We start from the raw sequence: 110,354 nt of genomic DNA, 5'->3' as shown, positions 1-110,354 counted from the left end.
AGGGCCCAGAACGCGGCTCCGTTCCGGCAGGCTGGCCTGAATGGTCGAGACCGGTTGCCCCACGGACTGGGCAAAGGGTTCGCCCTTGCAGAAGGCCAGATCCACCGGGGCGGCATCCAGCTCGGCAGAGCCCGGTTCGGGCAGGTCGGTTTCGGCGCAGGCGGCCAGGACGATCAGGATCGGGATGAACCGGTACATTGGCGCTCCTCTTTTCGGCAATGTCGTTTCTGAAATATCAAAAGCTTACAGAGACTGCCATGAAAGCGCAGTTGAAAACACCCTGTATTTGACGCAGGGTCGGGTCAAACAAGACAGGGAGACAAGCAACATGCGAACCCGTGCCGCCGTCGCCGTTCAGGCGGGCAAGCCCTTGGAAGTGATGGACGTGAACCTCGAAGGCCCCAAGGTGGGCGAGGTTCTGGTCGAGATCAAGGCCACCGGCATCTGCCATACCGACGAATTCACCCTGTCGGGCGCCGACCCCGAAGGCCTGTTTCCGGCCATTCTGGGTCACGAGGGCGCGGGCGTGGTGGTCGAGGTCGGCCCGGGCGTGACCAGCCTGAAGCCGGGCGATCACGTGATCCCGCTCTACACTCCCGAATGTCGCGAGTGCGAATACTGCCTGCATCCCAAGACCAACCTGTGCCAGGCGATCCGCGAGACGCAGGGCAAGGGCCTGATGCCCGACGGCACCTCGCGGTTCTCGACGCTGGATGGCGATCCGATCCTGCACTACATGGGCTGCTCGACTTTCTCGAACCATACGGTTCTGCCCGAGATCGCGCTGGCCAAGGTGCGCGAGGACGCGCCGTTCGACAAGATCTGCTATATCGGCTGTGGCGTGACCACCGGCATCGGCGCGGTGATCAACACCGCCAAGGTGGAAATCGGCAGCCGCGCCATCGTGTTCGGTCTGGGTGGCATCGGCTTGAACGTGATCCAGGGGCTGCGTCTGGCCGGGGCCGACCAGATCGTCGGCGTCGACCTGAACCCCGCCAAGCGCGAGATGGCCGAGAAATTCGGCATGACCGATTTCGTCAACCCCGCCGAGGTCGAGGGCGATCTGGTGCCCTATCTGGTGAACCTGACCAAGGGCGGCGCGGATTACACCTTTGATGCCACCGGCAACGTGCAGGTGATGCGCGCGGCGCTGGAATCGGCGCACAAGGGCTGGGGCGAATCCATCATCATCGGCGTGGCGCCTGCGGGGGCCGAGATCTCGACCCGTCCGTTCCAGCTGGTCACCGGCCGGTCGTGGCGCGGCACCGCTTTTGGTGGTGCGCGTGGCCGAACGGACGTGCCCAAGATCGTTGACTGGTACATGGAAGGGAAAATCGAGATCGACCCGATGATCACCCACACCATGGGTCTGGACGACATCAACACCGGCTTCGACCTGATGCACAAAGGCGAAAGCATCCGGTCTGTGGTGATCTACTGACAATCGGAAATTGCAAGGGCGGGGTTTAAACCGCCCTTTTTGCCTCTTATCTTCAGAGCATTGATAAATACCTGAATAGAGAGATTAAATTGACTACTGAAGCAACGGAACGCCTGGCCGTTCTGATCGACGCCGAAAACGTCCCGGCAAAACACGTCGCCGAAATTTTCGAAGAAGTCGCCACATTGGGAGAGGCGAGCCTGCGCCGGATCTACGGCGATTTTTCCGGCGGTATCCCGCAGGGTTGGAGCGCCGAGAAACTGGCGGAATACGCCATCGTACCGCACCAGCAATTCGCCAACACAACCGGCAAGAACGCCGGAGACATCGCCTTGGTGATAGACGCGATGGACATTCTGCATTCGGGCCGTTTCGACGGGTTCGTGCTGGTGTCCTCGGACAGTGATTTCACCCGGCTTGCCAGCCGCATCCGCGAGCAGGGTTTGAGGGTCTACGGCATTGGTGAGCGCAAGACCCCGAAGGCTTTCGTGGCGGCCTGCAACCGGTTCATTCTGATCGAAAACATCAAGAAAGAAAGCGCCGGCGGTGAAAAGACCAAGAAGGCTCCGTCGAAAAAAGACCTGAACCATGCCTACCAGCTGATCCGCAATGTCGTGCTCAAATCCGACGAGCCGGATGGCTGGGTCACCCTGGGCTGGGTCGGCCGCCAGCTGAGCATGAATTACCCGGATTTCGACACGCGGACCTACGGATTCAACCGACTGAGCGATCTGGTCCGTGGAATCGGAAAATTCGAAGAATCTGGCGAGAACGGAAATATCAAGATCCGCTGCAAAGAGAGGTAACGCGACCGCCCAGCCGCGTGGCGGCTCTAGGACCCTGGCCGCGCCGAGGCGCCGGTGTCGGAACGCGGCGAACGCACGCGCAGAACCGGTTTGTTCGGCGATACATTGGCCCGGCTCTCACGCCAGACAACGAATACACCGGACGCGATGATGATACTGGCCCCGACTGCGACCCAGACATCTGGGCGTTCGCCAAAGAAAACCATACCAAAGATCGTGGCCCAGATGATCTGGCTGTACTGGCTGGGGGCGACCACGCCAGCGGGCGCCGCGCGATAGGCCAGGATGATCAGGTGCTGGGCGATCACCGAAAACACGCCGACCAGCGCCATCATGGCCAGATGAAGCAGGGACGGCGGCTGATAGACGGCTGGTTGGGCCAGGCTCATGACCACGATCGCCAGCAGCATCGGATACAGGATCAGCACCGCCGAGCGTTCCTCGTTTCCGATCTTACGCACCAGCACGGATGCGAACGCGCTGCAGAACGCAGCCGTCAGGGCGGCAATGTGGCCCAGGGTGATTTCGGTCGCGCCGGGGCGCAGGACGATCAGCACCCCGATCAGGCCCACGCCCACCGCGGCCCAGCGTTGGGCGCGCACGACCTCGCCCAGTATCGGGATCGACAGGACGGTGACGATCAGCGGAAAGGAAAACAGCAGCGAGTAGACTTCGGCCAGTGGCAGGACTGAGAAGGCGTAGAAGGCACAGGACATACCCGTGACCATCAGCCCCGAGCGCAGCATGACCAACCATGGATGGCGAGGCAGGAAGTTTCCAGTGGCCTTGTCCGCCAGAATCGTGACCGCCATCGGCACAAAGGAAAACAGCGTGGCGAAAAAGATGATCTGCAGCACCGAATAAGTGCCGCCCAGCGTCTTGATCAGTGCGTCATGGGTGGCAAAGACGGCAAAACCGAGAAAGGCAAAGCCAAGTCCCTGAACGGTGGAGTTCTGTTTGCTCATATGGCTGGCCCCGGGCGGTTGGATGCAGTGGTAGGTGTCTGAGGCCTGATTAAACCCAATCGGCAGAGTCGGATAGCCCAAACTTTACCGCTAACATTCCTGCGGGACCGGCCTTTCAGCGCAAGATCGGCGGTGCCCCGGCCGGTTGGCGGGCGGCCGCGACACCGGCCTGCATTCCCGCCCCGATACGGCGGGCCAGCGCCACCCAAGGAGTGGCCGTTTCCGGGGGCAGGGTGCCGTGGGCGACCTTTTCGAACAGGTCCAGCCAATGGGCGAACATCTCGGATTTCACGTCCGGACGCTCGATATGCACGCGCTGCGGATTGCCGCTGTAGACGCGCTCGTACAGGATGGCGTTGCGCCAGAAAGCGGCGATCCGGTCCTCATGTGCGGGCCAGTCGGTGACGTAACGGTTGAAGATTGGGCCTAGCAGGGCGTCCTGCCGGACGCGGGCGTAGAATGCGGTGACCTGCGCCCGGATCTGGTCGGGCGTGGCGGGAAAACGTGGGGGTAGCACGGGCCGGGACATGGTCGGGGCTTTCAATTCAGGCTCTGTTCCGAGCCGATACCGCGTTTTCCGGCCCGGATGCAGGGGCGGAATTGTCGCGCTGCCCCGGCGTCAGCAGGTGCCGCAGCAGGGCCACCGGGTGTGCCCGCAGGCTCAGGCGGGTGGCGACGTAATCCTCGACCACCTGTTCGCCCAGCGACATCTGCGGCAGATGGGCGGCGGGCTCGTCCAGCGCCTCACCTTCCAGATCCTGCGCGAACAGGGGCAGAGGCCGGGCGGTGGCGATCGCCTTGGCCTGCCACAGCGCCTCGCGCCGGGTCAGGCCGCAGGCGGCAAAGGCATCGGCCTCGGCCAGACGCTCGATCACCGAGGGGCCAAGGCCCGCGCGGCGCCAGACGTCGTCAACCTGATGGTAGCCGTTGCCGCGCGCGGCAGTCAGCCAGCTGGCGTCCTCCTCGCTCAGGCCCTTGATCTGGCGAAAGCCCAGCCGCAGGGCCAGCCCGCCATGGCCGTCGGGCTCCATCACGTTGTCCCAGAAGCTGGCATTGATGCAGACCGGACGCACCTGCACGCCATGTTCGCGCGCATCGCGCACGATCTGGGCGGGAGCATAGAACCCCATCGGCTGCGAGTTCAGCAGCGCGCAGGCAAAGATGCCCGGGTGGTGGCACTTGATCCAAGCGCTGGCATAGACCAGCAGCGCAAAGCTGGCCGCGTGGCTTTCGGGGAAGCCGTAGGAGCCAAACCCCTCGATCTGCGAGAAGCAGCGTTCGGCAAATTCGGCGTCATAGCCGTTGCGCTGCATCCCGCGCAAGAACAGGGTGCGGAATTCGCTGACATTGCCATGCTTCTTGAAGGTCGCCAGCGACCGCCGCAGCCGGTCGGCCTGTTCGGGGGTGAAGCCCGCGCCGACGATGGCGATCTGCATCGCCTGCTCCTGAAACAGCGGCACGCCCAGCGTCTTACCCAGCACCTCGCCCAGTGCGTCCGAGGGGAAGCTGACCTCCTCCTCGCCATTCCGCCGCCGGATATAGGGATGCACCATGTCGCCCTGGATGGGGCCGGGGCGGATGATGGCGACCTCGATCACCAGGTCATAGAAATTGCGCGGCCGCATCCGGGGCAGGAAGTTCATCTGCGCTCGTGATTCCACCTGGAACACGCCCACCGAATCCGCGCGGCACAGCATGTCATAGACCGCCGGGTCTTCGGGCGGCAGGGTGGCGAGCGTGTAGCTGGTCTGGTGGTGCTGGGCGATCAGGTCGAAGGCCTTGCGGATGCAGGTCAGCATGCCAAGGCTCAGGACATCGACCTTGAGGATGCCCAGGGAATCGATGTCGTCCTTGTCCCAGCAGATGACCGTGCGGTCCTCCATCGTGGCGTTTTCGATGGGCACCAGCTCGTCCAGACGGCCCTCGGTGATGATGAACCCGCCTACATGCTGGGACAGGTGGCGGGGGAAGCCGTTGATCTGATGCACCAGTGTTAGAGTCTGTTTTAGTCGGCGATCCTCTGGGTCGAGGCCGATCTCGCGCATCCGCTCGGCCTCGAGACCCGCGGTCGAGAAGAACCCCCACAGCTGCGACGACAGGGCGGAAATCGTGTCCTCGGTCAGGCCCATGGCGCGGCCCACCTCGCGGATGGCGCGCTTGCCGCGATAGTGGATCACCGTGGCGCACAGCCCCGCGCGGTGGCGGCCATAGCGTTCATAGATGTGCTGGATCACCTCTTCGCGGCGTTCATGTTCGAAATCCACGTCGATGTCGGGCGGCTCGTCCCGCGCCTCGGAGACGAAGCGTTCAAACACCATGGTGCCCATCTCGGGGCTGACCGAGGTGACGCCCAGGCAATAGCAGACCACCGAATTGGCCGCCGACCCGCGCCCCTGGCACAGGATCCCGCGGCCGCGGGCAAAATGCACGATGTCGCGGACGGTCAGGAAGTAGGGCTCGTATTTCAGCTTGCCGATCAGGGTCAGTTCATGCGCCAGCATCGCCTTGACCTTTTCGGGCGCGCCGGCGGGATAGCGCCATTTCAACCCTTCATGCGCCAGCCGATGCAGGCGCTGGGCGGGGGTTTCGGTGCCGCTGACCTCGCTGGGGTATTCATAGCGCAGCTCGTCCAGCGAGAAGGTGAGTTCCTGGCTGAGCGCATACGCGCGGGCCACGGCGCCTTCGTGCCCCTTGAAGATGCGCAGCATCTCGGCCTCGGACCGCAGGCGCTGTTCGCCATTGGCCAGCGCGTGGCGGCCCAGATCGTCCACCTTGCGGCGCAGCCGGATCGCGGTCAGCACATCGGCCAGCCGGCGGCGCGACCCGTGATGCATCATCGGCGCGGCGCTGGCGATGGTGGGCAGGCCCAGATGGCGCGATTCAGTCTCTAATAAATGGAAAAATGCCGTATCCGCCCCGTCATAGCGGGGATGCATCAGCAGATGCATGCGCCCGGCAAAGCGGCGCGTCAGCTGTTGCGCCTGTGTCCGCCATCCGCTCGCGCCGCCGGTCGGACGGCCCGCCTGTGGCCAGAGTAGCAGGTGCAGACCGTCGGAAAACTCCAACAGGTCGGACAGGTGCAGGATGCAGTCGCCCTTGGCCGCGCGCAGCCGTCCGGTGGACAGGAGGCGGCACAGGTTGGCCCAGCCCTGCCGGTTGATGGGCAGGGCGGTGACGGGCGGGGCATCGGTAAAGATCAGCCGCGCCGCCGGGATCAGGCGCGGCACCGCATGCACCGGGAACGAAGGCGGTTTCGGGATGTGATCGGGGCAGGGCGGGCCGATGGGCGTGTTCTGCTCCTCCCACGCGCGGCGCTCACGCACCTTGCGGGCGATCTCGCGCGCCTGGGTATGGGCGCGGACGATGCCCGCCACCGAGTTGTCATCGGCGATGGCGATGGCGGGCAGGCCCAGGGTGACGGCGCGCTCCATGTACTCCTCGGGGTGCGAGGCCCCGGTGAGGAAGGTGAAGTTCGACGTGATCGACAGCTCGGCATACATGGCGAGTCGTCATTATATTCTTGTTTTGTTCTTTTTCGAGTCCTTGTCTGCATTGCGCAGGAAACGGGTCGCCAATTCAGGTCCGGTGAAGTTTTGGTTCGAGCCCTGAGCGGACGTGTCGTGCATTCGCAGCAAACATCACCTTGGCTGGCTTCAAAGCTATCTCTGCATTCGTGAACCGATTGGATTGCAGCTTGGGAATCTACCTTCCGATCAGCGCGAAATCTGGGCTCAGCTCGCCACAGAGATATGGCTGTTCTTGCGCCCCGTGGTCGAAATGTAACTATTTGATTTCGAAGCTTTCAGTTGCGTGTAAACTCAGTTTCGCCCGCGCGTAAGCCGGTTTCCAATTCAATGTTGTCATAAAGCAAGGCGCGCAAAGTTTGCATCCGCCACCATTACACGCATTCTTAAAAAAGGAGAGATTTCTTAACAATGTCTGTCGACCGACCTTTATCTCACTCTTGGAGAGCATAAACTTCAGGTCTGTCTGAGGCACGACCCCTTCGTTCACGTATAAGCCACAGACTGCTGCCTTGCCCCCAACATTTATTGATGCATACGCGATTATTGTTTCCCCTTTCTGCTGCGCAAGCCACTTTACGGTCGTTTTTCTGAACTGCTGTTCATTGCCTTTTAGCGCGAGGCATCCTTCCAGAAACTGCCCCTCTGCATGCGTGGCTGAAACGGAACAGGCGAGGAGGGTCAGTACGATTGCGATTTTCGAAAGAGTAAAACTCATGGCCTCGCTCCCGGTCTGACTACGGTTTGTTCGACAGTGAGCATTCGATTGCCCGTTTGAACGCCTTTGAGAGATCATCTCCATCGTTCGGAAAAGTCACAAGCAGTCTGCCGCGGTTATCATGAATAGAAATCGGCTTACCCTGCGAGATGAAGGAGCGGAACGTGGCCATGGAGATCGGGCGGCCAGCAAGAAAGTTGTGGCTCATCCCGGAAATCATCGAGCCTCCATAAAGTGCCTCAGGAATCCGAATTTCCCGCGAACCGGACTTCAACGTTAACTTTTTCCTGCCGAAGGAATAATCCCATCCCTTTTTGGATGCGTAGAACGACCAAGCCTGATCATTCTTCGCCTCGAATTCTAAGGATCCATCTTTGGAAAAGAGCACCGCGCTACAGAGCGTATAGCGCCCTTTCTGTCCAGTTTGGGCTATGACAAATGTCGCAGGCTTCTTCACCACATACCAATACCCAAATCGTTCAACTTTTTCGCTCTTGCGGGTAGCCGGATCGGCCCACGCGACAGTCGAAAAACAAATGAGCGAAAGCAGGAAAAATGCAGGTCGAGATACTCTTGCTAGGGTCATCAATGGGCAAACTCCTACCTTTCAGAAAATTCAATTCGAGTAGCTTTCTCAGGATAGGGTTCCTCCGGCTTCCGTCATTGAGGTATGTCAAACTCTCGCTGGCTGGCAAAATGACCTGCCCCTGGTTTGCGTTACCTGGCCAACACCGTGCTTCGCCCATGTTTCCGCAAAACAGTTTCGCCTGGTGAACGAAGCGAAAGACAACTTCGTCCACAATGCGCTTATGCAAGGGCGGCGTGGCGAGTGGTCTTGGTTGTTCTGCAAAAAACCTCATCTGCCCAGACCGAAGTGGCACGGTGCCTAGTCACAGCTTGACCCGGTGCAGGCCTCGGCGCGGCTGGTCCTGATCATCGGCCGGGGCATCGTCGGCGCGCGCGGAGGTCAGGGCCAGGAACACGTCCTCGAGATCGGCCTCTTCGGTGCGCACGTCGCGGATGCGGATGCCGGCCTGACGGACCGCTTCGAGCACCTGCTCGGCGCTGGTTTCCGGGCTGCGGTAGTGCAGCGCCAGGCTGCCGCCGTCGCGCAGGCTGGCCTGAACGCCGGGGGCGGCGGGCAGGGCGGTTACCGGGGCCTCGGGGGTGATGACCATGGTGCGGCCGTCCATGCGGCCCAGCAGGTTGGCGGTGCTGTCCTGCGCCACCTTTTCCCCGTGGTTGATGATGGCGATCTCGTCGCACATCTCCTGCGCTTCTTCCAGATAGTGGGTCGTCAGGATGATGGTCATGCCCTGCTGGTTCAGCTTGCGCACATTGGCCCACAGCATCTGGCGCAGTTCGATGTCCACGCCGGCGGTGGGTTCGTCCAGCACCAGGATTTTCGGGTGGTGCACCAGCGCCTTGGCCAGCAGCAGCCGCCGCCGCATCCCGCCCGACAGCGTGCGGGCATAGGCCTCGGCCTTGTCGCTGAGGCCGACCAGTTCGAGGATCTCGTCGCTGCGCCGCTGCGATTTGGGAACGCCGTAAAGTCCCGCCTGCACCTCGAGCGCGCCGCGGGGGGTAAAGAACGGGTCGAGGTTCAGCTCCTGCGGCATCACCCCGATGGCCGCGCGGGCCTGGCGCGGGTTGCGGTCCTGGTCATAGCCCCAGATCGTCACTTGGCCCGCGGTCTTGATCACCAGCCCCGCCAGGATGTTGATCAGGGTCGATTTGCCGGCCCCGTTCGGCCCCAGCAGGCCAAAGACCGATCCGCGCGGGATCTCCAGATCGATGCCCTTCAGCGCGTGTTTCTCGGGCTGGCCTTTGCCGCCGCGATAGGTTTTGCGCAGGCCGCGAAGGCTGATCGCTGCATCGGTCATTGCTGGCTCTTGCCCCCGGTTTCTTGATCGCTCATAAACGCACCTAATGCATGCCCGCGAGGCCGACAACCAGTGAAGGATCGCACGCCGTGACAATCGAAGCTCCGGAAACCAAGATCGTCGAGACAAGCCGCGTCGCCTGTGATGGCGGCGAGGGCGCGCTGGGCCATCCGCGCGTTTGGTTGCAGATCCCCGAAGATCAGGGCTGGGTCGAGTGCCCCTATTGCGACTGCAAGTATGTTCTGAAGGACGCACAGCAACACTGATTGCCCGCCCAACCGCAGTCCGCCCAAATCTCGCCGCGATTTTCATCCAGTGCGTTGGTGTGACAAACGTGGGTGTGAATGATGACCGATATGACTGCTGCTGATTCCGGGAGTCCGGTTTTTGGATGGGTTGGCTTTTGCCTTGCGGCACTGGCCCTGTTCGCAGCCCTGTTCGTGTTCTGGGCAGGGCCATTCGCGCCGCAGCAATCCACCGGCGTGACGCTGGGCGAACTGGCCGCCGAGTTGGGAAAATCGACCTTGCGGGCCGCTGCGGGGATGGAGCAGCCCGCGCCGGTCGCGCCCACCCGCGATCTGGATGATTTTCTGCAGATCGGCGTCGCCATGCTGGGCGGGTTGGCGATCGTCGTCTCGGTCATCGGCATCCTGCGCCACGAAAAACGCCGCCCGGCCATTGCCGGTGTGGTCATCGGAACGGGCGCGATCCTGTTCCAGTTCTTCGCAGTGGCGTTTTTCGCGTTCCTTGGCGCGCTGGTCATCATGGCGCTGCTGAACAGTTTCTCGGATGTTTTCAGCGGTCTGTTTGGCGGCTAGGGCGCGTTCCTGACTGGTCACCCGGCTGCCCCTGTGGCAGAACCGTTCCTGACTGACGGGGAGAGCGCGCATGAGCAAATTCGGAAAAGGCTGCCATCTGCATCTGATCGACGGATCGGCCTTCATCTTTCGCGCCTATCACGCCCTTCCGCCGCTGACGCGGAAATCGGACGGGCTGCCGATTGGCGCCGTTTCGGGCTTTTGCAACATGTTGCAGCGTTACGTGGATGGCGACCACGGCCCGGACGCGCCGACTCATCTGGCGGTGATCTTCGACAAGGGCTCGCACACCTTCCGCAATGACATGTACGACCTCTACAAGGCCAACCGCGAGGCGATGCCCGAGGATCTGCGCCCGCAGATCCCCCTGACCCGGCAGGCGACCGAGGCCTTCAACATCCCCTGCAAAGAACTGGAGGGGTACGAGGCCGACGACATCATCGCCACGCTGGCCTGTCAGGCGCGCCAGGCCGGGGGGCGGGTGACCATCGTCAGTTCCGACAAGGACCTGATGCAGCTGGTGGGCGACGGTGTCGAAATGCTGGACGCCATGAAGAACAAGCGCATCGACCGCGAGGGGGTGTTCGAGAAATTCGGCGTCTATCCCGAGCGCGTCGTGGATGTGCAGGCGCTGGCCGGTGACAGCGTCGACAACGTGCCGGGCGCGCCGGGGATCGGGATCAAGACGGCGGCACTGCTGATCAACGAGTTCGGTGACCTGGAGACGCTGCTCGACCGGGCCGAGGAGATCAAGCAGCCCAAGCGCCGCCAGACCCTGATCGAGAAGCGCGACCAGATCGAGCTGTCGAAGAAGCTGGTGCAGCTGGATTGCGATATGCCGCTGGATTTCACGCTGGACGATCTGGAGCTTCGCGACCCCGACCCGGACAAGCTGTTGTCGTTCCTGGCCGAGATGGAGTTCCGCACGCTTTCCAAGCGGATCGCCGAGAAGCTGGGGGTCGAGCCGCCGGTGATCGCGGATGCGCCCGCGCCGGTCGCGTCGGATGATCCGCCGGCTGACGAACTGCCGTTCGATGCCAGCAAATACGAATGTGTGCGTGATGCCGCGGCCTTGCAGAAATGGATCGATCAGGCGCATGAACGCGGCTGGGTGGCGGTGGACACCGAGACAACCGGCCTGAACGAGATGGTGGCCGATCTGGTCGGCATTTCGCTGTGCATCGAGCCGGGCGAGGCCTGCTATATCCCGCTGACCCACCGCGACGGTACCAGTGACGACCTGTTCGGCTCGGACGCGCTGGCCGAAGGGCAGATGCCGCTGGATGAGGCGCTGGAGATGCTCAAGCCGGTGCTGGAGGATCCGTCGATCCTGAAGATCGGGCAGAACATGAAATATGACGCCAAGATCTTTGCACGCTACGGCGTGGATGTCGCCCCGATCGACGACACGATGCTGATGTCCTATGTCATGCATGCGGGTGAGCATGGACACGGCATGGACACGCTGTCCGAACGCTATCTGGGCCACACGCCGATCCCGATCAAGCCGTTGCTGGGTTCGGGCAAGTCGGCGATCACCTTCGACAAGGTGCCAATCGACGAGGCCACCGCCTATGCCGCCGAGGACGCCGACATCACCCTGCGCCTGTGGAAGCTGTTCAAGCCGCAGCTGCACCGGGTTCAGGTGACCACCGTCTATGAAACGCTCGAGCGCCCCCTGGTGCCGGTTCTGGCCGAGATGGAGATGCATGGCATCAAGGTCGACCGTGACGTGCTGAGCCGCATGTCGAACGCGTTTGCCCAGAAAATGGCTGCGTTAGAGGCTGAAATCCACGAGTTGGCGGGCGAGAATTTCAATGTCGGCTCGCCTGCGCAGCTGGGCGAGATCCTGTTCGACAAGATGGGCCTAGAGGGCGGCAAGAAGGGCAAGACCGGTAAGTATTCGACCGGCGCCGAAGTGCTGGAAGATCTGGCGACCGAGCATGAGCTGCCGCGCCGGGTGCTGGACTGGCGGCAACTCAGCAAGCTGAAATCGACTTATACCGACGCGCTGCAGACCCATATCAACCCCGACACGGGGCGGGTGCACACGTCTTATGCCATCACCGGGGCGAACACGGGGCGTCTGGCCTCGACCGATCCGAACCTGCAGAACATCCCGGTGCGCACCGAAGAAGGCCGCCGCATCCGCGAGGCTTTCATCGCCGAGCCGGGCAATGCTCTGGTGTCGCTCGACTATTCACAGATCGAGCTGCGCATCCTCGCGCATATCGCCGATATTCCGGCCTTGAAACAGGCCTTTGCCGATGGGCTGGACATTCACGCCATGACCGCGTCGGAAATGTTCGACGTGCCGCTGGACGAGATGACGCCCGAAATCCGCCGCAAGGCCAAGGCGATCAATTTCGGCGTGATCTACGGCATTTCGGGCTTTGGCCTGGCGCGCAACCTGCGCATTCCGCGGGCCGAGGCGCAGGGCTTCATCGACCGCTATTTCGAACGCTTCCCGGGCATCCGGCGCTACATGGATGACACCATCGCCTTCGCCAAAGAGCATGGCTATGTGCAGACCCTGTTCGGGCGCAAGATCCACACGCCCGAGATCAACGCCAAGGGGCCGCATGCGGGGTTCGCGCGCCGCGCGGCCATCAACGCGCCGATCCAGGGCACGGCGGCCGACGTGATCCGGCGGGCGATGGTGCGGATGCCTCAGGCGATCGACGGGCTGCCGGCCAAGATGCTGCTGCAGGTGCATGACGAACTGCTGTTCGAGGTGGCCGAGGACGCGGTGGACAAGACCATCGAGATTGCGCGCGACGTGATGGAGAACGCGCCCGATCCGGCGGTGAAGCTGGATGTGAAACTGACGGTGGATGCGGGCAAGGGCGCCAACTGGGCCGAGGCGCATTAGGCAAGCGCCGTGCCGCTCATCAGGCCCGGCGGACCATCTTCGCGGCAGGTCAGGCCTCGGGCCTGACCAACAGCGCGACTAGCCGACGGGTCAGCGGGGCTACGAACAGCACCACCGCGAAGGCCACCGGCCAGCTGACGCTCCACGCGCCCATCCAGCTGCCAAGGGTCTCGGGACCCAGCCCGATCTCTTTGACCGTTGCGATGCAGGTCACGATGCAGGACATCAGCCCCGACAGGATCAATCCGAACAGGACGGGGGCAAAACGGGCTGGGATCATGCGGCTGTTCCTCTGCTGATTTGCCTTTTCATATGCAGCATTCGAAATGTGATTTCCAGTGCGCAGGCGCACAGGCCTATCGCATCCAATGCAGAGAGGCGTCGGTGCGCCGCGTCGAGGGCGTGTATTCGGCGCTGACCCAGCCGTCATAACCGCTGTCGTCGATTGCTGCGAACAGGGCGGTGAAATCGGTCTCGTCCCGGCCGGGTTCCGACCTGTCGGGGGCCGATCCGATCTGAATATGCACGATCCTGTCGCGGAATCTGTCCCAGACGGCCTGCGCATCGCCATGGATCATCCGGGCATGAAAGCTGTCGAATTGCAGGCCCACATTCTGGCGGTCAATCCGGTCCAGGCACGCGGCGGCCAGATCATAGTCGTTCAGAAAATACTCGGGCTGTGAGACCGGGTTCAGCGGTTCGATCGTGAACTGCTGATGCGGCGCAAAATCCGCGGCCCATTGCAGGTTGCGCACGAAACAGTCCTGCGCGTCCGCCCCCGAGGCATAGCCCGCCATCACATGGATCAGGCCGGGCCTCAACGCCTCGGCATAGCGCAGGACGCGGCGGATGTCGGACTGGAACCGCGCCTCGCCCCCCGGAACGGCCGCATAGCCGGGCTGGCCGCCGGTATAGTTGGGCGGCGGCGCGTTGATCAGTACCAGGTCCAGCCCGTTTGCCAGCAACGCGCGGCGGGTTTCCTTGGCCGCCAAGTCGTAGGGAAACAGGATCTCGACCGCTTTGAACCCTGCATCCGCCGTCGCCTTGAACCGGTCGAGATAGGGCAGCTCGGCAAAGAGCAGCGAGATATTGGCGGCAAATCTGGGCATTGTCCTCTCGGTTTGATGGCGCGCCGACCTTAGTGGCGGGTGGCGTGCAGAGGAAGGGTTTGAAAACGACAATATGTCGAAAATCGGCCAGACCGGCGCGGGCCGATTGTGAAGGGTCGGGGTGTCGCAGCGAATCATTTTCGTGGCGCTGCACCAACAAAAGGGTTGAAACCGATGGCGATGAGTCCGGACCCCGTTCGCGGGCCCAGTTTCACTGCGACCGGTGCGCGGCAATCCGCCCTGTCCGGAAACGGGCTGGCGGTGGCGTCGATGCTGACCTGGGCGGCCGGTTTCCCGGCGGCTGAGATCCTGTTGCAGTCCTGGCCGCCCGTCGCCCTATGGGCAGCGCGGCTGATGCTGGCGGTGGCAGTGATGGTGCCGATCTGGATCTGGATCGACGGACCCGGCGCCGTGCTGCGCGCCCGATGGAGACATGCGGTGCGGGTCGGCGGTTTTGGCCTGGGGCTGGGCATGTTCCTGATCATCCTGGCGCAGAAGCTGACCGACCCGGTGACGGTCGCCATCATCGCCTCGTGCGCGCCGCTGGTGGCCACCCTGCTGGAACTGGCCGCGGGAACCCGTCGCCTGCGCGCGAATTTCGCGCTGGGCGTGGTCGTTTCGATCATCGGCGGGCTGATCGCCACCAGCGCCATCGCGCCCGCGCAGCTTGGGCTGGGTGCGCTCTGCGCGGTCGGGTCCACGACATTGTTCTGCTGGGGCAGCATGGCCACGGCACGCGATTTCCCGGACCTCAGCCAGACCGGCCGCACCACGATCACGCTGGCCGGTGGCGCGATCGTGGCCTCGGTGCTGATCGGACTGGCCAGCCTGGCCGGGTTCGACCTCCGGCCCCAGGGTGCCATCGACACGCAGCAGGCCGGGATGCTGGTCATCTACGCGCTGATATCGCTGGGTCTCAGCCAGGTTCTGTTCATCGCCTCGGTCGGCAAGCTGGGCGTGGCGCTTGCCTCGTTCCACATCAACGTGGCCCCGTTCTATGTGATGGTCATCATGCTGGTGTTGGGCGAAGAGTGGAACTGGACCCGTGCGCTGGGCGCGGCGGTGGTGGCGTTGGCCGTGGTGCTGGCGCAGGACCGGCCCGGACGGCAGACGGCCTAGCTATCATCCACCATGTCCGATGGCGCGATGGCAAAGAACTGCCCGCCCGACCAGACGCCGAACTGCCCGTTGTGATGGGTGGCGATGTCCACTAGCCGATAGAAGCTTTTGCGGTCGATCCGCGCCTCAAGGTTCGATCGCACCAGAATGTAGGGGCTCGGCTCACTCGTTTCGGGGTCGATGACCACCCGGATCGGATGATCCGGCCCGGCCGTCACCGTATCGCCGACATGGGTGGTAAACGTCAGAACCTGATTCTCGCCCGCGCCGGTCCGGTCGAAATCGACCGCCACAAACGGCGCGTCTTCGACAGCTATGCCGACCTTCTCGACCGGGGTGACCAGGAAATAGGCGTCCCCTTCTTTCTTAAGAATCGAGGAAAAGAGCCTCACAAGCTCGAACCGGGTGATGGGCGACCCTAGATAATACCAAGTGCCATCGCGCGCGATGCGCATGTCCAGATCGCCGCAGAACGGAGGATTCCAGCTGTCGACAGGGGGCAGACCCCGCGGTTTGGCCGCCTTGACCGAGGCCGCCAGACCCTCAGGGGACGGTTTCACAGGATTTTGTCCGCTCATTGTTTTTGCCATTTCCTCGCAGCGCGATACACTTCATCTATACTAAGTCCACGGAAGGGAAAGTCATGACCGAACCTGCCGACCTCGTGTCCGAGATCGAAGCGCTGGAAGCGAAACTGCAACAGGCCAAATCCTCGATCACCCGCCGCTTCATCGGGCAGGAGAGGGTCGTCGACCTGACGCTGACCGCGCTGCTGTGTGGCGGTCATGCCCTGCTGATCGGGCTGCCGGGCCTGGGCAAGACGCGGCTGGTGGAAACCCTGTCCACCGTCATGGGCCTGCATGGCAATCGCATCCAGTTCACCCCCGACCTGATGCCGGCCGACATTCTGGGGTCCGAGGTTCTGGACACCGCCGAGGATGGCAGCCGCCATTTCCGATTCATTCCCGGCCCGATCTTCTGTGAACTCTTGATGGCGGACGAGATCAACCGCGCCAGCCCGCGCACCCAGTCGGCGCTGCTGCAGGCGATGCAGGAACGCAGGGTGACCGTCGCGGGCGAGGATCGCGCACTGGGCGTGCCGTTCCACGTGCTTGCCACCCAGAACCCGATCGAACAGGAGGGCACCTATCCGCTGCCCGAGGCCCAGCTGGACCGTTTCCTGGTGCAGATAGACGTGAACTATCCCGACCGCCAGACCGAGCGTGACATCCTGCTGGCCACCACCGGCGTGGCCGAGGAGGAAGCGCACCAGATCTTCACCAAGGAAGAACTGCTGGCCGCGCAGGTTCTGCTGCGCCGGATGCCGGTGGGCGAGTCGGTGGTCGAACTGATCCTTGATCTGGTGCGCGCGTTCCGCCCCGAAGAACCCGGCGTGTCCGAGCGCGTGTCCGAGACCGTCGCCTGGGGCCCCGGTCCGCGCGCGGCGCAGGCGCTGATGATGACGGTGCGGGCGCGGGCGATGCTGCAGGGCCGGCTGGCCCCCAATGCCGAAGATGTGCTGGACATGGCGCGCCCGGTGCTGAGCCACCGGATGGCGCTGAACTTCGCCGCGCGGGCGCGCGGTGACAGCCTGGCCGACCTGATCGGAACCACCGCGGCCGGGCTTGTCCGGGCCGAGGCGGCCGCGTGAACGCGGTCCGCACCCTTCGCGAAAGATCCGAGGCCGAAGCGTCCCGGCTGCCGCCGCTGTTGGCGCGGGCCGAACACCTGGCCGGAACCGTGCTGCTGGGTGATCACGGCCGGCGGCGTTCGGGGTTGGGCGATGATTTCTGGCAATACCGACCGGCCCAGATCGGCGACAGCCGGCGGATGATCGACCATCGCCGCTCGGCCCGCGGCGATCAGCAATATGTGCGCGAACGCGAATGGCAGATCGCGCAGTCGATCATGCTGTGGGTCGATCAGGGTGCCTCGATGCGCTTTGCGTCCGACAAATCCCTGCCCACCAAGGCCGACCGGGCCCGCCTGCTGGGGCTGGCCACGGCGATCCTGCTAGTGCGCGGGGGCGAGCGTGTGGGTCTGACCGGAACCACCCTGCCGCCCCGGCGCGGCAATGCCCAGATCATCCGGCTGGCGCAGGCCCTGTCCGAAGATACCGAGGCCGACTACGCCCCGCCCGAACACCGCGCCATGATCCCCCATGCCCGCGCCGTGTTCATCTCTGACTTCCTCGGTCCGCTGGACGAGGTCGAACTGGCCCTGACCAAGGCGGCCGATCGCGGCGTGCGTGGCGTGTTGCTGCAGGTTCTGGACCCGGGCGAGGAGAGCTTCCCCTATCGCGGGCGCACCATCTTCGAAAGCGTCGGCGGCACGGTCCGGCACGAGACCCTCAAGGCCGGAGACCTGCGCGATCGCTATCTGGCGCGGCTGGCGCGACGCAAGGATGACCTAACCCGCCTGTGCCGGGTGACTGGCTGGCAACTGGGCCTGCACCACACCCAAGACAGCGCGCAGGCGGCCCTGTTGTGGCTTTATCGTGCGCTGGACGGAGGGGCGCGATGACAGTTCTGGCGGGCATCGGCTTTACCGCGCCGTGGGTGTTGCTGGGTCTGCTGACCCTGCCGATCCTTTGGCTGATCCTGCGCGCCGTGCCGCCCGCGCCGATCCGACGGCTGTTCCCGGCGGTGACCCTGTTGCTGGGCCTGAAGGACGACGAGAGCGTATCCGACCGCACCCCGTGGTGGTTGTTGCTGCTGCGCATGCTGGCGGCGGCGGCAATTATTGTCGGTCTGGCCGGCCCGGTGCTGAACCCGTCGCGCGACGAAACCGGATCGGGGCCATTGCTGCTGGTGCTGGATGCCAGCTGGGCCGGGGCCACGCGCTGGCCCGCCACACTGGATCAGATCGACGCGCAGCTGACCGAAGCCGGACGGGCCGGGCGCCCGGTCTCGATCCTGCGCCTGACCGAGCCGGAACCGCCCGTCTTCCAGACCGCCGAGGCCTGGCGCAACCGCCTGCCCGGGCTGGTTCCGCAGCCGTGGCAGCCGGACGCGGCGCAGATCGAGCAGGCGTTGGCCGACTTAGCGGGGGTCGAGGGCAGGTTCGACGCGCACTGGTTCACGGACAAGCTGGACTATCCGGGCCGCGAAACCCTACTGTCTGCGCTGCAGGCGCGGGGCGCGGTCACGGTCTATCGCGCGGCGGCGCCGACCCTGGCGCTGCTGCCGGCCACCTATCAGGATGGGGCGATCCGGCTGACCGCGGTGCGCGCCACACCCGGACCGGCGCAGACCGTCACCATCAATGCACAGGGGCGCGACCCGGCGGGCGTGATGCGCCTGCTGCAATCGGTTGAGGTCAGCTTCGACAGCGGCACGACCCAGGCGCAGGCCGATCTGGCGTTGCCGTCCGAACTGCGCGCCCGCATCACTCGGTTCGAGCTGCAGGGCCAGCGGTCGGCCGGGGCGGTGTCGTTGACCGATGACAGCCTGCGCCGGCGCGAGGTCGCCCTGATCGCCGGAACCGTCAACCGCGAGGGGCTGGAGCTGCTTTCGCCACTGCACTACCTGACGCAGGTGCTGATCCCCACTGCCGATTTCGTCGAGGGCGGGCTGGCCGAGGTTCTGCCTGCCAACCCGGATGTGATCGTGCTGGCCGATGTGGCCAAGCTGACCCCCGCCGAACAGGCCGGATTGGTCGAATGGGTCGAACAGGGCGGGCTGCTGCTACGCTTTGCCGGTCCACACATGGCGGCCAGCGATCTGGGCCGCGATGCCGAAGACGTCCTGCTGCCGGTACGGCTGCGCAGCGGTGGCCGCTCGGTCGGCGGCGCGATGAGCTGGGGCGAAGCCAAGGGGTTGGCGCCTTTCCAGGAAGGCTCGCCCTTTTACGGGTTGCGCATCCCCGACGATGTGACCGTCAGCACCCAGGTGATGGCGCAGCCCGACCCGAACCTGGCCGACCGGGTGATCGCCGCGCTGTCGGATGGCACGCCGCTGGTGACGCGCAAGCCGCTGGGCCTGGGTCAGGTGGTGCTGTTCCATGTCACCGCCGATGCCGAATGGTCGACCCTGCCGCTGTCGGGCCTGTTCGTCGAAATGCTCGACCGGCTCGCCGTGGCCTCGGCCGCCAAGACGCGGCAGGTCGAACAGCTGCAAGGCACCACGTGGGAGCCGATTCAGGTGATGGACGGGTTCGGAACCCTGTCCGACGCGGGCAATCTGGCCGGTGTCGATGGCCCCGCGCTGGTGTCCGGCGCATTGGGGCCCGACCTGCGCCCGGGTCTGTATGAAAGCGGCAAGCAGAAGCTGGCCCTGAACGTGCTGACCGAGGACAGCACGCTGCGCCCGATAAGCTGGCCTGCGGATGTGCCCATCAAGGGGCAGGAGGTCAGTGCCGAGACCCCGATCGGGGGGCTGCTGCTGAGCCTCGCCCTGATCCTGCTGGCGGTTGACGTTGTGGCCTCGCTGGCGCTGTCGGGGCGTCTGGGGCTGGCGCGGGCGGCGGCGGTGGCGCTGGGCGCGGTTCTGATCGTACCGCAGGCGAAGGCGCAGACGCCGGAAGAGACCGAATTCGCCCTGCGGGCGACCAAGGAATTGGTGCTGGCCCATGTCCTGACCGGCAATGCCCAGGTCGATGATGTCGCCCATGCCGGGTTGCGCGGCCTGTCGCAGACCCTGACCTATCGCACATCCGTCGAACCGGCCGAGCCCATGGGTGTGGACCTCGAACGTGACGAACTGGCCTTCTTCCCGCTGCTCTACTGGCCGATCACACCGGATCAGCCCCAGCCCTCGGCTGAGGCTTATGCCAGACTGAACGCCTATCTGCGATCGGGCGGGATGATCCTGTTCGACACGCGCGATGCCGACATCGCCGGGTTCGGCGCCGCCAGTCCCAATGGGCGCAAGCTGCAGCAGCTGGCGACTCCGCTGAATATCCCTGCGTTAGAGCCTGTTCCGCGCGATCACGTCCTGACCCGAACCTTCTATCTGTTGCAGGATTTCCCAGGGCGCTATGCCGGAACCGAGATCTGGGTCGAGGCCGCGCCCCCAGACGCTGAACAGATCGAAGGCATGCCCTTCCGCAACCTCAACGATAACGTCACTCCGGTGGTGATTGGTGGCAACGACTGGGCCGGGGCTTGGGCAGTCGACCGGAACGGGCAGGCGTTGCTGCCGGTCGGGCGCGGCTATGCCGGAGAACGCCAGCGCGAGCTGGCCAACCGGTTCGGCGTCAATCTGGTCATGCACGTGCTGACCGGGAATTACAAATCCGATCAGGTGCACGTGCCTGCTCTGCTTGACAGGTTGGGCCAATGACCGGTTCCGTCATCTTTGACCCGCTGATCCCGTGGCCCGCTCTGGTCGCCATTGGTTCGATCGCTTTGGCCGCGACGGTCCTGGCGCTGTGGCGCGGGCTGTCGGGCTGGGCGTTGCGCGGTCTGGCGGCGCTGGTACTTTTGGCGGCCTTGTCCGGCCCGGTCTACCAGATCGAGGACCGCGCTCCGCTGACCGACATCGTGCTGATGATCGAGGATGAAAGCGCCAGCCAAACCCTATCTGACCGCGCCGAACAGACCACGCAGACCGCCGAGGCCCTGGCTGCCGAGATCGAGGCCCGCGACAACACCGAACTGCGCCGCATCACCGTGGGCGACGGCGACGGGGACGAAGGCACTCAGGTCATGGCAGCGCTGAATGCGGCGCTGGCCGAGGAACCCCGCGCCCGCATCGCCGGTATTCTGATCCTGTCGGACGGCATCGTGCATGACGTCGATCAGGCCCCGGATCTGCCCGCGCCAATGCACCTGTTGCAGACCGGTCGCGCGCAGGATTGGGACCGCCGCCTGATCGTGCGCAACGCTCCCGCCTTTGCCATCATCGGCGAGCCGGTCACGCTGACCCTGCGGGTCGAAGACAGCGGCGCCGCGCCCACCGGTGCAGTCTCGGCCCCGTTGGAAATTGCCGTGGACGGTGGTGAGCCGCAGCAATTCAGCATCCCGATCGGCGTGGATGTCGAGCTGCCGGTGACCCTGCCCCATGGCGGGCGCAACGTCATCCAGTTCACCGTTCCGCAGGCTGATGGCGAACTGACCGACCGCAACAACACTGCCTTGATCCAGATGAACGGGGTGCGCGATCGGCTGCGCGTTCTGCTGGTCTCGGGCTCGCCGCATCCGGGCGGGCGCACCTGGCGCAATCTGCTGAAATCCGACAGCTCGGTCGACCTGGTGCATTTCACCATCCTTCGCCCGCCCGAGAAACAGGACGGGGTTCCAGTGGACGAACTGTCGCTGATCGCATTCCCCACGCGTGAGCTGTTTCTGGAGAAGATCAACGATTTCGACCTGATCATCTTTGACCGCTACAAGCGGCGCGGCATCCTGCCGGCGATCTACCTGGACAACGTGACCAACTATATCAATGACGGCGGGGCGGTGCTGATCGCGGCCGGGCCGGATTTCGCGACCGCCGACAGCATTTTCCGCTCACCCCTGTCCGCGATCCTGCCCGCACAGCCCACGGCCCGCGTGATCGAGGATCGCTATGTGCCCACGGTGACCGACCTGGGTCAGCGGCACCCTGTGACCTCCGATCTGGGCGAGGACGGTGAATGGGGCGCGTGGCTGCGGCAAATCGACGTCCAACAACGCGCGGGCGAGGTGTTGATGACCGGGGTCGACGACCGGCCGCTGCTGGTGCTGGACCGGGTGGGTGAAGGGCGCGTGGCGCTGCTGGCCTCGGATCACGCCTGGCTGTGGAGCCGCGGATACGAGGGCGGTGGCCCGCAACTGGAACTGCTGCGCCGTCTGGCTCACTGGATGATGAAGGAACCCGAGCTCGAGGAAGAGGCGCTGTGGGCCGAGGCCAACGGCCAGTCGATGCGCATCATCCGCCAGACCCTGAACGAAGAGGTCGGCCCCGTCACCGTCACCCGCCCCAATGGCGAAACGCTCGAGGTGCCGCTGCGCGAGATGTCGCCCGGCCGGTTCGAGGCGCAGTATTTCGGCCCAGAGATCGGCCTCTACCGCTTGCAGGAAGGGGACCTGACTGCCGTGATCGGCCTGGGCCCGGCCGCGCCGCGGGAATTCGAGCGCACAATCGCCACCCCCGAGATTCTTGCGCCGGTCATGGCGGCCATGCGCGGCGGTGCGATCCGTGTCGAGGACGGGCTGCCGGCCATCCGCAACGTGCGCGCGGGACGCCCGGCGGCCGGACGCGGCTGGATCGGGCTGACCCCGCGCGAGGCGTATGAAACCCGCGACGTGACTCAGGCGGGCCTGCTCCCGCCCTGGCTGGTTCTGCTGCTGGCGGGGGGCTTTCTGTTGGCCGGCTGGCTGCGTGAGGGGCGTGGCTGAGGCGTTTTAAACAGATTTTCACGCTCTGCCGGAATCCTGTGTCCGAACGGACCTGGAAAATAACAATGAGCCTTGCTGAAAAACTGGCACAGGAACGGCGCGCGCGGTTGGCGGCCGAACGCATGTTGGCGTTGAAACAGGCCGAATTGTCGTCGGCCAATCAAAAGCTGGGTGAATACGCCCTGGCGCTGACCAAGCGGATCGGCGAAACCCAGGCCGAGGTTGCGACCGTTCGGGACGAGAATGAAAGGGTCAAATCCGACCTGACCATCGCACATGCCAAGATCGAAGTGGCCGAGCGCCGCCTGTGGCATTCGATCCAGACCATTCAGGACGGGTTCGCATTCTTTGACGGCAATGATCGCCTGATCAGCGCCAATACCGCCTATCTGAGCGTATTTGAAGGGCTGGATGAGGTCGCGCCAGGCGTCTCGTATCAACGCATACTCGATCTGCTGACCGACGAGGGGATCATCATCATCGCCGACGAAGAGGCCGAGACGTGGAAAGCCCGGATGCGGCGGCGCTGGGCCCGGATGGCCCCTCCGCCCGAGGTGATCCAGCTGTGGAACGGGCAGTACATCAAGCTGATCGACCAGCGTGGGCAAGGGGGCGACGTGGTCAGCCTGGCGCTGAACATCACCGCCTCGGTCCAGCACGAGGCGCAGTTGCAGGCCGCGCGCGACAAGGCCGAGGCAGCCAACCGGGCCAAGTCGGCCTTTCTGGCCAACATGAGCCACGAAATTCGAACCCCGATGAACGGCATCGTCGGGATGACCGACCTGTTGTCGGAAACCCTGATGAACGACGAACAGCGGCTCTATGTCGATACGATCCGCGCCTCGGGCGAGGCGTTGCTGGTCATCATCAACGACGTTCTGGACTACTCCAAGATCGAGGCCGACAAGCTTGAACTGCATCCCGAGGAATTCGACCTGGAACGTTGCATCCTCGAGGTCGCGACGTTGCTGCAACCCACGGTGCGCGACAAGGGGCTGACCCTTCTGGTCGACTACGACCTGTTTCTACCCACGCTGTTCGTGGGCGATCCGGGCCGCGTGCGGCAGGTCCTGACCAACCTGGTCGGAAACGCGGTCAAGTTCACGCCCCAGGGGCATGTGCTGATCCGGGTCACCGGGGTGCCGAATGCCGAACGGAAGACTTGCGACATCCACGTCGCGATCGAGGATACGGGCATCGGGATTCCGCCCGACAAGATCGACCACATCTTCGGCGAGTTCAACCAGATCGAGGACGCCAAATCCCGCGAGTTCGACGGCACCGGGCTTGGGCTGGCCATCAGCAAGCGGCTGATCACGATGATGGGCGGCGCCATCTGGGTTGAAAGCGATCCTGGCAAAGGGTCCTGTTTCGGGTTCCGCCTGACGCTGCCCACCGCCGAGGGGGCGCAGCCCGCCCCGCCGCCGGATCTTGCGGACCGGTTGAAACATGTCGTCCTGGTCGAGGATCTTGCCGTCAACCGGGCGATTCTGGGCAAGCAGCTGCGACGGCTCGGGGCCGAGGTGACGGACTGCGCCACCGGCACCCAGGCCTTGTCGGCGATGCAAGGGTCGGTGGATCTTGTGCTGTGCAACCATGATCTGCCCGACATGGATGGGTTGGAACTGGCGGCGACGTTGCGCAGCCGGGGCTGGGACAAGGTGCCGATCGTGCTGATTTCGGCGAATCCGGGCATCATTCATGCTGACCCCAACCACCACCTGATCCAGGGCGTTCTGAAGAAGCCGATCCCGCGGGCTGAACTGTTCTCGCGCCTGATGGATTTGGGGGGTGGTGTATTGCCGCGACCCAGAGCGGCGGACTTTGCCACTGCCCCGGTGCGCATGGCGAGCGGGAAACGACGTCTCATGCGGGTTCTGGCGGCCGAGGACAACCGGACAAACCAGCTGATCCTGACGAAAATGACCAAGGGCCTGAACATCGAGCTGCGACTGGCGGCCAACGGGCTCGAGGCGGTCGCGGCCTATGACGAATTCGAACCCGACCTGATTTTCATGGATATTTCGATGCCGAAGATGGACGGCAAGCAGACGACCGAGGAAATACGGCGCAAAGAGATCGGAACGGGCCGGCACGTCCCGATCGTGGCCCTGACGGCCCATGCGATGATGGGCGACAGAGAGAACATCCTTGCGGCGGGTCTGGATCATTTTCTGACCAAGCCCCTGCAGAAGAAGCTGATCTGCGAAATGATCCAGGCGCATTGCCCGACGGGTGCTCAACCCGTCATTGTCGAGCCAGCCGGTGCGGTTTAGGCGGGCGCCATGTCACAGGAACGAGGTTTTCGCCCCCGCGCCTTGGGCGAAATTGCAATACGCTGCGCCAACATGGCGGCGATGGTTGACTTCTAGGAAAACGTCATCGGGCTGACCCGCCTGCATGGCGGTCATGATAGGGCGATCGCATTCTTTCGGATTGCGGAAGGGTTCGACGGGCACATACAGGTTCTGGCGCTGTTTCACCATGGGGCAGCGCCGCGGTCGGGTTTACACCCCACTGCTGCCGACAAACCCATGACTGGGGCGCAATCGTCGCTGCACCATATCGCCTTGTCTCTTCCGTTTGCGGAACAGGAGGTCGTCATGCGCTGGTATGATCAAATCGGCCAGCCCTATCGCGTCGAACGGTTCGGCTGGATCGGTTGGCGCGGCGTGTTTACCACGGACCCCGAGGGCAACACGGTCGAGCTGGTGGCATATGATGCATCGATGCTGGATCAGGCCTGATAGGGGCGCACGAATACCGGTTTGTCCGGTTCCGACAAATCAGACCGATACACATAGCCGCCGGTGTCGAAATCCTGCAGGCTCTCCGGATCGGTCAGTCGGTGTTGAATGATGTACCGCGCCATTGAGCCGCGAGCCTTCTTGGCGAAAAAGCTGACGATCTTGGGCACGCCGTCCTTGTCCTCCATGAAAACCGGGGTGATGACCCGTAGCTTCATAGCCTTGGGATCGACCGCGCCGAAATATTCCTGGCTGGCGCAGTTCACCAGCGTATCGGTGCCCAGTGCCTCGGCCTGCGCGTTCAGCGCCTTGCTCAGCTGGTCGCGCCAGTACTCATACAGGTTGGTGCCACGCCGGGTCTTGAGCCGGCTGCCCATTTCCAGCCGATAGGGCTGAATGGCGTCCAGCGGGCGCAGCAGGCCATAAAGCCCCGACAGGATACGCAGATGATCCTGCGCCCAGGCCAGTTCGTCGGCGTCCAACGACGCCGCCTCGAGCCCCTGATAGGTGTCGCCGGCAAAGGCCAGCGCGGCCGGGCGGGTGGCTTCGGGCTGCGGCGCGTCGGCAAAGGCGCGGAACCGGTCGCGGTTCATCCGGGCCAGATCGTCACTGAGGCTCATCAGCTTTTTCAGATCCCCCAGCGTCAGGTTGCGCGCGGTTTTCGCCAACCGGATCGCGTCGTCCTGAAAATCGGGCTGGGTCGGTGCAACGTCCCGCTCTGCCCAGTCCAGCCGCTTGGCCGGAGAGATCACCACCAGCATGTCTGCCCCCTTTTTCGTGCCTGCCCGTCGATACCTAGCCCGCCGCGCGCAGCACGTCCAGAAATGCGGCGGCGAAACGTTCGGCGCGGCGGTCGCCCAGAATCTGCTCCAGCGCGCGTTCGTCGCAAGGGCGCATCTGCGCCACCTTAGCCAGTTGCGCGGCAGAGCAGCTCAGTGGTTTGTCGATCCCGTCCGGGCCTCGGGCCAGCTGCGCCTGCACCTCGAGCAGTCGGTCGTAGATATCGCCCTGTTCGCGCCCTGCCAGCTTGCGGCGCGCCGGATGCAGCGCCTGCGCCTCGCCTGCGATCACCTCAAGGAAGGTATCGCCATAGCGGTCCAGCTTTTTCGCGCCAACACCGCCGATCCGGGCCATCTCGTCCAGCGTCATGGGGCGTTTTTCCGCCATCTCGATCAGCGTGCGGTCGGGAAAGATGACATAGGCGGGCACGCGGGCGGCCTCGGCCAGCGCGCGGCGCTTGGCCTTGAGCGCCGAAAGCAGGGGCGCGTCCTCCTCTGAAACCATCATCTTGACCGCGGGCCGCCGGGTGGCCTTGCGCAGCGTATCCTTGCGCAGGGTGATCTGCGCCTCGCCCTTCAGGATCGGCTTGGCGGCCTCGGTCATGCGCAGCGCGCCGTGGCGTTCGGGGTCGGGGCGCACCAGGTCGTGGCCCATCATCTGTCGGAAGATCGCCTGCCATTGCGGGCGCGACCAGTCCTTGCCAATGCCGTAGGTGGGCAATTCGTCATGCCGCCGCGCGCGGATCTTGTCGGTGTCGTTGCCCAGAAGGATGTCGATCAGGTGCCCCGAACCAAACCATTCCTCGGTGCGCAGGATTGCCGAAAGGGCCATGCGCACGGGCGTGGTGCCGTCGAACAGCTCGGGCGGGCTGTCGCACAGGTCACATTTGCCGCAGGGCTCGGCCTGTTCCCCGAAATAACCCAGCAGAGTCTGGCGGCGGCAGTGCAGCGCCTCGGCCAGACCCAGCAGCGCGTTCAGACGGGCATGGTCGGCGGCGCGGCGTTCAGGTGGGGCCAGACCCTCGTCGATCTGGCTGCGGCGCAGGCGGATGTCGTCGGGGCCGAACAGGGTCAGGGTTTCCGCCGGCCCACCGTCGCGGCCGGCGCGGCCGATTTCCTGGTAATAGGCCTCGATCGATTTCGGCAGGTCCGCATGGGCGACCCAGCGGATGTCGGGCTTGTCGATGCCCATGCCGAAGGCCACGGTGGCCACCACGATCAGCCCGTCCTCGCGCGCGAAGCGGGTTTCGACGATGCGGCGGTCCTCGGCCTCCATCCCGCCGTGATAGTGGCAGGCGCTGTGGCCTTGTTCGCGCAGGGCCTGCGCCAGCACTTCGGTCTTGTTGCGGGTGCCGCAATAGACGATGCCCGACTGGCCCCGGCGTGCGTCGGCGAAATCCAGGATCTGCTTGCGCGGGCTGTCCTTGGCGGCAAAGGCCAGGTGGATGTTCGGGCGGTCGAAGCCACGCAGGAACTTGCGCGGGGGCTTGCCGTCGAACAGTTTCTCGACGATTTCGTCTTGCGTTTCCGCGTCCGCCGTGGCGGTGAAGGCGGCCAGCGGCACGTCCAGCGCGCGGCGCAGCTCTCCGATCCGCAGGTAGTCGGGGCGGAAATCATGACCCCACTGGCTGACGCAATGGGCCTCGTCCACGGCGATCAGGCTGACATTAATCCGCCGCAGCATCCCCAGCGCCGAGCCCGCCGCCAGCCGTTCGGGCGCCATGTAGAGCAGCTTCAGCCGCCCGGCCTCGAGCGCCTCCCACACGGCGTCGGTTTCCTCGGGCGTGTTGCCCGAGGTCAACGCACCAGCCTCGACACCGGCCTCTTGCAGCCCTCGCACCTGGTCGCGCATCAGCGCAATCAGCGGCGAGATCACCACGGTGACCCCATCGCGCAGCAGGGCAGGTAGCTGATAACACAGGGATTTGCCGCCCCCGGTGGGCATGATCGCCAGCACGTTCTCGCCGGCGGTCACGGCATCGACGATCTCTTCCTGCCCGGGGCGGAACTCATCGAATCCAAAGACATCTCGCAGCAGAGGCGCGGCGTCGAACATGTGCGGGGGTGCCCTGTTTCAAGATTTGACTGCTCTTGAACGGACAATCACACAGTCGGAATCGGGGAACAAGAGGTCAGTAGAAATAGACCGCGTTGTTGATGAGGATGATCCGCAGCGCATAGACCCCGATCAGCACCACCAGCGGCGTCAGGTCCAGACCGCCCATGTTGGGCAGAATGCGGCGGATCGGGCCATAGATCGGCTCGAGCAGGCGGTTCAGGCCGTACCAGATCTGGGCGACCAGCTGTTGATGCAGGTTCAGGACCTGGAAGTTGATCAGCCAGCTCATGATCACATGGGCCAGGATGATGAACCAGACGATGTCCAGGATCAGCAGCAGGATTTGGATCAGCGACAGCATGGGCACCTCGTTTTCCGTACGGGCTGAGACCTAAGTGCCCGGGCGGCAATAGGCAAGCCCGCAGTCACAGAACGCTTGCGAAATGGCCCGAAGGCCCGTCTTATGAAATCAAAAGCAGGCAAGGGGCAGAGATGGCAGAGATTTCCAAGCGCAGGCGCATCTGGGGCTGGTGGTTTTTCGACTGGGCCAGCCAGCCGTATCACACCCTGTTGGTGACCTTTGTCTTTGGCCCTTATTTCGCCGGCGTTGCGGCTGAAAATTATGCAACCGCAGGGATGGATGCCGACGCTGCCGCCGCGCAGGCGCAGACGGTCTGGGCCAACTGCCTGACGATCACCGGGCTGATCATCGCTTTCGGCGCGCCGCTGTTGGGGGCCATGGCCGATGTCTCGGGGCGGCGCATCCCATGGATATTTGCCTTTTCCGTGATGTATGCCGTGGGGTCTGCGGCGCTGTGGTTCACGCTGCCGGACGGGTCGAACATGTGGCTGATGCTGTCGGCCTTCGGTCTGGGCTTCGTGGGGGCGGAATACGCGCTGATCTTCATCAACTCGCAATTGCCCGATCTGGGTGATGACAACGAGGTGGGCGAGATCTCGGGCTCGGGCTTTGCCTTCGGCTATTTCGGCGGGCTGATTTCCCTGGCGATCATGCTGGCGCTGTTCGTCGAGCAGCCCAACGGCAAGACGCTGATCGGGATGGAGCCGCTGTTCGGGCTGGACGCCGGCGCGCGCGAGGGCACGCGCTTTGTGGGGCCGTTCACCGCCGGGTGGTTCATCCTGTTCATGGTCCCGTATTTCCTGTGGGTTCGCGACGATCCGGCAGCCGACAAAAAGGGCAGCGTATCCGAAGCGCTGCGCCTGCTGGGAAAATCCGTGGCCGCTCTGCGGTACCGGGTCAGCCTGGCCAGCTATCTGGGGTCATCGATGTTCTACCGGGATGCGCTGAACGGGCTGTACAGTTTCGGCGGCGTCTATGCGCGGCTGGTGCTGGAGTGGGACCTGATCAAGATCGGCATCTTCGGCATCATCAGCGTGCTGGCTTCGGCGGTCTTCGCCTGGATCGGCGGTAAGCTGGACCGGAAATTCGGCCCCAAGCCGGTGATCCTGACTGCGATCTGGGTCTTGATCCTGGTTTGCACCACCATCGTGTCGATGGACCGGTCGCAGATCTTCGGCATCGCCCTGCCCCAAGGGTCGGGCCTGCCGGACATTGTGTTCTTTGGCTGCGGCATCCTGATCGGCGGGATGGGTGGCATTCTGCAATCGGCCAGCCGGTCGTTGATGGTGCGCCACACCGACCCGACCGCCCCGGTCGAGAGCTTTGGTCTTTATGGTCTGTCGGGCCGCGCCACCGCTTTTGCGGCGCCATTGATGATCGGAATTGCAACAACCGCGACCGGCAGTGCGCGGTTGGGGGTGTCTCCGATCGTCGGGTTGTTTATTCTGGGATTGTTCCTAATGCGCTGGGTCAAACCGGAAGGGGATCAGAGCAGATGATTTCATTACGTTTTTTGGTATTTTTGGCAGGAATTGCGCTAGCCGGGGCGGCCGGGGCCCAACCGCTGGCCAAGCAGTTGTTCGGGGCTCAGAAGTACAGTTCGCAACAAAAACCGGCCGCTTTCGGCAGTTATTCGCGCGGATGCGCGGCCGGATCTGTGCAACTGCCCGAGACCGGACCCACCTGGCAGGCGATGCGTCTGTCGCGCAACCGCAACTGGGGCCATCCGCAATCCATCGACTTCGTGCAGGACCTCAGCCGTTTTGCGGCAAAGCAACCGGGATGGAACGGGCTGTATATCGGGGATATCAGCCAGCCGCGGGGCGGGCCGATGACCTCGGGCCACCGCAGCCACCAGCTGGGCCTCGACATCGACATTTGGATGCTGCCCGGTGACAACATGCGCCTGTCGCGCAAGGCGCGCGAGAATATCTCGTCAATCTCCTTGCGCCGCGCGAACGGCGCCTATGTGAATGGCAACTGGACGAACCAGCACCACGCCATCCTGCGCGAAGCGGCCAAGGACAAACGCGTGGCCCGCATTTTCGTGTTTCCGGGTGCCAAGGTGCAGATGTGCAAGGACGAGACCGGCAACCGTGCCTATCTGCGCAAGATTCGACCCTGGTGGGGGCATCATTATCACTTCCACGTTCGGCTGAACTGCCCGCGCGGTTCGCGCGGTTGCGTCAATCAGGATCCGCCTCCCAAGGGCGACGGCTGCGCCGAGGCCGAACAGTGGGTGCGCAACATCTTGAACCCGCCGCCGCCCGACCCCAACGCGCCGCCTCCGAAGAAACGGCGTGAATATGTTCTGGCGGATCTGCCCCAGCAATGCGCCGCCGTCTTGCAGTCCAACTGATCGCCAGCCTGTTTCTGGCCGGTTCCGCCTGGGCGGTCGAAGTCAAATCGGCCGAATATCTGGGCAGCTTTGCATGGCGCGCCAGCCATGACTGGTTCGGCGGTTTCTCTGCCATCCATGTCTCGGAGGATGGGCAGCAGGCCTGGGTGCTGAGCGACCGGGCCATGCTGGTATCGGCCCGCCTCGACCGGGATGGCGATCGGATCGCCGGGGTGCGCATCGTGTATCATGAACCGCTGAAGTCCAGCCGCGGGCGGGCGCTGCGCGGCGGTGTCGGCGATTCCGAGGGGCTGGCGCTGGCGCCCGACGATAGCTTCTACATCTCGTTCGAAGGTGTGCATCGCGTGGCCCACTACTCAACGCCAAAGGCCCGCGGCCGCGTTCTGCCGCGACCTGCTGAGTTCGACGGGCTGGAGCGGAACGGTTCGTTCGAAGGGCTGGCCATCGACGCGCAGGGCCGCCTGTACACGATGCCCGAGAAAAGCCGCACGGCAAATGGCGACATCCCCGTCTATCGTTGGAACGGGCGCGCCTGGTCCGCGCCCTTCGTCCTGACGCAACGGGGCCGCTTTCTGCCGGTGGCCGCCGATTTCGGCCCTGACGGGCGGTTCTACGTGCTGGAACGCGCGGTGGCTCTGATCGGGTTCCGGTCGCGGCTGCGTCGATGGCAGATCGACGGTGATACACCCACGGCCGAAGAAACCCTGTTTCAGACGGAAACCGGAACCCATGACAACCTCGAGGGGCTGTCCGTCTGGCGCGACGGGCAGGGGCGGTTGCGGGCCACGATGATCTCGGACGACAATTTTCTGGCCCTGCAGCGCACCGAACTGGTCGAATATCTGCTGCCGGATTGACATGGGCCGATCCCGGGTCTAGAAGCGCGGCTTGCCTTGGGAAACCCCCGGGGCCAAGTCGCCGCTACCTTGTCAAAACGGGCATCAGAACATGCAACGCAGCTTTATCCCCGGCATTCTTGCCATGGCCGCCATCGTCGTGGCCTCGAACATCCTGGTCCAGTTCCTGATCTTTGACGGGCTGCTGACCTGGGGTGCCTTCACCTATCCGCTGGCCTTTCTTGTCACCGACATCATGAACCGCGTCTATGGCGCGGGTCCGGCCCGCAAGGTCGTGTTTGCCGGCTTCGTCACCGGCGTGATCTGCTCGCTGATCGGCAGCCAGATCATGCTGCAGGGCGACGGGTTTACCTACGCCGCCGTGCCGTTGCGCATCGCCGTGGCTTCGGGAACCGCGTTCCTGATCGCGCAGCTGACCGACGTCACCGTGTTCAACGCCATGCGCGAAGGCCGCTGGTGGCGCGCGCCGTTGGTGTCCACACTGGTCGGATCGGCGCTGGATACCGCGATCTTCTTCACCATCGCCTTCTCGGCCTCGGTGACCTTCTTCGGTGCCGAAGCGGATGCGGCCATCAACTGGGCGTGGGAGCCCGTGCCCTTCATGCTGTCGGGCCCCGAGGCGCCCCTGTGGGTGACGCTGGCCTTTGCCGACTGGCTGGTGAAGCTGTCGCTGGCCCTGGTCGCGCTGATCCCCTTCAAGATGATCGTCGCGCGCCTGACCGCACAGCCCGCGTAAAAAAACGCTTTGAGAATGGCACAAGTTGTGTCACCATCCTTTTCAACCGCAACAGATAGAAAAGGAGGTGATCCAGTGTCGAGAAAGAGATTGGAGAGAGGTGTCGGAACAACCGGGGGGACCGCCTGCTAGGGCAGCCCTTGGCGGAGCGCGCGCTCCGGCTGGTCGATTGATCTAACCGACCCGACCTCCTGAACTTTCGAAGGGCCGTCCCGCCGGGGCGGCCCTTTCTGTTTTCGGGTGACGCCTGTAAGGTCACGCCCATGCTGCGCATCACCGATGATATCACCCTGTACGATTGGGAAATGACCGAGAGCTTCATCCGCGCCTCGGGTCCCGGTGGGCAGAACGTCAACAAGGTCTCGACTGCGGTCGAGCTGAGGTTCGAGGCCGCGCGCTCGCCCTCGCTGCCCGATCCGGTCAAGGTGCGGCTGAAACGGCTGGCCGGGCGGCGCTGGACCAAGGATGGCGCGATAATCATCCAATGCGACGAGACCCGCAGCCAGGCCCGCAACCGCGAGATCGCCCGCGCCCGTCTGGCCGAGTTGATCGGCAAAGCGCTGGTCAAACCCAAGCGACGGATCGCGACGAAACCCACCTACGGCTCGGTCAAGCGACGACTGGCGGCGAAAAAGGCCCGGTCCGACGTCAAGGCGCTGCGCGGCAAGGTGGCGGAAGATTGATCTAGCATCTTTCCCTGCCGTTGCTAGTCTGACCGCGACAAGAGGCAGGGAGGCAAGGCCATGAGGCTGGAGGGAAAAACCGCAATCGTGACCGGCGGCGCATCCGGGTTCGGGGCCGGGATCGTACAGAAGTTCCTGACCGAGGGCGCACGGGTGATGATCGCCGACATCAACGGGGATGCTGCGCGTCACATGGCGGCAACGCTGGGCCCTCTGGCCGACCACCGCCAGGTGGATGTCTCCGACGGCGACTCGGTCCAGGCGATGTCGGATGCGGCGCTGGGACTCTACGGCCATCTGGACATCCTGGTGAACAATGCCGGTGTGACCCACCTGCCGACGCCGCTGGAGGAGGTCAGCGAAGAAGATTTCGACCGCGTCTATCGCGTGAACATGAAGTCGGTCTTTCTGACCGCGCGGACGCTGGTGCCGCATATGAAATCGCGCGGGTCGGGGGCGATCCTGAACGTCGCCTCGACCGCCGGATTGTCGCCGCGCCCGAACCTGAACTGGTACAACGCCTCAAAGGGCTGGATGATCACCGCGACCAAGACCATGGCGGTCGAGCTGGCCCCGTCCGGTGTGCGCGTGAACGCGATCTGCCCGGTGGCGGGGGAAACGCCTCTACTGAAATCCTTCATGGGCGAGGACACGCCCGAAATCCGCGCCAGGTTCTTGTCGACTATCCCGTTGGGCCGGTTCTCGACCCCGCAGGACATGGGCAACGCCGCCTGTTTCCTGTGCTCGGACGAGGCCAGCATGATCACCGGCGCCGCGCTTGAGGTGGACGGCGGCCGCTGCATCTGACTGCCCCTTCATCTGGCCCAAAATATCCCCGCCGGAGGCAGCGCGCACCGGCGCGCTTTCCCGCAGTAAAGGACAAACCCAAATGACCCCCGGACCCAGAAACCTGATCACCGACATACCCGGCCTGCTGGTGGGCAACGCTCAGGACGCGGCCCTGAAATCAGGTGTCACGGTCCTGACCGGGGATCAGCCCTTGCGGGCCTCGGTGCATGTGATGGGGGGCGCCCCCGGCACGCGCGAGACCGATCTGCTGGCGGCCGACAAAACCGTCGATCGCGTGGATGCGATCGTGCTTTCGGGTGGCTCGGCCTTCGGGCTGGATGCCTGTTCGGGCGTGATGGACGGGCTGCATGCCCAAGGTCGTGGGTTTCAGGTAGGGTCGGCCGTGGTGCCGATCGTACCCGGTGCGATTCTGTTCGACATTCTGAACGGCGGCGACAAGGCGTGGGGTGAAAACCCGTACCGCGCTTTGGGCCGGGCCGCATTTGACGCCGCGGCGGAGACGTTCGATCTGGGCAGCGCCGGGGCCGGAACCGGCGCGCTGACGGCCATGTGCAAGGGCGGGCTGGGCTCGGCCTCGGCGATTTTGCCGGGCGGCGTGACCGTGGGTGCGCTGGTTGCGGCCAACCCGTTGGGCAGCGTCACCACCCCGGGCGACCAGCATTTTTGGGCCGCCCCGTTCGAGATCGGGGCCGAGTTCGGCGGGCTGGGGCCGGATGCGGCGTCCGGTCTGGGGGTTCCCGCGCCCAGCCGCAAGGCCCGAGCAATGGGCCATCCCCCGCCCGACAAGGCCAACACGACCATCGCCATCGTCGCCACTGATGCGGCCCTGACCAAACCGCAGTGCCAGCGCATGGCTGTGGCCGCCCATGACGGGATCGCCCGCGCCATCCTGCCCGCCCACACGCCGGGCGATGGTGACCTGGTGTTCGGCGTCAGCACGGGGCGGACCCCTTCGGCCGATGTTGATCTGGCTCTGCTGGGCCACGCCGCTGCCCTGTGCCTGACCCGCGCCATAGCGCGCGCGGTCTACCATGCGAAACCGGCGCCGGGCGACCTTCTGCCGTGCTGGTCGGACCTGCAAAACACGCCTTGAAAATAGCCCTTTCGAATGCGTCAGGTCACCGCCGCGCGTCAAATTGCGCATTGACTTCGCGCGGGTTTGATACTGGTTAAAGGGCAGCCAATTCATATCGGAGCAACGCCAATGAAACGTATCATCGCGACTGCCATCGTCGGCCTGATGGCCGTGCCGGCCCTGGCCGAAGGCGACGCCGAAGCCGGCGCCAAGACCTTCAACAAGTGCAAGTCCTGCCACATGATCGCAACACCCGAGGGCGAGACGATCGTCAAGGGCGGCAAGACCGGGCCGAACCTGTACGGTATCGCGGGCCGTACCGCCGGCGCCGAGGAAGGCTTCAAATACGGCGCCAGCCTGGTTGCGGCCGGTGAAAAAGGCCTGGTCTGGGACGAGGAAAGCTTCGTCGCCTATGTTCAGGACCCCAAGGCGTTCCTGAAAGACTACCTGGGTGAAACCTCGGCCAAGTCGAAGATGACCTTCAAGTTGAAAAAGGGTGGCGAAGACGTCTTTGCCTATCTGCAAAGCGTTTCTGCCGAATAAGCCGTACTTGCCAAAAAAACGGAACAAGTACAAAAGGCCGCAGCCCTGCGGCCTTTCGTGCGCTTGATTGAAACGTCGATCATCGCCAGATTCGTCGCGGACCAACAACGCTGCGCCCGACCCACCAGCGCATCGCGCCCAGTCGCCGATGCCGCCAGACCGACGCAGTCACATCAGGAGAGGACAGATGGGAATCATGATCCCGGCTTGGGTTCATGGCGAGCTGACACCCGTGGACAAGCTGGAAGCCCACGAAAAGGGGCTCAAGCACAAGGCGGTCTCGGTCTTCGTCGTGCGGGGCACCGAGATTCTGATGCAGCGTCGCGCGCTGGGCAAATATCACACGCCCGGCCTGTGGGCGAATACCTGTTGCACCCATCCCGACTGGGACGAAAACTCCTCGGACTGCGCCGTGCGCCGCCTGCGCGAGGAGTTGGGCATCACCGGGCTGTATCCTGAATACCGGCACCGGCTGGAATATCATGCGGATGTCGGCAACGGGATGGTCGAGAACGAGGTCGTGGACGTGTTCTTGGCGCATGTGCGCGGGCCGCTGAAGATCGAGCCCAATCCCGACGAGGTGATGGAGATCCGCTGGATCGACTATCACGATCTGCTGGCCGAAGTGCGCCGTCATCCCGAACGGTTCACCCCGTGGCTGAAGATCTACCTGCACAACCACGCTGACACGATCTTTGGCCCCGACCTGATCATCTCGGCCAAATCCTGACGCGCCCATCTTGCAAGGGCTGACGAAGCCGCATACATCACGGCGTCATGGCCAAGCAAAAGCAGAAGACAGACCCCAATTACAAGGTGATCGCCGAAAACCGGCGGGCCCGCTTTGATTACGCGATCGAAGAGGATATCGAGTGCGGCATCGTGCTGGAAGGGTCCGAGGTCAAGTCTCTGCGCGCGGGCGGGGCGAACATCGCCGAAAGTTATGCCGCTGTCGAGGATGGCGAACTGTGGTTGATCAACAGCTACATCGCGCCCTACGAGCAGGCCAAGGCGTTCAAGCACGACGAGCGCCGCCGGCGCAAGTTGCTGGTCTCCCGCAAGGAGCTGTCGAACCTGTGGGCCGCCACCCAGCGCAAGGGCATGACGCTGGTGCCGCTGGTTCTGTATTTCAACCACAAGGGCCGGGCCAAACTGAAGATCGGCATCGCCAAGGGCAAGAAGATCCACGACAAGCGCGAAACTCAGGCCAAGCGCGACTGGTCGCGCCAGAAACAGCGTCTGCTGAAGGATCACGGCTGACCCGGGCTGCGCCGCGGGTCAGAGTGGATCAGAATGCCATGGTGGCCTGCACCGCCCGTTTCCAGCGCGCATAGGCCGCTTCGCGGTCAGCCTCGGGCAGGATCGGTTCGAACCGTTGGTCCAGCGCCCAGGTGTCGGCAAATCCGGCCTGATCGGGATAGATCCCGGCCTTCATCCCCGCCAACCAGGCCGCGCCCAGCGCCGTGGTTTCCTGCATCACCGGCCGGTCGACCGGCGCGCCCAGGATGTCCGACAGACCCTGCATCGCCCAGTCGGACGCGCTCATCCCGCCATCGACCCGCAGGATCACGTCCGCGTCGGCGCCCCAATCGCCCTGCATCGCGTGCCACAGGTCGCGGGTCTGGAAGGCGATGCTTTCCAGCGTGGCCCGTGCGATCTCGGCCCGACCCGAGTTGCGGGTCAGACCGAACATGGCGCCGCGGCAGTCGGGCTTCCAATAGGGCGCACCCAGCCCGGTGAAGGCGGGCACCAGCACGACATGCTGGTTGGGGTCGGACTGCGCGGCCAGTTCGCCGCTTTGCGGGGCCGAGTCGATGATCTGCAGCGCGTCGCGCAGCCACTGCACCGCCGCGCCCGCGATGAAGATCGAGCCTTCCAGCGCATAGGTCCGCTGACCGTCCAGCTGATAGGCGATGGTGGTCAGCAGGCGGTTCTTAGACTCCACCGGCTGCGTGCCGGTGTTCAGCAGCGCAAAACAGCCCGTGCCATAAGTGGATTTCATCATGCCCGGCTGGAAACAGGCCTGCCCGATCGTGGCGGCCTGCTGGTCACCGGCCACGCCCAGAATCGGGATCGCCCCGCCGAACAGGCTGGTCTGGCCGAAATCGGCCGCGCAGTCGTGCACCTCGGGCAGCATCGACAGCGGCACGTCCAGAAGATCGCAGATCTCGGCGCTCCAGTTGCCCTTGTGGATGTCGAACAACAGGGTGCGCGCGGCGTTGGCGGCGTCGGTGGCGTGGACGCGGCCCTCGGTCAGGCGCCAGATCAGGAAACTGTCGATGGTGCCGAACAGCAGCTCGCCCGCCTCGGCCCGGTCGCGTGCGCCGGGTACGGTGTCCAGTATCCACTTGACCTTGGTGCCCGAGAAATACGGGTCGAGCAGCAGGCCGGTTTGGGCGGTCACGTCATCCTCGCAGCCCGCGTCGCGGAACCGCCGGCAGATCTCGGCGGTGCGGCGGTCCTGCCAGACGATGGCGTTGTGGATGGCCTTGCCGGTCGTCTTGTCCCAGACCACGGTGGTTTCGCGCTGGTTGGTGATGCCGATCCCGGCGATTTGGTCGGCCGAGGCACCGACCTCGTCCATCACCTGCCGGCAGACGTTCAGGACGCTGTCCCAGATTTCCTCGGGGTCGTGCTCGACCCAGCCTTCCTGCGGGAAATACTGGGTGAATTCCTGTTGTGCGGTGCCCACGCGCTGCATCTGCGCGTCGAACAGGATCGCGCGCGAGGACGTGGTGCCTTGATCGATTGCCAGAATATAGGTCATGCCCGTGCTCCCCCTGTCGTCATTTTCAGGGGACATTAGGCGATTGGTCAGGGCCGTTCCAGACCCCAGTTTCAGGCCACCGGCACGTCGATATTGTCGATCAGGCGCACGCCCTCCAGCCAAGCGGTGGCGAACAGGCGCGCGGGGCGGGTGGCGGCGGTCAGCGGCGTAAGCGTTTCGGCGCAGCGCAGGTCGATATACTCCACTTCGGAAAAGCCTGCCGCCAGCAGCGCGTCGCGGGCCGGCCCCACCAGATCCGCGAACGCGGCGCCCTGCGCCAGTTGCCCGGCCATGTCCTGCATCACCGCATGCATCCGCGCCCCGGTCACCAGCCCCTGGTCCGACAGACGCAGGTTGCGTGAGGACATCGCCAGCCCCGAGGGCTCGCGCACGGTGGGGCAACCGATCACTTCGATCGGGATGTCCAGATCGCGGGCCATGCGGCGCACGACCATCAACTGCTGATAGTCCTTTTCGCCGAAATAGGCTCGGTCCGCCTGCGTCTGCAGGAACAGTTTCGCCACGACGGTCGCCACGCCGTCGAAATGTCCGGGGCGGAATTCGCCCTCCATCACGTCGGTGAGGCCGGCGACGGACACAGTGGTGGCGAATCCGTCGGGATAGATCTGGTCCGGGTCGGGGACATAGATCGCGTCGACCCCCAGCGGCGCCAGCTTGGCCGCGTCGTCCTGCTCGGTGCGGGGGTACTTGGCCAGATCCTCGGGATTGTTGAACTGTTTGGGGTTGACGAAGATCGTCACGATCACCCGGTCGCAATCGGCCCGCGCCGCCTGTGCCAGCGACAGGTGCCCCTGATGCAGCGCGCCCATGGTGGGCACCACGCCGATGGTCTGGCCTGCCCGGCGCCAGGCCTGGGTCATGGCGCGCAGGTCCGGCAGGGTGCGCAGGATGGGCGCGGTCATGCCTTGCCCCCCTTGGCAGAAGCCTGATCGGCAAACACATGCTCGGCAGCCGGGAAGGTGCGGGCACGCACCTCGGCGGCGTATTCGGCGATGGCGGCCTCGGCCAGCGGGCCCAGATCGGCATAGCGTTTGACGAATTTCGGCTTGAATGCGGTGAAGAAGCCCAGCATGTCATCGACCACCAGGATCTGACCGTCACAGCCCGCCGAGGCGCCGATGCCAATGGTGGGAATGGGCACCTCGGCGGTGATCCGGTCGGCAAGTCCCTGCGGAACCTTCTCGAGCACGACGGAAAACGCCCCGGCCTCGGCCACGGCGCCGGCGTCGGCCAGCACCGCCTCGGCCTGTTCGTCGCGGCCCTGCACCTTGTAGCCGCCCAGCGTGTTGATCGACTGCGGCGTCAGACCCACATGCGCCATCACCGGGATGCCGCGCTTGACGAGAAAGCGGATGGTCTCGGCCATCTCGACCCCGCCTTCCAGCTTGACCGCGCCCGCCCCGGTTTCGGCCATCAACCGGGCCGCGTTGCGGAAGGCCTGCGCGGGACCTTCCTCGTAGCTGGCAAAAGGCATGTCGATGACCATCATCGCCTTCTCCAGCCCGCGGGCGACGGCCTGGCCGTGCAGGATCATCATCTCCATCGTCACGCCAAGGGTCGAGGTCAGCCCATGCAGCACCATGCCGACGCTGTCGCCCACCAGGACGAAATCGCAATGGGCATCCATCAGCCGTGCCATCGGTGTCGTGTAAGCGGTCAGGCTGACCAGTGGCTCGCCGCCCTTTCTTGCTCGGATATCCTCAGCGTTCGGGGCTTTCTTGCGGGCTGTCGCGCTCATCTTGGGTCCTGTGGACAAGTCATGTTGCAGCGCGGCATAGCAGAGAGCGTCTCCGTTTTCAAAGACCGGTTGCGCCAACAATTCCTTGATTGACCTGAGGTTTGGGGGAACAGTGATTGCAGGCGGCCGCGAAATACCGGGCTGCGACGTAAGCATAGGGGAGGGAATTTTCATGACGAAATCAAGGTATCGCGCCTTTGCGTCCGCCTTGGCGGTGGGCGCCAGCCTGTTTGCGACCCAGGGCTGGGCGCAGTCGGACATCACCATCGCCATGCAGCTGGAGCCGCCGCATCTGGACCCGACCAGCGCCGCCGCGCAGGCCATCGACTCGGTGGTCTACGCGAACGTGTTCCAGGGCCTGACCCGCTTCATGGGGGACGGCTCGATCGTGCCGTCGCTGGCCGAAAGCTGGGACATCTCCGAGGATGGCAAGACCTACACCTTCAAGCTGCACAATGGCGTGACCTTTCACGATGGCACCGCGATGGATGCCGAGGACGTGAAGTTCAGCCTCGACCGCGCCACCGCCGAGGATAGCGCCAATGCGCAGAAGGCCCTGTTCGCCGGGATCGAGTCCGTCGAGGCCGTGGACCCGTTGACCGTCAAGATCACCCTGACGGAACCGAACGGCAATTTCCTGTTCAACCTGGCCTGGGGCGACGCGGTGATCGTGGCGCCGGAAAGCATCGAGAACATCAAGACCAACCCGGTCGGCACCGGCCCCTACACCTTTGCCGAATGGGTGCAGGGCGATCGCGTCGTCTTGCAGCGCAACCCCGATTACTGGGGCGAGCAGCCGGCGCTGGAAAAGGCGACCTTCAAGTTCATCTCGGACCCGACCGCCGCCTTTGCCGCCGTGATGGCCGAGGACGTGGACGTGTTCACCGGCTTCCCGGCCCCCGAAAACCTGCCGCAATTCGAGGCCGATCCGCGGTTCCAGGTGCTGGTCGGCTCGACCGAGGGCGAAACGATCCTGTCCACCAACAACAAGCGGCCGCCGTTCGACGATGTCCGCGTGCGCAAGGCACTGGCCCATGCCATCGACCGGCAGGCCATCATCGACGGCGCGATGTTCGGCTACGGCACCCCGATCGGCACCCATTTCGCGCCGCACCACCCGGCCTATGTCGACCTGACCGGCAACTCGGCTTATGACCCAGAACAGTCCAAGGCCCTGCTGGCCGAGGCAGGGTTCCCGGACGGGTTCGAGACCACCCTGCACCTGCCGCCGCCTTCCTATGCACGGCGCGGGGGCGAGATCATCGCCGCGCAGCTGGCCGAAGTCGGCATCAAGGCCGAGATCATCAACGTCGAATGGGCGCAGTGGCTGGAAAGCGCGTTCAAGGGCAAGGATTACGGCCTGACCATCGTCAGCCATACCGAGCCGATGGACATCGGTATCTATGCCCGGCCGGACTACTATTTCCAGTATGACAATCCCGAGTTCCAGAAGCTGATGGAAACGCTCAACGCCACGACCGACGAGGCCAAGCGGACCGAGTTGCTGCAGCAGGCGCAGCGGATCATCGCCGAGGATTACGTGAACGGTTACCTGTTCCAGCTGGCGGCGCTGAGCGTGGCCAAGGCCGGCGTCAAGGGCCTGTGGGTCAATGCGCCGACGGCGGCGACCGACCTTGCCGCGATTTCCTGGTCCGAGTGACCGCAAAGGCAGGAGGCCCGGGTGCCCGGGCCTCCGCATTCACCCCAAGGTGCTGGTCCGCATGTATTTTTTGCGCCTTTCGCGTCTTCTGATCTTCAACTTCGCCCTGCTGCTCGCCGGGCTGTTCCATTCGCCCGGTCCGGCCAGCGCTCAGGATCTGTTGTCCGAAGGCTTTGCGACAAAGGTGGAAATCCCCGACGAACCCTTGCAGGTCGGCATCGGCATCCATATCGACCAGATCACCGGCGTCGACCAGAAAGCCGAAAACTATGGCGCCGTGGTGGTCATTCGTGGCGAATGGAAAGATCCGGCACTGGCCTTCGATCCGGAAGAAAGAGGGCGAGAGGTTCTGGTGGTCGATCCAAAGAAGCTTGCCGATTACGCGACCTCCATCGGAACGGTCATTCCCGTCTTCGTCATCCAGAACCAGCAGTCCAACCGCTGGATCCACGAATCCGTGGCCGCGGTCTATAGCGACGGCCGGGTCATCTATATTGAGAAATCGTCCCTGACGTTGCAGGCACCCCATTTTAACTTTCTGAAATACCCGTTCGACACCCAGGAGTTCCACTTCAAGGTGGAATCGATCCTGCCGTCTGAATTCGTGTCCTTCGTGCCGCTACGCGAATTTTCGGGGCTGGGGGATCAGCTGGGAGAGGAAGAGTGGATCCTTGGCAACGACAGGATGGAGAAAAACCACGTCATCGGCGTGTCGGGGCGGATCAGCGACCAGTTGGATCTGGTTTTCGAAGGCAAACGGCACCTGACCTATTACATCATTCGGGTCTTCCTGCCGATGCTGGTTCTGATCACCGTCAGCTGGGCTTTGTTTTTTCTGGATGAATACCGCAAGCGGATCGAGATGTCCGGGGCCAACCTGCTGGTTTTCATCGCCTTCAACTGGGCGATTTCGGCCGACCTGCCCAAACTGGGGTATCTCACCTTCGTCGACTTCATCCTGCAGTGGATGTTTTTGGTCACGGGCGCGATCATTGTCTTCAACGTGGTGCTGCGAAAGATCAAGACTTCGGGGCGCGACGACCTCGCCCGCAAACTCGACAATTACGTTATCAAGTGGATCTATCCGCTGGGCTATGCCGCGATCGTGGGCTGGGCGGTTTATGCCTATCTGCTAGCATCTTAGGCGCTGGACCCAGGGCAAAACCGCGCCTAACGTGGCCCTGATGCTTCGCTATGCGCTCAAACGCCTGATTTCGCTGGTTCTCAGCCTTGCGGTCGCCTCGGTGGTCATCTTCGCGGTGATCGAGGTGGCACCCGGCGATCCGGCATCCTTCATGCTGGGGGTGAACGCGCAGCCCGACACGCTGGCGGCCTTGCGCGCCGAGCTTGGCCTGGATGTGCCCAAGATCGAGCGCTATTTCACTTGGGTCGGCGGGATGCTGACCGGCGATTTCGGCACCTCCTACACCTACCGCACTCCGGTTTCGACCATGATCGCGGACCGGATGTGGGTGTCTCTGCCGCTGGCGCTCTATGCGCTCACGTTGTCGACGGCCATCGCCTTTCCGGCAGGCATCTACGCGGCCTCGCGGCGCGGCCGGCCCGGGGACATCGCGGTGATGGGCGCCACCCAACTGGGCATCGCGGTGCCGAATTTCTGGTTCGCGATGATGCTGGTGCTGGTCTTTGCGATCAATCTGCGCCTGTTCAACGCGGGCGGCTTTGCCGGGTGGGAAAACGGCATCTGGACCGGCCTGCATTCGCTGACCCTGCCGGCCATCGCGCTGGCACTGCCGCAGGCGGCGATCCTGGCGCGGGTGATGCGCTCGGCCCTGCTGGACATCCTGGGCGAGGATTTCATGCGCACTGCCCGCGCCAAGGGCCTCAGCCGCCGTCAGGCGCTGTGGCGGCACGGGGTGCGCAACGCTCTGATCCCGGTGCTGACGATCATCGGGCTGCAGTTTTCCTTCCTGCTGGCCGGGGCGATCATCATCGAACAGGTCTTCTACCTGCCCGGTCTCGGGCGGCTGGTGTTTCAGGCGATCTCGTCGCGCGACCTGATCGTGGTCGAGTCGGTGGTCATGCTGCTTGTCTTCGCGGTCATCACCGTCAATTTCCTGGTCGATCTGGCCTATGCCGCCGTCGATCCCCGGCTGAGGAGCCGCACATGAGCCGCAACCTGATCCTCGGCGCATGCCTGTCGTCTCTGGTGGTTCTCGCAGCGCTCGTTTCCTTTGTCTGGACGCCCTATGACCACGCCGCACTGAACATTCCTGACAAGCTGCAACAACCCAACGCGCAGCACTGGTTCGGCACCGATCATTTCGGGCGCGATCTGTTCTCGATGATCATGGTGGGCGCGCGCACCTCTATCGCGGTGGCGCTGGTGGCGGTGGGCATCGGCATGGCGCTGGGCGTGCCGCTGGGCCTGACGGCGGCGGCGCGCAAGGGGTCTTGGCTGGACGAGCTGATCATGCGCGGCAACGATCTGGTCTTTGCCTTTCCCTCGCTGGTCATCGCCATCCTGATCACCGCCGTCTTCGGCGCGGGCGCGATCAACGCGATCATCGCGATCGGCATCTTCAACATCCCCGTCTTTGCCCGCATCACCCGCGGCGCGGCCCTGTCCCTGTGGGAGCGCGAGTTTATCCTGGCGGCCCGTGTCGCGGGCAAGGGCGCGGCGCGGATCTCGGCCGAGCACATCCTGCCCAACGTCGCCAACCTGTTGATCGTGCAGGGCACCATCCAGTTCTCTCTGGGTATTCTGGCCGAGGCGGGTCTGTCCTATGTCGGTCTGGGCGCGCAGCCTCCCACGCCCAGCTGGGGCCGGATGCTGGCCGACGCGCAGACAATGGTCAGTTTTGCCCCGCATTTGGCTCTGATTCCGGGGCTGGCGATCATCGTCACGGTGCTGGGGCTGAACCTGATGGGTGACGGGCTGCGCGACTGGCTCGACCCCCGCATCCGGGTGGCGCGCGCATGAGCTTGCTGGAAATCCATAACCTGTCGCTGTCGATCCACGCCGTCGGCATCCTCAAGGACGTAAGCCTGTCCGTCGATCCCGGACAGATCGTGGCCGTCACCGGCGAGAGCGGTTCGGGCAAGTCGATGACGGCGCTGGCGGTGATGCAGCTTTTGCCCAACGGGGCGCGGACATCGGGATCGCTGCAACTTGACGGGCAGGACCTGCTGGGCCTGCCCGAGGCCGAGATGTGCGCCCTGCGCGGGGCGGCGATCGGCATGGTGTTCCAAGAGCCGATGACGGCGCTCAACCCGGTCCAGACTATCGGGGCGCAGGTGATGGAGACCATCCTAATCCACAAGGCGATGCCGCCCGATCAGGCCGAGGCCCGTGCCCGCGAGGTTTTGACCCGCGTCGGCCTGCCACCCGAGAGGTTCCCGCTGGACCGCTACCCGCACGAGTTGTCGGGCGGGCAGCGGCAGCGGGTGGTGATCGCCATGGCCATCGCGCTGCGCCCCCGGCTGCTGATCGCGGACGAGCCGACGACGGCGCTGGACGTGACCACGCAGGCGCAGATCCTCGATCTGCTCAAGGGTCTGGTCACGGAATACGGCATGGGCCTGTTGATGATCACCCATGATCTGGCGGTGGTGGCGGACATGGCCGACCGGATCGTGGTGATGCGCAACGGCGAAGTGGTCGAGGCCGGGCCTACGGGTCAGCTGCTGACCAACATGCAGCATCCCTACACGCGGATGCTGTTCGACGCCTCGAACCACCAAGTCGAACTGCCCGCCCCGGCGGCCCCGGCGCCTCTGCTTTCGGTCTCGGAGGTGGTGCGCGACTATCGCCCGCCGCGTGCGCGGCTGTTCGAAAAGCCCGGCCATCATCGCGCCGTGGACAATGTGAGTTTCACGCTGAATAGGGGCGAACGCCTTGGGCTTGTGGGCGAGTCCGGTTGCGGAAAATCGACTCTAACACGGGCCATTTTAGGGCTCGAGGAGGTGCAGGGCGGGCAAATTCTGCTGGACGGCCAGCCGGTGTTCACCGGGCACAAACCCAACCTGGCCGTGCGCCGCAAGATGCAGGTGGTGTTCCAGGACCCGTTCGGCAGCTTCAACCCCCGGCACCGGGTTGCCCGCCTGATCACCGAACCTTTTCACCTGCTGGAAACCCCGCCCACCGGGTCGGAACGGCAGGATCGCATCGCCGAGATGCTGACCGCCGTGGGCCTGTCGCCCGACGATGCGTGGAAATACATCCACGAATTCTCGGGCGGGCAGCGCCAGCGCATCGCCATCGCCCGCGCGCTGATTATCCGGCCCGAGCTGATCTTGTTCGACGAGGCCGTCTCGGCGCTGGATGTCTCGGTCCGGGCACGGATCCTCGACCTGCTGGCCGAGCTGTGTGCGACCTATGACCTGACCTACCTGTTCATCAGCCATGACCTGAGCGTGGTGCGCACCATTACCGACCGGGTGATGGTGATGCAGTCGGGTCGGATCGTCGAGCAGGGTGAGACCGAGCGCGTGTTCTCGGACCCGCAGCACCCCTATACGCAAACCCTGATCCAAGCCGTGCCGAAATTGCCCGATCTCGGGCAAGGCGCAGCATAAAACCTCTTTGTTAGAGCCTGTTTTGGAGGCAGATATGCAAAATCCCATCTGGTTTGATTCTACCTTGTGCCTGATCGGCGGCTATTGGGTCGCGAGCGATGACACGCTTGATCTGACCAACCCGTCCGACGGCACGCCGCTCGGCCGAATTGCGCGCGGTGGGGCGCCGCAGATCGATGCCGCCGTGCAGGCCGCGCAGGCCGCGCTGGACGGCGACTGGGGCCGGATGACCGCGCTGGAGCGGGGCCGCATCCTGACCCGTCTTGGACAGTTGGTGCAGGACAGGATCGAGGAGCTTGCGCTGCTCGAAGCGTTGGATGTTGGAAAACCGCTGACCCAGGCCCGTGCCGACGCACTGGCGTTGGCGCGCTATTGCGAGTTCTACGGCGGTGCGGCGGACAAGGTGATGGGCGAGACCATCCCCTATCTCGACGGCTACACCGTCTATACCCTGCGTGAGCCGCACGGGGTGACCGGCCATATCGTGCCTTGGAACTACCCGATGCAAATCATCGGCCGCTCGGTCGGGGCGGCGCTGGCGATGGGCAATGCCTGCGTTCTGAAACCGGCGGAAGAGGCCTGCCTGACCGCACTGGCCTTTGCCCATCTGGCAACAGAGGCCGGGCTGCCGCCCGGGGCGTTGAACGTGGTGCCCGGCATCGGGGCCGAAGCGGGCGCGGCCCTGTCGGCGCATTCAGGCGTGCATCATATCTCGTTCACCGGGTCCGTGGCGACGGGCGCGCTGGTGCAGCAGGCGGCCGGGCGCAACGTGGTGCCGGTGACCCTGGAACTGGGCGGGAAATCTCCGCAACTGGTGTTTGATGATGCCGATCTGGAGGCCGCGTTGCCGTTTCTGGTGAATGCGGGCATCCAGAACGCGGGTCAGACCTGCTCGGCCGGGTCGCGTGTTTTGGTTCAGCGCGGCGTCTATGCCGAGGTCAAGGCGCGCATGGCCGCCGCCTATGCCGACCTGACCGTCGGCCCCGCGACCGAGGATCTGCGCGTTGGGCCCCTGATCTCGGACCGGCAGAAGCAGATCGTGACCGGCTTTCTGGCGCAGGGGGGCGATCTTGAGATCGCAGCACAGGGCCGAATCGTGGATCACGCGCCGCTGGGCGGGGCCTATGTGCGCCCGACGCTGTTTGGTGACGTGCGGCCCGATCATCCGCTGGCGCAGCAGGAAATCTTTGGCCCGGTGCAGGTTCTGATCCCTTTCGACACCGAGGAACAGGCCATTCGAATCGCCAACGGCACCGACTATGGGCTGGTGGCCGGGGTCTGGACGCGGGATGGCGCGCGGCAGATGCGGCTGGCCAAACGGCTGCGCGCGGGGCAGGTGTTCATCAACAATTACGGCGCGGGCGGCGGGGTCGAGCTGCCGTTCGGCGGGGTCGGAAAATCGGGCCATGGCCGCGAAAAGGGGTTCGAGGCACTGTACGGTTTTTCCCAGCTGAAAACCGTAGCCGCCCATCACGGCTGAGCCGGGCTAGACGATCACTTCGATCGCCTCTTGTTCGCCCACGCCAAAGACGCGCTTGTAACGCTCGATTTCGTCTTTCGGCCCCATCGCCTTTTCGGGGTTGTCGGACAGTTTCACCGTCGGCCGCCCATTGGCCGAGACTGCCTTGCACACCAGCGAGAACGGCGCCAGCGCATCTCCCGGCACCAGACCGCGGAAATCGTTGGTCAGCAAGGTGCCCCACCCGAACGAGACCTTCACCCGACCAGCGAATTGGCCCTGCAATTCGCGGATCTTGTCCACATCGAGCCCGTCCGAGAATATGATCCGCTTCTGGCTGGGATCCTCGCCGCGCGATTTCCACCACTCGATGGCGATCTCGGCGCCTCTGGCCGGATCGCCGCTGTCAATGCGGATGCCGGTCCAGCCGGCCAGCCAGTCGGGTGCGCGGTCCAGAAACCCCTTGGTGCCATAGGTGTCGGGCAGGATGATCCGCAGGTTGCCGTCATGTTCGTCATGCCAGTCGCTCAGCACGTCATAGGGCGCGCGGGCCAGTTCTTCGTCGGTTTCGGCCAGCGCCGAATAGACCATCGGCAGTTCATGCGCATTGGTGCCGATCGCCTCGACCTCGCGCCGCATGGCGATCAGGCAGTTCGACGTTCCCGTGAAGGCCGGGCCCAGCCCTTCGATCATTGCCTGCACGCACCAGTCCTGCCACAGGAAGGAATGCCGCCGCCGGGTGCCGAAATCTGCGATCCCCAAACCGGGAATGCCGCGCAGCGTTTCGATCTTTTCCCAGACACGGGTCATGGCGCGGGCATAGAGAACCTGAAGCTCGAACCGGCGCATGTCGTTCAGAACCGCGCGTGAGCGGAGCTCCATCAGCACCGCCAGGGCCGGAATCTCCCACAGCATGACCTCGTGCCATTTGCCCTCGAAGGTCAGCTCGTACTGATCGCCGCGGCGTTCGAGGTGATAGGGCGGCAGGCGCAGATTCTCGAACCATTCCATGAAATCGGGGCGGAACATCTGGCGCTTGCCGTAGAAGGTGTTGCCCCGCAGCCAAGTGCTTTCACCCCGGCTGAGGCTGAGCGAGCGGATATGATCGAGCTGTTCGCGCAGCTCGCCCTCGTCGATCAGCTTGGCCAGCGGAACGTGATTCGACCGGTTGATCAGAGAAAATACGACCGTCGTTTGGGGCTTGTTGCGAAACACTGACTGGCACATCAGCAGTTTGTAGAAATCCGTGTCGATCAATGACCGCACGATCGGGTCGATCTTCCATTTGTGATTGTAGACACGGGTCGCGATGTCGACCATGGGGAGCTCCTGCCATTTCCGTTGTTAGATCAATCGGTGCGGTGATTGGCAAGAGTCCCGGATCTGTTAACAATGCCAAGGACAGGTCACAATCCGGGCATAAAGTCCGATCCTTTCGCGATCTAGTGAGGGGGTGGGATGGGACCAGAAGTTTGTAAGTGGTGAATGAGTCTGACGTACGATTTTGATATTGTAACGATTGCTGAAGAGTCCGAGACGGAAAACCCTGAGGCCGGTGCCCAGGTGGCGGGGCGGCATGTCTATGCCGTGTTTCGCGATATCCGCACGGCGGATGCGCTGCGCCGGGCCTCGCCCAGAATCCGCAGGATTTTCGTGGATGCCGGCTTCAGTCTGGAATCCAGACGGACCGGGCTCGAGCGCGATCTGTACCCGGCAGAAGATGCCGAGGCGCGCGCGCTCATCCTGCGCCGGTTGTTCGACAACATTCGGAACCGGGGCGTTCAGGGCCAGTATTGCGGCACGTTCGACATCCTGGCGTTTTTGCAACATGTACGTCGTGCGCAGCCGCTGCCCCGCAGGCCGGTCCAAGAGAGACCAAAGCCGGCCCGGGCCGGTGCCGACGCGAAGAAGACCGCCCGCCGCTCGATCGTGGGCCGGGTCGGGTTCGCGCTGGGGCTGGCGGTCATCCTGTTCGTCGTGCTGAAATATCTGGCGGCCACCGGGGCGACGCCCTGATCAGAGCAGCGCCACACCTGCCGTTTGCATGGCTTGCTCGGCCGCAGCCAGCGACCCGTCTAGGTCGATCGCCCGGCAGGCGTCGGTTCTGACGGTCACGTCAAAGCCCAGCCGGGCCGCATCCACCGCCGAATAATGCACGCAGAAATCGGTCGCCAGGCCCACCAGCGTCAACCGGTCGATCCCGCGCGTGCGCAGATAGCCTTCCAGCCCGGTGGGCGTGGTCCGGTCGTTTTCGAAGAAGGCCGAATAGCTGTCGATCGCGCTCCGGAAGCCCTTTCGCAGGATCAGGTCGGCATCGGTGCGCAGGTCGGGGTGGAATTCGGCGCCGGGTGTGCCCTGCACGCAATGGTCGGGCCACAGGACCTGTGGGCCATAGGGCATTTCGACCAGATCATAAGGTGCCTTGCCCAGATGGGATGACGCGAACGAAGAATGACCTGCCGGGTGCCAGTCTTGCGTCAGGATCACCGCGTCGAAATCTGGCATCATGGCATTGATCGGGGCAACGATCTCATCCCCGTTGGGAACCGCCAGCGCGCCGCCGGGGCAGAAATCGTTCTGGACATCGATCACGATCAGGGCATGGGTCATGGCAGCCTCCTTTGCGTGTGCTATCGGTAGGGGGGCGGGCGGTGGTCGTCAATGCGGTCTCTTGCGTTGCGGGGGGCCGCGCATTAGATCGCGGCCATGTACACGATCGCCGCACTGTATCACTTCACCCGTTTTGCCGACCCGGACGCCCTGCGCGCGCCGCTGCTGAAGCTGTGCCGCGCGCAGTCGGTCAAGGGCACGCTGCTGCTGGCGCATGAAGGCATCAACGGCACCATCGCCGGCCCCCGCGCCGGGATCGACGCGGTGCTGGCGCATATCCGGGCGCTGCCGGGCTGTGCGAACCTGGAATGGAAAGAGGCCACCGCCAGCCAGCCGCCGTTTGGCAAGATGAAGGTGCGCCTGAAGAAAGAGATCGTGACCATGGGCCAGCCGGATGTCGATCCGCGCGCCCGCACCGGCCATTATGTCGAGCCGCAGGACTGGAACGATCTGATCCGCTCGGATGATGTGGTGGTTATCGACACGCGCAACGACTATGAGGTGTCGATCGGCACATTCGAAGGCGCAATCGACCCTAAAACGGACAGTTTCCGCGATTTTCCCGCTTGGTGGGAGCAGAACAAGCATAGGTTCCACAACAAGCGCGTCGCCATGTTCTGCACCGGCGGCATTCGCTGCGAGAAATCCACCAACTATCTGCTTGGGCAGGGGGTCGAGGATGTCTACCACCTGAAGGGCGGCATCCTGCGCTATCTCGAGGAGGTCCCGCCCGAAGACAGCACCTGGAAGGGTGAATGCTTCGTGTTCGACAACCGCGTGTCGGTGGGGCACGGGCTGGTCGAGGGGCCGCACCAGCTGTGTCATGGCTGCCGCCGCCCGATCCTGCCCCAGGACATGGAGCGCCCTGAATACGAGCATGGCGTGTCTTGCCACCAATGCATCCACGAGACGTCCGAGGCCGACAAGGCGCGGTTCCGCGAACGGCAGAAACAAATCGCGCTGGCGCGGGCGCGAGGCGAAGAGCATCTGGGCGGTCAATAGCGAGTCGCGAAAGCGCTTGTGATGGCGGACGCTTCGGTGAAGGATGGCCGAAGCCGAACCGCCGAGGATGACAGATGCCCGCCGACCCAACCACCTTCGAGGACTGGAAGCCCACATTGCTGGCCGCGCTGGGGCTGATTCTTGTCAGCACGATGGCCTGGTATCTGCTGTCGCATCTGAACGAGGCGACCGCGGGCACCACGATCGGGACCGCCACGACGATCGGGCTGGCGTTTTTGCTGGTGTGGCAGACCTGGTACTACATGACTCGGGTTCGCAACCCCAAGCGGCAGCTGCTGCTGATGGGGATCTCGTTCATTCAGGCGGTGCCGTTCCTGTTTGCAGCCGTCTATGGGTCATATGGGTATCACGACCTGTGTGTCGAGGGCGCGCGCCGCCCCAGCGATGTGCTGTATTTCTCGTATGTCACCTTCACTACGGTCGGGTTCGGCGACCTGCGGCCCATCGGCGTCTGCCGGGCCCTGGCCGTGGCCGAGGCCATCACCGGATATATCCTGCTGGGCCTGTTCGTGGCCGCCGCCGTGGGCCTGTACGGCAGCACCCATCGCGCCCGGCGAAACCACTGACGCTTACTTGTTGCGGTCGATCCACTGTGACATGGCACGTTTGTCGCGAAAGCACTCATCCGGGATCGGGCGGCGCTTGCTGCGCGAAATACGTTCGGCAAATGCCACCTGCTTGCCGGTGGGATAGTTTGCAAAGGGCGACGTGTCCCTTGGTTTGTGTGCTGAAATCCAATCGGACATTGACCGTCGGTCACGCTGCGCTTCGACGGGAATCTCCAGCGCGGCCTGATGGGCGATCGCGCGGGCATAGCGCATCTGCCGATCCGTGACCGGCAGTAGGTGATAGTCGTTTGTGGGCTCCATCCGGGCCGTAATCTGCCGGGACCGTTGCATCGTGCAATCCTCCGATCATGTGGAACATAAATGGAACATTAACCAAATTTTTCAAGTTTTCTTGCGGATTCAGCGGCGGAAACTGGCCGATGCCAGTGTTTTATTGACTGACCAATCAACAACCCTTAACTGCGGTTGGAACCCATTTGCCGCTGGCCTGACCGGCGGCCCCGCAAGAAAAGGATCCGCCATGAAATTTCAGCCCACGGCCAGCCATTTCATCGATGGCGAATATGTCGAAGACACCGCAGGCACCCCGATCGACGTGATCTATCCGGCTACGGGCGAGGTCATCGCCCGCCTGCATTCGGCGACGCCGCAGATCATTGAACAGGCTCTAAACAGTGCAAAACGCGCTCAAAAAACCTGGGCGGCGATGACCGGGACCGAGCGCGGCCGCATCCTGCGCCGCGCCGCCGACATCATGCGCGAGCGCAACCGCGAGTTGTCGATCCTCGAAACCCATGACACCGGCAAGCCGTTGCAGGAAACGCTGGTGGCCGATGCGACCTCGGGCGCGGACGCGCTGGAATATTTCGGCGGACTGGCCGGGTCGCTGACCGGCGAGCATATCCCGCTGGGCAGCGGTGATTTCGTCTATACCATCCGCGAGGCGCTGGGCGTCTGCGTCGGCATCGGCGCGTGGAACTACCCCACCCAGATCGCCTGCTGGAAGGGTGCCCCGGCGCTGGCATGTGGCAATGCGATGGTGTTCAAACCCTCGGAAACCACGCCCCTGTCAGCGCTGAAAGTGGCCGAGATCCTGATCGAGGCCGGCGCGCCCAAGGGCATCTACAACGTGGTTCAGGGCTATGGCGATGTGGGCGCCGCGCTGGTCACCGACCCGCGCGTGGCCAAGGTGTCGCTGACCGGATCGGTGCCCACGGGCCGCAAGGTCTATGCCGCCGCCGCCGAGGGCATGAAACACGTCACGATGGAACTGGGCGGCAAGTCGCCCCTGATCGTGTTCGACGACGCCGATATCGAAAACGCCGTCTCGGGTGCGATCCTGGGCAATTTCTATTCCTCGGGCCAGGTCTGTTCCAACGGCACCCGGGTCTTCGTGCAGAAAGGCATCAAAGAGGCCTTTCTGACCCGACTGACCGAACGTCTGGCCAAGGTGAAGATCGGCGACCCGATGGATGAGGCCGTGAATTTCGGCCCGATGGTCAGCGAGAACCAGATGAACATCGTTCTGGGCTATATCGAGAAGGGCAAGGCCGAGGGCGCACGGCTGGTCCATGGCGGCGCGCGGCTGGATCGCCCGGGCTTCTACCTTCAGCCAACGGTCTTTGCCGACGTGACCGACGACATGACCATCGCCCGCGAGGAAATCTTCGGCCCCGTCATGTCGGTGCTGGATTTCGAAACCGAAGACGAGGTGATGGCCCGCGCCAACGCCACCGAGTTCGGCCTGGCCGCCGGCGTGTTCACCAACGACCTGACCCGCGCTCATCGCGTGGTGGCCGGTTTCGAGGCAGGCACCTGCTACATCAACACCTACAACCTGGCCCCGGTCGAGGCGCCGTTCGGTGGGTCGAAAATGTCGGGCGTCGGGCGCGAGAACTCGAAGCTGGCGATCAACCACTATTCGGAAATGAAAACCGTCTATGTTTCGATGAACGACGTCGAGGCGCCTTACTAGACGATCCCAAACCGGGATTCCGTCCAACTTGCCCTGTTCCCGACATTTGGGGTCGGGAACAGAGCATACGGTGTCCGCACACTGTGGCTGACTTCTGAAGCAGAGGGGTGACGCGCCCCCGCCAGTCAGGAGAGAAGCCCAATGAGAACCCATGCACAGGCCGTCGTGATCGGAGGGGGCCTTGTCGGTTGTTCGATCCTCTACCATCTTGCCAAGCTGGGCTGGACCGACGTGATCCTGCTGGAACGGGACGAGCTGACCAGCGGTTCAACGTGGCACGCGGCGGCCAATATCCATGGGCTGCACGATAACAACAACGTCACCCGCATCCAGCACTACACGATGAACCTGTACAAGCAGCTGGAGCAGGAAACCGGGCAGGGCTGCGGCGTGTTCCAGCCCGGGTCGCTCTACCTTGCCCAGACCGAAGCACGCGAGCACCAGCTGCGCCTGCAAGAGGCCAAGGCGCGGTTCTACGGCTTGAACTTTTATGAGATCAGCCGCGAACAGGCGATGGAGCTGCACCCACTGGCGCAGTTCGACGACATCCGTTGCATCATGTACGAACCTGACGGCGGCAACGTGGACCCCTCGGGCGTAACCCATGCCTATGCCGCCGGAGCGCGCGCGCTGGGGGCCGAGATTCAGCGGTTTTGCCCTGTAATAGGGACTGAACAGCAGCCTGACGGCTCGTGGATTGTGCGAACGGAAAAGGGCGACATCCACACGCAATGGGTGGTCAACGCAGCCGGGTTGTGGGGGCGCGAGGTGGCGTCGCTGGCCGGGCTGGAGCTGCCGCTGCAACCGACCGAACACCAGTATTTCGTAACCGAGGCGATCGACGAGGTGGCAGCCCTTGGCCGCCGTCTGCCCTCGATCGCCGACCGCGACGGCGAGTATTATTTCCGGCAGGAAGGCAACGGGTTGCTGATCGGCGCCTACGAGAAGGACATGCGGTTCTGGGCCGAGGACGGCACGCCCCTGGATTTCGCCCATGACCTGTTTCCCGACGATCTGGACCGGATCATGGAGAACGTGATCCGCGCGACCGAGCGTGTGCCGGTGGCCGCGACCGCAGGCGTGAAACGGGTGATCAACGGCCCGATGATCTGGTCGCCGGATTCCAACGCCATCTGGGGGCCGGTGCCCGAGCTGCGCAACTATTTCTGCTGCACCGGTATTGTCCCCGGATTCTCGCAATCGGGTGGGCTGGGCCTCTTGGCCGCGCAATGGATGATCGAGGGCGAGCCGCAATACGACATGTTCGCCTGGGATCTGGCGCGGTTCGGCGACTGGACCGACAAGAAATTCACCAAGGCGCGGGTCGCCGACCAATATTCCCACCGCTTTGCCATCCACTTCCCGAACGAAGAACGCAGCGCTGGCCGCCCCGCTCGTGTGCGCCCTGCCTATGAGATGCAGAACCAGATGGGCGCGGTCTTCGGCCTCAACTGCGGCTGGGAACACCCGCTGTGGTTCGCCGACCGGCCCGGAACGGTCGAGACCACCGGCTTCACCCGCCAAAACTGGTTCGAACCGGTGGGGCAAGAGGCCCGGATGCTGCGCGAGAGCGTGGGCGTGATCGACATCTCGAACTTTGCCAACTACGTCATCAAGGGGCCGGGCGCGCATGACTGGCTCGACCGGCTGGTGGCCAACCGAGTTCCGACCGAGGTGGGACGTTCGTGCCTGACCCCGATGATCTCGGTGCGCGGTGGCGTGGCGGGGGATTTCACCATCACCAAGACCGCCGAGGACGAATACATGATGATCGGCTCGGGCATGGCCGAACGCTATCATCAGCGGTTCTTCAACATGGTGGACCTGTCCGAAGGCACCACCTTCGAAGTCGCCACCAACCGCATCGCAGGCTTCAACGTCGCTGGCCCGAAATCGCGCGAGGCCTTGCAACGGCTGACCAACGCCGACCTGTCGAACGCGGCGTTCCGCTTCATGCGCTCGGCCACGATCGAGGTTGCCGGCGTCACCTGCCTGGCCATCCGCGTCAGCTTCACCGGCGATCTGGGGTGGGAGCTGCACTGCGCCGAAAGCGACCAAGTCAGACTCTATACTGCGCTTCTGGACGCGGCCCATGCCTGCGGTGGTGGGCCGGTCGGCAGCCGGGCTCTGGGCGCATTGCGGATCGAAAAGGGTTATGGCTCGTGGGGTCGTGAGTATTCTCAGGAGTACTGGCCGCACGAGGTCGGTCTGGATGGGTTGATCAAGCCAGACAAGGATTTCCTGCACAAGGCGGCCTGGCTGGCGATCAAGGACAATCCCGCGCGCGAGGTGTTGTCGATTTTCGAGGTCAATATCACGCACGATGCCGATGCCAGCGGGGGCGAGCCGATCTTTACCCCAGATGGTACGCCCGTCGGGCGCGTCACCTCGGGTGCCTATGGCTACACGGTCGGCAAGTCGCTGGCCATCGGATACGCCAACCCTGATGTCGCCCAGCCGGGTGACGAGGTGTATGTCTTCATCCTGGGCAAGCCGCACAGGGCACGGATCTTGCATGCGCCTCCGTTCGACCCCAAGGGCTTGCGATTGCGTGACCAAAAACCGGTGATGGAGGGCGCCAAGTGACCGAAACCTTTGCCCGCGTTGCCGAGTTTGTTCTAAACCGCCCGGCGGATAAAATGCCCGACAGCGCGCGCGAAGCGGCGGCCCTGATGCTGCTGGATACTTTGGGCATCGTGATTGCCTCGACCCCGATGGAGGCCGGTGTTATCGCCCGCGACACTGCGGCATTGCTGTACGGAACGACCGATCCTGCGTTCTCGGCGCGGATGCTGTGCGATGGGCGCCGGGTCAGTCTGGCGGGCGCAGCTTACGCGGCCGCCACGCAGACTGACAATCTCGACGGGCACGACGGCTACAACCCGACCAAGGGGCATATCGGTGTCGTGGCAATACCCGCGCTGTGCGCATTGGCCGAGCACTGCCCTGACCTGTCCGGACCCGATGCCTTGGCGGCCGTCATCACCGGCTATGAAATCGCGGGCCGCGCGGGTATCACGTTGCACGCCACCGTCAGTGACTATCACACCTCGGGGGCGTGGAACGCACTGGGCGTCGCGGCGATGGCGGCCCGCTTGCGGGGCCATTCATCCGACCAGTTGCGCCAAGGCCTTGGCATTGCCGAATATCACGGCCCCCGCAGCCAGATGATGCGCGAGATCGCCAACCCAACCATGCTGCATGACGGCTCGGGCTGGGGCGCGCTGGTGGGAATGTCGGCGGCAATTCTGGCCGAGCGCGGCTTTGCCGGCGCCCCTGCCATCACCATCGAGGAGGACCGCGCCGCACCCTATTGGCAGGACCTCGGCACGTTTTGGCAGATGGAACATCAATATGTGAAACCCTATCCGATCTGCCGCTGGGCCCATGCCGCCATAGACGGGCTGCGCACGGTGATGCACACGCACGGTCTGACCCATGACCGGATCGCCCATGTTGATATCAATACCTTTCATGAGGCATGCCAGCTGTTTTCCGGCGTGCCGCAGACGACGTCTCAGGCTCAGTACTCGCTGCCCTTCGCCGTTGCGGTGCAAGCGGTGCACGGCCGGATCGGAGTGGAACACTTGATGGGGTCGGGGCTAGCTGACACGGACGTGGTCGGGTTCATGTCACGAATTTCGGTTCGAACATGCGATCGGCACTCGGCCCGGTTTCCAGCCGGACGCTGGGCGGACGTCTCGGTCACGACACGCGACGGCCGGTTGTTGCACTCGGGGGACACGCATGCCCGGGGTGGCCCCGAAGCGCCGATGTCGCGCCAGGATGTCATTGACAAATTCCTGGAATTCGCAATGCCGCAGATCTGGGGTGTTGCCAAGACGCTGGCCGAGGCTGTTCTCGACCTGGTCGACCCCGATGCGCGGTTCGACCGAGTTGCCAGCTTTCTCTACCCGGGCCTTGACCGGTAACGCCCGCCCCGCCCGATGTCAGGTGTCGGGCAGCAGGGGATAGTCGGCAAGCCGATCATACCGCGATCCCTGCGGAGTCAGGGTCGAGGAGAAAAGCGCGAACCGGTCTACCGGCATGTCTGGCGCATCCGGCAAGAACCCGGAAAAACCCTTGAGCAGAGCCGGATTCGCGCCGCGCTGGATGGTGATGTGCGGCCGAAATCTGCGCCGCGGTACGTCGATGCCCGCCCTTCGCGCCAGTTGCAGAGTTTTCGTCTGCAATTCCTGCAAGGACGGGTTTTTCGCAACGGCCAAGTGTATGGTGTTTCCAAACATTCCCAAACCGTCGAACCGGATGCAAAAGGCAGGGTGCTGAACGCGCTCCAATTCGACATGCAGAACGGAAAGTTGTTCTTCCGGCGTGTCCCCCAGAAAAGCCAGTGTGACATGCAGATTCTCTGCCACAACCGGGCGACCTCCGGAAAAGCCGGATTGTAGGACGCGGCAGAACCGCACCAGATCCGGCGTTGCGGGAATGGCCAGAAAACTGCGCATTTCGTCCAGACCTGACAGGCCGGTTCGGGGCCTGTCTCATGGGTTTGTATTTCGGTCAGCCCATCTTGAGCTGGCGGACGAACTTTGCAAGCCTCGGCGCGACGCCCATGGTCGGTTCAAGGTCGTCATTCTGCGTCCGTTTCGACAAGAGCCAGCAGATCTCGGATTTTTTCGCGCGTTCCGGTGCTGGTCTCCAACAGTTCCCGCGCGTCCTTCAAGGGCGATTCCGGTGACCGTTCCGCCGCGTTATCCAGTTCAGCGCTCAAGGCCATCAACCGGCCCACTCGACCGTCCGAAAGGTTGATCTGCGCCCTTGGCGAACCCGCAAACCACGACAGCCGGGCGGCCTCGACATCCTCTCCCAACTCGGTCAGGATCCCTGCGGCTTCCTCAAATTCGCCCAGCTCGGTCAGTGCCGCGGCCCGCAGACGCTGGGTCCGCTCGGATCGGTCGTCTGCCAGTTCTTCCAGCGCCTGTCGCGGCTGGCCTTCCATCATCGCGACGCGGGCGCGCAGCCATGCTCGGTCGCGCTGGCGGGTCCGGTCTTGCCCTTTGTCGACCAGCCGCCGGACTTGCGAGGAAAAACCCAGATCGGCATATCGCTCGGCCAGGGCCAGGGCGGTGTCGGTGCTGAGGCGTTGAACCAGCGACGGATCCATCGCGAAGGTCATGCGGACGAAAGTACCGTCATCCGCCCGTTCTGCCATCAACTGCAGGATACGGTTCTGAGTGCCATCCCAATCGGCGTCCCCCACATGAGCCGTGGAAAGCCGGAATGCCGGTTCAAACTCGTTGAACAGGCTCAGCGCTACGGCATGGCTGCGAGCCATGACGGGCCCGAGTTCCGAGTTCTTCAGTTCAACGGCATAGGCCCCGGCAAGGTCCAGATGTCTTTGGGTGATCGCGCCACGGTCGGCCCATTGCTGCTCGATCAGCCTTGCCAGAGCCAACGGAGCTTCGACCCGCGCCTTGGGATCCTCGATCACCCTGCTCAGCAACGTTCTGCTGCTTTGCGCGTCTTCCGCGGCTGAGGCGACTTGGGCCTTTGCCAAGTTGGTTTCGGCGCTGACTTCTGGCTCGATGCGCTCCACCGAGCGCAGAATCCTGCGGGCAGCCTCCAGTTCTTCGGCCTTCGTGAAGACCTGCGCCAATCTGGGAACAAGATGGCGCCGCAGATGTTCGGGCAACCGTTGGAACGATTGCTCGACTGTTTCCGGCCGAGCCTCGGGCTGCAACTCTCCTTGGGCGAGCGCGGCCCAAAGCGCTATTGCACCGTCACAACGTTGCAACCCCTCGAATGGTGGCGGCCCGTCGGATGGAAGCGCATCGATGACCGTCGCAATGCCGGCAACCCACTCTGCTTCCTCGGGAACCTGGGAGAGCAGGCCCAACGTTTGTACCGCTTCGGCTCCGAAGCCGAAATAGGTCAGGACCTCGGCAAGCCTGATCACGGCGTCTGGATCGATGCGATCGAACTCTTGGAACAGGGCGCGGCGTAGGTCTGCCACCTGCTGATGGAACGGACGGCCATCTGTCCAGGACTCGAAGTCCAATGCGGCGTCCGAGATGCAGGCCGGCCCAGGTTCCAGAATTGGCAATGGCAAATTCGCCATGAAGCCCAACTCGTCCAAAACCGAGGTTATCGCCAGGTTTGGTGACAGGTCGGACCCAAGCAAAGTCGGCGGAGGCGGCGTCGAGGCGCGCGGCCCGACGCCCGACAGGTCGAGATCGACGATCTCGCGGTCGGCACTCTGCAGGAAGCGGGTGGCTAGACGGTCTTCGATGTCTTGCCGGCTCAGGCGCAGTAAAGGTTCGGCCAGATGGGTCAAAGGCAGGTCTTTGGCCGGTGTCGCCTGGTCCACGCGGGGAAGAACCGGTGGCGGGATATCGAGATCGGGCAAGGGCAGCGCCTTCCCCGGAGCGATGTCCACCACGACCATCGTGTCCTTGAACAGAAAAGCGGTTGCCGCACAGTCGCAGCCGAATTCCATTTCCAGCGGCGCGCCCGGCTGCGCTTGCGTGAGGCCCGAAAGCCGGTTGCCCGACAGGCGTGTAAATACCGATTTCATGTCGAACACCACGTCGGTCAGGGCCAGCGAAAGGGTGGCCCCCTTCTTGCGATGTGTCAGCCGCCAGGAGGTTCCGGTCGGAACTTGCACCACCAGCCGGGTATAGCCGTCATGTTCGCCCGATCGCACCGGAATGGTGGTTTGCGCCACTGCTCCTCCGGTCGCGAAGCTCAGAAAAGCAAATGCCATAGCCAGCCTTCGCATCATGCCGCCGCCTGCTTGATTTCCTTTAGTGCTTCTTCCAGTTCAGTGAAATTCGGCCGGTTGTGGGTCGGCGTGTTCTGCCGTCCGACCTCGATACACATCGCCGCGTTGTGGTTGTGAAGGTTGGCGACCAAAACTTCCTTGATCAGTTGGTAGAAATGGTTGTCTTCCTCGACGACCGCTTTCAGCTTTCCGGCGAACGGGCCGACTAGGCCATAAGCCAAAAACACCCCCAGGAAGGTCCCGACCAATGCGCCCCCGATCAACTTGCCCAGAACCTCCGGCGGCTGGTCGATCGACCCCATGGTCTTGATCACACCCAGAACCGCAGCAACGATTCCCAAGGCCGGCAGGCCGTCGGCAACCGTCTGAAGAGCGTGGCTGGAATGCATGGCATGGTGAAAATTGGCTTCCATGCGTTTCTCCAGAACCTCTTCGACCTGGTGCGGGTCATCATAGTTCATCGCCGCAGACCGCAAGGTGTCGCAGATCAGGTCGACGGCCTCCTTGTCGGCCTGAATCTTGGGATACGCCGCGAACAGAGAGGAGTTTTCCGGATCCTCGATATGCCCCTCGACCTCGACCGGGTTGGACCGGGCCAGCCGGATCAGCGAAAATAACAAGCACAACAGGTCCCGATAGTCTTCGGGTTTCCATTTTGGGCCCTTGAACACCTTTCCCAGATCCTTGACCGTATGCTTGACCGCGGACATGTCGTTGCTGATCAGGAAAGCGCCGACGGCGGCCCCACCGATCATCATCATCTCGAAAGGCAGGGATTTCAGGATGATGGCCATCTTGCCGCCGGCGGCAAGATAACCGCCGAAAACCATCGCGAAAATGACGACAATACCAAGAATTCCAATCATGCTTGCTCTCCGACAGGGCGACATTTGGAGTGGTGGGGCAACGGCCTACTCCGTAGGTGCGTTGGCATTGCGGCCTGCCAAGACGACACTGATCGTATAGGCCACCTGAGGGTTCAGCCCGGCCATGATGCCGGCGGCCGTATCCGAGGGCATGCGCGCCAGGAAACCCGCGGCGAATACAGGGTCCATCGTTTCGAATAACTTTGCGGCGTCCTTCGGCTTCATGTTCTGGTAGACATCGGTCAGACGCGCCAGATCCCGCTCGGCCGCCTGGTCGGCAACGGCCAGAGTTTCCCGCAGCGACTCTTCGGCCTTCCGCAGATCGGCAAGGCGCTGTGCGATCGTCTTTTCCGCGATCTCGACTACCTTTTCCTTCTCGCGCAGCATGTTCTCCCGCTGTCGGAGCGCGGTTTCCCGCTGCGACAGCTCGGCCAGAAGCGCGTTCAAGTCCGAGGCTTGGGGTTGTGGATCGTGGTGCTCGGCCGCAGCTTTGGGTGCGCGGGCAAGGGCGGGCCCCGCCTCAAGCCCCAATCGGATGACGGCGGACCCGATCATCAAGGCGGAGATCAGGGTCAATACCCCTCCGCGCGCCCGCGGTTGCGCGTGTTGCGGGGCGGAGGTCATTGTCGCGCCTCGCCGCGTTGAGTCGTATGACGGAAGAACAGGACGCCTTTGGGCATCGCTTTTGCCTCCTCGGCGCCCTTCTCCGAACCGCCCCTTGCGTCAGGCTCGTCGTTCGGCTCGGTATCACCTTCGCCCGAGGCGTCTTTCGCTGTCACTTCACCTGCGCTCTCGCCATTTTCTGTTTCGCCGCTTCCTGCGTCGGCTTCGCCCGCTTCGGACTCGTTGAATTCCGGTTCGGCCGGTGCCGCGGGCGGCTCGTCAGGTCGAACCAGGTCGTCAGGTTGCGGCGGTTCGTTCTTTTTTTCGGTATCCGAGCCAGTCGCGGGCACCACATCGTGCATCGAGGCCATGATCAGCTCTAGCCGTTTGGCAACCGATTCCGCGCGTTCGGTCAGGCCTTGCAGTCGCTGCCCAGACTGATCCGAGGCCGCTCGCGCCGCGTCCAGGGATTTTCTCAGCTCTTCCGCCTGGGCGGACAGCACGGAAACCGCCCCGCCGACCCCTTTCTCAAGGTCGGTGAACCGCTTGAGGCGCCGGGCCAGAACGAAACAGTACAAGCCCGCCCCAAGCGCGCCTGCCGCCAGAAGAATGTCCGCAATCAGCTCCAATTTCGCCTCCTAGTTCAACACGAATTCCATGACCAGAACGTCACGCACCCGGCCCTCGCCCACGACCATGCCGATGCGCCGCAGCAAGTGGCCGCGAATCCGCACCAACGCCAGCGAGTCCTCGAGGTCCGACAGATCGACTGCGCGCAGATAGCTGTTCATGACATCCACGATTCGGGGTTTCATCGCCTCGACTTCCGAGGCGTATCCGGCCTCGACCTCGAGCTGAGCATGGAATTTCAGGTGCCGCGAATCGCCGGTGGTTACCGCAACGATAACCTCCGGCAGGTCGACGAACTGAATGTTCGGCGCCGCATGGCCGGCGGGGGACTTTTCCGCCGTTTCTTCATGCGAATCGCGGCCCAGCGGCAACAGCCCTGAACTGGTCATAAAGTACCCGCCGGCAGCGCCAGCCAAGGCCAGCACGAGCCCAACGATCAGCCCTGCTTTACCCGATTTTTCAGGGACTTCTGCCTGTTCTGCAGTCGCGTCCGTCATGGCGTCCTCATTCTTGCGTTCGGACACCGTCATAACCCTGCAGGGACTAACCGATTGTTAAGGGCAATCGTCCAAACAAGGGACGAGCCGCACAGAATGTCGGCGAGTCGGAGGTGAGCGTGCAGCAGATCGGAACTGTCTGGGCAAGTTTGGACAGGCGCAAGCAAATCATCGTGGCGGGCGCCGCGATCCTGGTATTCCTGAGTGTGCTGGCCATGTCGCGGCTGGTGACTTCTCCATCGATGACCCTGTTGTATGCCGGGCTGGAAAGCGGCGCGGCGGGCGACATCGTTCGCGCACTGGATCAACGCGGCGTCGCATATGAGATCCGGGGCGGTTCGATCTATGTGCCAGCCTCCCAGCGGGATGAACTGCGCATGACGCTGGCGTCCGAGGGCCTGCCGGCCAATGGCAATCGGGGCTATGAACTGCTCGATTCGCTCAGCGGGTTCGGCACCACGTCGCAGATGTTTGACGCCGCCTATTGGCGCGCGAAAGAGGGTGAACTGGCCCGCACCATCGTCAGCAGTCCCCATGTCAGCCAGGCGCGGGTGCATATCGCGAACGGGTCGTCCAACCCGTTCCAGCGGTCGGTCGCCCCCACGGCCTCGGTCTATCTTGTGCCGGCTGGCGCCCGGGTGACGGCCGAGCAGGCCAAGGCAATCCGATTCTTGGTCGCCTCGGCGGTGACCGGATTGGCGCCCGAGGATGTTGCGGTGATCGATTCCAACGGCGCGGTCGTCGGCCCGCAAGAGGCCACGGTCGCTGCCGATACGGCCGACGACAAGGCCAAGCAGCTGCGCGAGCGGGTGTTGCGCCTAGTCGAGGCGCGTGTCGGGCCCGGAAATGGCGTGGTCGAGGTGAGCGTCGATACCGTGACCGAGACCGAGTCGATCCGCGAGCGGCGGTTCGATCCCAAGGGCCGCGTTGCCATCAGCACCGATATCGAGGAACGCTCGGACAGCTCGCGCAACCAGTCTTCGGACGTCACCGTGGCGTCGAACCTGCCGGATGGCGATGCCGCCGGCGGGGACGAATCGAACTCGACCGCGACCCAGACCCGCGAGCGTGTGAACTACGAGGTGTCCGAGACCGAATTGGAAGTGCATCGCGCCCCGGGGGCGATCAAGCGCCTGACCGTGGCGGTCATGGTAAACGGCACGCGCACGGTGGATGCGTCGGGAGCGTCGGTGTTCCATCCGATGCCCGACACCGAGCTTGAGGCCCTGCGCGAACTGGTGGCCTCGGCGGTCGGCTTCGATGCCGAACGCGGGGACGTGATCACGCTCAAGTCGATGGAATTGCCGCAAGTGGAGCCGCAGGGAACCCTGGCCACGGCCTCGATCTGGCAGAACATTCATCTGGACACGATGTCGTTGATCCAGATGGCGGTATTGGCGATCGTGTCGCTGGTGATGGGGCTGTTCGTGATCCGTCCGATCCTGACCAACGCTCCGGTCGCGGCATTGCCGCCGGCGGCCGAGCGGTCGACGGCACCGGATGCCCAATATCTGGTCGGCGAGATCGCCGACGGCCAGGATCAGGATTTCGCGCCGCTTGCCCCGGCCGCCGACCAAGGCGCGGTCCCCGCAATTGCGCAAGCCACGTCCGAGGATGCGGTCGCGCGTCTGCGCAGCATGATCGGCGACAAGCAGGAGGAAACGGTCGAAATCCTGCGCAGCTGGCTTGAGGAAAGCGAGGAGAAGGTGTGATGTCGATAGCCCATCTGCTCGAGGATTTCACCGCCCAGGCCGAAGGCGCCCCGATGCGCCTTCTGGACGAGGAAGCGTTGGAGGAAGAACGGTTCGCAGCCTTTGAAAAGGGATACGGGGCCGGCTGGGAGGACGCGTTGCAGGCTCAGGGGAAGGGCCGGGCTGCCCTGACCGAAGAGTTGCGCGCCGCCTTCGCGGACCTGTCTTTCAGCTATCACGAGGCGCTGACCCGCATGACCTTGTCGCTCGAGCCGATGTTCCAGTCGCTCGTGCAGGTGGTTCTGCCGCAGGCCATCGATCAGGGTTTTGCGGCGCGCGTAGTCGAACAGTTGTGCGAACTGTCACGTGAACAGGTTGCCCAGCCGGTGCACCTGGTCGTGCCTCCGGGCGCGGCCGAGGACGTCTCGGCGCTGTTGCCCGGCGGCATCGACCCTGCACCCAAGGTGGTCGAGGACCCGGCACTGCAGCCTGGACAGGCGCGGTTGCAGGTCGGCACGGCCCGCGCCGAGGTCGATTGCGCGGCGCTGTTGGAGACGATCGCCGCAGCGTTCAACGCGTATGTATTCGAGGCAAAAGAGGCTTTGTCAAATGAGTGAAAACCAGCCCCCCAAACCGGAAAAATACAACCCGTTCGAGACGGTGCCGATCGAAGTGACTGTCTCGGTCGGCCGGGCGCGTCCGTTGGTTCGCGACCTGCTGAACATGGGCGAAAACGCGGTTCTGACGCTGGACAAACGTGTCGAGGATCCGGTCGACCTGTATGTCGGCGATCAACTGGTTGCGCGTGGTCTGCTGGAAGAGATGGAGGGGGAGCATGCTGGCCAGCTTGCCGTGCGCCTGACCGAGATCTCGGATTTCAAGACCGGGCTGGGATGATGCGCGGCGGATTCTGGCTGATCCTCGCGGCGGTGTTGCTGGCGCCGGCACTGGCTTCGGCCCAGGAGATGTCGCTGTCTCTGGGCGAGGGCGGCTCGATATCGGCGCGCACGATCCAGTTGATTCTTCTGATCACCGTGCTCAGCCTGGCGCCCGGGCTGGCGATCATGGTCACCTGTTTTCCGTTTCTCGTGACGGTTTTGGCAATTCTGCGGCAGGGGATCGGGCTGCAACAATCGCCGCCCAACATGCTGATCGTCAGCCTGGCGATGTTCCTGACCTATTTCATCATGGAGCCGGTTTTCACCCAGGCCTGGGACACCGGAATCCGGCCGATGGTCGAGGAAACGATGGACGTCGAGCCTGCGTTGGAGCGTGCGCTGGTGCCGTTTCGCGAATTCATGGCCGCGCGGCTGGATGCCGATACGTTCCGGGCGATGGCTGCCCTGCGGCCGAATGGCGAAACGTTGGAGCTGTCGCCGCAGGCGCCTCTGTCGGTGCTGATGCCGTCCTTCATGCTGTCCGAGATCGCCCGCGCGTTTCAGATCGGGTTCCTGATCTTCCTGCCGTTCCTGATCATCGATCTGGTGGTAGCCGCGGTGCTGATGTCGATGGGTATGATGATGGTTCCCCCGGCTACGGTGTCGCTTCCGTTCAAGCTGGCGTTCTTCGTCATCGCCGACGGGTGGTCGTTGATCGCGGGAGCGCTGGTGCGCAGCTACTCGTGAGGCGGAGCGTCACCTCAGGATCGTGAACCGGGCGCGCAACCCCTGTTCGCCGGCCTCGAACCGCAGGGAGCCGCCGTGTTGTTCGGCCACGGTCGCGACGATGGTCAGGCCAAGGCCGAACCCGTCCGACGAGCCGGTGTTGGACCCGCGCCGGAAAGGGGCCATCAGCGCCTCGATATCGGTGACCGTCAGGTCGGTGCCCTTGTCCTCGACGATGACCGTGGCGGTTTCGGCATCGGTCTCCAGCGCAACCCTGGCGTGCCGACCGTATTTCAGCGCGTTGTCGATCAGGTTGGTCAGCGCCCGCCGCAGCGAGATCGGGCGGGCCATCACCAGGATGCGCCGGCTCTCCGGCAGGCTGGCGTGGCCGCGCCGGGACATGAATAAAGAGGAGGCGCCTTCGACTTCGACCGGGGCGATCTGCTGCAGATTCACCGGCAGGTCCATGTCCTGGTAATCGGCCACCAGCGACTCGACCAGCGAGGTCAGTGAGATCTGCCGCGGTTCCTCGACGCTCAACTCCGACCGGGTATAGGTCAGCACGCTTTCGATCATCCCGGTCATCTGGTCGACGTCCGATTCCAGCTTTTCGCGCAGGTCGGGGTCGGGGATCAAGGCCGCGCGCAGCCGCACCCGCGCGGCAGGGGTGCCCAGATCGTGGCTGACCCCCGACAGGACCGTGGCGCGTTTTTCCAGCTGTGCGCGTTCATCCTGAAGATAGTCGTTCACGGCCGAGACGATGTCGCGCAGCTCGGCCGGGCCGGCAATGTCATAGCTTTGGGGACCGCCATGCCGGCGCCGGTCGCGCAGCGCCTGTGCGAAGCGGGCGAAACTGTCGGTGGCATTGCCGATCGATGTGAGGATAGCGGCCAAGGCTACGACCGCCGCTAGGATCGCCGGCAAGCGCAGATCGGTCGGCGCGGCACCGCACCCCCAGACCCGTGTTCCGTCCACCTGCTGCCAAGCACCGCGGCCGTACCGGGCGATCAGGACCGGTTCGCTGCAATAGGTGGCCAGCAGCCGGGTCAGGTTTCCCATTTTCTGCGGACCGGTCTGATCGCTGCCTGAAACAATGTCGGACACCGGATAGACCAGCCGGTCGGACATCACGGCCAGTGTCAATTCGCGCCCGCCCAGCGGCGCGGAACTGTCGGTCAGGATCGACAGGTTGGTTACGAAGCGCCGCTCCTGCAGGCCAGGCAGCTGTTCGAACTCGCCGGCCTCTGCCAGCCGTGCGGCCTGCGGAGACAGCGGCGTGGTCTTGATGTCGGTCAGGGCGCCGCGCCCGGTACGCAAATTTTCGTAGACGGCAAACCCGGCTGCGTAGGCCCGGGTCAGGTAACGGTCCCAGTTGCGGGCCGAAGCAAACCACAGCCCTGCCGCCAGCAATCCGGCGGCGAAGGCTCCGATGGCCCAGACCCAGCCGAGACTGCGCAGGCGCAGGGTCATGCCTCGTCTTCCACGGCCACGTCGCAGGCAAAGACGTATCCCACCCCGCGCGCGGTGCGCAGCATCTGGGGATCCTTGGGGTTGGCCTCGATCTTGGAGCGCAAACGCCCGACCAGAACATCGATGGCGCGGCCCTGAGCCTCGGGCTTGTCGCCGCTGCCGGTCACGTCCAGCGCGGCGGCGATCTCGTCGCGGGTCAGGGGGATGTGGGGATTGGCCAACAGCACCTTGAGCAGCGCGGTTTCCCGCTGCGAAAGAGACACTTGATAGCCGTCGGGGGCATGCACCTCGTCGCGTTTTCCGTCATAGACCCAGCCGCCGAAGCGGAACGTACGGATCCTTCGGCGATAGGCCAGAGACGGCGTGCGCCGCGCGCGCTGCATCACCGCCCGCACGCGCGCCAGTAGCAGCTGCGGGTTGAACGGCTTGGCGATGTAGTCATCGGCGCCCACTTCGTAGCCGGCCATGCGCTGGTGATCGGCCGACAGGGCCGACACGAAGATGATCGGGACGTCTTGTTCTCGGCGCAGGCGGGCACAGATCTCGACCCCGTTCTCGTCACCCAGCATCACGTCCAGCAGGATCAGGTCGATGCGGCCCGATTTCAGGTGCGCACGCACCTGGTCCTCGGTTGCGGCCGGCAGGGCGATGAACCCGTTCTGCTGAAAGAACTGGGTCAGCATCGACCGGATCTCCGGATCGTCGTCGACAACCAGCAAACGTGGAATGCTCACGTTCGTCCTCCCTGAGTTTCCCTACGACGCTGCCCTCAATTGTAACGGACTGCAACGGATTCAAGATCAACGTAACATGCTGTAACAAAAGCCGGGAAAAATTGCCTCCGGCGCCGGGTTCGGGCCAGATTTTCCGTTGCCTGATGACGGTTTGTTTCCGGTAATATTCGGCATCGCCGCCCAAACGGCGGTATGACATAGGTTCTGGGAGGATACCGAACATGAAACGTTTTGCATTCGCCACGGCGTCGTCGCTGGCCGTTCTGGCCGCGTCCTCGGTCATGGCCGAGCCGCAGGCCGAAGTTCTGCACTGGTGGACATCGGGGGGCGAGGCCAAGTCGGTCGCCGTTCTGCAGGAGGAATTCGCGGCCAATGGCGGCACCTGGACGGACATGCCCGTCGCGGGCGGTGGCGGCGACGCGGCAATGACCGCGCTGCGCGCCCGGGTTCTGGCCGGCAACGCGCCGACCGCGGTTCAACTTAAGGGCCCGGCGATCCAGGAATGGTACGAAGAAGGCGTTCTGGCCGACATCTCGAACGTGGCCGAGGCCGAGGGCTGGGACAAGGTTCTGCCCGCTTCGATCGCGGCGCACATGAAGTGCGAGGGCACCTGGTGTGCAGCGCCGGTGAACGTGCACCGGGTCGACTGGATCTGGGCCAATGCCGACGTGCTGGCGGCCAATGGCATCGAGATGCCGACCACTTGGGACGAATTCAACGCCGCCGCCGAGAAGCTGCAGGCCGCGGGTGTGATCCCGCTGGCCCATGGCGGCCAGGCCTGGCAGGACGCGACCGTGTTCGAAACGGTCGTTCTGGGCCTTGGCGGCCCCGAGTTCTACAACAAGGCGCTGGTCGAGCTGGACGCCGAGGCGCTGACCTCGGACACGATGGTCAAGGTGTTCGACCAGATGCGCACTCTGCGTGGTTTCGTTGACGAGAACTTCTCGGGCCGCGACTGGAACCTGGCCACCGCCATGGTCATGAACGGCGAGGCCGCCTTCCAGATCATGGGCGACTGGGCCAAGGGCGAATTCCTGGCTGCAGGCAAGGAACCGGGCAAGGATTTCCTGTGCGCCTCGACCCCCGGCGACGGATACCTGTATAACGTAGACAGCTTTGCGATGTTTGACGTGGAAGGTGACGACAAGCGCGCCGGGCAGGAATTGCTGGCCAAGCTGATCGTCGCGCCCAAGTTCCAGGAAGTGTTCAACCTGAACAAGGGGTCGATCCCGGCCCGGACCGACGTGTCGCTGGACAAATTCGACATGTGCGCCAACATCTCGGCCGAAGACATGGCGACCTCGTCCGAAAACGGCTCGCTGCTGCCGTCCTATGCCCACGGCATGGCGCTGCGCGGGTCACAGGCCGGTGCGATCACCGACGTGGTGACCGCGCATTTCAACTCGGACATGTCCTCGCAAGAGGCCGTGCAACAACTGGCTGACGCAGTGGCCAACAGCTACTGATCTCCAACCCGCCCTGCCCCCATGCGCGGGCAGGGCACCTTTCTCCCCGGAGGCTCAAATGTCGGAATGGCTGGAAAACCACCTGCCCAAGGTGGTGCTGGCACCCTCGTTCATCGCCGTATTGATCTTTGTCTACGGTTTCATCGGATGGACGGCCTGGGTATCGCTGACCCGCTCGAAACTGCTGCCGAAATACGAGATCAAGGGCTTCGTGCAATACGAACGCCTGTTCGACTCGCCCCGCTGGGACACGGCAATCAACAACCTGTACATCTTTGGCGCGCTGTTCATCGTGATCGCGATGGTACTGGGCCTGGCGCTGGCCATCCTGCTGGATCAGAAGATCCGCGTCGAAGGGTTCATCCGCACGATCTACCTGTACCCGATGGCGCTGTCGATGATCGTCACCGGCACCGCGTGGAAATGGATCCTGAACCCCGGTCTGGGGATTGAAGCCACCGTTCGGGGCTGGGGGTTTGAAAACTTCACCTTCGACTGGCTGGTGAACCCCGATTTCGCGATTTATACGATCGTGATGGCGGCGGTCTGGCAAAGCTCGGGCTTCGTGATGGCGCTGTTCCTGGCCGGGCTGCGCTCGGTCGATGGCGAGATCATCAAGGCCGCGCAGGTCGACGGCATCCCCACCTGGCGGATCTACACGGCAATCATCATCCCGTCGATGGCGCCGATCTTCCTGTCGGCCTTCATCGTGCTAGCCCACCTTGCGATCAAGAGTTTTGACCTGGTCATCGCCCTGACCGGCGGCGGCCCCGGCTATGCCACCGATCTGCCGGCCACCTACATGTACGCCATGGCGTTTTCGCGGGGCGACATCGGCCAGGCGGCGGCGTCGGCGATGATCATGATGCTGGTCGTCTTTGCGATCGTGGTTCCTTACCTTTACTCAGAACTGAGGGCGAAAAATGACTGATCTGTCGATGCCCCGAACCCGTGCGCAGGGCACGGCCGGCAAGACCGCGCTGCGCTGGCTGCTGTATATCCTGCTGGGCCTGTTCGCGCTGTATTACCTGATGCCGCTGTTCGTGATGGTCACGACCTCGCTGAAAAGCCTCGAGGAGATCCGCACCGGCAGCCTGATCGCACTGCCCCGCGACGTCACGCTCGAGGCGTGGAAAACCGCCTGGTCCAGTGCCTGCACTGGGATTCAGTGCGAAGGGTTGCGGCCCTATTTCTGGAACTCGGTGCTGATCGCGGTGCCGGCGGTGATCCTGTCGACCCTGCTGGGCGCGCTGAACGGGTATGTCGTGGCGCAGTGGCGGTTCCGCGGGGCCAACATCATCTTTTCGCTGATGCTGTTTGGCTGCTTCATCCCGTTCCAGGTTGTGCTGCTGCCGATGGCGCGGCTGCTGGGGCTGATGGGGCTTGCGGGCACCATTCCGGGCCTGATCTTCGTCCACGTGATCTATGGGCTGGGCTTCACCACGCTGTTTTTCCGCAATTACTATGTCACCATTCCGGCCGAGCTGACCAAGGCGGCGCGGGTGGATGGGGCCGGGTTCCTGCGGATCTTCTGGTCGATCTTCCTGCCGCTGTCGCTGCCCATCATCGTGGTGACGGTGATCTGGCAGTTCACCCAGATCTGGAACGACTTCCTTTTCGGCGTTTCGTTCAGCCAAGCGGGCACGCAGCCCGTGACCGTGGCACTCAACAACATCGTCAACTCAACCACCGGCGTCAAAGAATACAACGTCGACATGGCAGCCGCGATCATCGCGGGGTTGCCGACGCTGCTCGTCTATGTCGTTGCCGGCAAGTATTTCATCCGCGGCCTGACCGCCGGTTCCGTGAAGGGATAACCCATGGCTCCCATCCTCGATATCAAAAACCTGTACAAGAATTACGGCGCAACCGAGATTCTTAAGGACATCAACATCTCGATCGAACCGGGCGATTTCCTGGTGCTGGTCGGGCCGTCGGGCTGCGGCAAGTCGACCCTGCTGAACTGCATTGCCGGGCTCGAGCCGATCTCGGGCGGGACGCTGTCGATCGGCGGCAAGGACATGACCCATGTCAGCCCCAAGGACCGCGACATCGCGATGGTGTTCCAGTCTTACGCCCTGTACCCGACCATGTCGGTGGCCAAGAACATCACCTTTGGCATGAAGGTGCGCGGGGTCGATCAGGCGACACAAGACGCCAAGCTGAAAGAGGTCGCCGCGCTTCTGCAGATCGAGCCGTTGCTGAACCGTCGCCCCAGCCAATTGTCGGGTGGCCAGCGGCAACGTGTGGCGATGGGCCGGGCGCTGGTGCGCGACCCCAAGCTGTTCCTGTTCGACGAACCGTTGTCGAACCTCGACGCCAAGCTGCGGGTCGAGATGCGGACCGAGATCAAGAAGCTGCATCAGACGCTGGATGCCTCGATCGTCTATGTGACCCATGATCAGATCGAAGCGATGACCCTGGCCACCAAGATCGTGGTGTTGAAGGGCGGCGTGGTGCAGCAGATCGGCACCCCGGCCGAGATCTACAACCGCCCCGCCAACCTGTTCGTGGCCGATTTCATGGGGTCGCCGGCAATGAATTTGATACCGGCGCGGGTCCAGCGCAACGGGACCGGCACGCAGGTCGCAATCGCGCGTGCGGGGGGCGATCCGATCGTGCTGACGGACACGCGCGATCTGCACCTGCCTGAAGAGGTGATCCTGGGCCTGCGCCCCGAGGACATCGCCGAGGCCGGGTTCCGCGCCGGCGCCGGCGTGCAGGAGGCTGCCTGCCTGGTCGATATGGTCGAGCCGGCGGGGGCGGACACCTATGTCGTTTCGGAACTGGGCGGCAAACAAGTGACCGCGCGTCTGCATGCCGAAACCAGCGCCAGGGCCGGGCAGATGCTGAACCTGGCCTTTGACATGAGCAAGGTGTCGTATTTCGCCAAGGACACGGGCGAGCGGCTGAACTGAGCCGCTTATTCGGGCACGAAAATGCCGCGCATATCGGATGCGCGGCATTTTTGCGGTTCGGTCCGGCGGGGTCAGCCGGTGGTTTTCAGGTCGCGGATCAACTGATCCAGATTACCCTTGCGGGCATCCAGCATCGCGCCGATCTCGGTGCGCTCGGTCAGCAGCAGGTTCACCCCTTCGATGAACATGTTGTAAAACTTGTCGCGGCCCGATTTGTCCGACACCAGGAAGGTTACCTCAAACGGGGCTTCGCCGCGCAGCTTGACGGTGCTGCGCACCTCGTATCCGGCCTTGATCTTGCGGGCCGATTTCACAGTGACCTGACCGCCGATGAACTCGCGGAACCGGCGGCCATATTTGCGCGAGATATAGCCCTGGAACGCTTTGGTGAATTCGCGCAGTTGCGCTTGGCTGGCGCTGCGCGCATCCGCCCCCAGCGCATAGCGCGCCATGATCGGCACATCGGCGTATTGCACGAAGATCTTCTCGAAATCGCGCAGCATCGCGCTTTCGGATTTGCCCGATTCGATGACGCGGTTGATCTCGGCCACCACCCTGTCGACCAAGACCTTGGCCGATGCCTCGGTCAGGGCCAGCGCGGGCAGGGGAAGGGTGGCTGCCGCCACGCCGGCCAGGGCGGTGGAGACGAAACCGCGGCGGGTCAATGTGTCATTCGGCATAGGGGTCCTCGTAGGGGTCAAGATAGGCGTCCGCGGCCGGATCGCCATCAAGGTCGGCATAGGGGTCCGAGTACAGATCCAGATAGGTATCTTCATCGTCGCGTGCCAGTTCGAACCGGCGGTTCTGCAGATAGATCAGGCGCGCCTGCGCATAGCTGTCGGCGCTTTCATAGAGGATAGAATCGACAGTGTCCGAGAACCTGCCCCGATCGCCCATACGGCGCACGACCTCGGCATAGAGGCCTAGGTTGTCGGCTGGGCGGGTCGGCGCCAGGTCGATCGGGTTGGTGAACAGGTTCACCACCACGCCGACCGCGTCGCGCGTGGTGGACGGGCCGTAGAAGGGCAGCTCGACATAGGCGCCCTCGCCGAAACCCCAGACATGCAAGGTTTCGCCGAAATCAGTATCGACCTGCGGCAGGTTCAGCTCGTCTGCCGGTTTGGACAGGCCGAACCCACCGACAGTTGAGTTGATCACGAAGCGCAGCAGGGCGTTTCCGGACTGTTTCAGATTGCCCTGAAGCAGGTAATCGACGGCCTGCCCGGGCAAGGTAATGTTCTCGGCGAAGTTGTTGAAACTGGTCACCATCGGGTCGGGCACGATCTTGACATAGCCCTTGGACGCCGGGCGGAACAGAAATCGGTCCACGCCCAGGTTGAACTTGTGTATGCCCCGATTGGTTTTTTCGTAGGGGTCGAAAACCTCGCCCCGCGTCGCGGCATCCTGTGGCTGGCTGGCGCAAGCCGACAGCACCGCCAAAAACGCGGCAAGGGCGACATGTCTGAAACGGATCCGGCTCGACACGGTCTCATTCACTCCCGTTCGCCCGGATGTAAGGCAACCGGACACTCAATCAATACTCTTGGCCTGTTCGCACCGGCCCAATTCTCCGGCAGATAGTTGCTTTCTGCCCGAAATGAAACTCCTAGCGTGTTACCTGCGCACATCCGCTAGGTAAAGTGGCCGGCGTTCAACACCTCGGGGACAAGAGAAAACGCGCCGTTTCGCAGACTGGCGGGGAAATGACGGTTTTGCGTCTTTTCGCGAATCCCGTTCCCGGTTAGCGTCCCGAAAACAGACCGGAAGCTGAGGACAAGAACATGAGCATCGCGGCAAAACTGGAATCCATGGGCGTGACCCTGCCGGACGCCCCGGCGCCGGCGGCCAATTACGTGCCGTTCGTGCGGGTAGGCAACATCGTTTATGTCTCGGGCCAGATCTCGAAGGACGATGCGTTGATCACCGGCAAGCTGGGCGCCGATATGGATGTCGCGGCCGGTGCGGCGGCGGCCCGGGTCTGTGCCATCAACCTGCTGGCCCAGGTCAAGGCGGCCTGCGGCGGGGACATCGACAAGCTGGTGCGTGTGATCAAGCTGACCGGTTTCGTGAACTCGACCGCCGATTTCACCGACCAGCCGCAGGTGATCAACGGCGCGTCCGATTTCTTGGTCGAGGCGCTGGGCGAAGCCGGCCGCCATTCGCGTTCGGCCGTCAGCGCCGCGTCGCTGCCGCTGGGCGTCGCGGTTGAGATCGAAGGGATTTTCGAGATCCAATGACACCGTCTCTGCCTCGTGTGTTCATGGGCGCGCCGATTGCGCATCGGGCGCTGCATGACATTCGCCAGACCCGCCCGGAAAACAGCCGGGCTGCCATCCGGGCCGCCATTGCTGCGGGCTACGGGATCGAGATTGACCTGCAGATGACGTCGGACGGCCATGCCATGGTTTTCCACGACTATGACCTGACGCGCCTGACCGGCCAGTCCGGCGCGATCCAGCAGATCACCCGGGCCGAGGCCGCAGACCTTCCGCTGCTGCACGGGGACGAGGGGATCCCCTCGCTTGAGGAAGTTCTGCAACTGGTGGCGGGCCGCGTGCCGTTGCTGATCGAGTTCAAGGATCAGCACGGTGCGATGGGGCCTTTGGACGGGCGGCTGGAACGGGATGCGGTCGCGCTGCTGAAGTCCTATGACGGTCCGGTCGCGCTGATGTCGTTCAACCCCAACTCCGTGGCCGAGCTGGCCCGGCTGGCGCCGGAGATTCCGCGTGGGCTGACGACCTGTTCCTACAAGCCCGAAGTCGAGCATCTGCCGGCCGAGGTCTGCGACCACCTGCGCGACATCCCCGATTTCAACCGGGTTGGCGCCAGCTTCATCAGCCACGAGGTGCAGGACCTGGCCCGACCCCGCGTCGCCGAGTTGAAGGCGCAAGGCGTGCCGATCCTGTGCTGGACGGTGCGCTCGGCCGAACAGGAGGCCGAGGCGCGAAAGGTGGCCGACAACGTGACCTTCGAAAACTATCTGGCCGCCATTCCGGGTTGAACCCGGCTGCCGGCGTCACAGATAGTTCAGGGGGACGCAGGAGGGCACATGGACCAGTCACAGATCGAGATCCGGGTTCTGTCGACGCTGGATCAGATCCCGGCGGCCGAATGGGACAGTTGCGCCTGCCCCGAGGCCGCCGACGGCACCCGCCCACTGGACCCGTTCACCACGCATCGGTTCCTGCGCGCGCTGGAAGACAGCGGATCGGTCGGGCGGGGTACCGGCTGGCAGCCGCAATACCTGACCGCCTATCTGGACGGCCTGCTGATCGGGGCCGCGCCGATGTATGCCAAGTCGCACAGCCAGGGCGAATACATCTTCGATCACAGTTGGGCCCATGCCTATGAAAATGCGGGCGGGCGGTACTATCCCAAACTGCAGATCGCGGTGCCCTTCACCCCGGCCACCGGACGGCGGTTCCTGACACGGCCCGGCTATGACGGGATCGCCATGTCGGCGCTGGTGCAGGGGGCGGTGCAACTGGCCGCCGACAACCGCCTGTCGTCGCTGCACATCACCTTCTGCACCCAGGACGAGGCGCTGGCCGGGCAGCAGATGGGCCTGCTGGCGCGCGATTCGCAGCAGTTTCACTGGCTGAACGACGGCTACGCCGATTTCGACGATTTTCTCGCCGCCCTGTCCTCGCGCAAGCGCAAGAACATCCGCAAGGAAAGGGCGCAGGCCAACGCCTTCGGCGGCGAGATCCGAACCCTGACCGGCGCCGATCTGCGCCCCGAACACTGGGACGCGTTCTGGGAATTCTATCAGGATACCGGCGCGCGCAAGTGGGGCTCGCCCTATCTGACGCGGCAATTCTTTGACATCGTTCACGAAACCATGGCCGATGACGTGGCGCTGGTGCTGGCCGAGCGGGGCGGATACCCGGTGGCCGGCGCGCTGAACTTCATCGGGCGCGAAACCTTGTTCGGGCGCTATTGGGGCTGCACCGAACATCATCCCTGCCTGCATTTCGAACTGTGCTACTATAGGGCGATCGACTTTGCCATCGCGCAGGGGCTGGCCCGAGTCGAGGCCGGCGCGCAGGGCGAACACAAGCTGGCGCGCGGCTACCTGCCCACGCGCACGCACAGCCTGCACTGGATCGCCGATCCCGGCTTCGCGGACGCCGTCGCGCGGTACCTCGAGGCCGAAGCCCGCGCGGTAGGGGAAGAGATCGAGATTCTGACGGATTACGGCCCGTTCAGAAAAGCCAACCCGGAGGAACGGCAATGAGCGAACTTCTGTCCACCGAGACCCGCGGCCCGCTGCTGGACCCGCTGTTCAGGAACGGCTGGACCATGGTCGAGGACCGCGACGCGATCACCAAGACCTTCATCTTCGACGATTTCGTCGATGCCTTTGGCTGGATGACCAAGGTGGCTATCTTTGCCGAAAAGTGGAACCACCACCCCGAATGGTCCAACGTCTATCGCACGGTCGAGGTGGTTCTGACCACCCATGACGTGGGCGGCCTGTCGTCTCAGGACGCCAAGCTGGCGCGCAAGATGGACAGCCTGCTCTAGCCGCGGTCGCCGCGCGACCCCATTCCGCCGGCCAGCAGGGCAACCTCACCCAGCCGCTGGAACTCGGCCGGGGTCACGGTGCCATCGCTGACATCTATTTCGCGCGGAATACCTGTGGTGCGGTTGCCCACCATCCGAACGCTGCGCGCGGCCGGATTGATGTCGAGGCAGCGCGTCTGATAGCAGGTCAGACCCGATGTGTTGATCTGGATGCGGGCCTGCCCGTCGGGGCCGGTAACGACAGGAGACTGAGGCACCTCGCAGGCGGTCAGAGCGACCATGGCGCCGATCCCAGCCAGTGTTTTCATGTAGGCCATCAAGATCCTCCTTGCCGTTTATCCGGCCATTTGCAGGCGCCCGGGCGGGCACCTGCGGTTGGGTTTCCTTTTAGCGGTCAGATAACCGCCAGCAGGCCTTCTCCGGCCGAAATCTCGCAGGCACCGGGGCTTTCCTCGAGGTTTAGCGCCACGACCCTGCCGTCTTCGACCAGCATCGCATAGCGCTTGGAGCGCGCGATCAGGCCGGCGGGCGGGGCGTCGAAATCCATGCTGATCGCCTTTGTGAATTCCGAGGCCGGATCGGCCAGCATGGTCAGCCCTGCCGCGGTCGCACCCGTGGCCTCGCCCCAGGCCTTCATCACGAAGGGGTCGTTGACCGACACGCAGATGATCTCGTCAACGCCCTTGGCCGCGAACTGGTCCTTGGTGCGCATGAAGCTGGGGACATGGGCCGAGTGGCAGGTGGGGGTGAACGCGCCGGGCACGGCAAAGATCACCACCTTGCGGCCCTTGACCTTGCTGGAGAGCCGCACCTCTTCCGGTCCGTTTTCGCCCATCTGGATCAGGGTTGCTTCGGGCAGGGTGTCGCCGGTTGAAATCATCTTCATGCTCCTGTCGATTGAAATTGCAAACTCGCTCCTTGCCGCAATATAGGTGGGCGGGTGGCACAAGCCACGGGAAATCGACAGGGGGCGGACCAGATGAGCCATATCGTCGTGATCGGAGCCGGACAGGCGGGGTCGTCACTGGTGGCCGGGCTGCGCAAGGGCGGGTTTGACGGGGCGATCACCCTGATCGGGGCTGAGCCCGTGCTGCCCTATCAGCGCCCGCCGCTGTCCAAGGCCTACCTGCTGGGCGAGATGGAATTGGAACGGCTGTTCCTGCGCCCCGAGAGTTTCTATGCCGAAAACAACATTACCCTGCGGCTGGGTCAGCAGGTGACGGCGATCGACCCGGCGGCCAAGACCGTGACCATCGGCGACGAGGTGATCTCCTACGACCAGCTTGCCCTGACCACCGGTTCGCATCCGCGCTGCCTGCCCGCCGCGATCGGCGGAGACTTGGAGGGCGTGCATGTGGTGCGCACGCTGGCCGATGTGGACGTGATGGCCCCCGCCGTGATCGAAGGCGCTCGGGCGCTGATCGTGGGCGGCGGCTATATCGGGCTCGAGGCCGCAGCCGTCTGTGCCAAGCGCGGCGTACAGGTGACGCTGGTCGAGATGGCCGACCGCATCCTGCAGCGTGTCGCCGCGCCCGAGACCAGCGACTATTTCCGCGCGCTGCACGGCACCCATGGCGTGGACATCCGAGAAGGCGTCGGGCTGGAACGGATCACCGGTGAGAATGGCAAGGTCACCGGCGCGGTGCTTGGCGACGGGACGGAACTGGCGGTTGATTTCGTGGTGGTCGGCGTGGGCATCACCCCGGCCACCGAACTGGCCGAGATTGCCGGCCTTGCCATCGAGAACGGCATCAAGACCGACGCGCAGGGCCGCACCTTTGCCCCCGATATCTGGGCGGCGGGCGATTGTGCCTCGTTCCCCTACAAGGGCCGACGTATCCGTCTGGAAAGCGTGCCCAACGCGATCGACCAGGCCGAGGTGGTGGCGCAGAACATGCTGGGCGCGGGCAAGGATTACGTGGCCACGCCCTGGTTCTGGTCGGACCAGTATGACGTGAAGCTGCAGATCGCCGGGCTGAACACGGGCTATGACCGGGTGGTTACCCGACCGGGCGAGGGGGCGACCACCTCGTTCTGGTATTACCGGGGCGATCAGTTGCTGGCGGTGGACGCGATGAACGACCCGCGCGCCTACATGGTCGGCAAGCGCCTGATCGACGCGGGCAAGACCGCCGATCCGGCGGTGGTAGCCGACCCCGCAGCGGATCTGAAGCCGCTGCTCAAGGCGTGAGGATCATCGCCGGAGATTTCCGGGGCCGGGCGCTGGCCTCGGTCGGCAAGGGGGACGCGGGTGCGCATCTGCGCCCCACCACCGACCGGGTGCGCGAAAGCCTGTTCAACGTGCTGAACCACCTGGTCGACTTCGATGGGCTGCGGGTGCTGGACCTGTTCGCCGGCACTGGTGCCTTGGGGCTCGAGGCGCTGTCACGCGGCGCGGCGCATGTCACCTTGGTTGATGATGGGCGGGTGGCGCAGGGGCTGATCCGCAAGAATATCGACCTGACCCGCAGCGCCGACCGCACCGCACTGATCCGCCGCGACGCGACACGGCTGGGCGACAATCCCGGGGAACCTTTCGACCTAATCTTCCTCGACCCGCCCTATGGCAAAGGAATGGGGCAAAAGGCGCTTGCCGCGGCGCTCAAGGGCGGCTGGCTGGCCGATGACGCGCTGGTGGTCTGGGAAGAGAACGCCCCGATGGCCCCGCCCGAGGGCTTCACGCTGCACGATGCGCGCAAATACGGCGACACCCATATCTCGCTGATGTGGCGGGGCTGAACCGCCCTTTTTTGGACCCGGGGCCGCGGCGTGCTATGTTGCGGGTCATGGACCACGCCATGCCCATTTTCCCGCTGGTTCCCGCGCAGAGTGCCGAGACCGAGACAGGGCCAGAACCCAAACCGCGCCGCGCGCCCGTCTTCATCCGGGACGCGGTGACGCCATGGGGGCAAGAGACGCTGTTGCTCGCCCTATGGCGCGCACAGCAGGATCAAGATCAGTAGGTCGGGTGGAACTTGCCGCCCGGCGACAGGGTAAAGATCTCGACCCCGTCCGCGGTGACACCCACGGAATGTTCGAACTGCGCCGACAGCGACTTGTCGCGTGTCACGGCCGTCCAGTCATCCGACAGCGTCTTGGTCTCGGGGCGGCCCAGGTTGACCATCGGCTCGATGGTAAAGAACATGCCCTCTTCCAGAACCGCGCCGGTGCCCGGGCGGCCGTAATGCAGCACGTTCGGCGGCGCGTGGAACACCCGGCCCAGCCCGTGCCCGCAGAAATCGCGCACGACGCTCATGCGGTGCGATTCGACGTAAGCTTGGATGGCATGGCCGATATCGCCGAAGGTATTGCCCGGCTTGACCATCTCGATCCCCTTGAACAGGGCGTCATGGGTCACCTGGATCAGCCGCTCGGCCTTGCGCGGCAGCTTGCCTGCCACATACATGCGGCTGGTGTCTCCGAACCAGCCATCGACGATCACCGTCACGTCGATGTTCAGGATGTCGCCATCCTTCAGCTTCTTCTCGCCCGGGATCCCGTGGCAGACCACGTGGTTCACGCTGATGCAGCTGGCGTGCTGATAGCCCTTGTAGCCGATGGTGGCCGACTTGGCGCCGGCATCCTCGACCATCCGGGTGATGATCCGGTCGATCTCGCCCGTGGTCTGGCCGGGAAAGACATGCTCGGCGATGTCATCCAGAATCCGCGCCGCAACCGCCCCTGCCGCGTGCATGCCGGCAAAGTCAGCCTGTTCGTAAATGCGGATGCCGTCCTTCGTCAGGCGGCCACGATGTTCCTTCATCAACGCGGGGCTCCAATTGTTGCGCGCGATACCCTCTTTACGCTGCTTGTGCAGAAAGTGCCAGAGGGCGCGCGGTGGCGGGCGTCACAGTTTGTTGCCGATCCAGACGCCTTTGGGCGTGATTTGGGTCGCATAGACCAGCCGTTCAACCCCTTTCGCTGCCGCAGCGTCAAATTGCGCCGCATAGGCCGGGTCGATATCGGCGGCCAGCTCGAACCGCTTGCAGTCGGTGCGTTGCACCAGATACAGCATGACGGCTCGGTACCCGGCCTCCGCCATCGCCGCCAGTTCGCCCAGATGCTTGGTGCCGCGTGCGGTCACGCTGTCGGGAAATTCGGCCAGACCGGGCTGGCGCGACAGGGTCACGCTTTTCACTTCGACATAGGCGTCCGGCAACCCCGCCTCGCTCAACAGGAAATCGACACGGCTGTTTTCGCCGTATTTCACCTCGGGCCGGATGGTGCCATAGGCGGCCAGTTCGGGGATCTCGCCCGCCTCAAGCGCGGCCCGCAGCGCGCGATTGGGCACCGAGGTATCGACCCCGGTGAAATGGCCGTTCTCGTGCTCGACCAGCCGCCAGCCGAATTTCAGTTTCTTCCTGGGGTCGTCATTGGGTTCCAGCCAGATTTTCATGCCCGGCTCGGCCAGTCCCATCATCGAACCGGGATTGGCGCAATGGGCCGTCACCTCGCGCCCGTCCTCCAGCACGCAATCGGCCAGAAAGCGTTTGTAGCGGCGGATCAGGCGGGCGGGAACAAGAGGGGTTTGAAAGCGCATGGTTACGGGCCTATACCTGCCTCAAATGTCGATCAAGAGGAGAGCGCGCCATGCCCAACCCAACCGCCGCAATGCTGGTGATCGGGGATGAAATCCTGTCGGGCCGCACCCGCGACGCGAACATGCACTTTCTGGCGCAGGAATTGACCAAGCATGGCATTGACCTGAAAGAGGTCCGCATCGTCAGCGATGACGCCGAGGCCATAGAAACCGCCGTCAAGGCGCTGTCGCAGGCCTATGACCATGTGTTCACCAGCGGGGGCATCGGCCCGACCCATGACGACATCACCGCCGATTGCATCGCCCGCGCCTTCGGGGCCCATATCGACGTGCGCGATGATGCCCGTGCCCTGCTGCAGGCGCACTACGACCAGGCCGGGTTGGAGATGAACGCCGCACGGCTGCGCATGGCGCGCATCCCCGATGGCGCGACGCTGATCGACAACCCGGTCTCGACCGCGCCGGGATTTACCCTGGGCAACGTCCACGTGATGGCCGGGGTGCCCTCGGTGTTCCGGGCGATGGTGGCCAGCGTGCTGCCCACCCTGACCGGAGGCAAGCCACTGTTGTCGCAGACCCTGCGCGTAGACCGGGGAGAGGGCGACATCGCCACCAATCTGTCGACCCTGGCGCAGGATTTCGACGACCTGTCGATCGGTTGCTACCCGTTTCAGATCAACGGCGTGTTCGGCGCCAACGTGGTGGTGCGCGGCACCGACGGCGCCCGTATTGACGCCGCCATCACCCGCCTGGCAAGGGAGCTTGACCTGTGAGGCCCGACTGGGCCGCCGTCGTCGACGGCACATGGCCCGCCGCGCGGTACACGCAACTGGGTCCTTTCCTGCTGCGCGAAGGGCTGGGAGGCGGCTCGCGCGTGTCCGCGGCCAGCCGTATCGGCCCGGTCACCCCGCCGGATATCGACGCGGCCGAGGCGGCCATGCAGGCGATGGGCCAGAAACGCATCTTTTGCCTGCGCCCGGGTGATGAGGCACTGGACGAAATGCTGGCCGCGCGGGGCTATGAGATCCTCGATCCGGTCAACATCTATGCCTGCCCGGTCGCGCGGCTGACCGAGCAGCCGGTGCCGCCGGTGACCGTCTTTACCCTGTGGGAGCCGCTGGCCATCATGCGCGAGATCTGGGCGCAGGGGGGCATCGGCCCCGAACGCCTTGCGGTGATGGAGCGCGCCTCCGGCCCCAAGACCGGCCTGTTGCTGCGCCACCGCGATCAGCCGGCGGGCACCGCCTTCGTGGCCATCCACGACGGCATCGCCATGCTGCATGCGCTCGAGATCGTGCCGGCCCATCGCCGGCAGGGGCTGGGCCGCTGGGCGATGCGCGCCGCGGCCTTTTGGGCGCTGGACAATGGCGCCCATACCCTTAGCGTGATCTGCACCAAGGCGAATGAGGGGGCCAACGCGCTCTACCGCTCTCTGGGGATGGAACACGTCGGAGAGTACCATTACCGCCAGCTGGTCTGAGAGGAGAAAGACAGCCGTGACCGACACCGACATGCCCACCGCGCTGAACCTGCCGATGGTGGACCCGCTGCCGCCCGAAACGCAGAAGTACTTTGACATCTGCACCGAAAAGCTGGGCATGATTCCCAACGTGCTGAAGGCCTATGCCTTTGACATCGACAAGCTGAATGCCTTCACGGCCATGTACAACGACCTGATGCTGGCAGACAGCAACCTCTCCAAGCTCGAGCGTGAGATGATCGCGGTCGTAGTGTCGTCGATCAACCGCTGCTTCTATTGCCTGGTGGCGCATGGCGCGGCAGTGCGGCAGATGTCGGGCGATCCCAAACTGGGCGAGATGCTGGTGATGAACTACCGTGTGGCGCCTCTGGATGACCGCCAGCGTGCGATGCTGGACTTTGCGGCCAAGATGACCACCGCCAGCGCCGAGATCGAGGAGCCCGACCGCCAGCGCCTGCGCGACGTGGGGTTCTCGGATCGCGACATCTGGGACATCGCCAACGTGGCCGGGTTCTTCAACATGACCAACCGGGTGGCCAGCGCAACGGCGATGCAGCCCAATGACGGCTACCACGCCCAGTCGCGATGATCCGCCGTGCCGCCTTGCTGATCTGGCTGCTGGGCGGGCCGGTTGCGGCCCAGACCCTGACGCTGCCTGACAGCGCCCGGCAGGTCAGCGAACGCATCAGCCCCTTGGACAGCTATGACATGCCGATCGGGCCTTTTGCCGACGGCTCGGTGCCGGTGCGTCCGGTCGAAGGGCGGGTCGAGCGGATCACCTGGCGCCTGCAGGCGGGGTCCAGCACCACGCTGCAGTTGCTGGCGCCGTTGCGTGACCATCTGAAGGCACAGGGCTATGACATCGTGTTCGAATGCGAGGCCCGCAACTGCGGCGGTTTCGATTTCCGCTTTGCCATCGAGGTGGTGCCGACCCCCGACATGAACGTGTCCATCAACGATTATCGCTTTCTGTCCGCGACGCGCGGCGAAGAAGTGCTGACCCTGCTGGTCAGCCGCAGCCCACCCGATGGGTATCTGCAGATGATCCGCGTCACACCCCAAGGCGCAAAACCGCCGCCCCTGGTGGTCGAAGAGACGGTTCAGGGCGCAGGCGGCCTTCTGTCCGATCTGACGCGCGATGGCCATGTTATCCTGGATGATTTGAGTTTCGAATCCGGCGCCGTCGCTCTGGGCGAAGGTCCGTTTGCTTCGTTGGCCTTGTTGGCCGCCTATCTGGCGGACAATCCGGGGGCGCGGCTGGCGTTGGTCGGCCACACCGACGACACCGGAGACCTGCAGGCGAATATCGATGTCAGCACCCGCCGTGCCCAGGCCGTGCGAACCCGCCTGATCGAACGGCACGGCATTGCCCCCGACCGGGTACAGGCGCAAGGGGTGGGATATCTGGCGCCGTTGACGTCGAACGCCACCCCGGAAGGCCGCGAACTGAACCGCCGGGTCGAGGCGGTGTTGCTGGTCAACTGAGCCTTGCCAAAAAAATGGCCCACGCAGGACGCGCGGGCCGTTCAGGTGCCACCGGGAGAATTACCAGTCCATCGGCCCCTTTTCAGCGAAGGAGTCGACAAGAAAATCAATGAAGGCGCGCACCTTGGGCTGGGTAAACCGGCCCGGCGGGTACACCGCATAGATGCCTTGTACCTCGTCCGGCAGCGACGGCATAGCGTCCACCACCTTGCCCGATTTCAGCGCATCCGCATACAGATAGCTGGGCAGATAGGCGATACCCAACCCCGAGATCGCCGCGTTCAGCAGCGACTGCCCGTCATTCACGCTCAGCCATCCGGCCGTGCGCACCTGCCGCTTTTCGCCCGACGGCGCCGTCAGTTTCCAGACATTGCCCGAGGACTGGCTGGAGTAATGCAGCAGCTTGTGTTCGTTCAGATCGTCGATCTTTGCGGGCAGCCCAAAGCGTTCCACATAGCTGGGGGCGGCCACCATGCGTTTGACCGTTTCCGTCAGCTTGCGGGCGCGCAGGGTGCTGTCTTCCAGCTCGCCGATGCGGACGGCCACGTCGAACCCTTCCGAGATCAGCTCGACATAGCGGTTGTTCAATACCATGTTCACGGTGATGTCGGGATAGGCGGCCAGGAATTCAGACAGGACCGGCGACAGGTGATTCACGCCGAAATCCGTCGCAACCGAAATCCGCAGCAGGCCCGACGGCGCCGATTGCATAGAGGTTACCAGCGCGTCGGCCTCTCCGGCGTCGTTCAACACACGGCGGGCGCGGTCGTAGTAGGCCAGCCCGATCTCGGTCGGCGAAACGCGGCGCGTCGTGCGGTTCAGCAGCCGCGCGCCCAGCCGGGCTTCGAGGCTCGACACATGCTTTGACACGGCTGATTTGGAAATGCCCATCTTCTTGGCCGCATCGGTGAAACCACCTTGGTCCACCACATTGGCAAAGGCCTCCATTTCGGTCAGTCGGTCCATTCTCGTTCCCCAGGTCTTCTGTTCGTTGTCCGACCATGGCCTTGAATCTGGGCGGAAACGGGGCAGACATGGGATAATATCAGGGTTTCGAATTGGATCGTTTGCGCTTCGGAAACGCGGAAACAGTGGTGTCTTGGGCGTTTGACGCCCTGATGTTTCGGCGGTTTTTGGAGCATTTGCCTGCGCATGTTACGCTGGGATCGGCAATTCCTTGACCAGGGAGATGATGATGAAGATCATATTCGCGTGTATATTCTGCCTTGTGGCATCGGTCGCGCAGGCCGGAGGGCCAACCGCATCCAATCCCGACGCCAAGGTCTATTTCGTGGATCCATCCGATGGCGACGCGGTGACGTCGCCGGTGACCATCGTCTTCGGTCTCAGCGGCATGGGGGTCGCACCGGCCGGGACCGAAAAGGAGAACACCGGCCATCATCACCTGCTGATCGACCGCCCGCCGCTGGGGCAGGGCGAAGACGGGGCCGACGAACTGTCCAATGGCCTGCCGTCAGACGCGCATCACATGCATTTCGGCGGCGGCCAGACCGAGGTAACGCTGGACCTAGCCCCCGGCCCGCATACGCTGCAACTGGTTCTGGGCGACGCCGGGCATGTGCCGCATTCCCCGCCGGTCTTGTCCGAGGTGATCACGATCACCGTCGAGGAGTGACCGACGGCCGCGCTCAGAGCGCAGCGGCCAGCCGGGTGCCTTGGTTGATCGCCCGCTTGGCGTCCAGTTCCGCGGCCACATCCGCGCCGCCGATCACATGCGGGGTGATCCCGCGTTCGATCAGCGCATCGGCCAGCGACCGCTCGGGCACCTGTCCGGCGCACAGAACGATCGTATCGGCCTTGATGACGGTCGGGTCGGCGCGCTCTTCTCCGAACGAGACATGCAGCCCCTCATCATCGATGCGCTCATAGTTCACGCCGCCGACGAAGTTCACGTCCTTCATCTTCAGCGTCGCGCGGTGGATCCAGCCGGTGGTCTTGCCCAACCCCTTGCCATGCGCCTGTTTTTTGCGCTGCAGCAGCGTGACCTGCCGCTTGGGTGCCTCGGGCTGAGGGCCTTCGGGCGCGAGGCCCGAGCGGTGTTGTTCGGGGTCGGCGACGCCCCATTCCTTCATCCACAGGGGCAGGTCGGTGGTGGGCGAATGGCCCTCCTCCAGCAGGTATTCCGACACGTCAAAGCCGATGCCGCCCGCGCCGATCACCGCCACCGATTTTCCTACCGGAGCCTTGTCGCGCAGCACGTCGATATAGTTCACGACATTGTCGCGGTCCTCGCCCGGGATCTGCGGGTCGCGCGGGTTGACGCCGGTGGCGATCACCACCTCGTCGAACCCGGCCAGATCGTCGGCGCCAACCTCGCGGCCCAGTTCGACCTTGACGCTCAGATCGTCCAGCATGGTGCGATACCAGTCCACCAAGCCCCAGAACTCTTCCTTGCCAGGCACCTGCTTGGCCATGTTCAGCTGGCCGCCGATCTCGTCGACCTTGTCGAACACGGTCACGTCATGGCCGCGCTGGGCGGCGGTCATCGCCGTGGACAAGCCCGCCGGACCCGCACCCACGATGGCCACGCGCTTGGGCGTGGCGGCCTTTTCGATCACCAGTTCGGTCTCGTGGCAGGCGCGCGGGTTCACAAGGCACGAGGTCAGCTTTCCGCTGAAGGTGTGATCCAGACAGGCCTGGTTGCAGGCGATGCAGGGCGCGATCTTGGCTGACTCTCCGGCCATCGCCTTGGTCACGAAATCCGCATCCGCCAGCATCGGCCGCGCCAGAGAGACCATGTCGGCGCAGCCCTCGGCCAGCACCTGCTCGGCCACTTCGGGCGTGTTGATCCGGTTCGAGGTGATGACCGGAATCCCCACCTTGCCCATCAGCTTCTTCGTCACCCAGGCAAAGGCCGCGCGCGGGACGCTGGTGGCGATGGTCGGGATCCGCGCCTCGTGCCAGCCGATGCCGGTGTTGATTATCGTCGCCCCGGCCTTTTCGACCGCTTGCGCTAGCTGCACCACTTCTTCATGAGTCGAACCATTCGGCACAAGGTCGATCATCGACAGCCGGTAGATGATGATGAAATCGGTACCCACCGCCGCGCGGGTGCGGCGCACGATTTCCAGTGGCAGGCGCATCCTGTTCTCATACGACCCGCCCCAGCGGTCGGTGCGCTTGTTGGTGTGGGTCACGAGGAACTGGTTGATGAAATACCCCTCCGACCCCATGATCTCGACCCCGTCATAGCCCGCCTTCTGGGCCAGCACGGCGGCGCTCACGATGTCACTGATCTGCTTCTCGATGCCGTCCTCGTCCAGCTCGGTCGGCGGGAAGGGCGAGATCGGCGACTTCACCGGGCTGGGCGCCACGCATTTCGGGCCATAGGCATAGCGGCCCGCATGCAGGATCTGCATGGCGATCTTGCCGCCCGCCTGGTGCACCCGGTCGGTGACGATCGAATGGTTCGCCACGTCCTTGTCGCTGGTCATCATCGCCGCCCCCGGCAGGACCGAGCCTTCGAGGTTCGGCCCGATGCCGCCCGTCACCATCAGCGCCACGCCACCGCGCGCGCGGGCAGCATAGAACTCTGCCACCCGGTTCCAGTCGCCGGTTTCCTCCAACCCGGTATGCATCGAGCCCATCAGGACCCGGTTCTTCAACGTGGTAAAGCCCAGATCCAGCGGGGCCAGCAGGTGTGGGTAGTCGGTCATCAGAATCTCCCTTGCTTGCGCGCACCATTGCTTTACGCGCAGGTCATGTCACGCCAAACGCCGCGTCAGACCCTTGCACTGACGCAACGACCGATTAGGAATGGGGCGACATCAAGCCCGGAGACCCCCATGACCCCCGAACAGATCGCCAAGCTGCCCTACCGCCCCTGCGTCGGCCTGATGCTGATGAATGACCAGGGCCAGATCTTCGTCGGCCAGCGCAACGACCGGTTCGAGGACGCCTGGCAGATGCCCCAGGGCGGCGTGGACGAGGGCGAAGACCCGCGCGCGGCGGCCCTGCGCGAGTTGCAGGAGGAAATCGGCGTCACCCCCGACCTCGTGAAAATCGTGGCCGAGACCGACGGCTGGCTGCCCTACGACCTGCCGCACGACATCGTGCCCCACATCTGGAAGGGCCGCTTTCGCGGGCAGCAGCAGAAATGGTTCCTGATGCGGTTTCTGGGGACCGACGACCAGATCGACATTCAGACCGAGCACCCCGAGTTCACCCGCTGGAAATGGCAGGACCCCGACCGCCTGATCGCCGAGATCGTGCCATTCAAGCGCGCGGTCTACGAGCGGGTGATGGAGGCGTTTGGGGGGTATTTGGGGTGAACTAGACCCCGGTCGAGTGGGTTCCGCCTTGCGCACAAAGTGCCCAGCCCATGGTTCTCTGCTATGAAATTCGCGAACCTGTGTTAGGCCTTGGTCATGGCAAAGACCTCGACACAAACCGGACCGGCTATTCCCTTTGCGCTTGCGGTTGCAGGCGTTCTTTTCGCGTCGATCTGCTTTGGGCTGGTGCCCTATTTCAGCAGAGGGCTGACGCAGCAGGGTGTCGCGCCTTATGCCGTCGCATTCTACCGCTACATCGTCGCGGCAATTCTGCTGCTGCCCGTTCTCGTCATGCACCGCAAAGCTTGGCGCGAGATTTGTTGGGGCCTCTCGGCAGGAGCCGTGATGGGACTTGGGTGGATTGGATACGTGACGGCGTTGGAGACCTTGCCCGCGTCAACCGTAGGCGTGCTCTACATGACCTATCCGGTTTTTACATTGGTCATCGCCTGGGCGCTTTTCTCTGATGCACCCACGCGGAGCGCCTTGCTCGCTTCTGGCCTTATCGTTCTGGCTGCAATCATTGCTGGTTCGCCCGCATCCGTGTCACCACAACACATACCAACTCTATTGGTGGCACTGGCGGCCCCGTTCGGCTTCGGTTTCGGTATTTGTGTTTTGGTCCACAGGCTGTCCCGCATCGCGCCGCTAGCGCGCATAGCCTCGGTTTCCTTGGGATCGGTTCTTGGGCTCTTTCCGCTGATGCTGAGTGCCGATGTGCAACAGTTGCTCCCGGAGGGGCAATCCGACTGGATCTTGATCGTCGGAATTGGCCTGGTCACGGCGCTTGTGCCTCAGCTCATCTACACGATCTGCTCGCCGTTGATCGGCGCCTCTCAAACCGCGGTCGTCGGAAGCATAGAATTGCCCACGATGTTCGTGGTCGGATTTGTTGCTTTTGGCGAAGCAATCACGGCGCCCCAAGCCATAGCGTGCGCTTTGGTTCTTGGTGCGATTGGAATCACCCGAAGCCGAACGACACGCACCTTGACCACTGTGATTGCGAAAGAACCGAAAAGGTAGGTTTGACCTCAAACCAACCCTTCTTCCCGCAACAACTCCAGCACGTTGGTATCCGGCCGCGGGCCGATATGGCTGATCACCTCACGGGCGCAGACATTGCCGATGCGGGCGCAGGTTTCCAGGTCGCGGCCCGTCGCCATGCCGAACAGGAACCCGGCGGCGAACTGGTCGCCCGCGCCGGTGGCGTCCACCGGCACGATCTTCTCGACCGGCACGTCGATGCGCCCCTCGCCGCTCAGCACCGTCACCCCGTCGCCCGAGCGGGTGCAGACCACCAGCGGGCAGATCGCCGCCGTGCGCCGCAGTGCCTCTTCCAGATCGTCGGTCTCGAACAGTGACTTGATCTCGGCCTCGTTGCCGATCACGAAATCCAGCTCGTTCTCGATCAGCGACAGGAAATCGGCGCGATGGCGTTCCACGCAGAACGGGTCGGAAATGGCGATGCCGGTCTTGCCGCCGCCCTCGCGGCAGTCGCGCGCGGCCTCGAGGAACGCGGTTTTGCCCTTGTCCTTGTCGAACAGATACCCTTCGAGGAACATGATCTGCGCGTTGCCCGCCACCTCGCGCGGCACGTCGGCGGAACTCAGCTCCGAGGAAATCCCCAGATAGGTGTTCATCGACCGCTCGCCATCGGGCGAGACGAAGATCATTGACCGCGAGGTCGGCAGCTCGCCATCCTGAACCGGCGGGTTGACGAAATCCACCCCGTCCTCGTTCATCGCGTCGGCATAGAAATGGCCCAGCCGGTCGTCATGCACCCGCCCGATGAAGGCCGCGTCCAGCCCCAACGCGCCCGCGCCCGCGATGGTGTTGGCAACCGAGCCGCCCGGCGTCTGCACCCGGTTCTCCATCGAGGCATAAAGCAGCTCGGCCCGTTCGCGCTCGATCAGCTGCATGATGCCCTTCTCGATATCCATCATCTCGAGGAAATCGTCGCTGCAGGTGCTGATGACATCGACGACGGCATTGCCGATGCCGACAAGCTGGTAGGTTTTCATAGATTCTTGTCCTCGAATTGGCACAGGTCGCGGATGATGCAGGTGGCGCACATCGGTTTGCGCGCCTTGCAGTGATAGCGGCCGTGCAAGATCAGCCAGTGATGGGCGTGCAGCTGGAAATCGACCGGAATGTTGTCTTCGATGGCGCGTTCCACGGCGTCCACGTCCTTGCCGGGGCAGATGCCGGTGCGGTTGCCGACGCGAAAGATATGGGTGTCCACCGCCTGCGCCGGGTGCCGCCACCACATGTTCAGAACCACGTTGGCGGTCTTGCGCCCAACGCCCGGCAGCGACTGCAGCGCCGCGCGCGAGTTGGGCACCTCGCCGCCGTACTGTTCGACCAGGATGCGCGACATCTTGATGACGTTCTTGGCCTTCTGCCGGAACAGGCCGATGGTCTTGATGTGCTCGATCAGCCCCTCTTCGCCGAGGTCGAGCATCTTCTGCGGGGTATCGGCGATCTTGAACAGCGCGCGGGTGGCCTTGTTGACGCCCGCATCGGTCGCCTGCGCCGATAGCGCCACGGCGACGACGAGGGTATAGGCGTTCAAATGCTCAAGCTCGCCCTTGGGTTCGGGGTCGGCCTGTTGGAACCGGGTAAAGATCTCGCGGATCGTGTGATAATCAAGCTGCTTTGCCATCCGGGCCTTAATGCCGCCCGCGGTGCCGGGTGACAAGCCCAAAGCCCGCTGCACTGGCAATGCGCAAGTTTCGGGTCGCCCCGTCGGGCCCGGCCCGGCTAGGATGGTGCAAGCCACAGCAAGGTGAATGCCATGAACGTCCAAACATCCGAATCCGGGTACCACTACAACGTGATGCGGCGAGCGATCGAGCTGATCGACCGGGGCGGCGAGTCCCTGTCGCTGGAAGAACTGGCCCGCCAGATGGACATGAGTCCTGCGCATTTCCAGCGCCTGTTCTCGCGCTGGACAGGCGTGTCGCCGAAACGCTACCAACAATATCTGACGCTGGGCCATGCCAAGGCGCTGCTGCGCGAGCGGTTCACCACGCTGGAGACCGCGCACAGTGTCGGCCTGTCCGGCAGTGGCCGCCTACACGACCTGTTCCTGAAATGGGAGGCGATGAGCCCCGGCGAATACGCCCGCAAGGGCGCGGGGCTGACCATCTATTGGGGCTGGTTCGAAAGCCCCTTTGGCCCGGCGCTGGTGATGGGCACGGCCAAGGGCATCTGCGGCATGGCCTTTGCGGCCGAGACCGGCGAAGAGGCCGCGATGCAGGACATGCTGTCGCGCTGGCCGATGGCCGACTATGTCGAGGATCCGATGCGCCTGCGCCCATGGGTCCTGTCGGCCTTCGGCGCGGCCAGCGACCGCCTGGAGCCGACGCCGCTGTACCTGATCGGCTCACCCTTGCAGATCAAGGTGTGGGAGGCGCTGATGCAGATCCCCTCGGGCCAGGTGACGACCTATTCCCAGATCGCGCAGGCCGTGGGTGCGCCGCAGGCGGTGCGGGCGGTGGGCACGGCGGTGGGCCGCAACCCGGTCAGTTGGCTGATCCCCTGCCACCGCGCGCTGCGCAAATCGGGGGGTCTGGGCGGCTATCACTGGGGGTTGCCCGTCAAACGCGCCATGCTGGCCTATGAGGCGGCGCAGGCCGATGCCTGATTGACTTGGGGTTCCGCGCCTGCCACAAGGCGCACAGGTTCGGGTCTCCTGCCGCTTGCGGCCGTTTGGCTTTGGTGAAACCCGGTTCAAACCACATCTGTTGCCCTTTCCCGGCGCGCGGATGGCAAGGCGAGCCCCGTCCAATACTCGCGCCCGTTTTTGGAAACGAGGCAAGACATGACACAGATCCGAAACATCGCCCCGGTGGGCGAGCTGAAAATGCAGGCCAAACGCCTGCGCGAGAAACTGCGTGGCGCAGGCGTGGCCCTGAGCCATGCGCAATCGCTTGAGATGATCGCCCATCAGCACGGCGCGCGCGACTGGAACACGTTGCACGCGTTGGCCGGAAACCGGCTGCACCTGAAGGTCGGAGACCGCGTGCGGGGCACCTATCTGGGCCAGCCCTTCACCGGGGAAATCCGCGGCCTGACGATGCTGGGCGACGGCGCGCAGCGGCGGATCACGCTGCAGCTCGACACTCCGGTCGACGTGGTGACCTTTGACAGCTTCTCCTCATTCAGGCAGCGCGTCAGTGGTCAGATCGGCTGGGACGGTCGGTCGACCCGCCACACGTCTAACGGCGAACCACAACTGGTGGTGCGCCCGGCATGACGAAAACGGGGCAAGGTGCCTGTCCGCGCCTTGCCCCGCATTTTGTGCGTTCCTGTGCCGGGTTTATTCCGGAGTCCAGCCGCTGACGGCCTTGACCTCGAGGAAGTCCTCCAGACCCCAGACCCCGCCTTCGCGTCCGTTGCCCGACTGCTTCATGCCGCCAAATGGCGAACCGGCGGCGCGCGACTGGCCGTTCATCTCGACCATGCCCGAGCGCAGTTTGCGCGCCATGCGGTTGGCGCGGGCGCCGTCCTGCGTTTGGACATAGTTGGTCAGGCCATAGGGCGTGTCATTGGCGATCTCGATGGCCTCTTCCTCGGTGTCGAAGGGGATCATGGTCAGGACCGGGCCAAAGATCTCCTCGCGCGCGATGGTCATCTGGTTGTTGGCGTCGGCAAACACGGTGGGGCGCACGAAGTAGCCTTTGTTGAACCCTTCGGGCCGACCGGGACCGCCGGCGACCAAGCGCGCACCCTCGTCGATGCCTTTCTGGATCAGGGCCTGGATCTTGGTCCATTGCAGCTCGTTCACGACGGGGCCGATATGGCGGCCTTCCTGCATCGCCGGGCCCACGGTGACCTTGTTGGCCACCTCGGCCGCGGTTTCCACCGCCTTATCATAAATCGGGCGCTGCACCAGCATCCGGCTGGGCGCGTTGCAGCTCTGGCCGGTGTTGTTCATCATGTGTAGCACGCCGCGCTTGACCGCCTTGTCATCGGCATCGGCAAAGATGACGTTGGCGCCCTTGCCGCCCAGTTCCAGATGCACTTTTTTCAGCGTGTCGGCGGCATTCTTGGAAATCGCCGTGCCCGCGCGGGTCGAGCCGGTGAAGCTGACCATGTCCACGTCGGGGTGGCCCGAAAGCTGAGTGCCCACGCCGGCCCCGTCCCCGTTCACAAGGTTGAACACGCCCGGCGGGAAGCCCGCCTCGTGCATCATCTCGGCAAATATCATCGCGTTCAGCGGGCTTTGCTCGGAGGGTTTCAGAACCATGGTGCAGCCCGCGATGGCCGCCGCGCCGACCTTGAGCGTGATCTGGTTCATCGGCCAGTTCCACGGGGTGATCAGCGCGGCCACGCCGACCGCCTCATAGATGATCCGGTCATTGGGGGCATGATCGCCCAAGGGGCGTTCGAACTGGAAGTTCCTGGCCGCCCGAATGAAATTCTTCAAATGCCAGATCCCGGCGCCCACCTGCTGGGTGCGCGACATGTCGATCGGCGCGCCCATTTCCATCGACATCGCCTGCGCGAGGTCTTCGGCGCGGGTGGGGTAGATCTCGATCAGCTTTTCCACCAGCGCGATCCGTTCGGCCACTGGCGTGGCCATCCAGCCCGGCAGCGCCGCCTTGGCCGCCGCCACGGCCGCATCGGTATCGGCCTGACCGCCCAGCGAGATCACCGTGCAGGGCTCCTCGGTCGAGGGGTCGATCACATGGAAATCATTGGGCTGGCTGGGGGCGACCCACTGGCCGTTGATGTAAAAGTCGCGTTTCTCGATCATGGCGTGTCCTCTTGATCCGCATTCATTCGACCGCGCGGTCGGTTTTCTCGGGCACTCTGTCATTGCGGCCCCCTTGGGGCAAGGCAATTCTGGGAATTTGATCAAATTATTGATCGCACGTTTTTTGCCGCTGTGCCACATCAATGGTTTAACCTGTGGGCAAAGTGATTAGGTTTGCACCAACCGACTCGGGTTTTCACAGGAAAGGAGATGCATCATGGGTTTGCGCATCAACGATACCGTCCCCAATTTCACCGCTGAAACGGACCAGGGCACCATCCAGTTCCACGACTGGATCGGCGACAGCTGGGCGATCCTGTTCTCGCACCCCAAGGACTTCACTCCGGTCTGCACCACCGAGTTCTCGGCCGTCGCGCAATTGAACGATGAATGGGCCAAGCGCAACACCAAGGTGATCGGCGTATCAGTCGATGGTGTTGAGGACCACAAGAAGTGGAAAAAGGACATCGAGGCCTATGGCAAGGCCAACCCCGGCTTTCCGATCATAGCCGATGACGGACTGGCAGTGTCCAAGGCCTTCGACATGCTGCCGGCCGAGGCATATCTGCCCGACGGCCGCACCCCAGCAGACAGTGCAACGGTGCGCTCGGTCTTTATCATCGGGCCGGACAAGCAGCTGAAACTGTCGATGACCTATCCGATGACCGTGGGCCGGAATTTTGCCGAGATCCTGCGCGCGCTGGACGGGTTGCAGATGAGCGCCAAGGGTGTGGCCACCCCGGCCAACTGGGTGCCGGGCGAAGACGTGATCATTCCGCCTTCGGTTTCGGACGAAGACGCGAAGGAGAAGTTCGGCGAGTTCGAGACGATCTTCCCCTATCTGCGCAAGACCAAGGCGCCGGCCTGACGGCGACCGGGTCGGGGGCTGTCTGCCCCCATCGCGCCCCAAGGGGCGCGATTCCCCCGAGGATATTTTCAGCCAGATGAAGCAGGCGCGCGCTGCGGATGCAGATGCAGTTGTGCTCGGTAGGCGGCGCGCTTGAATTCGCGGGTCAGTTTGTCGGTCAGAGGCGGTTTCGCCTGGATCGTCGAGCCGCCGATTTCGCCGGCCACCTCCCGGTTGCCGCTGCCCAACAGAGCATGGACGGGCTGGCCCGTGATCCAGTGCATTTGCAGAAACGTGTCCACCGGGCGGTCAATCTGGTCGGTGGCGGCGAGTAGGCGTTCGGCGGCATTCCGCCCCACCACCTGACAGCAGCATTGCAGGCCGATGACCTTGGGCAGGATCAGGCGCAAACCGTGGCGCTCGGCCAAGGTTTGGGCGGCGGTTTCGCGCTGCTTGACCGGGATACGGATATAGTGGTCAGGCGTTGCGATCGGGCGTAGCAGTTCCAGCGCCGCTGACATCCGGTCGGGATCGATACGCAGGTCATCCTCGGCGGTGATGGCCAGATCGATCCCCTCATCGACCATCTTGCGCCAGATTCGTCGGTGGCTTTCGAACACGCCGATTTCGGCCGGGCGCAGGCCGAAGGGGTAGCGCGGGCGATGCAGGTTTCCCGGGTGCAGTGTAACCCCGGCAATCTGCGCTGGATCCCGCCCGTCGACCGCTTCGATCAGTTCGGCATTGGGCAGCTCGGCGCAGAGTTTCTCGGCATTCGGGCGGCGCGCGGTGCTGGACGACATGTGTATGACGAAGGATCGCATGGTACCGTGCATAAAACAGGGGCGCGGCCCGGGAAAGGCCCCGGTCAAACAAAAAAGACCCCGGCCGGAACCGGGGTCTTGGATCAAGCAAGGGGCAGGGCGGATTATTCCGCGCTTTCCTCTTTCTTTTCCTTCTTCTCGGGCACGATCTCTTCGCCGGTTTCCTGATCGACGCATTTCATCGACAGGCGCACCTTGCCGCGATCGTCAAAGCCCAGCAGCTTGACCTTCACTTCCTGACCTTCCTTCAGAACGTCCGAAGGATGGTTCAGGCGGCGGTTCTCGATCTGCGACACGTGGACCAGACCGTCGCGCTTGCCAAAGAAGTTCACGAAGGCGCCGAAATCGACGATCTTCACGACCTTGCCGGTATAGATCTTGCCCTCTTCCGGCTCGGCCACGATCGAATGGATCATGTCATAAGCCTTCTGGATGGCTTCGGCGTTCGGCGAGGCGATCTTGATGATGCCGTCGTCGTTGATGTCGACCTTGGCGCCGCTGGTTTCCACGATCTCGCGGATCACCTTACCGCCCGAACCGATCACTTCGCGGATCTTGTCGGTCGGGATCTGCATGGTTTCGATGCGCGGGGCGTGGACCGAGAACTCGGCGGTCTCGCTCAGCGCCTTGCCCATCTCGCCCAGAATGTGCAGGCGGCCGTCCTTGGCCTGGGCCAGGGCCTTCTCCATGATCTCGGGCGTGATGCCCGCGACCTTGATGTCCATCTGCAGCGAGGTGATGCCGTTTTCGGTGCCCGCCACCTTGAAGTCCATGTCGCCCAGGTGGTCTTCGTCACCCAGGATGTCGGTCAGAACGGCGTAAGAGCCGTCTTCTTCCAGGATCAGGCCCATGGCCACACCGGCCACCGGCGCCTTGAGCGGAACGCCCGCATCCATCATCGACAGCGAGCCGCCGCAGACCGATGCCATCGAGGACGAGCCATTCGACTCGGTGATCTCGGACACAACGCGGATGGTGTAGGGGAAGTCGGTCGGCGCCGGCAGAACCGCCTGCAGCGCGCGCCAGGCCAGCTTGCCGTGGCCCACTTCGCGGCGGCCCGGAGGGCCAACGCGACCCACTTCACCGACCGAGTAGGGCGGGAAGTTGTAGTGCAGCAGGAAGTTCGATTTGAAGTTGCCGTGCAGCGCGTCGATGAACTGTTCATCGTCACCAGTGCCCAGCGTGGTCACGGCCAGCGCCTGAGTTTCGCCACGGGTGAACAGGGCCGAACCGTGGGTGCGCGGCAGCAGGCCGGTTTCGGCCACGATCGGGCGCACATCGGTGGTCGAACGACCGTCGATCCGCTTGCCGCCCTTCACCACGTCGCCGCGCAGGATGCCGGCTTCGAGCTTTTTCATCGCCGAGCCGAGATTCGGGTCTTCCAGCTGCTCTTCGGTCAGGGCGGCCTTGATGGCCTCGCGCGCGGCGGCCACGGCTGCGGTGCGCTCCTGTTTGTCGGTGATCGCGAATGCGGCGCGCATCTGCTCTTCACCGGCGGCCTTCACGGCGTCGTACAGCGCGGAATAGTCCGGCGGGGTGAATTCGAACGGCTCTTTCGCGGCTTCTTCGGCCAGGCTGATGATCAGGTCGATCACCGGCTGGATCTGCTGATGCGCGAAAGTCACTGCGCCCAGCATCTCGGCTTCGGACAGCTCGTAGGCTTCCGATTCCACCATCATCACAGCGTCCTTGGTGCCGGCAACAACCAGGTCCAGGCGCTGCTCGGGGTTCAGGCGCAGGTCCTGCATGTCGTCAACGGTCGGGTTCAGGACGTATTCGCCGTTGGTGTAGCCCACGCGGCAGCCGGCGATCGGACCCATGAACGGTGCGCCTGAGATGGTCAGAGCGGCCGAGGCGGCGATCATCGCCACGATGTCGGGGTCGTTGACCAGATCGTGGCTCAGGACGGTGCACATCACCAGAACTTCGTTCTTAAACCCGTCAACGAACAGCGGGCGGATCGGACGGTCGATCAGGCGCGCGGTCAGCGTCTCTTTCTCGGTCGGACGCGCCTCGCGCTTGAAGAAGCCACCCGGCACCTTGCCGGCAGCATAGTATTTTTCCTGATAGTGCACGGTCAGCGGGAAAAAGTCCTGACCGGGCTTCTGTTCCTTGGCGAAGGTCACGTTGGCCATGACACTGGTTTCGCCCAGGGTGGCAATCACGCTGCCGTCGGCCTGACGGGCAACCTTGCCGGTTTCCAGTGTCAGCGTCTCTTCGCCCCACTGAATTGATTTCTTCGTTACATCAAACATTTGCGTATCCTAGAAGGGAGCTCTCCCAGGCCCATCCCGGGTCTCCCGTTTGCGTGGCGGCCCCATTGCCGCCGACCCCATTCATCCTTGTTTCGAGTGCCGGGGTCAGGGCACAACGTCTCAGATGCTGCGCGCATACAATAGAATCCGCCGGATTGAAAGAGAAACCGAACGGCCCCGGCCCGCACGGGCAAGTGGGGCTATGGACGCACCGGGGTCGCGGCGCTAGGGTAGCGGAAGGAGGCGTTCCGTTGTCGTCGGATCGACCCAAGCGGAGGGACAGGTATGCGAGTCGGACGAGTGTTGGCCCCGTTGGCAGCCTTGCTGATGGCGGCTCAGGCGACCTTGGCCGGACCCGCGCCGCTGAACTGGTCCGACCTGCGCGACCCCGCGGTGCAGCAGTTCGAGGACCCCTATCGCGACCTCAGCCCCGAACAGTTCGACGATGTGCTGTTTGCCGTGCGCCTGCGCGGGCGTCTGCAACAGGATCGCGGCACGTCCGAGGACCGCCAGAACTGGCAGGAATTGCTGGATGAAACCGAAGACGCCCTAGCCGCCGACGGGATCGATGTGGACTGGTTGTTGGATCAGCGCGCGGTCGTCACTGAGCGCCGCCGTCGCGCTGCCACGCAGGGCAATCCCGTGCTTGACGGTCAGACCGTGACCTTGGCGGGCTTTGCGATCCCCGCGCCACCGGATGCCGACGGGCGCGCCGTGGCTTATCTGGTGCCCGAACGCGGCATGTGCAGCCACATGCCGCCGCCGCCGCCGAACCAGATGGTCCGCGTTCGGCTATCCGATGACTGGGCGCCCACCTTCAATCACGAGCCGGTTCGCCTGACAGGTCGGCTTGTCATCGACCCGTCCGATCAGCAGATGGTCGTCGTGGACGGGTTGATGCCGATGCGCGCTACGTTCCGTCTTGATGTGATGGACGCCGAGCCGTTGGCACAGACGGCGCCGTCGACCGAGGATGCCGCCGAACGGCTGCGCGCCGCTGCCCGGCGCAAGACCGGCGGGGCCTCGGACTGATCCTGCTGGTCGAGGGCCGGCGAAAATCGCACCGAAACTGCATTATTGCGCAACCGGTCGATTGGTCACGAGGTAGAATTCGTTCGCCGCAAAAAATGAAACGATAGGATTTCCGCCGGAACCCGCCCGGACTTGGACTCTTGCGAAAAACACGAAGCCTTACGGTAAGCAGTCATTTCTGTGCGCGTCCGGTCGCCCCGGGAAGTCGGGCGAATTGCCCTGCGGTTGGAGTTGCTGGCGTCATTGCCGCAACAAAGCCTTCGCAAATTGAATGAACATTGCGATGAACACGCCGACCCCTACGAAAATGTAGATCACGGTGAAGATCTTGCCGATCTTGGTCGCCGGGGACAGATCGCCGAACCCGACCGTCGACAGAGTGGTCGCGCTGAAATACAGCGCGTCCACCCAATGCCAGCCCTCGACACTGCTGTAGAACAGCGTGCCGGACAGAAGAATAAGCACACACAGCAGCAACCCACCCCGAAAATGCGGATCATCCCAGGATCGGACGATCGCCTTGAGCAGACGGTAGGCATTGAGGATCAGAGCAATCATTCTATGCGCCCTCAGGTTGTTTTGACGATTTCTCAGTTAGGCTTCAACTTCTCGAGTGAAATTCCGCATGTACAAATCGGATTATTTGCTAAGATGCCGGTGTTTGACAGGAGATACTTTATGCGTATTCATCTTTTGGTGGCCATGGTTGCCGCCACCTCGGTTTCCGCGCAGCAAGACCCGGCTCAGACCCTGATCACCAATGTGCATGTATTTGATGGCGTCAACGACGGGCGCATCGAAAACGCGAATGTTCTGATCGAGGGTAACCTGATTGCGGCTGTGTCAACAGACCCGATCTCGGCCGAAGGAGCAAATGTGATCGACGGTGGTGGGCGCACCCTGATCCCGGGTCTGATCGATGTGCACTGGCACACCCTCTATTGTTGCAGCCCGCAAAGCTCGGTTGTGACCGATGATATTTTGGGTGTGGCGATCCGTGGCGCATTGGGGTCCGAAGGCACTCTGATGCGGGGCTTCACGAGCGTCCGTGATGTTGGCGGCAATTCCTTCGCCATCAAGAAGATGATCGACGCCGGCGAAATCCCCGGTCCGCGAATCCTGCCGTCCGGTCCGCCGATCACGCAGACGGGCGGGCATTTTGATTACCGCCCTTATCAGGCGGTGCCGACAAACGAAGGCGATGCTTTGTGGTATTGGTACAGTGTTGGCCTGATGATGCAGGCAGACGGCGTCCCGGAAGTCACCAAGCGGGCTCGAGAAGTCATGCGTATGGGGGCCACGCAGCTAAAGATTTCGGGCGGCGGCGGTGTGTCGTCCACATACGACCCGCTGGACGTTCGCCAATACACAAAGGATGAAATCGAAGCCTTTGTCGAAGTGGCCGACACCTACAACACCTATGTTGCCTCTCATCTTTTCACCGACGATGCTGCGCGCATCGCGATCGAGGCCGGTGTGAAATCCATCGAGCATGGCTTCCTCATGAGCCGTGAGACCATGGAAATGATGCGTGACAATGACGTGTGGCTGTCCGTGCAACCGCTGCTGGATGACGAAGACGGGTTTTCCTTTGATGACCCCGTCAGCCAACAGAAGTGGATCGACGTGACCAACGGCACCGATTTCACCTACAAGACCGCAAAGGAAGTGGGGGTCAAAACCGCCTTCGGGACCGACATCCTGTTCGACCCGAAATTGGCCGAGCGGCAGGGGGCGTTTCTTGCCAAGCTGCAGCGGTGGTACTCTCCTTACGAGGTTTTGCAGATGGCCACTTCGACCAATGCCGAACTGCTGGAATTGTCCGGCCCCCGGCACCCTTATCAGCAAGGACCGCTGGGCCAGATTACAGAAGGCGCTTATGCCGATTTGATCCTTGTGGATGGCAACCCGCTAGAAGACATCGATCTGGTTGCCGACCCACAGGAAAACTTCGACCTGATCATGAAAGACGGTGTGGTCTACAAGAATACGCTGGACTGAACACCGTGCTCCTCTGACAATAAAACGCCCGCCAAATGGCGGGCGTCTCGAACTTGAAAGCGGTGTGTTCCGCGCTTAGCGGCGGATGCCCAGCTTTTTGATCAGGTCCTGATACCGGGCTTCGTTCTTGCCCTTCAGGTAGTCCAGCAGCTTGCGGCGCTGGGCGACCATCTTCAGCAGACCACGGCGGCCGTGGTTGTCTTTCTTGTGGGTCTTGAAGTGCTCGGTCAGGGTGTTGATGCGCGAGGTCAGGATGGCAACCTGGACTTCCGGCGAACCGGTGTCGCCGTCCTTGGTTGCGAATTCTTTCATGACGCGTGCTTTTTCTTCGGCAGTGATCGACATCGGGGTCTCCTTTACAGGTTAGAGTTGATGGCGCAGGCCGGGATGTCGTCCAGCACAGGCCCATGGAGAAAACCGCACCGATTCCGATGCGGATGGGCGCGTATAGGCGCATTTGGCGCAAATGGCAAAGGGATTCTGGTCCGTCAGCCGGTGGCGGTGGATTGGGAGTTCGTCAAGGTCGAAACCAACTCGATATCGTCCAGCGTCAGCCCCTCGGCGTCGAGCAGCTGTGCCACCAACTGCCCGTTGACCAGCACCTGCGTCATGTCCGGGTTGTCGGCATCCTGTTCGATCGAGATCTCGGGCGCCTCGGGCTGGTCCCAGGACACCAGCAGTTTGTCCTGCCCGTGGGCAAAATCCATGACGGTCACTTCCGGCCCGTCCGGGGCGCCGTCGAAGATGAACGTGTCGCTGCCCGCGCCGCCGGTGGCGATGTCGCCCGGGCCGGCCAGGATGGTGTCGTCTCCGGCCCCCCCGTTCAGAAAATCGGTGTCCGGGGTGTCTTCGCCATCGGACCCGTCCAGCGTGTCGTCCCCGTCGCCGCCGAACAGGGCATCCTCGCCCGCGCCGCCGGACAGGTGGTCATCGCCATCGCCGCCCTGCAGCGAATCCTCACCCGCATCACCGACCAAGCCGTCGTCACCCTGCCCGCCATAAAGCTTGTCCGCGCCGGAACCGCCGGTCAGCCTGTCGTCGCCGTAATGGCCAAACAGCCTGTCGTCGCCGGTGCCGCCATCCAGAGTGTCGTCGTCATCCTGCCCGTGCAGGGTGTCGTCGCCCGCGCCGCCGGTCAGCCTGTCTGCGCCCTGATCGCCGAACAGAACGTCATCCCCGTCGCCGCCTTCCACGGTATCGTCGCCGCCGTATCCGTTGATCTGATCATTTCCTGTACCGCCGGCCAGAACATCGTCGCCTTCGGTCCCGGCAATGACCAGGTTGCCGTCATGGTCGGACAGTACGGTGCCGGCAGAGGGTGTCTCCTCCGCATTCGTCGCGCTGTCCTCGGACGCAATTTCGTCAGTCGCGGTTGCCGTGACGGGTTCGACAAGGTTGCCCTCGCTGGGCACGTCGTCGATCTCGAGCAGGTTGCCTTGGGACAGGTCGTCGATCTCTTCGTCATCGATCACGTCGGTGTCTGTCTCGTCCTCTTCCGAGGGCGAGAGGACATCGCTCATGGCATAGGCGGCGCCGCCGATGGCGGCCAGTCCAAGCAGGCCAAACAGGAACATGAAACCCTCCGAGCGGAAATTGCTCCGAGTGTGAAATATCCCACCCGATCAGGGCGTTGGTCAAAGGCTACCTTCCTCTGTGGTTAACCGTTGGTCACCGGCCCCAAGACTGCGGTTGCTGCGAATAGGCGATGTACAACGGGTGCTTGGGGTGGCCGTCCTTGGTCAGGCCCAGGTGGAACAGCGGCTGGCCGGTGCCGCGCAGCAAGCGCTCGACCGCCGGGCCGCGATCCAGATGCGCGCCATGGGTGCCCCAGGCGGCGATCACCTGATCGGCCCAGTCCACGCCGGCCAGGATGGCAGCGTCGTTTTCGGGTCCCACCGGATCGGCCGCTGCGCGCATCTTGCGCGGGTCGGTGTCGCGCCAGGCAAAGATGTTGGTCACCTGGAACGCCCCGAAACCCAAGGCCCGCGCGCGCCGCTCGCAACGCTCGACGGTCGGGTCGTTCTGCACCTCGGTCGCGGTCGAGGGGTTCAGCATCACGAACAGCGCCCGCCGCCCGGCCGGATCCCAGATGCGGGTCAGGCTGTAGCGATAGCGTTCGCAGTCGGAATAGACAGCTGTTGAGGGCGCATCGCCCTTGGTGTGGGACCGGGTGATCATGCGCCTTCGCTTAGCACGGGACCTAACCGGCGAACACCCGGCTGGGGTGCAACTCACCGGATTTGTAGATCCCTACCGCCACGGCCTTGCCGTCGAACGAGGCCCAGGCCTCGTCGCCGTATTCCACGTCGCTGGCCAGAACCATGCCGGGGTTGCCGTTGCGCAGGCGGGTGGCGCCTTCGGGGGTGCATTTCAACTCGGGAAGGTCGGTCAGACCTTCCTCCAGCGGGCGCAGGTAGTCATCCAGCGCCGGGGTTTTCGCCATCTCGTCGATTTGCTCGATGCTCAGGCCGTCTTCGACGTCGAACGGGCCGGACCAGATCCGGCGCAGCGCCTTGACATGGCCATGGCAGCCCAGCGCCGCCCCCAGATCACGGGCGATCGAGCGGACATAGCCACCCTTGCCGCAGGTCATTTCCAGCACGACATGATCGGGATCGGGGCGGTCGACCAGCACCAGTTCCTCGATCCATAGTGGGCGGGCGGTCAGTTCGACATCCTCGCCGTCGCGGGCCAGCTTGTAGGCGCGCTGGCCGTCGATCTTGACCGCCGAGAACTTGGGCGGCACCTGCATGATCTCGCCCACGAGGGGCAACAGGGCCTGCTTGATCTCGTCATCGGTGGGGCGCAGGTCACTTTCTGCGATCACTTCGCCCTCGGCATCGTCGGTATTGGTGGCCTGACCCAGCCGCACGGTAAAGGTATAGGCCTTGAGCGCATCGGTGATGTAGGGAACGGTCTTGGTGGCCTCGCCCAGGGCCACGGCCAGAACGCCGGTGGCCTCGGGGTCGAGCGTACCGGCGTGGCCCGCCTTCCTGGCGTCCAGCGCCCAGCGAACTTTGTTGACCACGGCGGTCGAGGTCATGCCCGCGGGCTTGTCGACCACCAGCCAACCGGAAATGTCACGACCCTTGCGTTTGCGTCCCATGATGCACCTTGTCGTCTGTTAAGGCGCGCGACCTAGCGGATCGGTCCGACGCTGTCAATTTGCCGGGATGTCCTCGACCACGCCGACGATCGGTCCCAGCGAGAAGCCCACGTCCGACCGGTTCGCCGCCCGGTCATACATACGCGAGATGTTGCCGTCGAAAAACAGCGCGTTGGGCGTGTTCAGCACGTCGCGGAACAGACGACCGAATTCATGGAAGGTGACATAGTCCTCAGAGATCACGAACACAGCACGGCTGCCATCGGCGCTGGTGCCCACCCCGTTGCGCACATAGCGCGAGGTCGACTCCTCGAGAAACCGTGGATGCAATTCGCCGTCGATCACCAGCATCGGGCCGGATTGGGTGGCAAAGCGGCAATCGGGTTTGCGATAAAGATAGTCCAGCGTCTCGAACACCTCGGCGCGGCCGTCGCGGATGCAGAACACCCCGTTGGGCAGCAGGCCGAAATTGCCGGGGCCGGCGTTGGGAATCACGCGCATGAGTTCCTGCCCGTCTTGGACATAGTGGCCCACGGGCGAGCGGTCCTCGTGATACATTCCGGCGTTCATCGCAAAGCTCAGGCGCTGGCCAGCATCGGCCAGTTCCTCGTTTACCGACGAGAAATGGCCCAGCACCTGGCCCGAGTCGTCATACAGAAACAGGCGCAGGTCCTCGGTAGTGGCATCGACCTCGCACACGGTATAGCGACGGTCTTCGTGGGCCACGCGCTCGCACGTCACAGCCGCGGCCTGTCCGGCCCAGAGCAATGCGATCACAGCGGCGGTCCTGCGGATCACTCGTCCAGGTCCCGGCGCACGGCGTCCTGTTCGAACATCCGGCGGGTGTCGTCCATGCGGTCGAACGTGTCGTCCAGCCGGAAGCGCAGGTCGGGGGCGAATTTCAGGCCGACCTTCTTGCCGACCATGCGGCGCAGCTCGCCCTTGTTGCGGGCCAGCAGCTCGATCACGGTGTCCTGCCCCTTGCCGCCCAGCGGCAGCACATAGGCGGTGGCGATCTTGAGGTCGGGCGAGGTGCGCACTTCGCCCACGGTGATCGACAGGCGGTTCAGGTCAGGGTCGTGTACGTCGCCGCGCGCCAGCACCTCGGACAGGGTGCGGCGGATCAGTTCGCCGACGCGAAGTTGCCGTTGCGAGGGGCCGGGGCCGTCGTGGAATTTGTTCTTAGCCATGTCCCCGATCTAAGCGCAAAGCGGGGCTTTGCCAAGCGGCCCCGAACCGGGTAGGAGGCTTTGAGCCGAATTTCAGAAGAAGGACCAGCGCAATGACGCATATTCCGGGAATCGTCGTGACCGGGGCTTCGGGCCGGATGGGGCAGATGCTGATCAAGACCATCACCGACAGCGATCAGGCGCGGCTGGTCGGCGCGGTCGAGCGCGCTGGCCATGACTGGATCGGTCAGGACGTTGGCACCGCGATGGGCGGCCAGCCGCTGGGCGTGACCGTCACCGACGATCCGCTCGAGGCCTTTGCGCAAGCCCAGGCGGTGATCGACTTCACCGCGCCCGAGGCGACGCTGGAGTTCGCCGCGCTGGCGGCGCAGGCGCGCTGCGTGCATGTGATCGGCACAACCGGCATGAGCGATGAACAGATCGCTGCGCTGGAACCTGCCGCGCGCCATGCGGTGATCGTGCGGGCGGGCAACATGAGCCTGGGCGTGAACCTGCTGGTGCAGCTGACCAAAAAGGTCGCCGCCGCGCTGGACGAGGATTTCGACATCGAGGTGATCGAAGCCCATCACCATCACAAGGTCGATGCGCCTTCGGGGACGGCTCTGATGCTGGGCGAGGCCGCGGCCGAGGGGCGGGGCGTAGACCTTGCCGATGTCGCCGACCGGGGCCGCGACGGGATCACCGGCGCCCGGCAGCGGGGCCATATCGGCTTTCACGCCATCCGCGGTGGCGACATCGTCGGCGAACACGACGTGCTGTTCGCCGCGGCGGGCGAACGGATCGTGCTGCGCCACGTGGCGACCGACCGGGCGATCTTTGCCCGAGGCGCGCTGAAGGCGGCGCTTTGGGGGCAGGGCAAGGCCCCCGGCCAATATGACATGGTGGATGTGCTGGGGCTTTAACCCTCGCCCAGATGCCGGTCGACCATGCGCTGAACCATCGGCGCGAAATGGTCGAAGCCAGGGGTGTCCATGTCGGGCCGTTTGCCGGCCTCGTCCAGATACCGGACCTGGATGATTTCCGTCAGGTTCGGGTTGGCCTCGAATGCGGCGACTTCCTCGGCGCTCATCGGGCCGCCCTGCAATTCCAGCGTATGGACCGAGGCCGCCGACAGGCGGTTGAAATACTCGGGCTTGGTTGCACACAGATATCGCTTGGCCGCGACGTGATAGCGGCAGCAATCTGTGATGACCGACGGAAAGAACCGCTCCAGCATCTCGGCGCCGGCATCCTCGTGGTGGCGGTCCTCGGTGTCGTCGGGGTGGTAGGTGCCGAATTCCGAGGTGAAATGTCCGATATCGTGCAGCAGAGCGCCCACGATGATCTCTTCGGGCATGCCGTTCTGCTCGGCGATGGTGGCGCCCTGCAGCATGTGCTGGGCCATGGTGACCGGCTCGCCCAGGTATTCCTCGCCTCCGCGCCGGTCGAAGATATCGGCGATGAAGGCCACGATGTTGTCGCGGGTCAGGGTCTGGAAATCGGGTTTCATTCCGCCGCCTCTGGTTGCGCCATCCGCATAGCGGCGAGGGTCGACAGCAGCCCGTCCTTGTCGGCATAGCATCCCTGCAGCCAGCGCGACCCGGCACCCGAATATCCCAGACGCGCATGCAGGACGCGGGTGTTGTCGACGATGAAGCTCTCGCCCGGTTCCAGCTTGAACGCCACGCCCATGGCTGGGTCGTCGATGATCTCGCCCAAACGGCGGTAGGCGGCGTAATAGGCCTCCATCCGGTCGAAGGGCACATCCACGAACGGGGCCGAGGACCGGTTGTTGAAGCGGATGCCGATCAATTCGCCATCGGGCGACAGCTCGATCATCGGGCGGCGCGCGCGCAGGCAGACCCCGTCCGAACCGCGGTATTCGAACCGCGCGGGATAGCCGGCCAGCAGGGCAAAGCCTTCGGGGTTTTCGGCGCGCAGGCGCTGGGCCGCGCGAAAGCCGTCGACCACGATCGACTCCCCGCCTTCGGCGCTGTTTTCCAGGCAATAGAGGATCTGCAACGTGGGGACCGGGTCGCGATAGGGATTGTCGGTATGCGCCTGCAGGCCAAGGCCGGTATAGGCCAGGTTGGTCGGGTTCACCTCGGTCCGAACCTCGAAATAGGGGCCATAGTTGGTCTCGCGCACATAGCCGAACAGATCGGCGACCTTCAGCAGCGAACCGGGTTCCGTCGGGCCGTTGGTCAGCTTGGCAAAGCCGTATTCGGCGACCGCCGCCAGCCAGTCGCGCTTGGCGGCGGGGATTTCATGCACCTGCGTCCAGTCGCCGGCCGGGGCCGCGAACCCGCCGTCCCAAGTGGTGATGCCGGGCGACAGCCAGCCCATCGGGCGGGTCTGGTCCCGATCATAGACATGCGCGGCCAGCCAGTTTGCGGGGAAGCTGACGGTCTTGTCTTCGGGGGCGAAGGTCACCTGCAGGTCACCGCCCGCCACCTCGGCCGCTTGAAACGCGATCTCTGCCGGAATGTCGCCGATCGTGATCAGGCGCTGGCCGTTGCCGGGGTCGCGCGTCTGCGGGTCCAGCGCATTGTCGCGCAGCCAGATGGCGTGGAAACGGGCGCGGGTGCCGTCTTCGAACTCAACCGAAACGACCGCCGGGCCATGGGTGGCGTAGCGCAGCATGGGACTCTCCTGTTCAGCGCAGGCTTTGATTGAGGAGATACGCGCGATATGGCATTACGACAATTAAGTCTTGTTTCCTCTGAGGGTTGGAAAATCTAATGAGCAAGAAAAAGGTCGGCCTGCCCCCGCTGGACTGGCTGCGCGTCTTCGAGGCGGCCGGGCGGCTGGGCGGATTTTCGGCCGCGGCGCGCGAGTTCGGCCTGACTCAGGCGGCGGTCAGCCAGCGCATCGCCAATCTGGAATCCTGGCTGGGCCGGTCCCTGTTCGTGCGCGAGGCGCGCGGCGTGTCGCTGACGGTCGAGGGCGAAAGCTATCTGCCGCTGGTGCAGGACAGCCTGCGCGCGTTGGAACGCAACACCGAGGATCTGTTCGGCACCGCCCCGCGCGCGCTGCGGGTGGCCGGGCTGTCCTCGCATATCCAGGCGCTGGTGTTGCCCAGCCTGGGGGGCTTTCGCGCCCTGCGGCCCGAGGTGCAGGTCACCACGGATTCGGTGGCCCGGCGGTCCTCGCTGGAGGACGAGCGGACCTGGCTTCAGATCCGCTATGGGCGTGGCAACTGGCCGGGGCGCGCCGCGGACCTGATCGCGCCCGAGATTCTGACCCCGATGGCGGCACCGGGCGTCGACTGGGGCGCGCCGGTGATCGACCTGCGCGGCGAACGGCCCGGCTGGCAGGACTGGATGCAGAAGACAGGCGATACAGACCTGCCACGCGCCGGTCTGAGCTTTGACTCGATGGAACATGCCCTGAGCGCGGCGCGGCAGGGGCTGGGGGTCGTTCTGGGGTCGGTCGCCCTGGCCTCGGTGGATCTGGCCTCGGGCCGCCTGATCCGGCTGGGGCGTCTCGACCTGGAAACCCGCGACGGATACTGGCTGACATGGCCGCGGGACCGGGCGCAGTCGAAAAAGCAGCAGGCCCTGATCGGCGATTTCCTGCAGGCCCTGCGCGCGGCAGTCTGAGCGGTCAGAAATCGATCGCGATGCCCTTCTTCTCCCAATCGCCATAGCGCGCGGGATCGGGGCCGTCGCGCCCGCCAAGTTCCTTGGGCAGGGGTTTGGCCTCTGCTTCGGCCTTGCGCCGGCGCTCTTCGGCCTCGGCCAAGGCGCGCTGGGCGGCGGGTGGCAGATCTGTGCGGTCGTCGCTCATGACATCGGGTTCCTTTCCGTGCATGGCCTTGATATACGCCCTCGTCCGCTGATGGCAATGCGGGCGAAAACCTTGCAAAGGC

114 protein-coding genes (1 of these 114 running past the window's edge) are annotated in these 110,354 nt (G+C 63.9%); 63 read left to right on the top strand and 51 right to left on the bottom strand.

Translation table 11 applies throughout. The annotated features are described in order from the left end of the window. Positions 1 to 198, bottom strand: the 5' portion of a protein-coding gene (locus AC2FNS_RS03550) for an I78 family peptidase inhibitor (protein WP_170360393.1). 90 nt of this gene lie to the left of the window's left edge; the window shows 198 of its 288 coding nt (coding positions 1-198); its start codon is at positions 196 to 198; its stop codon lies off the left edge, out of view. A 130-nt stretch (positions 199 to 328) separates the two neighbouring features. Here AC2FNS_RS03550 and AC2FNS_RS03545 point away from each other — a divergent pair, with 130 nt between their 5' ends. Then, a complete protein-coding gene (locus AC2FNS_RS03545) occupies positions 329 to 1,441 on the top strand; it encodes an S-(hydroxymethyl)glutathione dehydrogenase/class III alcohol dehydrogenase (protein ID WP_496797539.1) in 1,113 nt (370 codons plus the stop codon). An 89-nt stretch (positions 1,442 to 1,530) separates the two neighbouring features. Further along, positions 1,531 to 2,247: an NYN domain-containing protein gene (locus AC2FNS_RS03540; protein ID WP_496689477.1), complete on the top strand. Its 717-nt coding sequence runs from the start codon at positions 1,531 to 1,533 to the stop codon at positions 2,245 to 2,247. Between the two features lie 26 nt (positions 2,248 to 2,273). Here AC2FNS_RS03540 and AC2FNS_RS03535 read toward each other — a convergent pair whose 3' ends face one another. From AC2FNS_RS03535 to AC2FNS_RS03510, 6 genes are all read right to left on the bottom strand, one after another. After that, complete coding sequence (locus tag AC2FNS_RS03535) at positions 2,274 to 3,212, bottom strand: DMT family transporter (protein ID WP_496680082.1); 939 nt, start codon at positions 3,210 to 3,212, stop codon at positions 2,274 to 2,276. A gap of 115 nt (positions 3,213 to 3,327) precedes the next feature. Further along, on the bottom strand, positions 3,328 to 3,741 hold the full coding sequence (locus AC2FNS_RS03530) for a group III truncated hemoglobin (RefSeq protein ID WP_496712387.1): 414 nt from the start codon (positions 3,739 to 3,741) through the stop codon (positions 3,328 to 3,330). Between the two features lie 16 nt (positions 3,742 to 3,757). Next, a complete protein-coding gene (locus AC2FNS_RS03525; RefSeq protein ID WP_496712388.1) occupies positions 3,758 to 6,712 on the bottom strand; it encodes an error-prone DNA polymerase in 2,955 nt (984 codons plus the stop codon). Positions 6,713 to 6,995: 283 nt separating this feature from the next. Beyond that, on the bottom strand, positions 6,996 to 7,454 hold the full coding sequence (locus AC2FNS_RS03520) for a hypothetical protein (RefSeq protein ID WP_496712389.1): 459 nt from the start codon (positions 7,452 to 7,454) through the stop codon (positions 6,996 to 6,998). Between the two features lie 19 nt (positions 7,455 to 7,473). Then, a complete protein-coding gene (locus AC2FNS_RS03515; protein WP_496680074.1) occupies positions 7,474 to 8,040 on the bottom strand; it encodes a hypothetical protein in 567 nt (188 codons plus the stop codon). A 304-nt stretch (positions 8,041 to 8,344) separates the two neighbouring features. Then, positions 8,345 to 9,337 (bottom strand): ABC transporter ATP-binding protein, encoded by a 993-nt coding sequence (locus AC2FNS_RS03510; protein WP_496712390.1) that lies wholly within the window; start codon positions 9,335 to 9,337, stop codon positions 8,345 to 8,347. 89 nt (positions 9,338 to 9,426) lie between these two features. Between AC2FNS_RS03510 and AC2FNS_RS03505 the strand changes: the two genes are divergently transcribed. From AC2FNS_RS03505 to polA, 3 genes are all read left to right on the top strand, one after another. Further along, positions 9,427 to 9,603, top strand: a complete 177-nt coding sequence (locus AC2FNS_RS03505) for a zinc-finger domain-containing protein (protein WP_005980050.1) — start codon at positions 9,427 to 9,429, stop codon at positions 9,601 to 9,603. Positions 9,604 to 9,684: 81 nt separating this feature from the next. Continuing rightward, positions 9,685 to 10,155, top strand: a complete 471-nt coding sequence (locus tag AC2FNS_RS03500; RefSeq protein WP_496712391.1) for a hypothetical protein — start codon at positions 9,685 to 9,687, stop codon at positions 10,153 to 10,155. Between the two features lie 70 nt (positions 10,156 to 10,225). Next, on the top strand, positions 10,226 to 13,027 hold the full coding sequence (gene polA / locus AC2FNS_RS03495; RefSeq protein ID WP_496712392.1) for a DNA polymerase I: 2,802 nt from the start codon (positions 10,226 to 10,228) through the stop codon (positions 13,025 to 13,027). A 49-nt stretch (positions 13,028 to 13,076) separates the two neighbouring features. Here the strand turns inward: polA and AC2FNS_RS03490 are convergent, their stop codons facing one another. After that, complete coding sequence (locus AC2FNS_RS03490) at positions 13,077 to 13,307, bottom strand: DUF2798 domain-containing protein (protein ID WP_490362085.1); 231 nt, start codon at positions 13,305 to 13,307, stop codon at positions 13,077 to 13,079. A gap of 76 nt (positions 13,308 to 13,383) precedes the next feature. Then, the gene (locus tag AC2FNS_RS03485) at positions 13,384 to 14,136 is read right to left on the bottom strand and encodes a hydroxypyruvate isomerase family protein (protein ID WP_496797626.1); all 753 of its coding nucleotides are present in this window, start codon (positions 14,134 to 14,136) and stop codon (positions 13,384 to 13,386) included. A 180-nt stretch (positions 14,137 to 14,316) separates the two neighbouring features. Between AC2FNS_RS03485 and AC2FNS_RS03480 the strand changes: the two genes are divergently transcribed. Next, the gene (locus AC2FNS_RS03480) at positions 14,317 to 15,255 is read left to right on the top strand and encodes a DMT family transporter (RefSeq protein ID WP_496742497.1); all 939 of its coding nucleotides are present in this window, start codon (positions 14,317 to 14,319) and stop codon (positions 15,253 to 15,255) included. Here the strand turns inward: AC2FNS_RS03480 and AC2FNS_RS03475 are convergent. Then, positions 15,252 to 15,833: a DUF1285 domain-containing protein gene (locus tag AC2FNS_RS03475; RefSeq protein WP_496797625.1), complete on the bottom strand. Its 582-nt coding sequence runs from the start codon at positions 15,831 to 15,833 to the stop codon at positions 15,252 to 15,254. The genes AC2FNS_RS03480 and AC2FNS_RS03475 overlap by 4 nt on opposite strands. A 65-nt stretch (positions 15,834 to 15,898) precedes the next feature. Between AC2FNS_RS03475 and AC2FNS_RS03470 the strand changes: the two genes are divergently transcribed. From AC2FNS_RS03470 to AC2FNS_RS03450, 5 genes are all read left to right on the top strand, one after another. After that, positions 15,899 to 16,906, top strand: a complete 1,008-nt coding sequence (locus tag AC2FNS_RS03470; protein ID WP_496797624.1) for an AAA family ATPase — start codon at positions 15,899 to 15,901, stop codon at positions 16,904 to 16,906. Next, positions 16,903 to 17,778, top strand: coding sequence for a DUF58 domain-containing protein (locus AC2FNS_RS03465; protein WP_496680059.1), 876 nt, complete (start codon positions 16,903 to 16,905; stop codon positions 17,776 to 17,778). The genes AC2FNS_RS03470 and AC2FNS_RS03465 overlap by 4 nt, the downstream gene beginning before the upstream one ends. Beyond that, a complete protein-coding gene (locus AC2FNS_RS03460; protein ID WP_496712398.1) occupies positions 17,775 to 20,537 on the top strand; it encodes a DUF4159 domain-containing protein in 2,763 nt (920 codons plus the stop codon). Before AC2FNS_RS03465 ends, AC2FNS_RS03460 begins: the two co-directional genes overlap by 4 nt. Further along, positions 20,534 to 22,576 carry a hypothetical protein gene (locus AC2FNS_RS03455; protein WP_496712400.1) on the top strand — a complete coding sequence of 681 codons (2,043 nt, stop codon included), beginning with the start codon at positions 20,534 to 20,536 and terminating at the stop codon, positions 22,574 to 22,576. Before AC2FNS_RS03460 ends, AC2FNS_RS03455 begins: the two co-directional genes overlap by 4 nt. Positions 22,577 to 22,641: 65 nt before the next feature. After that, positions 22,642 to 24,852, top strand: coding sequence for a response regulator (locus AC2FNS_RS03450; protein WP_496712401.1), 2,211 nt, complete (start codon positions 22,642 to 22,644; stop codon positions 24,850 to 24,852). 12 nt (positions 24,853 to 24,864) lie between these two features. On the opposite strand, the gene AC2FNS_RS03445 is transcribed toward AC2FNS_RS03450, so the two are convergent. Then, positions 24,865 to 25,062 carry a hypothetical protein gene (locus tag AC2FNS_RS03445; RefSeq protein WP_496712402.1) on the bottom strand — a complete coding sequence of 66 codons (198 nt, stop codon included), beginning with the start codon at positions 25,060 to 25,062 and terminating at the stop codon, positions 24,865 to 24,867. Between the two features lie 117 nt (positions 25,063 to 25,179). On the opposite strand from AC2FNS_RS03445, the gene AC2FNS_RS03440 reads away from it, so the two are divergent. Next, on the top strand, positions 25,180 to 25,323 hold the full coding sequence (locus AC2FNS_RS03440; RefSeq protein WP_496712403.1) for a hypothetical protein: 144 nt from the start codon (positions 25,180 to 25,182) through the stop codon (positions 25,321 to 25,323). On the opposite strand, the gene yaaA is transcribed toward AC2FNS_RS03440, so the two are convergent. From yaaA to AC2FNS_RS03425, 3 genes are all read right to left on the bottom strand, one after another. Then, positions 25,314 to 26,084 carry a peroxide stress protein YaaA gene (gene yaaA, locus AC2FNS_RS03435; RefSeq protein ID WP_496712404.1) on the bottom strand — a complete coding sequence of 257 codons (771 nt, stop codon included), beginning with the start codon at positions 26,082 to 26,084 and terminating at the stop codon, positions 25,314 to 25,316. The genes AC2FNS_RS03440 and yaaA overlap by 10 nt on opposite strands. A gap of 34 nt (positions 26,085 to 26,118) precedes the next feature. After that, positions 26,119 to 28,158, bottom strand: a complete 2,040-nt coding sequence (gene recQ / locus AC2FNS_RS03430) for a DNA helicase RecQ (RefSeq protein WP_496712406.1) — start codon at positions 28,156 to 28,158, stop codon at positions 26,119 to 26,121. Between the two features lie 76 nt (positions 28,159 to 28,234). Then, entirely contained in the window at positions 28,235 to 28,522 is a 288-nt protein-coding gene (locus AC2FNS_RS03425; RefSeq protein ID WP_005980077.1) for a YggT family protein, read from the bottom strand. A gap of 131 nt (positions 28,523 to 28,653) precedes the next feature. Between AC2FNS_RS03425 and AC2FNS_RS03420 the strand changes: the two genes are divergently transcribed. From AC2FNS_RS03420 to smpB, 10 genes are all read left to right on the top strand, one after another. Then, on the top strand, positions 28,654 to 30,021 hold the full coding sequence (locus AC2FNS_RS03420; protein WP_496712408.1) for an MFS transporter: 1,368 nt from the start codon (positions 28,654 to 28,656) through the stop codon (positions 30,019 to 30,021). Beyond that, positions 30,018 to 30,881: a penicillin-insensitive murein endopeptidase gene (gene mepA / locus AC2FNS_RS03415; protein ID WP_496689519.1), complete on the top strand. Its 864-nt coding sequence runs from the start codon at positions 30,018 to 30,020 to the stop codon at positions 30,879 to 30,881. Before AC2FNS_RS03420 ends, mepA begins: the two co-directional genes overlap by 4 nt. Then, on the top strand, positions 30,854 to 31,738 hold the full coding sequence (locus AC2FNS_RS03410; RefSeq protein WP_496797623.1) for an esterase-like activity of phytase family protein: 885 nt from the start codon (positions 30,854 to 30,856) through the stop codon (positions 31,736 to 31,738). Before mepA ends, AC2FNS_RS03410 begins: the two co-directional genes overlap by 28 nt. A gap of 91 nt (positions 31,739 to 31,829) precedes the next feature. Continuing rightward, positions 31,830 to 32,474 (top strand): queuosine precursor transporter, encoded by a 645-nt coding sequence (locus AC2FNS_RS03405; protein ID WP_496713703.1) that lies wholly within the window; start codon positions 31,830 to 31,832, stop codon positions 32,472 to 32,474. A gap of 263 nt (positions 32,475 to 32,737) precedes the next feature. Further along, positions 32,738 to 33,157 carry an alternative ribosome rescue aminoacyl-tRNA hydrolase ArfB gene (gene arfB / locus AC2FNS_RS03400; RefSeq protein ID WP_496713701.1) on the top strand — a complete coding sequence of 140 codons (420 nt, stop codon included), beginning with the start codon at positions 32,738 to 32,740 and terminating at the stop codon, positions 33,155 to 33,157. A 60-nt stretch (positions 33,158 to 33,217) separates the two neighbouring features. Then, positions 33,218 to 33,964, top strand: coding sequence for an SDR family oxidoreductase (locus AC2FNS_RS03395; protein WP_496713699.1), 747 nt, complete (start codon positions 33,218 to 33,220; stop codon positions 33,962 to 33,964). Positions 33,965 to 34,046: 82 nt separating this feature from the next. Beyond that, positions 34,047 to 35,060, top strand: coding sequence for a P1 family peptidase (locus tag AC2FNS_RS03390; RefSeq protein ID WP_496797622.1), 1,014 nt, complete (start codon positions 34,047 to 34,049; stop codon positions 35,058 to 35,060). Between the two features lie 111 nt (positions 35,061 to 35,171). Next, the gene (locus tag AC2FNS_RS03385; RefSeq protein ID WP_496713695.1) at positions 35,172 to 35,585 is read left to right on the top strand and encodes a c-type cytochrome; all 414 of its coding nucleotides are present in this window, start codon (positions 35,172 to 35,174) and stop codon (positions 35,583 to 35,585) included. Between the two features lie 187 nt (positions 35,586 to 35,772). Continuing rightward, on the top strand, positions 35,773 to 36,315 hold the full coding sequence (gene idi, locus AC2FNS_RS03380; protein ID WP_093964071.1) for an isopentenyl-diphosphate Delta-isomerase: 543 nt from the start codon (positions 35,773 to 35,775) through the stop codon (positions 36,313 to 36,315). A gap of 47 nt (positions 36,316 to 36,362) precedes the next feature. Beyond that, positions 36,363 to 36,845: an SsrA-binding protein SmpB gene (smpB, locus tag AC2FNS_RS03375; protein WP_496680035.1), complete on the top strand. Its 483-nt coding sequence runs from the start codon at positions 36,363 to 36,365 to the stop codon at positions 36,843 to 36,845. 28 nt (positions 36,846 to 36,873) lie between these two features. Here the strand turns inward: smpB and glpK are convergent, their stop codons facing one another. The 3 genes from glpK to panB all read right to left on the bottom strand — a co-directional run bounded on the left by glpK (position 36,874) and on the right by panB (position 40,111). Beyond that, the gene (gene glpK / locus AC2FNS_RS03370; RefSeq protein ID WP_496797621.1) at positions 36,874 to 38,352 is read right to left on the bottom strand and encodes a glycerol kinase GlpK; all 1,479 of its coding nucleotides are present in this window, start codon (positions 38,350 to 38,352) and stop codon (positions 36,874 to 36,876) included. 71 nt (positions 38,353 to 38,423) lie between these two features. Next, complete coding sequence (gene panC, locus AC2FNS_RS03365) at positions 38,424 to 39,275, bottom strand: pantoate--beta-alanine ligase (RefSeq protein ID WP_496689536.1); 852 nt, start codon at positions 39,273 to 39,275, stop codon at positions 38,424 to 38,426. Further along, positions 39,272 to 40,111, bottom strand: a complete 840-nt coding sequence (gene panB / locus AC2FNS_RS03360; RefSeq protein ID WP_496713261.1) for a 3-methyl-2-oxobutanoate hydroxymethyltransferase — start codon at positions 40,109 to 40,111, stop codon at positions 39,272 to 39,274. Before panB ends, panC begins: the two co-directional genes overlap by 4 nt. A 172-nt stretch (positions 40,112 to 40,283) precedes the next feature. Between panB and AC2FNS_RS03355 the strand changes: the two genes are divergently transcribed. The 6 genes from AC2FNS_RS03355 to AC2FNS_RS03330 all read left to right on the top strand — a co-directional run bounded on the left by AC2FNS_RS03355 (position 40,284) and on the right by AC2FNS_RS03330 (position 47,790). Further along, entirely contained in the window at positions 40,284 to 41,771 is a 1,488-nt protein-coding gene (locus tag AC2FNS_RS03355; RefSeq protein ID WP_496713259.1) for an ABC transporter substrate-binding protein, read from the top strand. A gap of 61 nt (positions 41,772 to 41,832) precedes the next feature. After that, complete coding sequence (locus AC2FNS_RS03350) at positions 41,833 to 42,915, top strand: ligand-gated ion channel (protein ID WP_496797620.1); 1,083 nt, start codon at positions 41,833 to 41,835, stop codon at positions 42,913 to 42,915. Positions 42,916 to 42,955: 40 nt separating this feature from the next. Then, complete coding sequence (locus AC2FNS_RS03345; RefSeq protein WP_496713255.1) at positions 42,956 to 43,903, top strand: ABC transporter permease; 948 nt, start codon at positions 42,956 to 42,958, stop codon at positions 43,901 to 43,903. After that, on the top strand, positions 43,900 to 44,715 hold the full coding sequence (locus AC2FNS_RS03340; RefSeq protein ID WP_496680027.1) for an ABC transporter permease: 816 nt from the start codon (positions 43,900 to 43,902) through the stop codon (positions 44,713 to 44,715). The genes AC2FNS_RS03345 and AC2FNS_RS03340 overlap by 4 nt, the downstream gene beginning before the upstream one ends. After that, positions 44,712 to 46,310, top strand: a complete 1,599-nt coding sequence (locus AC2FNS_RS03335; protein ID WP_496713253.1) for an ABC transporter ATP-binding protein — start codon at positions 44,712 to 44,714, stop codon at positions 46,308 to 46,310. Before AC2FNS_RS03340 ends, AC2FNS_RS03335 begins: the two co-directional genes overlap by 4 nt. 34 nt (positions 46,311 to 46,344) lie before the next feature. Further along, positions 46,345 to 47,790: an aldehyde dehydrogenase family protein gene (locus AC2FNS_RS03330; RefSeq protein ID WP_496803774.1), complete on the top strand. Its 1,446-nt coding sequence runs from the start codon at positions 46,345 to 46,347 to the stop codon at positions 47,788 to 47,790. 6 nt (positions 47,791 to 47,796) lie between these two features. Here the strand turns inward: AC2FNS_RS03330 and pncB are convergent, their stop codons facing one another. Next, complete coding sequence (gene pncB, locus AC2FNS_RS03325) at positions 47,797 to 49,089, bottom strand: nicotinate phosphoribosyltransferase (protein WP_496713249.1); 1,293 nt, start codon at positions 49,087 to 49,089, stop codon at positions 47,797 to 47,799. Positions 49,090 to 49,254: 165 nt separating this feature from the next. Between pncB and AC2FNS_RS03320 the strand changes: the two genes are divergently transcribed. Next, entirely contained in the window at positions 49,255 to 49,785 is a 531-nt protein-coding gene (locus AC2FNS_RS03320) for a hypothetical protein (RefSeq protein WP_496689549.1), read from the top strand. Here AC2FNS_RS03320 and pncA read toward each other — a convergent pair whose 3' ends face one another. Continuing rightward, on the bottom strand, positions 49,786 to 50,379 hold the full coding sequence (gene pncA, locus AC2FNS_RS03315) for a bifunctional nicotinamidase/pyrazinamidase (RefSeq protein ID WP_496713247.1): 594 nt from the start codon (positions 50,377 to 50,379) through the stop codon (positions 49,786 to 49,788). A 96-nt stretch (positions 50,380 to 50,475) separates the two neighbouring features. On the opposite strand from pncA, the gene trhO reads away from it, so the two are divergent. Further along, complete coding sequence (gene trhO, locus AC2FNS_RS03310; protein ID WP_496713245.1) at positions 50,476 to 51,381, top strand: oxygen-dependent tRNA uridine(34) hydroxylase TrhO; 906 nt, start codon at positions 50,476 to 50,478, stop codon at positions 51,379 to 51,381. Positions 51,382 to 51,455: 74 nt separating this feature from the next. Beyond that, positions 51,456 to 51,968, top strand: coding sequence for a potassium channel family protein (locus tag AC2FNS_RS03305; protein ID WP_496680019.1), 513 nt, complete (start codon positions 51,456 to 51,458; stop codon positions 51,966 to 51,968). Positions 51,969 to 51,971: 3 nt separating this feature from the next. Here AC2FNS_RS03305 and AC2FNS_RS03300 read toward each other — a convergent pair whose 3' ends face one another. Further along, positions 51,972 to 52,301, bottom strand: a complete 330-nt coding sequence (locus tag AC2FNS_RS03300; RefSeq protein WP_496689552.1) for a hypothetical protein — start codon at positions 52,299 to 52,301, stop codon at positions 51,972 to 51,974. A gap of 190 nt (positions 52,302 to 52,491) precedes the next feature. Here AC2FNS_RS03300 and betB point away from each other — a divergent pair, with 190 nt between their 5' ends. The 3 genes from betB (at position 52,492) to AC2FNS_RS03285 (ending at position 57,878) form a co-directional block, all read left to right on the top strand. Continuing rightward, complete coding sequence (betB, locus tag AC2FNS_RS03295; RefSeq protein ID WP_496680016.1) at positions 52,492 to 53,946, top strand: betaine-aldehyde dehydrogenase; 1,455 nt, start codon at positions 52,492 to 52,494, stop codon at positions 53,944 to 53,946. 141 nt (positions 53,947 to 54,087) lie between these two features. Beyond that, on the top strand, positions 54,088 to 56,532 hold the full coding sequence (locus AC2FNS_RS03290; protein ID WP_496713243.1) for a GcvT family protein: 2,445 nt from the start codon (positions 54,088 to 54,090) through the stop codon (positions 56,530 to 56,532). Next, entirely contained in the window at positions 56,529 to 57,878 is a 1,350-nt protein-coding gene (locus AC2FNS_RS03285) for an MmgE/PrpD family protein (protein ID WP_496803773.1), read from the top strand. The genes AC2FNS_RS03290 and AC2FNS_RS03285 overlap by 4 nt, the downstream gene beginning before the upstream one ends. A gap of 18 nt (positions 57,879 to 57,896) precedes the next feature. On the opposite strand, the gene thpR is transcribed toward AC2FNS_RS03285, so the two are convergent. The 6 genes from thpR to AC2FNS_RS03255 all read right to left on the bottom strand — a co-directional run bounded on the left by thpR (position 57,897) and on the right by AC2FNS_RS03255 (position 63,317). Then, a complete protein-coding gene (gene thpR, locus AC2FNS_RS03280) occupies positions 57,897 to 58,412 on the bottom strand; it encodes an RNA 2',3'-cyclic phosphodiesterase (protein WP_496680012.1) in 516 nt (171 codons plus the stop codon). 125 nt (positions 58,413 to 58,537) lie between these two features. Then, complete coding sequence (locus AC2FNS_RS03275) at positions 58,538 to 60,670, bottom strand: hypothetical protein (protein WP_496803772.1); 2,133 nt, start codon at positions 60,668 to 60,670, stop codon at positions 58,538 to 58,540. Positions 60,671 to 60,684: 14 nt separating this feature from the next. Continuing rightward, entirely contained in the window at positions 60,685 to 61,554 is an 870-nt protein-coding gene (gene motA, locus AC2FNS_RS03270) for a flagellar motor stator protein MotA (RefSeq protein ID WP_496680009.1), read from the bottom strand. Positions 61,555 to 61,599: 45 nt separating this feature from the next. Next, positions 61,600 to 62,178 (bottom strand): MotE family protein, encoded by a 579-nt coding sequence (locus AC2FNS_RS03265; protein WP_496680008.1) that lies wholly within the window; start codon positions 62,176 to 62,178, stop codon positions 61,600 to 61,602. Beyond that, positions 62,175 to 62,786: a hypothetical protein gene (locus AC2FNS_RS03260; RefSeq protein WP_496710863.1), complete on the bottom strand. Its 612-nt coding sequence runs from the start codon at positions 62,784 to 62,786 to the stop codon at positions 62,175 to 62,177. Before AC2FNS_RS03260 ends, AC2FNS_RS03265 begins: the two co-directional genes overlap by 4 nt. Before the next feature lie 9 nt (positions 62,787 to 62,795). After that, positions 62,796 to 63,317, bottom strand: a complete 522-nt coding sequence (locus tag AC2FNS_RS03255; protein ID WP_496710862.1) for a flagellar basal body-associated FliL family protein — start codon at positions 63,315 to 63,317, stop codon at positions 62,796 to 62,798. Positions 63,318 to 63,403: 86 nt separating this feature from the next. Here AC2FNS_RS03255 and fliF point away from each other — a divergent pair, with 86 nt between their 5' ends. The 4 genes from fliF to fliP are packed head-to-tail and all read left to right on the top strand — an operon-like array spanning position 63,404 to position 66,600. After that, positions 63,404 to 64,996, top strand: coding sequence for a flagellar basal-body MS-ring/collar protein FliF (gene fliF / locus AC2FNS_RS03250; RefSeq protein ID WP_496710861.1), 1,593 nt, complete (start codon positions 63,404 to 63,406; stop codon positions 64,994 to 64,996). Continuing rightward, a complete protein-coding gene (locus AC2FNS_RS03245; protein ID WP_496743283.1) occupies positions 64,996 to 65,592 on the top strand; it encodes a FliH/SctL family protein in 597 nt (198 codons plus the stop codon). The genes fliF and AC2FNS_RS03245 overlap by 1 nt, the downstream gene beginning before the upstream one ends. After that, the gene (locus tag AC2FNS_RS03240; RefSeq protein ID WP_496710859.1) at positions 65,585 to 65,872 is read left to right on the top strand and encodes a FliM/FliN family flagellar motor switch protein; all 288 of its coding nucleotides are present in this window, start codon (positions 65,585 to 65,587) and stop codon (positions 65,870 to 65,872) included. The genes AC2FNS_RS03245 and AC2FNS_RS03240 overlap by 8 nt, the downstream gene beginning before the upstream one ends. Continuing rightward, positions 65,869 to 66,600 (top strand): flagellar type III secretion system pore protein FliP, encoded by a 732-nt coding sequence (gene fliP / locus AC2FNS_RS03235; RefSeq protein WP_496710858.1) that lies wholly within the window; start codon positions 65,869 to 65,871, stop codon positions 66,598 to 66,600. The genes AC2FNS_RS03240 and fliP overlap by 4 nt, the downstream gene beginning before the upstream one ends. A gap of 9 nt (positions 66,601 to 66,609) precedes the next feature. On the opposite strand, the gene AC2FNS_RS03230 is transcribed toward fliP, so the two are convergent. Both AC2FNS_RS03230 and AC2FNS_RS03225 read right to left on the bottom strand, forming a co-directional pair. Continuing rightward, positions 66,610 to 68,049, bottom strand: a complete 1,440-nt coding sequence (locus tag AC2FNS_RS03230) for a sensor histidine kinase (protein ID WP_496710857.1) — start codon at positions 68,047 to 68,049, stop codon at positions 66,610 to 66,612. Beyond that, complete coding sequence (locus tag AC2FNS_RS03225) at positions 68,046 to 68,783, bottom strand: response regulator transcription factor (protein ID WP_496679997.1); 738 nt, start codon at positions 68,781 to 68,783, stop codon at positions 68,046 to 68,048. The genes AC2FNS_RS03230 and AC2FNS_RS03225 overlap by 4 nt, the downstream gene beginning before the upstream one ends. A 221-nt stretch (positions 68,784 to 69,004) precedes the next feature. On the opposite strand from AC2FNS_RS03225, the gene AC2FNS_RS03220 reads away from it, so the two are divergent. Genes AC2FNS_RS03220 through AC2FNS_RS03205 form a run of 4 tightly spaced genes read left to right on the top strand, consistent with a single transcriptional unit; the run spans position 69,005 to position 73,167 of the window. Next, positions 69,005 to 70,249 (top strand): ABC transporter substrate-binding protein, encoded by a 1,245-nt coding sequence (locus tag AC2FNS_RS03220; protein ID WP_496710856.1) that lies wholly within the window; start codon positions 69,005 to 69,007, stop codon positions 70,247 to 70,249. Positions 70,250 to 70,307: 58 nt separating this feature from the next. Next, positions 70,308 to 71,180 carry a carbohydrate ABC transporter permease gene (locus tag AC2FNS_RS03215; protein ID WP_496679993.1) on the top strand — a complete coding sequence of 291 codons (873 nt, stop codon included), beginning with the start codon at positions 70,308 to 70,310 and terminating at the stop codon, positions 71,178 to 71,180. After that, entirely contained in the window at positions 71,173 to 72,066 is an 894-nt protein-coding gene (locus tag AC2FNS_RS03210) for a carbohydrate ABC transporter permease (protein WP_496710855.1), read from the top strand. Before AC2FNS_RS03215 ends, AC2FNS_RS03210 begins: the two co-directional genes overlap by 8 nt. A gap of 3 nt (positions 72,067 to 72,069) precedes the next feature. After that, complete coding sequence (locus tag AC2FNS_RS03205) at positions 72,070 to 73,167, top strand: ABC transporter ATP-binding protein (RefSeq protein ID WP_496679989.1); 1,098 nt, start codon at positions 72,070 to 72,072, stop codon at positions 73,165 to 73,167. Positions 73,168 to 73,238: 71 nt separating this feature from the next. On the opposite strand, the gene AC2FNS_RS03200 is transcribed toward AC2FNS_RS03205, so the two are convergent. Next, positions 73,239 to 73,847, bottom strand: a complete 609-nt coding sequence (locus AC2FNS_RS03200) for an MlaC/ttg2D family ABC transporter substrate-binding protein (RefSeq protein WP_496710853.1) — start codon at positions 73,845 to 73,847, stop codon at positions 73,239 to 73,241. Next, positions 73,837 to 74,664: an MlaA family lipoprotein gene (locus tag AC2FNS_RS03195; RefSeq protein WP_496679987.1), complete on the bottom strand. Its 828-nt coding sequence runs from the start codon at positions 74,662 to 74,664 to the stop codon at positions 73,837 to 73,839. Before AC2FNS_RS03195 ends, AC2FNS_RS03200 begins: the two co-directional genes overlap by 11 nt. Positions 74,665 to 74,948: 284 nt before the next feature. Between AC2FNS_RS03195 and AC2FNS_RS03190 the strand changes: the two genes are divergently transcribed. From AC2FNS_RS03190 to AC2FNS_RS03175, 4 genes are read left to right on the top strand one after another with little or no spacing between them, the layout of a single operon-like run. Beyond that, complete coding sequence (locus AC2FNS_RS03190) at positions 74,949 to 75,404, top strand: RidA family protein (RefSeq protein WP_496679985.1); 456 nt, start codon at positions 74,949 to 74,951, stop codon at positions 75,402 to 75,404. Continuing rightward, the gene (locus AC2FNS_RS03185) at positions 75,401 to 76,168 is read left to right on the top strand and encodes a glycerophosphodiester phosphodiesterase family protein (RefSeq protein WP_496679984.1); all 768 of its coding nucleotides are present in this window, start codon (positions 75,401 to 75,403) and stop codon (positions 76,166 to 76,168) included. Before AC2FNS_RS03190 ends, AC2FNS_RS03185 begins: the two co-directional genes overlap by 4 nt. Before the next feature lie 48 nt (positions 76,169 to 76,216). Further along, positions 76,217 to 77,404, top strand: coding sequence for a GNAT family N-acetyltransferase (locus AC2FNS_RS03180; RefSeq protein WP_496710851.1), 1,188 nt, complete (start codon positions 76,217 to 76,219; stop codon positions 77,402 to 77,404). After that, on the top strand, positions 77,401 to 77,694 hold the full coding sequence (locus AC2FNS_RS03175; protein WP_496679980.1) for a 4a-hydroxytetrahydrobiopterin dehydratase: 294 nt from the start codon (positions 77,401 to 77,403) through the stop codon (positions 77,692 to 77,694). Before AC2FNS_RS03180 ends, AC2FNS_RS03175 begins: the two co-directional genes overlap by 4 nt. On the opposite strand, the gene AC2FNS_RS03170 is transcribed toward AC2FNS_RS03175, so the two are convergent. Then, the gene (locus AC2FNS_RS03170) at positions 77,691 to 78,011 is read right to left on the bottom strand and encodes a hypothetical protein (protein ID WP_496689351.1); all 321 of its coding nucleotides are present in this window, start codon (positions 78,009 to 78,011) and stop codon (positions 77,691 to 77,693) included. The two genes, AC2FNS_RS03175 and AC2FNS_RS03170, sit on opposite strands and share 4 nt — an antisense overlap. Before the next feature lie 77 nt (positions 78,012 to 78,088). Beyond that, positions 78,089 to 78,574: a peroxiredoxin gene (locus AC2FNS_RS03165; RefSeq protein WP_496710865.1), complete on the bottom strand. Its 486-nt coding sequence runs from the start codon at positions 78,572 to 78,574 to the stop codon at positions 78,089 to 78,091. Between the two features lie 99 nt (positions 78,575 to 78,673). Here AC2FNS_RS03165 and AC2FNS_RS03160 point away from each other — a divergent pair, with 99 nt between their 5' ends. The 3 genes from AC2FNS_RS03160 to AC2FNS_RS03150 are packed head-to-tail and all read left to right on the top strand — an operon-like array spanning position 78,674 to position 80,657. Beyond that, positions 78,674 to 79,885 (top strand): NAD(P)/FAD-dependent oxidoreductase, encoded by a 1,212-nt coding sequence (locus tag AC2FNS_RS03160; protein WP_496710850.1) that lies wholly within the window; start codon positions 78,674 to 78,676, stop codon positions 79,883 to 79,885. Beyond that, positions 79,882 to 80,433 carry a 16S rRNA (guanine(966)-N(2))-methyltransferase RsmD gene (gene rsmD / locus AC2FNS_RS03155; protein ID WP_496710849.1) on the top strand — a complete coding sequence of 184 codons (552 nt, stop codon included), beginning with the start codon at positions 79,882 to 79,884 and terminating at the stop codon, positions 80,431 to 80,433. The genes AC2FNS_RS03160 and rsmD overlap by 4 nt, the downstream gene beginning before the upstream one ends. Positions 80,434 to 80,492: 59 nt before the next feature. Further along, on the top strand, positions 80,493 to 80,657 hold the full coding sequence (locus tag AC2FNS_RS03150) for a hypothetical protein (RefSeq protein WP_496710848.1): 165 nt from the start codon (positions 80,493 to 80,495) through the stop codon (positions 80,655 to 80,657). Here the strand turns inward: AC2FNS_RS03150 and map are convergent. Continuing rightward, positions 80,651 to 81,457 (bottom strand): type I methionyl aminopeptidase, encoded by an 807-nt coding sequence (gene map / locus AC2FNS_RS03145; RefSeq protein WP_496710847.1) that lies wholly within the window; start codon positions 81,455 to 81,457, stop codon positions 80,651 to 80,653. The genes AC2FNS_RS03150 and map overlap by 7 nt on opposite strands. Positions 81,458 to 81,541: 84 nt before the next feature. After that, positions 81,542 to 82,234, bottom strand: coding sequence for a DNA/RNA nuclease SfsA (sfsA, locus tag AC2FNS_RS03140; protein WP_496710846.1), 693 nt, complete (start codon positions 82,232 to 82,234; stop codon positions 81,542 to 81,544). 50 nt (positions 82,235 to 82,284) lie between these two features. On the opposite strand from sfsA, the gene AC2FNS_RS03135 reads away from it, so the two are divergent. The 4 genes from AC2FNS_RS03135 to AC2FNS_RS03120 are packed head-to-tail and all read left to right on the top strand — an operon-like array spanning position 82,285 to position 85,199. Continuing rightward, a complete protein-coding gene (locus tag AC2FNS_RS03135; RefSeq protein ID WP_496710845.1) occupies positions 82,285 to 83,007 on the top strand; it encodes a competence/damage-inducible protein A in 723 nt (240 codons plus the stop codon). After that, the gene (locus tag AC2FNS_RS03130) at positions 83,004 to 83,714 is read left to right on the top strand and encodes a GNAT family N-acetyltransferase (RefSeq protein WP_496679967.1); all 711 of its coding nucleotides are present in this window, start codon (positions 83,004 to 83,006) and stop codon (positions 83,712 to 83,714) included. The genes AC2FNS_RS03135 and AC2FNS_RS03130 overlap by 4 nt, the downstream gene beginning before the upstream one ends. Before the next feature lie 31 nt (positions 83,715 to 83,745). After that, positions 83,746 to 84,303, top strand: coding sequence for a peroxidase-related enzyme (locus AC2FNS_RS03125; protein WP_496689420.1), 558 nt, complete (start codon positions 83,746 to 83,748; stop codon positions 84,301 to 84,303). Then, a complete protein-coding gene (locus AC2FNS_RS03120; RefSeq protein WP_496710844.1) occupies positions 84,300 to 85,199 on the top strand; it encodes an OmpA family protein in 900 nt (299 codons plus the stop codon). The genes AC2FNS_RS03125 and AC2FNS_RS03120 overlap by 4 nt, the downstream gene beginning before the upstream one ends. A 60-nt stretch (positions 85,200 to 85,259) precedes the next feature. Here the strand turns inward: AC2FNS_RS03120 and AC2FNS_RS03115 are convergent, their stop codons facing one another. Continuing rightward, a complete protein-coding gene (locus tag AC2FNS_RS03115; protein WP_149774265.1) occupies positions 85,260 to 86,165 on the bottom strand; it encodes a LysR family transcriptional regulator in 906 nt (301 codons plus the stop codon). 226 nt (positions 86,166 to 86,391) lie between these two features. Here AC2FNS_RS03115 and AC2FNS_RS03110 point away from each other — a divergent pair, with 226 nt between their 5' ends. Further along, positions 86,392 to 86,835: a DUF4399 domain-containing protein gene (locus AC2FNS_RS03110; protein WP_496689422.1), complete on the top strand. Its 444-nt coding sequence runs from the start codon at positions 86,392 to 86,394 to the stop codon at positions 86,833 to 86,835. 13 nt (positions 86,836 to 86,848) lie between these two features. Here the strand turns inward: AC2FNS_RS03110 and AC2FNS_RS03105 are convergent, their stop codons facing one another. Then, positions 86,849 to 88,876, bottom strand: coding sequence for an FAD-dependent oxidoreductase (locus AC2FNS_RS03105; protein WP_496710843.1), 2,028 nt, complete (start codon positions 88,874 to 88,876; stop codon positions 86,849 to 86,851). Between the two features lie 129 nt (positions 88,877 to 89,005). Here AC2FNS_RS03105 and AC2FNS_RS03100 point away from each other — a divergent pair, with 129 nt between their 5' ends. Together AC2FNS_RS03100 and AC2FNS_RS03095 are read left to right on the top strand one after the other, a co-directional pair. Further along, complete coding sequence (locus AC2FNS_RS03100) at positions 89,006 to 89,491, top strand: RNA pyrophosphohydrolase (protein WP_496710842.1); 486 nt, start codon at positions 89,006 to 89,008, stop codon at positions 89,489 to 89,491. A gap of 96 nt (positions 89,492 to 89,587) precedes the next feature. Further along, entirely contained in the window at positions 89,588 to 90,514 is a 927-nt protein-coding gene (locus AC2FNS_RS03095) for a DMT family transporter (RefSeq protein WP_496710841.1), read from the top strand. Between the two features lie 8 nt (positions 90,515 to 90,522). Here AC2FNS_RS03095 and AC2FNS_RS03090 read toward each other — a convergent pair whose 3' ends face one another. Further along, entirely contained in the window at positions 90,523 to 91,512 is a 990-nt protein-coding gene (locus AC2FNS_RS03090; protein ID WP_496710840.1) for an adenosine kinase, read from the bottom strand. Continuing rightward, positions 91,509 to 92,153 (bottom strand): endonuclease III, encoded by a 645-nt coding sequence (gene nth, locus AC2FNS_RS03085; protein WP_496710839.1) that lies wholly within the window; start codon positions 92,151 to 92,153, stop codon positions 91,509 to 91,511. Before nth ends, AC2FNS_RS03090 begins: the two co-directional genes overlap by 4 nt. Before the next feature lie 132 nt (positions 92,154 to 92,285). Between nth and AC2FNS_RS03080 the strand changes: the two genes are divergently transcribed. Further along, positions 92,286 to 93,137 carry a bifunctional helix-turn-helix domain-containing protein/methylated-DNA--[protein]-cysteine S-methyltransferase gene (locus tag AC2FNS_RS03080; protein WP_496689376.1) on the top strand — a complete coding sequence of 284 codons (852 nt, stop codon included), beginning with the start codon at positions 92,286 to 92,288 and terminating at the stop codon, positions 93,135 to 93,137. 177 nt (positions 93,138 to 93,314) lie between these two features. After that, complete coding sequence (locus AC2FNS_RS03075) at positions 93,315 to 93,749, top strand: glyoxalase superfamily protein (protein ID WP_496710838.1); 435 nt, start codon at positions 93,315 to 93,317, stop codon at positions 93,747 to 93,749. 63 nt (positions 93,750 to 93,812) lie between these two features. On the opposite strand, the gene AC2FNS_RS03070 is transcribed toward AC2FNS_RS03075, so the two are convergent. Next, a complete protein-coding gene (locus tag AC2FNS_RS03070) occupies positions 93,813 to 95,252 on the bottom strand; it encodes an aldehyde dehydrogenase family protein (RefSeq protein WP_496710837.1) in 1,440 nt (479 codons plus the stop codon). Between the two features lie 217 nt (positions 95,253 to 95,469). Here AC2FNS_RS03070 and AC2FNS_RS03065 point away from each other — a divergent pair, with 217 nt between their 5' ends. Further along, entirely contained in the window at positions 95,470 to 96,120 is a 651-nt protein-coding gene (locus AC2FNS_RS03065) for a peroxiredoxin (protein ID WP_496689381.1), read from the top strand. A 68-nt stretch (positions 96,121 to 96,188) separates the two neighbouring features. Here AC2FNS_RS03065 and AC2FNS_RS03060 read toward each other — a convergent pair whose 3' ends face one another. Beyond that, on the bottom strand, positions 96,189 to 96,920 hold the full coding sequence (locus AC2FNS_RS03060) for a glycosyltransferase family 25 protein (protein WP_496803771.1): 732 nt from the start codon (positions 96,918 to 96,920) through the stop codon (positions 96,189 to 96,191). Between the two features lie 104 nt (positions 96,921 to 97,024). Beyond that, on the bottom strand, positions 97,025 to 99,175 hold the full coding sequence (gene pnp, locus AC2FNS_RS03055) for a polyribonucleotide nucleotidyltransferase (protein WP_496683292.1): 2,151 nt from the start codon (positions 99,173 to 99,175) through the stop codon (positions 97,025 to 97,027). Positions 99,176 to 99,460: 285 nt separating this feature from the next. Here pnp and AC2FNS_RS03050 point away from each other — a divergent pair, with 285 nt between their 5' ends. Next, positions 99,461 to 100,207 carry a DUF3299 domain-containing protein gene (locus AC2FNS_RS03050; protein ID WP_496710835.1) on the top strand — a complete coding sequence of 249 codons (747 nt, stop codon included), beginning with the start codon at positions 99,461 to 99,463 and terminating at the stop codon, positions 100,205 to 100,207. Between the two features lie 240 nt (positions 100,208 to 100,447). Here AC2FNS_RS03050 and AC2FNS_RS03045 read toward each other — a convergent pair whose 3' ends face one another. Continuing rightward, complete coding sequence (locus AC2FNS_RS03045) at positions 100,448 to 100,765, bottom strand: potassium channel family protein (protein ID WP_496683298.1); 318 nt, start codon at positions 100,763 to 100,765, stop codon at positions 100,448 to 100,450. Between the two features lie 3 nt (positions 100,766 to 100,768). Between AC2FNS_RS03045 and AC2FNS_RS03040 the strand changes: the two genes are divergently transcribed. After that, positions 100,769 to 102,208 (top strand): metal-dependent hydrolase family protein, encoded by a 1,440-nt coding sequence (locus tag AC2FNS_RS03040; RefSeq protein WP_496710834.1) that lies wholly within the window; start codon positions 100,769 to 100,771, stop codon positions 102,206 to 102,208. A 75-nt stretch (positions 102,209 to 102,283) separates the two neighbouring features. On the opposite strand, the gene rpsO is transcribed toward AC2FNS_RS03040, so the two are convergent. The 6 genes from rpsO to rbfA form a co-directional block, all read right to left on the bottom strand. Continuing rightward, positions 102,284 to 102,553 carry a 30S ribosomal protein S15 gene (rpsO, locus tag AC2FNS_RS03035; protein ID WP_490360262.1) on the bottom strand — a complete coding sequence of 90 codons (270 nt, stop codon included), beginning with the start codon at positions 102,551 to 102,553 and terminating at the stop codon, positions 102,284 to 102,286. Between the two features lie 143 nt (positions 102,554 to 102,696). Next, entirely contained in the window at positions 102,697 to 103,782 is a 1,086-nt protein-coding gene (locus AC2FNS_RS03030; protein ID WP_496710833.1) for a calcium-binding protein, read from the bottom strand. 94 nt (positions 103,783 to 103,876) lie between these two features. Further along, on the bottom strand, positions 103,877 to 104,386 hold the full coding sequence (locus AC2FNS_RS03025) for a DUF1643 domain-containing protein (protein WP_496683303.1): 510 nt from the start codon (positions 104,384 to 104,386) through the stop codon (positions 103,877 to 103,879). Positions 104,387 to 104,408: 22 nt separating this feature from the next. Beyond that, positions 104,409 to 105,314 carry a tRNA pseudouridine(55) synthase TruB gene (truB, locus tag AC2FNS_RS03020; protein ID WP_496710832.1) on the bottom strand — a complete coding sequence of 302 codons (906 nt, stop codon included), beginning with the start codon at positions 105,312 to 105,314 and terminating at the stop codon, positions 104,409 to 104,411. A gap of 54 nt (positions 105,315 to 105,368) precedes the next feature. Then, positions 105,369 to 106,091, bottom strand: a complete 723-nt coding sequence (locus AC2FNS_RS03015) for a phosphodiester glycosidase family protein (protein ID WP_496710831.1) — start codon at positions 106,089 to 106,091, stop codon at positions 105,369 to 105,371. A 17-nt stretch (positions 106,092 to 106,108) separates the two neighbouring features. After that, positions 106,109 to 106,504, bottom strand: coding sequence for a 30S ribosome-binding factor RbfA (gene rbfA / locus AC2FNS_RS03010; protein WP_496683311.1), 396 nt, complete (start codon positions 106,502 to 106,504; stop codon positions 106,109 to 106,111). Positions 106,505 to 106,596: 92 nt separating this feature from the next. Between rbfA and dapB the strand changes: the two genes are divergently transcribed. Then, positions 106,597 to 107,406, top strand: coding sequence for a 4-hydroxy-tetrahydrodipicolinate reductase (dapB, locus tag AC2FNS_RS03005; protein ID WP_496710830.1), 810 nt, complete (start codon positions 106,597 to 106,599; stop codon positions 107,404 to 107,406). Here the strand turns inward: dapB and tmpB are convergent. Continuing rightward, positions 107,403 to 107,993, bottom strand: coding sequence for a (R)-1-hydroxy-2-trimethylaminoethylphosphonate oxygenase (gene tmpB / locus AC2FNS_RS03000; RefSeq protein WP_170342010.1), 591 nt, complete (start codon positions 107,991 to 107,993; stop codon positions 107,403 to 107,405). The two genes, dapB and tmpB, sit on opposite strands and share 4 nt — an antisense overlap. Next, the gene (tmpA, locus tag AC2FNS_RS02995) at positions 107,990 to 109,126 is read right to left on the bottom strand and encodes a 2-trimethylaminoethylphosphonate dioxygenase (RefSeq protein WP_496803770.1); all 1,137 of its coding nucleotides are present in this window, start codon (positions 109,124 to 109,126) and stop codon (positions 107,990 to 107,992) included. The genes tmpB and tmpA overlap by 4 nt, the downstream gene beginning before the upstream one ends. Positions 109,127 to 109,224: 98 nt before the next feature. Here tmpA and AC2FNS_RS02990 point away from each other — a divergent pair, with 98 nt between their 5' ends. Next, a complete protein-coding gene (locus tag AC2FNS_RS02990) occupies positions 109,225 to 110,085 on the top strand; it encodes a LysR family transcriptional regulator (protein ID WP_496683321.1) in 861 nt (286 codons plus the stop codon). Between the two features lie 4 nt (positions 110,086 to 110,089). Here AC2FNS_RS02990 and AC2FNS_RS02985 read toward each other — a convergent pair whose 3' ends face one another. Beyond that, on the bottom strand, positions 110,090 to 110,272 hold the full coding sequence (locus AC2FNS_RS02985) for a DUF1674 domain-containing protein (RefSeq protein ID WP_093964397.1): 183 nt from the start codon (positions 110,270 to 110,272) through the stop codon (positions 110,090 to 110,092). Positions 110,273 to 110,354 lie beyond the last annotated feature (82 nt).

The organism is Ruegeria sp. BHSA191, from assembly GCF_059613325.1.
Note: the sequence above shows the minus strand (reverse complement) of the source record. Positions and strands in the feature narration are given on the sequence as shown.

Bases quoted from the DNA above. Each gene is read 5' to 3' on its own strand.
- AC2FNS_RS03180 (WP_496710851.1), top strand. From the start codon at position 76,217: ATGGACCAGTCACAGATCGAGATCCGGGTTCTGTCGACGCTGGATCAG.
- AC2FNS_RS03200 (WP_496710853.1), bottom strand. From the start codon at position 73,847: ATGCCGAATGACACATTGACCCGCCGCGGTTTCGTCTCCACCGCCCTG.
- AC2FNS_RS03150 (WP_496710848.1), top strand. From the start codon at position 80,493: ATGCCCATTTTCCCGCTGGTTCCCGCGCAGAGTGCCGAGACCGAGACA.
- AC2FNS_RS03275 (WP_496803772.1), bottom strand. From the start codon at position 60,670: ATGGCATTTGCTTTTCTGAGCTTCGCGACCGGAGGAGCAGTGGCGCAA.
- trhO (WP_496713245.1), top strand. From the start codon at position 50,476: ATGTACACGATCGCCGCACTGTATCACTTCACCCGTTTTGCCGACCCG.
- AC2FNS_RS03395 (WP_496713699.1), top strand. From the start codon at position 33,218: ATGAGGCTGGAGGGAAAAACCGCAATCGTGACCGGCGGCGCATCCGGG.
- AC2FNS_RS03220 (WP_496710856.1), top strand. From the start codon at position 69,005: ATGAAACGTTTTGCATTCGCCACGGCGTCGTCGCTGGCCGTTCTGGCC.
- AC2FNS_RS03500 (WP_496712391.1), top strand. From the start codon at position 9,685: ATGACCGATATGACTGCTGCTGATTCCGGGAGTCCGGTTTTTGGATGG.
- recQ (WP_496712406.1), bottom strand. From the start codon at position 28,158: ATGTTCGACGCCGCGCCTCTGCTGCGAGATGTCTTTGGATTCGATGAG.
- AC2FNS_RS03300 (WP_496689552.1), bottom strand. From the start codon at position 52,301: ATGCAACGGTCCCGGCAGATTACGGCCCGGATGGAGCCCACAAACGAC.
- AC2FNS_RS03230 (WP_496710857.1), bottom strand. From the start codon at position 68,049: ATGACCCTGCGCCTGCGCAGTCTCGGCTGGGTCTGGGCCATCGGAGCC.
- thpR (WP_496680012.1), bottom strand. From the start codon at position 58,412: ATGCGCAGTTTTCTGGCCATTCCCGCAACGCCGGATCTGGTGCGGTTC.
- AC2FNS_RS02985 (WP_093964397.1), bottom strand. From the start codon at position 110,272: ATGAGCGACGACCGCACAGATCTGCCACCCGCCGCCCAGCGCGCCTTG.
- AC2FNS_RS03460 (WP_496712398.1), top strand. From the start codon at position 17,775: ATGACAGTTCTGGCGGGCATCGGCTTTACCGCGCCGTGGGTGTTGCTG.
- AC2FNS_RS03530 (WP_496712387.1), bottom strand. From the start codon at position 3,741: ATGTCCCGGCCCGTGCTACCCCCACGTTTTCCCGCCACGCCCGACCAG.
- AC2FNS_RS03480 (WP_496742497.1), top strand. From the start codon at position 14,317: ATGAGTCCGGACCCCGTTCGCGGGCCCAGTTTCACTGCGACCGGTGCG.
- AC2FNS_RS02990 (WP_496683321.1), top strand. From the start codon at position 109,225: ATGAGCAAGAAAAAGGTCGGCCTGCCCCCGCTGGACTGGCTGCGCGTC.
- dapB (WP_496710830.1), top strand. From the start codon at position 106,597: ATGACGCATATTCCGGGAATCGTCGTGACCGGGGCTTCGGGCCGGATG.
- smpB (WP_496680035.1), top strand. From the start codon at position 36,363: ATGGCCAAGCAAAAGCAGAAGACAGACCCCAATTACAAGGTGATCGCC.
- betB (WP_496680016.1), top strand. From the start codon at position 52,492: ATGAAATTTCAGCCCACGGCCAGCCATTTCATCGATGGCGAATATGTC.
- mepA (WP_496689519.1), top strand. From the start codon at position 30,018: ATGATTTCATTACGTTTTTTGGTATTTTTGGCAGGAATTGCGCTAGCC.
- AC2FNS_RS03355 (WP_496713259.1), top strand. From the start codon at position 40,284: ATGACGAAATCAAGGTATCGCGCCTTTGCGTCCGCCTTGGCGGTGGGC.
- AC2FNS_RS03050 (WP_496710835.1), top strand. From the start codon at position 99,461: ATGCGAGTCGGACGAGTGTTGGCCCCGTTGGCAGCCTTGCTGATGGCG.
- AC2FNS_RS03455 (WP_496712400.1), top strand. From the start codon at position 20,534: ATGACCGGTTCCGTCATCTTTGACCCGCTGATCCCGTGGCCCGCTCTG.
- AC2FNS_RS03205 (WP_496679989.1), top strand. From the start codon at position 72,070: ATGGCTCCCATCCTCGATATCAAAAACCTGTACAAGAATTACGGCGCA.
- AC2FNS_RS03025 (WP_496683303.1), bottom strand. From the start codon at position 104,386: ATGATCACCCGGTCCCACACCAAGGGCGATGCGCCCTCAACAGCTGTC.
- AC2FNS_RS03135 (WP_496710845.1), top strand. From the start codon at position 82,285: ATGCCCAACCCAACCGCCGCAATGCTGGTGATCGGGGATGAAATCCTG.
- AC2FNS_RS03510 (WP_496712390.1), bottom strand. From the start codon at position 9,337: ATGACCGATGCAGCGATCAGCCTTCGCGGCCTGCGCAAAACCTATCGC.
- glpK (WP_496797621.1), bottom strand. From the start codon at position 38,352: ATGACCTATATTCTGGCAATCGATCAAGGCACCACGTCCTCGCGCGCG.
- motA (WP_496680009.1), bottom strand. From the start codon at position 61,554: ATGATTGGAATTCTTGGTATTGTCGTCATTTTCGCGATGGTTTTCGGC.
- AC2FNS_RS03420 (WP_496712408.1), top strand. From the start codon at position 28,654: ATGGCAGAGATTTCCAAGCGCAGGCGCATCTGGGGCTGGTGGTTTTTC.
- AC2FNS_RS03515 (WP_496680074.1), bottom strand. From the start codon at position 8,040: ATGACCCTAGCAAGAGTATCTCGACCTGCATTTTTCCTGCTTTCGCTC.
- AC2FNS_RS03080 (WP_496689376.1), top strand. From the start codon at position 92,286: ATGAACGTCCAAACATCCGAATCCGGGTACCACTACAACGTGATGCGG.
- pncA (WP_496713247.1), bottom strand. From the start codon at position 50,379: ATGACCCATGCCCTGATCGTGATCGATGTCCAGAACGATTTCTGCCCC.
- AC2FNS_RS03030 (WP_496710833.1), bottom strand. From the start codon at position 103,782: ATGTTCCTGTTTGGCCTGCTTGGACTGGCCGCCATCGGCGGCGCCGCC.
- AC2FNS_RS03190 (WP_496679985.1), top strand. From the start codon at position 74,949: ATGAGCATCGCGGCAAAACTGGAATCCATGGGCGTGACCCTGCCGGAC.
- idi (WP_093964071.1), top strand. From the start codon at position 35,773: ATGGGAATCATGATCCCGGCTTGGGTTCATGGCGAGCTGACACCCGTG.
- AC2FNS_RS03265 (WP_496680008.1), bottom strand. From the start codon at position 62,178: ATGACCTCCGCCCCGCAACACGCGCAACCGCGGGCGCGCGGAGGGGTA.
- AC2FNS_RS03120 (WP_496710844.1), top strand. From the start codon at position 84,300: ATGATCCGCCGTGCCGCCTTGCTGATCTGGCTGCTGGGCGGGCCGGTT.
- AC2FNS_RS03485 (WP_496797626.1), bottom strand. From the start codon at position 14,136: ATGCCCAGATTTGCCGCCAATATCTCGCTGCTCTTTGCCGAGCTGCCC.
- AC2FNS_RS03100 (WP_496710842.1), top strand. From the start codon at position 89,006: ATGACCCCCGAACAGATCGCCAAGCTGCCCTACCGCCCCTGCGTCGGC.
- AC2FNS_RS03255 (WP_496710862.1), bottom strand. From the start codon at position 63,317: ATGACGGTGTCCGAACGCAAGAATGAGGACGCCATGACGGACGCGACT.
- AC2FNS_RS03125 (WP_496689420.1), top strand. From the start codon at position 83,746: ATGCCCACCGCGCTGAACCTGCCGATGGTGGACCCGCTGCCGCCCGAA.
- pnp (WP_496683292.1), bottom strand. From the start codon at position 99,175: ATGTTTGATGTAACGAAGAAATCAATTCAGTGGGGCGAAGAGACGCTG.
- AC2FNS_RS03405 (WP_496713703.1), top strand. From the start codon at position 31,830: ATGCAACGCAGCTTTATCCCCGGCATTCTTGCCATGGCCGCCATCGTC.
- AC2FNS_RS03490 (WP_490362085.1), bottom strand. From the start codon at position 13,307: ATGATCCCAGCCCGTTTTGCCCCCGTCCTGTTCGGATTGATCCTGTCG.
- AC2FNS_RS03475 (WP_496797625.1), bottom strand. From the start codon at position 15,833: ATGAGCGGACAAAATCCTGTGAAACCGTCCCCTGAGGGTCTGGCGGCC.
- map (WP_496710847.1), bottom strand. From the start codon at position 81,457: ATGAAGGAACATCGTGGCCGCCTGACGAAGGACGGCATCCGCATTTAC.
- arfB (WP_496713701.1), top strand. From the start codon at position 32,738: ATGCTGCGCATCACCGATGATATCACCCTGTACGATTGGGAAATGACC.
- AC2FNS_RS03340 (WP_496680027.1), top strand. From the start codon at position 43,900: ATGAGCCGCAACCTGATCCTCGGCGCATGCCTGTCGTCTCTGGTGGTT.
- yaaA (WP_496712404.1), bottom strand. From the start codon at position 26,084: ATGCTGGTGGTGATCTCTCCGGCCAAGCGGCTGGACTGGGCAGAGCGG.
- tmpA (WP_496803770.1), bottom strand. From the start codon at position 109,126: ATGCTGCGCTACGCCACCCATGGCCCGGCGGTCGTTTCGGTTGAGTTC.
- AC2FNS_RS03350 (WP_496797620.1), top strand. From the start codon at position 41,833: ATGTATTTTTTGCGCCTTTCGCGTCTTCTGATCTTCAACTTCGCCCTG.
- AC2FNS_RS03520 (WP_496712389.1), bottom strand. From the start codon at position 7,454: ATGAGTTTTACTCTTTCGAAAATCGCAATCGTACTGACCCTCCTCGCC.
- AC2FNS_RS03095 (WP_496710841.1), top strand. From the start codon at position 89,588: ATGGCAAAGACCTCGACACAAACCGGACCGGCTATTCCCTTTGCGCTT.
- AC2FNS_RS03390 (WP_496797622.1), top strand. From the start codon at position 34,047: ATGACCCCCGGACCCAGAAACCTGATCACCGACATACCCGGCCTGCTG.
- AC2FNS_RS03075 (WP_496710838.1), top strand. From the start codon at position 93,315: ATGACACAGATCCGAAACATCGCCCCGGTGGGCGAGCTGAAAATGCAG.
- AC2FNS_RS03320 (WP_496689549.1), top strand. From the start codon at position 49,255: ATGAGTCTGACGTACGATTTTGATATTGTAACGATTGCTGAAGAGTCC.
- AC2FNS_RS03115 (WP_149774265.1), bottom strand. From the start codon at position 86,165: ATGGACCGACTGACCGAAATGGAGGCCTTTGCCAATGTGGTGGACCAA.
- sfsA (WP_496710846.1), bottom strand. From the start codon at position 82,234: ATGCGCTTTCAAACCCCTCTTGTTCCCGCCCGCCTGATCCGCCGCTAC.
- fliP (WP_496710858.1), top strand. From the start codon at position 65,869: ATGATGCGCGGCGGATTCTGGCTGATCCTCGCGGCGGTGTTGCTGGCG.
- AC2FNS_RS03290 (WP_496713243.1), top strand. From the start codon at position 54,088: ATGAGAACCCATGCACAGGCCGTCGTGATCGGAGGGGGCCTTGTCGGT.
- AC2FNS_RS03410 (WP_496797623.1), top strand. From the start codon at position 30,854: ATGCGCCGCCGTCTTGCAGTCCAACTGATCGCCAGCCTGTTTCTGGCC.
- AC2FNS_RS03525 (WP_496712388.1), bottom strand. From the start codon at position 6,712: ATGTATGCCGAGCTGTCGATCACGTCGAACTTCACCTTCCTCACCGGG.
- AC2FNS_RS03385 (WP_496713695.1), top strand. From the start codon at position 35,172: ATGAAACGTATCATCGCGACTGCCATCGTCGGCCTGATGGCCGTGCCG.
- panC (WP_496689536.1), bottom strand. From the start codon at position 39,275: ATGACCGCGCCCATCCTGCGCACCCTGCCGGACCTGCGCGCCATGACC.
- AC2FNS_RS03105 (WP_496710843.1), bottom strand. From the start codon at position 88,876: ATGACCGACTACCCACACCTGCTGGCCCCGCTGGATCTGGGCTTTACC.
- AC2FNS_RS03335 (WP_496713253.1), top strand. From the start codon at position 44,712: ATGAGCTTGCTGGAAATCCATAACCTGTCGCTGTCGATCCACGCCGTC.
- AC2FNS_RS03345 (WP_496713255.1), top strand. From the start codon at position 42,956: ATGCTTCGCTATGCGCTCAAACGCCTGATTTCGCTGGTTCTCAGCCTT.
- AC2FNS_RS03245 (WP_496743283.1), top strand. From the start codon at position 64,996: ATGTCGATAGCCCATCTGCTCGAGGATTTCACCGCCCAGGCCGAAGGC.
- tmpB (WP_170342010.1), bottom strand. From the start codon at position 107,993: ATGAAACCCGATTTCCAGACCCTGACCCGCGACAACATCGTGGCCTTC.
- rbfA (WP_496683311.1), bottom strand. From the start codon at position 106,504: ATGGCTAAGAACAAATTCCACGACGGCCCCGGCCCCTCGCAACGGCAA.
- AC2FNS_RS03425 (WP_005980077.1), bottom strand. From the start codon at position 28,522: ATGCTGTCGCTGATCCAAATCCTGCTGCTGATCCTGGACATCGTCTGG.
- AC2FNS_RS03110 (WP_496689422.1), top strand. From the start codon at position 86,392: ATGATGAAGATCATATTCGCGTGTATATTCTGCCTTGTGGCATCGGTC.
- AC2FNS_RS03450 (WP_496712401.1), top strand. From the start codon at position 22,642: ATGAGCCTTGCTGAAAAACTGGCACAGGAACGGCGCGCGCGGTTGGCG.
- panB (WP_496713261.1), bottom strand. From the start codon at position 40,111: ATGAGCGCGACAGCCCGCAAGAAAGCCCCGAACGCTGAGGATATCCGA.
- AC2FNS_RS03470 (WP_496797624.1), top strand. From the start codon at position 15,899: ATGACCGAACCTGCCGACCTCGTGTCCGAGATCGAAGCGCTGGAAGCG.
- AC2FNS_RS03090 (WP_496710840.1), bottom strand. From the start codon at position 91,512: ATGAAAACCTACCAGCTTGTCGGCATCGGCAATGCCGTCGTCGATGTC.
- AC2FNS_RS03165 (WP_496710865.1), bottom strand. From the start codon at position 78,574: ATGATTTCAACCGGCGACACCCTGCCCGAAGCAACCCTGATCCAGATG.
- AC2FNS_RS03060 (WP_496803771.1), bottom strand. From the start codon at position 96,920: ATGCGATCCTTCGTCATACACATGTCGTCCAGCACCGCGCGCCGCCCG.
- AC2FNS_RS03545 (WP_496797539.1), top strand. From the start codon at position 329: ATGCGAACCCGTGCCGCCGTCGCCGTTCAGGCGGGCAAGCCCTTGGAA.
- AC2FNS_RS03065 (WP_496689381.1), top strand. From the start codon at position 95,470: ATGGGTTTGCGCATCAACGATACCGTCCCCAATTTCACCGCTGAAACG.
- AC2FNS_RS03215 (WP_496679993.1), top strand. From the start codon at position 70,308: ATGTCGGAATGGCTGGAAAACCACCTGCCCAAGGTGGTGCTGGCACCC.
- AC2FNS_RS03440 (WP_496712403.1), top strand. From the start codon at position 25,180: ATGCGCTGGTATGATCAAATCGGCCAGCCCTATCGCGTCGAACGGTTC.
- AC2FNS_RS03045 (WP_496683298.1), bottom strand. From the start codon at position 100,765: ATGATTGCTCTGATCCTCAATGCCTACCGTCTGCTCAAGGCGATCGTC.
- rpsO (WP_490360262.1), bottom strand. From the start codon at position 102,553: ATGTCGATCACTGCCGAAGAAAAAGCACGCGTCATGAAAGAATTCGCA.
- AC2FNS_RS03210 (WP_496710855.1), top strand. From the start codon at position 71,173: ATGACTGATCTGTCGATGCCCCGAACCCGTGCGCAGGGCACGGCCGGC.
- truB (WP_496710832.1), bottom strand. From the start codon at position 105,314: ATGGGACGCAAACGCAAGGGTCGTGACATTTCCGGTTGGCTGGTGGTC.
- nth (WP_496710839.1), bottom strand. From the start codon at position 92,153: ATGGCAAAGCAGCTTGATTATCACACGATCCGCGAGATCTTTACCCGG.
- AC2FNS_RS03160 (WP_496710850.1), top strand. From the start codon at position 78,674: ATGAGCCATATCGTCGTGATCGGAGCCGGACAGGCGGGGTCGTCACTG.
- AC2FNS_RS03240 (WP_496710859.1), top strand. From the start codon at position 65,585: ATGAGTGAAAACCAGCCCCCCAAACCGGAAAAATACAACCCGTTCGAG.
- polA (WP_496712392.1), top strand. From the start codon at position 10,226: ATGAGCAAATTCGGAAAAGGCTGCCATCTGCATCTGATCGACGGATCG.
- AC2FNS_RS03185 (WP_496679984.1), top strand. From the start codon at position 75,401: ATGACACCGTCTCTGCCTCGTGTGTTCATGGGCGCGCCGATTGCGCAT.
- AC2FNS_RS03175 (WP_496679980.1), top strand. From the start codon at position 77,401: ATGAGCGAACTTCTGTCCACCGAGACCCGCGGCCCGCTGCTGGACCCG.
- AC2FNS_RS03445 (WP_496712402.1), bottom strand. From the start codon at position 25,062: ATGGTGAAACAGCGCCAGAACCTGTATGTGCCCGTCGAACCCTTCCGC.
- AC2FNS_RS03305 (WP_496680019.1), top strand. From the start codon at position 51,456: ATGCCCGCCGACCCAACCACCTTCGAGGACTGGAAGCCCACATTGCTG.
- AC2FNS_RS03535 (WP_496680082.1), bottom strand. From the start codon at position 3,212: ATGAGCAAACAGAACTCCACCGTTCAGGGACTTGGCTTTGCCTTTCTC.
- AC2FNS_RS03070 (WP_496710837.1), bottom strand. From the start codon at position 95,252: ATGATCGAGAAACGCGACTTTTACATCAACGGCCAGTGGGTCGCCCCC.
- AC2FNS_RS03330 (WP_496803774.1), top strand. From the start codon at position 46,345: ATGCAAAATCCCATCTGGTTTGATTCTACCTTGTGCCTGATCGGCGGC.
- AC2FNS_RS03170 (WP_496689351.1), bottom strand. From the start codon at position 78,011: ATGGCCTACATGAAAACACTGGCTGGGATCGGCGCCATGGTCGCTCTG.
- pncB (WP_496713249.1), bottom strand. From the start codon at position 49,089: ATGGTCGACATCGCGACCCGTGTCTACAATCACAAATGGAAGATCGAC.
- AC2FNS_RS03040 (WP_496710834.1), top strand. From the start codon at position 100,769: ATGCGCCCTCAGGTTGTTTTGACGATTTCTCAGTTAGGCTTCAACTTC.